The sequence below is a fragment of the Brevibacterium atlanticum genome (genome assembly GCF_011617245.1).
Lineage (GTDB): Bacteria > Actinomycetota > Actinomycetes > Actinomycetales > Brevibacteriaceae > Brevibacterium > Brevibacterium atlanticum.
In genome coordinates this window covers 115,344-228,354 of record NZ_CP050152.1, presented here as the reverse complement: position 1 = coordinate 228,354, position 113,011 = coordinate 115,344, and the positions used below count along the sequence as shown (strand labels likewise).

Below are 113,011 nucleotides of genomic sequence, written 5' to 3'. Positions count from 1 at the left end.
GGGACGCGTTGTGGCCACTAAGGATCCAGCGCTCCACTTGGGGCAGTGGGTCTATGGCACCCTCGGCTGGCAGGAGTACGCCGTGGCCCGCGCGGAGGGGCTATTCGGAATGAATCCGGTGCCCGACGGTATCGACCCCCGGAAAATGCTCACTGTCTTCGGAGTGAGCGGTCTGACGGCATACATCGGGATCGACCGTGTCCTGGATGTCGGCAAGGACGACGTTGTACTGGTTACTGCCGCAGCCGGGAGCGTGGGGTCGCTGGCTGGGCAGATTGCCAAACTACGTGGTGCTCGGGTCATCGGCACGGCCGGCAGCAGCGCGAAGGTTGACTGGGTGCGAGAGGTGGCCGGGTTCGAATGCGTCAACTACCACCACGACGTATCTGATGCACTGAGAGAGTTGGCCCCGAAAGGTCTGACTGCGGTCTTCGACAACGTCGGCGGACCGCAACTCGAGATAGCTCTGGATCGGCTCGCTGTGCACGGTCGAATCGCTCTGTGCGGATCGGTCTCCTCCGGCTACACCGCAGCCGGGTATGGAATGGGACCAGCGAACTACATGCAGCTGGCGTTCAAACGAGCGCGCATGGAGGGCTTCATCTTCCTCGACCATGTGGCCGACTTCCCCACAGCGCTGGGTCACCTGGTCGACTGGGTCGCATCAGGGGAGCTCAGGTGGGCCGAAAATGTGCTTGAGGGGTTGGAGGCGGCCCCGGCCGCACTTCAAGGTCTCTTCGATGGAGCCAACCTCGGAAAGCAACTGGTGCATGTGCGTCCTCAGAAGGGTCAGGCCTCGTGACGACCCGTAGACTTCTCCAGAGGCAATTCGAGATCGCCTGGGGGCTGCTCGACTACCACCTCGAACGAATGAACGACGAGGACCTCCACTGGCGAGTCGCACCTGTCGTGTGGGATATCCATCGTGCCGGAAATGAATGGGTCCCGGACTTCGCCGAGACTGAACCCGACCCTGTGCCAGTGCCGACCGTCGCCTGGGTTACCTGGCACATTGACTGGTGGTGGAGCACTGCGCATGCTCATCTCACGAAGACACCCCCTCCCACTCGAGATCAGATCGGTTGGCCCGGTGCCGCAGAGGCGGTCAAGGACCGGCTCCGAGGCTTACGTCGCGAATGGGCAACAGCCCTCTCGGGCTGCGCGGACCTGGACCAGGCCTCGGCCTATCCATGGCCAATCGAACTCGGATACTCCGCGGCAGACATGTGCGCGTGGGTCAACGTCGAGCTCACAAAGAACGCTGCCGAACTCGGCCAGACCCTCATGATTCGAGCTGTAAGCCCGAGATAGCGGACTAGGGCGCACTCAAGTCTCTCGACGCACAATTTATTTCTTGATGAGGTCCCATTCCTGCTTTTGCTCCGTCCCTCGCGCAGCTGTCGGACTAGGTGGTCGTTCTGGTCACGGTGTGCTGCGAAAAACGTGACCAGAACGCCCTCCTAAGCCGGAGCCGGCAGGCCTTTCCGCTCAGCCCTTCAGGCGCGTCATCTCCGGATCGAAGAGGGGCTCGGCGGTGACTGTGGCCGGCAGTCGCCGCCCGAGGTACTCGATCTCGACCGCGTCACCGACCGACAGAGTGTTCGGCAGCCACGCGTAGGCGATCGACTTCCCGATCGTGTACCCGTATGCCGCCGAGGTGACATAACCGTCGGCCTGACCGCCGGAAACCCCGCCATCCGCGGCACCCGCACCCCCGACCACATACACCGGCTCCTTGCCGAGCACCACGTCAGAGGGCACATCCAGAGTCAGACACGTCAGCTTCTTCGTCGCGGCCGCGGCCCTGGCCTCGAGCGCGGACTTGCCGATAAAGTCATCGGTCTTCGAGGCCTTGACTGCGAAGCCGAGGCCCGCCTGAACCGGCTCGTGCTCGCTCGTCATGTCCGTGCCGAAGGAGCGGAAGCCCTTCTCCAGACGCATCGAGTTGAACGCCTCGCGGCCGCCGGCGATGATGCCGAACTCTTCCCCTGCCTCCCACAGCACGTCCCAGAGCTTCGACCCGAGATCCGCGGAGGTGTAGATCTCCCACCCGAGCTCACCGACGTAGGACAGACGCATCGCCGTCACCGGCACTCCCCCGAGCACGGCAGGCTTCGTCCGGAAGTACTTCAGACCATCGTCGCTGAAGTCCTCGTCCGTGACCTTGGCGATGACGTCCCTGGCCAGCGGGCCCCAGAGACCGATGCAGCACGTGCCCGGCGTCGTCTCCCGCACGGTCACCCACTTCGTTGGATCCGTTTCACTCTGATGCCGAGCCGCCCGCGAAATGTACGCGAAGTCGATGTTCGAGTTCGCCCCCACCTGGTAGGTCTGCTCGTCGAGGATCGCCACAGTGATGTCACTCGTGATGCCGCCGGCCTCGTCGAGCAGCAGCGTGTAGCTGACCGCTCCGGGCTTGCGCAGCATCGACGAGGTGGTCATTCCGTGCAGGAGTTCGCCCGCACCCGGACCGGTGACCTCGAAGCGCTTGAGCTGAGTCATGTCGAACATCGCCACCGAGGTGCGCGTCTTCCATGCCTCGGCCGCGGCGATCGGCGAGTGGAACTGATCCGCCCACGCATCCCGCTCCGGAGCCGCCCACTCGGACGGCATCTCGGACAGCAGTGAAGCGTTCGCCTCGAACCAGTGCGGCCGCTCCCAGCCGTTGGTCTCGAGGAAGAATGCCCCAAGCTCCTCCTGCTGTCGGCGGAACGGGCTCGAACGCAGATCACGCGGTGAGACCCGCGGCTGCAGCGGGTGGATGACGTCGTAGATCTCGACGAAGTTCTGCTGCGAGGTCTCGCTGACATAGTCGGGGGTGGTCAGTGCGTCTTCGAAGCGGTTGAGGTCGATGCCGGACAGGTCGGTCCGCGACTGGCCCTCGGCGATGAGCTCGGCCACGGCGCGGGCGATTCCGGCACCGTGGGTCACCCATACCGCCTCGGCGACGAAGAATCCATCGACCTGACGGGACTGACCGACCAGTGAACCGCCGTCGGGGGTGAAGGAGAAGATGCCGTTGAAGCCGCGCTGGATCTGAGTCTGTGCCAGTTCGGGCAGCAGCTCCTTCGTCGCCTCCCATTCGGGGGCGAAGTCCTCGGGTGTGAATTCGAGGCTCGAGGGCATCTTCTCCGAGGTGATCTCGTCGGGCGAGTACTTCGGCAGCTCGTCGAGGTCGACGGGCATCGGACGGTGGGCGTAGGAGCCGATGCCGATCCGCTCGCCCCATTCGCGGTAGTACAGGTCTTTGTCCTGGTAGCGCAGGATCGGTGCCTGCGCACCCGCGGGCAACTCGTTCTTCCCGATCAGCGACGGTGCCTCCGTGGTCCAGGCGAACTGGTGACCCAGCGGCAGAAGCGGAATCGTCGTGCCGGCCATCTCCCCGATCTTCGGCCCCCAGAATCCAGCGCAGGAGACGACGATATCAGCGGGAATCCGGTCTTCCCCGGCCATGACGGCGGTGACCTTGCCGCCCTTCGTCTCGATGTCGGTGACCGTGGTCCGGTCGCGGAACTCGACGCCGGCGGCCCGCGCCCGCTCGATGACGAGCTGTGTGCCCTTCGCGGCCAGTGCAAGTCCGTCCCCGGGGGTGAGCAGACCGCCGAGGACCATGTCCTGGTTGAGCATCGGGAAGAGTCTGGCGCATTCGTCGGCGTCGATGATGTTCGCTTCGACGCCGTAGGACCGGTTCCATCCTGCCCGGCGGTGGAGGTCCTGGAGGCGCTCATCGGTCGTGGCGATCTCGAGTCCGCCCACGGGCAGGAAAGAGCCCCGACCGTCTGCGTCCTTGAGCGAGGTGAGCTTCTCAATCGTGTACTGCGCGAACTCGGTCATCGACTTCGACCCGTTCGAGGAGAAGACGAGTCCCGGGGCGTGCGAGGTCGATCCGCCGGGGATGTTCAGCGGGCCCTGCTCGATGACGAGCGTGTTCGTCCAGCCCAGTTGGGCGAGTTCGTCGGCGAGGTTGGCGCCGACGATGCCGGTTCCGATGATGACGACGCGAGGTGTTGCGTTCGGCACTGGGTTCTCCTTGCGTGGTAGTGAAAATCGTGGGTGGTGCTGTGATTCGGATGGAGGACCGTCGGTCTCAGACATCGATGACGAGGTCCGACTTCGCGATCGAGCAGCACGGCAGGAACTTGCCCGCGTCGATCTCTCTGGCACGGATTCCGCCCTGATGGTTCATGTCGACTTCCCCGTCGAGCTTGACGACCTTGCACGAGCCGCACATGCCCTCCTGGCAGTTCGCCGGGATCTTCACCCCGGCCCGCCGGGCGGCCTCGAGCACGCTCTCCTCCTCGCCCACCCGGACATTGAGACCCGCGCGCACGAACGACATCGTGTGCTCGCCCTCGCCCACCGTAGGCAGGGTGGTCGGGTCGACGACGGCGGTTTCGTCATCTTCGTCCGATGCCCTCGCCGAGGTGGCCGACCCGGTCCCGGCCGAATCCGCGGCCCCAGCGTCGGAGACTGACCCCGCCCCCGCCTCGGCGAGGGTGTTGTCGACGTCGTCGAGTCCCACGACCTCGATCTCGACTTCGTCCTCGATGGGTACGACCGCCTCGGCGTCCACGGCCTCGGTCGGCACACCGGCCGCCTCGATGGGACCGTCCGCGTCGTAGTCGGGCTCGTACATGTCCAGCGCGGGAGGCTGCGCCTCGTAGTACTCCTCGGTCGAAGCCGCGATCTCCTCGGCGATCTCACCGGCGATCGCGACCTCCTCGGCGTACTCCTTGCGGATCTGGCGATCCCCGGAGAAGAACTCCATGAAGATCGAGGTGTCGTCGACCCCGACGGCGCGCAGCATGTCCGTCGCCGCGTTGAGGTAGCCTTCGGGACCGCACGCGAAGACCTGCCGACCGTTGGCGTCAGGGACGAGTTCGTCGATGAGCTCTGTCGTCAGCCGCCCGGTCCGCCCCGTCCATGTCGACTCCGCCGCCTGCTCCCGATCGCCGAGGCAGTAGATGACCTTGATCCGGAAGTCCGCCTTCGCGAGGAAGTCGAGTTCCTCGGCGAAGGCGAAGCGATCCGGTGCCGAACCGTGATAGAGGAGCACGACGTCGGCCTGTCCCGGCAGCGAATGGACCGTGCGGATCATCGACATCATCGGGGTGATGCCGGCCCCAGCGGCCAGCAGGAGGAAGCGCGCGCGCCGGTCGTAGTCGGCGAGGTGGAACGCTCCCACCGGTCCGAGCATGTCGAGGACCGTGCCCGGCCTGATATTCTCATGCGCCCACGGCGAGACCTTCCCCTCGGGGTCCCTTTTGATCGTGATCGAAAACGTCCAGGGCTCGGTCGGAGCGCTCGAGATCGAGTAGCTGCGCGAGACCGGCTCCGCGTCCGGACCGTCGACGGGGAAGTCGATGTTGATGTACTGCCCGGACCGGAACGCCAGCGGCGCTCCGTCCATCCGACGGAAGACGAAGACCATCATGCCCCCGGCCTCGGGGATGGTTTCGACGCATTCCGCTGCGAACTCCTGCGGATGCCAGGGTCCGAGAGCGGTGGCCGCTCCCGCCGGACCGGTGGTGCTGGAGAGGACTCGATTCCACGGCATCTCCAGCCCCCGGATCCGCTGCGCGAGCGGAATCAGGGGCTCAGTGGAACCCTTCATCCCACATGCTCCCGCATCCGCTGCACGTACCAGCTGATGAAGGCCTCGACCTGGTATTCGCTCTTCATGTACGGACCCTGCTCGTAGAAGGGGCTCGCGGCGCCCTGCTGGCAGAGTTCGACGAACGCCTTGTCCTGCAGATTCGTCTGCTTCCACGTGTGGGTGAGCGTGTCGAGATCGTAGTCGACTCCCTCGACGGCATCGTCGGCGACGAGCCATGTGGTGCGCACGAGCGTCTGGTGCGCGTTGATCGGGAACGCACCGAAGGTGATGACATGATCGCCGAGGAGGTGGAACCAGGAGTTCGGCTGCAGGTGCATCGAGCACCTTCCGAGTCGGAAGTCCGGCAGGTCGCCGAGCAGCTTCTTCGACAGCCGCCTGCCGTCGGCGGAGAAGGATTCCCCCGCACCGTCAAGGGATTCCCGGGAGATGCGGATGCCGGCGATGCGGGTGTCGAGTTCCTCGACGACCTCGTAGGGCAGACCGTAGCGGCGGCACCGGTATTCCAACGAGGCTTGGGCCTGCTGGTTGCGGTCCCACACATCCTCGAGGTGGGGTGGGATGGTCTCATCGGTCAGACCCCACGTGGGGAAAAGCGAGCAGGCCAGCTCAGGGTGACCGTCGCAGTGGTAGCACTCGCGGTTGTTCTCCATCACGAGCTTCCAGTTGCCCTCTTCGATGATGTTCTGCTGGTAGGCGACCTTCGTCTTCGCCAGCTCGTGCGGGGCGATGTAGGGTTCGAAGATCTTCGCGGTCTCGTCGAAATCGCTCGGCGGTTCCTCGGCGAGGCAGAGGAAGACGAGTCCTGCGACGATCTTTCCGTGGGCGCGCTTGAGCGCGTAGCAGGATTTGTCGAAGGTCATCTCTCCCGGCGCCGAGGCGTGGATGAGGTCACCTTCGGGCGAGTAGGTCCACGAGTGGTACCCGCAGACGAGGTTGCCGGTGGTTCCGCTGGACTCGGTGAGTACGCGAGCGCCGCGGTGGCGGCAGACGTTGTGGAGGATGTTGACGCCGCCGTCGTCGTTGCGGAGCACGACGAGTGAGTAGGGGCCGTAGTCGAGCGTGATGTAGTCGCCGGGTTCGGGGATCTCGGCCACGCTGCCGGCGAAGACCCAGTGCTGGCCGAAGATGCCCTGCATGTCGAGGTTGAAGAGGTTGTCATCGGTGTAGAACGGCGCCTCGAGCGAGAAGCCGGCCCGACGGGTGTCGAGCCGGACGCGGATCTCGTCGAGCTTCTCCTCGCTGAAGCCTGCGGGGAAGCCCTTCTTCGTCGGTGCCAGATTGGTAGCGGTCAATTCTCATCTCCCTGGATGTCTGCCGATTGCGGCCGGACGACGGGGCGACACACCACAGCGCCGTACACCGCAGTGACCGAGCCGTGTGAGCGCGATCACGTAGGCAACGATAGCGATCTCGACTTTGCAGGAAAAGCGCGAGATTTCGTTCAATATCATGCGGAATACCTGCATAATGTGAACCATGCTCGACCCTCGACTCACGACCCTGCGGACCTTCGCCGCTTGTGGCACCGTCGCCGCCACCGCGGAGCTCACCGGATACTCGCCTTCGGCCGTATCCGGCCAGCTGCGTGAGCTGCAGCAGAGCCTGGGAATGACGCTGCTGGTCAAGGACGGACGCGGGCTGCGACTGACCGCGACGGGACGCTACCTCGTCCGTCGCACGGATGCGCTGTCGGCCGAATGGGAGGACATCCGAGCAGGGGCGCTCGGTGCGGGCGAACAGGCCCCGAAGCATTTCGGGATCGGCGGCTTCTCGACCGCCTCGTCGAATCTCCTGGCACCCCTGGCCGCGAAGCTGCGCACGACGCGCCCCGGCGTCACCGTCCATGTCATCGAGGCGACCCCGACCCGCTGCTTCGAACTCCTCATCGCCGAACGCATCGACCTCGCCGTCATTGTGTCCATGCAGGGCAATGTGCAGGTCGAGGAGGACGATCGCTTCGAGAGCATCGATCTCCTCGATGATCCGCTCGATGTCATGGTCCCGGCCGATCATCCGGTCGCCGATCGCGAATCGGTGACGCTGGGAGAGCTGGCCGGCGAGGAGTGGATCACGGCGAGCCCCGGATCGCCGTACCACTCGCTCTTCGTCGCCGCGTTCACCGCGGCCGGGGTGACGCCGGCAGTGGCCCATGAGGCCGTCGAGTGGGAAACCTCGGCGGCCCTCGTCGGAGCCGGAGTCGGCGTGAGTCTCCTGCCCCGCCTGGCCAGCCTCGCCGGCGAGGCCAACGTCCGCCGCATCCGGCTCAGCGGGACCGGGCGTCCGAGCCGGAAGATCATCGCCGCAGTGCGGGCGGGAAGCCGGAGATCTCCGTTGGTCCGGGAGTCGATGCAGCATCTGCGCACGATGTCCCAATACATCCTCTCGACTCGCCTGCGCGAAGATTCCTGAGGGGGCTTGACACAGCTCGTCGACGACAGCGAGACTGCATCTACGTCTGATAACAGACTGATATTTCAGGTGGGTCGATCGGCTCACCTGTGTCTCGGAACTCCCGCACACTCGCGCATATGGAGGCTCAAGGATGAGCAATAAGGCAATCAGCTACGCCGGTCCCGGCAAGGTCGAGGTCATCGACACCGAATACCCGGAATTCGTCCTCAAGGACGGTCCCGGGGTCAATCCCGCCAACATCGGCCGCAAGGTCGACCACGGTGTCATCCTCAAGACCGTCGCCACGAACATCTGCGGCTCCGACCAGCACATGGTCCGGGGCCGCACCACTGCCCCGGAAGGCCTCGTGCTCGGCCACGAGATCACCGGTGAGGTCGTCGAGGTCGGTCGCGACGTCGAGTTCGTCAAGCTCGGCGACCTCGTCTCGGTGCCGTTCAACATCTCCTGCGGCCGCTGCCGCAACTGCAAGGAAGGCAAGACCGGGATCTGCCTCAACGTCAATCCCGACCGGCCCGGTTCGGCGTACGGCTACGTCGACATGGGCGGCTGGGTCGGCGGGCAGGCCGAGTACGTGCTCGTACCCTATGCCGACTGGAATGTCCTGAAGTTCCCGGACAAGGATCAGGCGATGGAGAAGATCCTCGACCTCACGATGCTCTCCGACATCTTCCCCACCGGATTCCACGGTGCCGTCAGTGCGGGTGTCGGTGTGGGTTCGACGGTCTACGTCGCCGGGGCGGGCCCGGTCGGAATCGCGGCGGCCACCTCGGCGCATCTGCTCGGTGCGGCCTGCGTCATCGTCGGTGACCTCAACGAGGACCGCCTGGCACAGGCACGCGGCTTCGGCTGCGAGACGGTCGATGTGTCGAAGGGCGACCCGAAGGATCAGATCGAGCAGATCCTCGGCGAGCCGGAGGTCGACTGCGGCATCGACGCGGTGGGATTCGAGGCGCGCGGCCACGGCAAGGACGCGAGCCACGAGGCCCCGGCCACGGTGCTCAATTCGCTCATGGACATCACGCGGGCCGGCGGCAGCCTCGGCATTCCCGGACTCTACGTCACCGGCGACCCCGGCGCTCCGGATGAGGCGGCGAAGGAAGGGTCGCTGTCGATGCGCTTCGGCCTCGGCTTCGCGAAGTCGCATGTCTTCGTCACCGGACAGTGCCCGGTCATGAAGTACAACCGCGGGCTGATGCAGGCGATCCTGCACGACAAGGTCTCGATCGCGAAGAACGTCAACGCCACCCCGATCCGACTCGAGGACGCTCCGCAGGGTTACGCGGACTTCGACTCGGGTGTCGCGAAGAAGTTCGTCCTCGACCCGCACGGCCTCATCACCGCCTGAGGCCCTGTCGACAAGGGCCATGCCGCCTGGGGCACTGGGGCACTGCCTCCGCCGGGGGCTCTCCCTGTCGCTTGGGCCACTGGAGCACTGCCTCCGCTTGGGGCCGTCGACGCAGCTGCCGGCCTTCGTTACAGCCTCAGGCACCCCAGACTCACGTTCCGCTCGTGCCTCTCTCATGGCTGCGAGACGAGAGTGGAACGTCGAGAACTCGAAGCCACCGGCCGACCCGCTCCTCTCAAGGCGCGGGTCGGGCGGTCGGCTGCCGAGAAGTGGGCGCAACCGGATGCTGTCTGTCGATGACTCTTCAGCGTCCGATTGCGCCTGCACACTCCCGCACTCATGTCACCGCCACTCACCGGGATAATCTGGGGCGTGGGGCAGCGATTGTTTGGTCATTCCACCGTGGTTTCCTCGCCCAGATCACGGTGGAATGACCAAAGAACGCCGACAACGCAGCGACGAGGCACGGCGAGCTGAACCCAGCTTCGTCGAAACAACGGTGGAGCGCCGAGACGCCCATGCACACACAGTGGTCTCGGCGCTCCACCGTTGTCTCGAGGCAGCCCCGTCAGCGCAGGCATCTCAGCGCCGCGCAGCCTCATCCTCCAACCGCACGAATGCGAGGTGGGCCAGCGCAGCGGACTGATCTCCGAGCAGTCCGTCGTCGAACTGCACCCGCGGTGAGTGGTTCGTCTCCGCGTCCGGGTCGATGCCCTCGGGCGTCGCCCCGAGGAAGACGAATGTGCCCGGCACCTTCTCGAGCACGAACGAGAAGTCCTCGGACCCCATCCGCGGATGCTCCATCTCCACGACCCGCTCGGACCCGAACACCGAGCCCAACCGGTCGAGGACGACCGCTGACTCGGCGGGGTTGTTCACGGTCACGGGGAACCCCACCTGGAAGTCCACCTCGGCAGTGCAGCGATGAGCGCGGGCGATGTTCTCGGCGATCTCACTCACCCGCTTCTGCAGCAGCGCCAGCGATTCGGCGGAGAGGAAGCGGATGGAGGCGGTGAGCTTCGCCGAGTCGGGGATGACGTTGCTCGCCTGCGCCGCTTCGAGCTGGGTGACCGAGACGACGACGGGGTCGAAGATGTCGAAGGACCGGCCGGTCATCGTATTCAGCGCCAGCACCACCTCGGCGAGCGCGGGTACGGGATCGCGGGTCGCCTGCGGTTGGCTGCTGTGCCCGCCGGCGCCGTGGATGGTCAGGCTGAGGTCGGCGAATCCGGCCATGAGCGGGCCTCCCTTCGTCGTGAAGCGGCCGCGCACATCGGCTTCGACGTGGACGCCGTAGGCCGCGACGACGGGGACTCCCGCGGCCTCGAGCACGCCCTCTGCGATCATCGGTTCGGCCCCGCCGTCGACCTCCTCGGCGGGTTGGAACATGAAGATGATCGAACCGGGGATCTCCTCCCGGTGCGCGGCGAGCAGGCGGGCGGCGCCGACGAGTCCGGCCGTGTGCAGGTCGTGCCCGCACGCGTGCATGTTCCCGTTCGTCGACGCGAAGTCCAGGCCGGTGTCCTCGGCGACCGGCAGTGCGTCCATGTCCCCGCGCAGCAGCACCGCGGGTCCTGGCTTTCCGCCCTTGAGGACGGCCACCACCGAGGTCAGGGACTCACCCCTAGTGATCTCGAGTCCCAGCCCGGCGAGCTCGTCGAGCACCGTCTGCTGAGTGAAGGGAAGATCGTAGCCGAGTTCGGGATTCGCGTGGAGTGTACGTCGCAGTGCTATGAGATCGCCGAGGTGGCCCTGCGCTTCGGTGCGGAAATCCGGGGTGGTCATGGGGCTCCTTATCAGGTGGTGGAGTCCGGTCGGCGCGGACCGTTCTCGATGGGATCTCACACCAATCTATGCCCCGATCACGAACAGTGCACGACCCCGACATGCGCGAGGACCTCGTCCAGTTCTTCGCTGAGTCTCGTCGCCCTCTATCGCAGTTCTCACCGGGCAAGTAGTGTTGATCACCCGCGCCACTCGATGAGGAGACCGACCGTGCGCATCATCATCACTCAGAACATCACCCTCGACGGACGTGTCGAGATGCTCGACGACTGGTTCGATCCGCAGGCACAGGACGAGGAGCTCACGGCCGAGCTCATGCGGCAGTCCGCGAACGAAGATGTGCTGCTCCTCGGACGGCAGACGTTCGAGGACTTCCGCAGCTATTGGCCCGCCCAGACCGATGACACCACCGGAGTCGCGGCACACCTGAACCAGGTCGACAAACGCGTCGTGTCCTCGACGCTGACCGAGCCGGGCTGGCAGAACACGCAGATCATCAGCTCCGATCCGATGCGGGCGGTCGCGCAACTGCGGGAGGAGGCGGGGCGCGACGCCATCGTCACCGGCAGCATCACTCTGGCTCACGAACTCATCGCCGAGGGGCTGGTCGATGAGTATCGGATGTTCACCTACCCAGTGTGGCAGGGTCGTGGGCGCGGATACTTCCACGACGGGGCGCACTCAGCCAGGCCGCCTCGACTGCGGCTCGTCGAGTCGAAGCCCTTCCCCAGCGGGATCGTATATTCGGCCTACGAGCCGAGTGAGTGACGAGCGACCGCCAAGGATACGTCCGTCTTTCGGTGGCTCGGTCAGCCCGCGCGGTGTTCAGTCAGCCCGGTTCGCCGCGAAGTCCTTGCCCCAGACGTTCATTGCCGTCACGATCGGCTCGAGGCTGCGCCCCAGGTCCGTGAGTGAGTACTCGACCCTCGGCGGCACCTCGGGATAGGCGACTCGCCGAACCAGGCCATCCTCCTCGAGTTCGCGCAGCTGCCGGGTGAGGGTCTTCGTATTCGCCAAAGGCACCAGGCGGCCGAGTTCGTTGAATCGACGCGTCCCGTCGAGGAGATGTTTGATCAGGGTGAGCTTCCACGTGCCGCCGACCGCTGAGACCGCGACCTCGACAGGGCAGACCTCCATTGCACGACGCACAGGCAAGCGCATATCTACCTCCACAGGGACAGAAATGTCCGTACTAGACAGTCTTACGCTAGGCGGCAACGATGGAACCATGCAAGGTAACGACACACTTTCGACAGTCCTCTGGCTCAGTGCGCATCCCGAACCGAGATCACTCAACGGAAGCCTGCGCAGCGTGGGAATCACCCACCTGCACGATATCGGGCACACCGTCCTGACATCCGATCTCTACGCCATGGGCTGGGATCCGGTCCTGCGCAGTCGCGATGGGGCTCATCCTGCGCAGACCGATGGACCGACCACCGAGGCGGCCGATACCGATTCCGTTCACTCACCCAACCGCTTCCGCGTCAGCGCCGACACCCGCAGCGCGCACATTGCCGGCACCCAACCGCACGAGATCACCCGCGAACAGGAGAAGCTTCGGCGCGCCGATGCCGTGATCGTTCAGTTCCCCTTGTGGTGGTACGGAATGCCCGCGATCCTCAAAGGCTGGTTCGATCGCGTCTTCGTCAGCGGCTTCGCGTTCGGCACCGACCCGGCCTCGGGGCGACGCCTCCGTTTCGAACAGGGACCGTTCGCAGGCAAGCGGGCTCTCGTCGTCACCACCCTCGGCGATCGTCCGCTGGCCATCGGGCCGCGTGGCAAGTCCGGTGAGCTGCGAGAGCTCCTCTTTGGCCTGCTCCACGGCACCTTCGCCTATACAGGCATGAGCGTACTCGAGCCCCTCGCCGTTCCCAGCGCCGACCGGATCGACGACTTCGACGCAGTCCGCGACCAGTTGATCGAGCGCCTCGATGCTCTCTTCACCGAACCGGCCATCGCCTACCGGCCGCAATTCACCGGGGACTACACGCCCGAATGGGAACTCGCGCCCCACGTGTGCCCCGGCGAACACGGAGTCCGCATCCACACCGCCAGCTGACCGAGCACGTTCGCACTCTCCGCGCGACTGACACCCATAGTGGAAGGAAACCACCGATGTCCGAACCCACCGACGCTCGACCAGTCGCCGACGCTCGCCCGGCCGACAATGCCCAACAGACTGACACCGTCCTGGAGGATGAAGCGGTCCACGGATTCGCCTCACACATTCCCGAGACCGAACTCGACGATCTCCGTGCCCGACTGCAATCGGCACGGCTGCCCGAACCCGAGACAGTTGTCCGGCCACAACCCGATCCGCGACGATGGGACCAAGGCGTACCGCTCAACGACCTCATGGAGCTCGTCGACTACTGGAGAACAGACTACTCGTGGCGGGACTTCGAAGACCGCCTGAACGGTATCGGCCAGTTCCGCACCATCATCAATGGCCTGAGCATCCATTTTCTGCACCGTCGCTCGTCCCGATCGGACGCGACCCCGCTGATCCTCACCCACGGATGGCCGGGCAGCGTCGCCGAATACGTCGACGTCATCGACGAACTGGCTGAGCCCACGGATTCCGCTGCACCGGCCTTCCACTGCGTCGTGCCGTCACTGCCCGGTTTCGGCTTCAGCGACAGGCCGAGTGTCACCGGATGGTCCACGGACCGAATCGCCGCGGCGTGGGTGACGCTCATGGTCCGCCTCGGCTACGACCGGTTTGCGGCCTTCGGCGGCGACTGGGGTGGGGTGATCACCACGATCCTCGGTGGTCGCTTCCCCGACCACCTGATCGGAATCCACACCACCTATGCACCCGGAGTCCCTGGAGCATCACTCGAAGATCTGACGGAAGGCGAGCGCGCCTGGGCCCTCGATGCCGAGGACTTCTGGACGAATCGGGCCGCCTATGCGTACCAGCAGGCGACGCGACCGCAGACTATCGGCTACGCCCTCGTCGACTCGCCTGTCGGCCAACTCGCGTGGATCCTTGACAAGTTCGCCGAGTGGACGGACACCGAAGACTCCCCCTTCGAGACGATCTCCCGCGACCGCCTGCTCGACAACGTCTCCCTGTACTGGCTGATGCGCACAGGCGCCTCCTCGGCGCGGATCTATTTCGAAAGTCACAATTCACTCGACCCTGAGCTGCGTGTCGACATTCCCACCGCAATCACGATGTACCCATCCGACATCGAAAAGTATCCCCGCGCCCTCTCCGAACACAGGTACCGCAACATCGTGCGGTGGACAGCTGCCGAGCGCGGCGGACACTTCCCCTCACTCGAAATGTCGGATGAGTTCGTCGCCGACCTCAGAGCCGGACTCTCAGCAATCCTCGCCGCGAACCGCTGAAGCACCTGGAACAGGAACCTTCCTTCGAAACTACGGTGAAGCGCCGAAACACCTGTGCAGACACCGTGGTCTCGGAGCTCCACCGTTGTCTCGGTCAGAAGTCCACCTCACGCCGTCCCGAACATGACCTTCCGCCCGTCGGGGTCCTCCACCGTGACAACGACGTCGTCGACGGCGATCAACGGGGCGCCGGCATGCCGGACGCGTTCGAGGAACTCGCCCTGATCGGGGATCCGGAAGTAGAGGTGGGTGAGATTCGATTCGGCCACGGGCGGGAACGCATAGTCGGCGAACGCCTCGGCGCTGTGCAGGGCCAGCTGCACCCCACCCGCGTCGACGACGTAATACGTGTACTCGTCGCTGCCGGCGGTCGTCAGACCCAACCCGGCGATCTCACGGTAAAAGGCGGCGGTCGCCTCGGCGTCGGTGCAGGTGAGGAACACCCCGCGAAACGTCGATTCCATGATCGGCTCCCTTCGCCGCGGATCCCGCGGATCCGCGTCCGCATCGTCTCGGTCATCGCAGTGTACCCGCCGAGGCTGACGCGAGTCAGCCCTCACCGCGACCGTCCCAGCGACGCTCGCCCCAGACACCGACAACCCACTCAGCGGCCCTTGCCAAGGGACACACATACTCCACACATTCTTCGGTGAATCGGCCCTGTTAGCCTGGCAGGCTGATCCCAAGAGCAGGAGTGATTGTGCGAACCAACCGGTGGTTGCTGGGCCTGGCCATGTCCGTGTCCGTTGTGGCTCTGGCCGCATGCGGTAGCGGCGGAGACGAAGGCGGCGATGCGAAGTCACAAGAGTCCTCGGCAGCCGCCGAGCAGTCCCCCGGCGCCGATGCCTCCGGGCAGGACGGATCCGGACAGGGCAAACCGAGCACGAAGGACATCCCGAAAGTCGTCGCCGAGGTCAACGGCGAGAAGATCACGAAGGACGAGTTCGTCCCCCTCTTCGAGACCCAGTACCAGCAGATGCAGATGCAGGCCCAGCAGTCGGGCCAGCCCGTCGATGAGAAGGATCTGAAGAAGCAGACGGCGGAGAATCTCGTGAGCACGAAGGTGCTCACGCAGGAAGCCGACAAGCGCGATATCTCGGTCTCCGACAAAGACATCGACAAAGCCCTCAAGGAATCCGCCCAGTCCGGACAGATGAGCGAGAAGGACTTCCTCAAGTCCATGAAGGACCAGGGCATGGATGAGAAGAAGGTCCGCTCGGAGCTGTCGAACCAGCTGAAGATCGAAGGCCTCGTCGAGGACGAATACGGCGAGTTCAAGGTCAGCGGCGAAGAGATCGGCCAGGCCTACGAGCAGGCGAAGTCCCAGCAGGAGCAGATGGCACAGCAGGGCGGACAGCAGCAGGAGATGCCCTCGATCGACGAGATGCGTCCCCAGCTCAAGGAGCAGGTGAAGCAGCAGAAGTCGACCGAGGCGACCCAGAAGTACGCGAAGAAGCTGCGCAAGAAGGCCGACGTCACGATCAACCTGTGAGTGATACTCCACCTCTGAGCCGCTGATTCCGTCCCAACGGGCGGAACCCCGCGCCGTTTCTGAACAAAACGCTGAGTGTTCCTCGCATTTTCTGTGAGTGCCATCTACCCTTTAGGGGATATCGTTCGGTCCACCGCCGACCGCATCGTCCGTCCGCTGAACGGTGTCGACGATGACCCGTGGTACAGACAGAAAAGGACTTCCCGTGGCTTCCATTCTCACGCGCTCGGCGATCGTCGCGCCGAAGAACTTCAACCGGTGGCTGATCCCACCGGCCGCACTGGCCATCCACCTGTGCATCGGCCAGGTCTACGCCTTCAGCGTCTTCAAGATCCCCTTCATGGACCACTTCGACGCCGGTGAGGTCTCGATCGGCTGGATCTTCTCCATCGCGATCCTCATGCTCGGCATCTCCTCGGCGGTCTTCGGCCCCTGGGTCGAGAAGAACGGACCGCGAGCCTCGATGGTCGCGGCCGGGACCTGCTGGGTCGTCGGCTTCTTCATCGCCTCGCTCGGCATCGTCACCGGTCAGCTGTGGCTGGTCTACTTAGGCTACGGCGTCATCGGCGGAATCGGCCTGGGCATCGGCTACATCTCGCCGGTGTCGACCCTGATGAAGTGGTTCCCGGACCGTCCCGGACTGGCCACGGGACTGGCGATCATGGGCTTCGGCGGCGGTGCGCTCATCGCCAGCCCGATGTCGAACCAGCTCATGGCCCTCTACGGCGGAGGCGCCGAACCCGAGAACCTCGTCGCCGGCCTGACCCCGACCTTCATCACCCTCGGCATCGTCTACGCCGTGGTCATCGCCGCCGGCGCGTTCGTCATCCGCGTCCCCCACCCCGAATGGACGCCGAAGGGCTTCGACCCCTCGAAGGTCGCGGCCAAGCCGATGCAGACGAAGGGCAACGTCTCGGTGCGCAATGCCATCCGCACCCCGCAGTTCTGGTTCCTCTGGGTCGTCCTGTTCCTCAACGTCACCGCGGGCATCGGCATCCTCGAGAACGCCGCCCCGATGATCCAGGCCTACTTCGGCATCACCGCGGCCGCCGCCGCAGGCTTCGTCGGACTGCTCTCGATCGGCAACATGGGCGGGCGCTTCATCTGGTCGACGACCTCGGACTACCTGGGCCGGAAGAACAACTACATGCTCTACCTCGGCGTCGGGGCGATCCTCTACCTCCTCGTCGCTTTCTTCGGCGGCGGATCGATCATCCTCTTCGTCCTCGCCACGCTGATCATCATCTCCTTCTACGGCGGCGGGTTCGCCACCATCCCCGCCTACCTCAAGGACCTCTTCGGCGTGTACCAGGTCGGCGCCATCCACGGCGCACTGCTCACCGCATGGTCGGCAGCCGGTGTGGCCGGTCCGCTCATCGTCAACTCCGTCGTCGAGGCCGGCGAGGCGGCCGGCAAGTCCGGCCCCGAACTCTACACACCCGGCATGTTCATCATGGTCGGCGCGCTGATCATCGGCTTCATCGCCAACGCCCTGGTCCGCCCGGTCGCCGAGAAGTACTTCGAACGCGAAGAGGACGTCGCCGCCAAGCAGGCCGCCGCCCTCGAAGAAGACTGAAGGAAGGGTCTCAGACAATGAATGACTCCACCCCCATCGCCCACGTCCCCGAATCCGGTTCACCGCAGTCCCCGGTCGGCGGCGCCTACAAAGCCGTCGGCACGAGTCTGACCGTCGTCGTGGTCGGCGGCCTCGCCTGGGGACTGATTCTCACCGTCGTCAAGGCCGTCGCAATCTTCACCGGCTGAGACACCCCACGATAAGACCCTCGCCGAGGCGGCCCCGCGCAGCCGTCCACGCGCGGTCTTCGCCGCGGGCAGGCTCCGATCCCCGGCAGAACCGAGAGCGGTTCTGCCGGGGATCGGTAGTTTGCTGTCGATCCCGACCTGCTGTAAATCGAGGGACTGACCTACAACCAGTACGTCGCTCTCGTCATCCTCGGTCAGCACCCCGGCATCACCGGACGCACGCTGTCGAAGTCGCTCGGCGTCACCGAGGCGGCCGGGTCCGGAATCGTCAAGGCGCTGCTGGCCGACGGTCTCATCACCAACGCGGCGACACCGGGATCCGGCAATCGTCGGGAGCTGCGCCTCACCTCGGCGGGGGAGGACAAGAGCGCGCACTGCGCGCGGCTGCTCGGACACTCCCTCGACGACAATGCCCTCGCGATCGGCCTCGACCCGAACTCGCTCGCCTCCACGATCAGGGACCTCCACGACGAGGTCCGCACCATCCGCACTCCCGCTGCCTCTCGGCCCACCGATGCACCTCAGTCTCAGGAGAACTCATGACCACTGTCCTCGCCGTCGCCGCCCTCGTCCTCGGCCTCGCCCGCCTCGGCGTGTTCATCGCCCTCCACCTCGTCCCCAGCGGTTACACGATCGTCGGCCATGCCGTCAGCGACTATGCGGTCGGGCCCACCCGCCGCCTGAGCAGCACGATGACGTGGCTGACCGCCGCATTCTGGGCCGTCCTCGCCGTCGCCGTCGCGCTCGGCCTCCCCCACTGGCGAGACGTCACCGGAGTGACGATCGCCCTTGCCGCACTCGCACTCATCTTCATCGCTCTGCCGCTCGTTCCCACCGACATCGAGGGTGAGAAGCTCACGACCATCGGCCGCCTCCACTACCTCCTGGCCATCGCATGGTTCGCCATCAGCTATGCGTGCATGGGCAACTTCACCAGGCTCTTCACTTACTCCGGGCCCGCGTGGCTGGCGAGCACGCTGAGCGTCATCGCTTGGATCGCTCTGGTCTCCCTGGTGGTGAGCGTCGTGGTTCTCATTCTCAAGAAGCTGCGCCCGAAGGTCTTCGGCATCTCCGAACGCATCTTCATCCTCTCCGTCAACCTCTTCTACATCGGAGTGGCCATCGGCATCATCGTCACGGTCGCCTGAGCCGGTCCCCGGACCGCTCGACCGACCGTCCCTTCCAGAGCCGGTCTCACCTCTCTCAGCCTGCGACTGACAAAGTCGAAGCTTCGCTCCAGCTGCGCCACAGCCTGGCCACAGCGTGCGGGTACTCAATAGGAATCACAGAGCACTTCCGCAGAATGGAGAAAGGCACAGACCATGAACGAGTCGAAGCGCACGAGGTCAGCACACGAGGCGACCGGCGCTGGGCACAACGGTGAGAACGCATACGGCACCGAGACGACGGCAGCAGCCGTCACCCGATCCCGCCCCCGCAGGCGTCGACTCGCCTTGGCAGTGACCGGAGCGGCAGCGGCACTGGCACTCGGCCTCGGAACGGCCGCCGGTCTGCCCGCCGTCGCAGCCACCCACGCCCGCACGGTCGCGGCCGGCACCGCCCAGTCGGCCATCCCCTTCACCGGTCAGCCGACCGACCCCAGCCAGGGCGGCGGCAGCCAGGGCGGCGGCAGCCAGGCCGGCAACGGTCAGAACGGCACACAGTCACCGAACCTCGGACAGGGCAACGGCGAACAGGGCGGCGACAGTCAGGGCGGATACTCCGGCGGCACCACCCCGGGCGGCGGCTCCCAGTCCCCCGACACCGGCCAGGGCAGCGACGGTTCGACCCAGCAGGATGCCACCGCGGCGAGTGAGAAGGAGTCCACCGGCGTCGTCCTCATCGACACCCAGCTCGGCTATGAGAACGCCGAGGCGGCCGGCACCGGCATGGTGCTGAGCAAGGACGGTCTGGTGCTGACGAACAACCACGTCATCGCCGATTCCACGAAGATCGCCGTCACCGTGGCCACGACCGGCAAGACCTACGAGGCCAGCGTCGTCGGCTCGGATTCGTCGAAGGACGTCGCCGTGCTCAAGCTCAAGGACGCATCGAACCTGCAGACGGCCACGATCGACGATGACGATGTGCAGGTCGGCGACGACATCACCGCCGTCGGCAATTCCGAGGGCAGCGGGCAGCTGATGGCCGCGGACGGATCGGTCAGCGACCTCGGCGCTTCGGTCACCACGACCGCGCAGGGCACAGAGGATTCGGAGACGCTGGGCGACATGATCGAGGTCCAGGCCGATATCGTCTCCGGCGATTCGGGCGGGGCACTGCTCGATGACGAGGGAGAGGTCGTCGGCATGAACACCGCGGCCTCGTCCGGAACCGCGCAGGTCACCGGCTATGCTATCCCGATCGAGACCGCGCTGACCACAGCCGAATCGATCATCGCCGGCGAGCAGACGAGCACGAACACGCTCGGCTACCCGGCCTTCCTCGGCATCGGCGTCGGCCAATCCGACCAGCGGAGCCAGCAGGGTCAGTACGGCCAGGGCAGCGCGGACGGGCAGTACGGCCAATCCGGGACTACGAGCACTGAGGGCGCGGTCGTCGCCGGGGTCTACGAGGACACCCCCGCCGCCGAGGCTGGGCTGAGTGCCGGTGACACGATCACGAAGATCGACTCGACGCAGATCACCGACGGCACCGCCCTCTCCGAGGCCATCGCCGAGCACAAGCCCGGCGACAAGGTGTCCCTGACCTGGACGGATGCGGACGATCAGTCCCACACCGCGAAGGTGACTCTCGCCGAGGGCCCCGCCGCCTGAGCCCTGCTCACACGGTCCGTTTCCGGTCCGGTCCCTCGACGTTTCGGCCCTCGCCTGCCCTCCCTGCAGGCGGGGGCCGAGTCGCGTTCCGCGGATTGCCGTCGCGCTCCTGTTCGGACGTAGGATCGGTCCATGCCCGGACACGACGAACCCTCAGCATCGAAGCGCCGTTCACGCTCCGAGGCTTCGCCTGCCCGCGAATCCGACGCCTCCCCCGCCGACGCCACCCACATCCTCGCCGCATCCGACGACGACGCGGGCGGGAGACGATCCCGCCTCGACTGGCCGACGATCCTGCGCAACATCGCGCTCGGCCTGGCTGTGCTGGCCGCAGTCTGGGCTGTCTTCAACGTGCGTCTGCCCTCGATCGATGTACTCCAGAAGGATATTGCGGCCGCCGGCTTCTGGGGCTTCGGCGTCTTCATCCTCATCTATGCACTCGTCGCCGCCACCCCCATCCCGGTGACGATCATGGCCACCGCTGGGGGTCTGATCTACGGGCTGCCCTTCGGCACACTGTGGTCGATGATCGGCGTCGTCCTCGGCTGCTGGGGCGGGTACTGGATCGCTCGGGCCCTCGGGCGGGACACGGTGATGAAGCTGCTCGGATCGCATGCCGAATCCGTCGAGTCCCGGCTCACCGGCGGCGGCTTCTATGCGGTGTGCGCCCTGCGCCTCATGCCGGGATTCCCTTACTGGCCGGTCAACTACGGCAGCGGGGCGCTCGGCATCGACAATCGCACGTTCCTCACCGCCACAGTCATCTCATCCCTGCCGGGTCAGCTCTCGCTCGTCGCCGTCGGAGCCTTCATCGGGGCGCCGACGATCGTCCACGGCGTCGCCGTCGGAATCTCGTGGGCGCTGGTCATCACGCTGACGATCATCACCGTGCGCCGGTGGAAGCGCACTCGCGACGCCGAGGCCGCCGACAGACCAGAGGGCGAAGCGGCGCAAGCGGACTGAGACCCGCCGCGCCTCACTCGAAGTTCGGTGACCGCCGCTCCTGGAAGGCGCGGAATCCTTCAGCGTAGTCCGGTGTCTGGCGGGCCGATTCCTGCAGCGCGGCTTCCTCGGCGAGCACCTCGGCGAGGCTCGGACGGTCGTCGGCGAGCTTCTGCACGAAGCCCTTCTCCATCGCGAACGCCTCGGCAGGACCGGTGACGATCTTCTCCAGCTTCGACTCGACGAATTCGGCCAGCTCCGCAGCTGGGACCGCGCGGGAGACGATCCCGGTGGCGGCCGCCTCGGCGCCGGTCATGAAATCACCGGTGACGATGAGGTCCATCGTCCGGTGGTAGCCGACCCGGTCGAGGAACACGTGGTGGGCGCCGGAGTCGAGCATCGCGCCGATCGCGGCGAACGGGGAGCCGAACTTCGCGTCATCGGCGGCGAAGATGATGTCAGCGGCCGCGGCGATGCCGAAGCCCAATCCGAGCGCGGCACCCTGGACCTGCGCGATGACCGGGATCGGCAGGGCCCGGATCGATTGGAAGACAGGAGCGAAGGTCTCGGCGAGGAACGCGTGGGCGTCATCGGTCTCGACGTCGACGTTGGAGATGTCTCGGCCGGAGCTGAAGACTGTGCCCTCACCGCGGATGAGGAGCACGCGGACGTTCGGGATCGCCTCGGCGACCTTCGCCACGGCTGCGGCGATGTCGCGGAGGTTGTCCGCGTCGAGGGCGTTGCGGGACTCCGGGCCGTCGAGGATGATCTCGGCGATCTGGCCGCGGTTCTTCAGCTGGATGTCGGTCATGGGTGCTCCTTTGCGTGTCCTGTCAGGCGATGTCGTGTCACGAGCGCCGAGGCGGCCCGTGCTGGCTCGTCAGCGCAGCTATCGGGGTGTCACCAAGTGTAGAAGCCCTTCCCGGACTTCCGCCCGAGTTCCCCGGCCGCGACCTTGTCCCTGAGGATCTGCGGGGGCGCGAAACGGGATCCGAGCTCTTCGGTCAGGTGCTCGGCGATGCCCAATCGCACATCGAGACCGACGATGTCCGTGGTCGTCAGCGGTCCGGCCGGGTGCCGGTAACCCAGGGTCATGGCACGGTCGATGTCGTCGGCACTGGCGACGCCGTCCTCGACCATCCGCATGGCCTCGAGCGCCAGGGCCACGCCGAGGCGTGAGGAGGCGAATCCGGGTGAGTCCTTGACCGTGATCGCCGTCTTCCCCAGTCCTGCCACCCATCCCCTGGCGACCTCGACGAGGCGGGTGTCGGTGTGGGTGCCGACGACGACCTCGACGAGTTCGGAGACGGGAACCGGGTTGAAGAAGTGGAGCCCGATGAGGGCCTGCGGCCTGGGCAGGGCTGCAGCGAGTTCGTCGATCGACAATGCCGAGGTGTTCGTGGCGATGCTCGCGGCCGGTGCGTGCTTCGCGATGCCGGCGAGCACCTCCTGCTTGAGCTCGACGTTCTCGGGCACGGCTTCGACGACGAGGAGCGCCTCATCGAGCAGGGTGGGGTCGCGATCGACGACGACGGAGCCGGGCACGTCGATGCCTTTGGACTGCGACTTCTCAATGGAAGCGTCGATGCGCTGTCTGGCCGCGGCCACGGTGTCTTCGGTGCTCTCGATGACGATGACGCGCGCGCCGGCGGTGGCGAAGGCGTGCGCGATGCCCGCACCCATCCGTCCGCCGCCGTAGACGCCGACGACGTCGGGCACGCGCGGGGCCGGGGTGGCTGCGGTATCGGTCTCGCTCATTCGGTGCTGCCTCTCTCATCGGTGCTGGGTTCGCGCTGCTGATCCATCGCTTCGGTCGCCACTGCTTCGGCCTTCGCGCGCTTCTTCGCCTCCCTCTTCGCGAGGAAAGCGTCCATGCGGGCGTACTTCTCCTCGGTTTCGAAGAGCACGGCCTGCGCTACGTTATCGATGAGCGGGTGGGCCTCGCGGGGCGCGTGGAACGCGGATTTGCTCAGCCGCACGGCCAGGGGAGCAAAGTTCGCGATCCGGTCGGCCAGTGCCCGCCCGGCGAGTTCGAGATCCTCGGGGTCGACGACGTCGTTGAGCAGGCCGATGGCCTTGGCCTCTTCGGCCTGCAGCGTCCGACCGGCGAGCAGGATCTCCTTGGCCCGAGGCTCGCCGATGAGCTCGCGCAAACGCCAGGCGGCACCGGCAGAGGCGATGATGCCGAGTCCGGGTTCGGGATTGCCGATCTTCGTCGTCGGGGTGCCGATGCGGAAGTCCGCGGCGAAGGCGAGTTCTGCCCCGCCGCCCAGTGCGTAGCCTTCGACGAGTGCGATGACGGGCATCGGCAGGTCGTGGATGCGGGCGAAGATCTTCGAATTGATCCCTGCCAGAGCCTCTTCCCGACCCCGATTGCGCATCTGAGAGATGTCGGCACCGGCGGCGAAGACACCGTTCGAGCCGGTGATGATCGTGACCTTGGGTTCGGCCTCCAACTCAGCGCACACGGCGTGGAGGGCCTCGACCGTGTTCAGGTCGATGGCGTTGCGCACCTCGGGCCGGTTGAGCCGGATGATCGTCCGGTCGGGCAGCCGTTCGATGAGCAGCGGTGAGGTGCCGCCTTCACTCGCCGAGGTGGCTCCGCCGTTCGGTGCTGAACCGTCGCCCCGGTTCGGAGTGGCGTCCCCCGCGCTCATGCGCGCTCCAGCAGCAGTGCGGATCCCTGACCGACACCGACGCACATGGTCGCCAGTCCCTTCTTCGCGTCCGCCTGTTCGAGGCGGTTGAGCAGGGTCAGCGTGATGCGGGTGCCGGAGCAGCCGAGCGGATGGCCGAGTGCGATGGCCCCGCCGAAGCCGTTGACGGTCGCCGGGTCGAGTCCGAGGTCGCCGATGCACGCCAGGGACTGGGAGGCGAAGGCCTCGTTGAGTTCGACGGCGTCGAGGTCATCGACAGACCAGCCGGTGCGCTCGAGGACCTTGCGGGTCGCGGGCACGGGTCCGATGCCCATGATCTCCGGGGAGACTCCGGCGTTGGCTCCGGCGACGACGCGGGCTCGGGGGTTGAGTCCGTGCTTGTTCGCGTAGTCCTCGGACACGAGGATCGTCACGGCCGCCCCGTCATTGAGCGACGACGAGTTCCCGGCGGTGATGAGGCCGCCGGGTCCGTGGATCGGGCGCAGCTTCCCCAGCTTCTCGAGAGTCGAGTCACGCGGTCCTTCGTCCGCGGTCACCTCGCCGATGGGGAGGATCTCCGGATCGAACTTCCCATCACTCTGCGCGGCCAGTGCCTTCTGATGCGAGTTGAACGCGAACTCGTCGAGGGCATCGCGAGTGAGCTTCCATTTCTCGGCGACGCGTTCGGCCGTCTGCGGCATCGACAGGGTCGTGTCCTCGTCGAAGGCCGGGTTGGTGAACCGCCAGCCGATCGAGGTGTCCCAGCTCCGGCCCGGCTTCGACCACGCACGGGAGGGCTTCTCGCTCACCCAGGGCGCACGGGTCATCGATTCGACTCCCCCGGCCACGACCACCTCGGCGTCTCCGGCGGCGATCATCGCCCGCGCGGTCGTGATCGCGGTCATCCCGGAGGCACACAGGCGGTTGACGGTGAACCCGGGCACGGTTTCGGGCAGCCCGGCCAGCAACACGGCCATGCGGGCGATATTGCGGTTGTCCTCGCCCGCCTGGTTCGCCGAGCCGAGGATGACCTCGTCGATGTCGGACGGGTCGATTCCGGACCGGTCGACGACGGTCTTCAGCGTCGTCGCTACGAGGTCGTCGGGCCGCTGATCAGCGAGCACTCCCCCGTACCTGCCGATCGGCGTGCGCAGTCCGTCAAGAATGAATGCCTCGGGCATGGGTCTCCTCAGTGATGTTGTGCAGTTCGACCTGTGGGGTTCGATGTCGATGGTTCCCACCCTAGCGAGTACGACGGGCCGCGGCGCGGCGCGGGTGCCCCACCTCGGCGGGGTCTTTCAGGAGTCGAAGTCGACCGTGACCTCGTCGCTGACGGGGAACGTCTGGCAGGTGAGGACGAAGTTCGCCTCCACCTCGGCGTCTTCGAGGGCGTAGTTGCGGACCATGTTGACCTCACCGCCGCAGATCTTCGCGCGGCAGGTTCCGCACACTCCGCCCTTGCAGGCGAACGGCAGATCCGACCGGGATTCCTGGGCGGAATCGAGGATGGTTTTGCCCTGCGACATCGCCGAGGTGGTCCTGCGTCCGTCGAGCACGACCGTGACGTCGCTGGTGGCGCCCTCGACGACCTTGTCCGCGTGGACGACTTCCGGTGGCGGTTCGTCGACGTAGAAGAGTTCGAAGTGGATGGCTTCCTTGGGCACGTCGAATTCGGCGAGGACCTTGCGGGCGTCGTTCAACATGCCGAAGGGCCCGCACAGCCACACGTGGTCCATGCTGCCGATCGGGACGATGGCCGACAGCAGTTGGCGCAGTTTGTCCTCGTCGAGGCGGCCGGAGAAGAGTTCGACCTCGCGCGGTTCGCGGGAGAGCACGTGGACGAGATCGAGCTGCTGGTTGCGGGCGTCCTTGAGGTCGGCGAGCTCCTCGGCGAACATCACGGTGTTCGTCTTCCGATTGCCGTAGAGCAGGGTCACCGACGCATCCGGGTTGGACAGCACAGTCGAGGCGATCGAGAGCATCGGGGTGATGCCGGATCCGGCGGCGATGCACAGGTGGCGTCCGCCCTGGTCGGGGTCGGCGCGGAAGCTGCCCGAGGGCGGCTGCACCTCGATGACGTCACCGGGTCGGACCTCGTTGACCAGCCACAGGGAGAAAAGGCCTTCGGGAACCTCCCGGACACCGATGCGCGGATCGGCTCCGGCCGGGGCGCAGATCGAATACGTGCGGCGGTGCTCGGCGCCGTCGATGACGCGGCGCAGTGTCAGCGACTGTCCGGCGGCGAAGTCGAAGAGTTCGGCATACTCGGCGGGCACGTCGAAGGTCACTGCCGCCGAATCCTCGGTGAGGTGGTCGACGGACTTCACGGTCAGCGGGTAGAAGCGTGAACGGGAGGACCCATCAGCCGGCTGGGAGGCCGCGGCCGCCTCGGCGGAGTTCGTCCCGGCGGAACCGGGCACCGCCTCGGCGGTCTGGTCGATCGTCTGGGTCATCAGATCTCCTTCACGTGGTCGAAGGGTTCGAAGCAGTCGAGACACTGGTACATCGCCTTGCAGGCGGTGGGTCCGAATTCGGAGGACAGCCGCACATTGTCCGAGCCGCAGAGCACGCAGGTCACGGCTCGGCGGGTGGGCATGAGGGTCAGTGCCACGGGACCGTCGCGGCGAGGTGCGGACCCGGGTGGGGAGATGCCGGCGTCCTTGAGCGCCTTCTTCCCGCGTTCGGTGATCCAGTCGCTCGTCCAGGCAGGGGTCAGGGACACGCGCACCTCAGCATCGGGGAACCCTGCGTCCTGCAGTTCGCGCTGCAGGTCATCGCGCATCGTCGCCATCGCCGGGCACCCCGAATAGGTGGGAGTGATCGTGGTGACGACGCGGCCGTCCTCGACAATGACGTCCCGGAGCACGCCGAGGTCGAGCAGCGTGAGCATCGGCATCTCCGGGTCGGTGACGCGTTCAGCGGCGGCCCAGGCACGGTCGATCGCGTCGATATCGGTCGCCGCGTCGGCGCGGTCGGCCGCCTCGGTGAGGGTGTGGGTACTGAGCATCGCGGTCACCACTGTCCCTCCGGGTGTTCGCGGGCGACGACCTGCATCTCGGCGAGCAGCTTCGACAGTGCTTCGGTGTGCAGTCCGTCGCGGCCCTTCTGTCCGTGCACGCCGACCCCGGCGAGCGAGCCGGCCTCGGGGCGGTCGATGCCGGCGGCGGCGAAGACCTGGTCGAGGATGACCGAGGCCTCATCGGCCACCTCGGCGGGGTCGACGCCGATACCGGCCTCGGCCACGGCGGCCTCGACCGGGTGGGTCTCGAAGAGCTCGGACCACAGCGGCCACAGGCCGTCAAGCGCCGTGACCAGGCGGGACCGGGATTCCTCGGTGCCGCGGGCCAGGGTGACGACCCACCGGCCGGCGAAGTCGCGGTGGTAGGACATCTCCTTGACGCCCTTCACGGCGATCGCGGCGAGCACGGAGTCACGGCTGGTCGTCAGGCGCTCGAAGATCGACAGCCGCCAGGTCGAGTAGATGAGGATCTTCGCGACCGCCTCGGCGAAGTCGCCGTTGGGGACCTCGGCCAGTCGGACGTTGCGGAAGGCGAGGTCGTTGCGGAAGAACGCGAGCCGGTCCTCGTCCGGTACCGGTGAGCTCTCGGGCAGCTCGGGGACGAGAGCCGGATCGGCGGCCGCGGCGCGGGCGAGCAGGAGCCGCGACTGTCCGAGGAGGTCGAGGGCGATGTTCGCCAGCGCGATGTCCTCTTCGAGGTCCGGGGCGTTCGAGCACCATTCGGAGATGCGCTGGCTGAAGACGAGCGCATCGTCGCCGAGCATGAGGCAGTACGCGCCGAGGTCGCTCGCCTCGACGCCCTCGGGCACGGTCGTGTCGACGCCGGCCAGTGGGTCTTCGAAGTCGGTGCCGAAGGCCCAGTGGGCGTCGTTGACGAGCAGACCTGAGTACGCGTTGTCGTGTTCGTCGTGTTCGACGTTGGTGCCCGCCTCGTCGTGTTCGACGTTGACGGTGGGATCGTTCGCAGCAGTCATTTCTCGCCCCTCCTCACATGTGGGGGACATCGGCGGGGATGTCGTAGAAGGTCGGGTGGCGGTAGACCTTGTCGCCGCTGGGGGCGAACATCGGGTCCTTCTCGTCCGGGCTCGAGGCCGTGATGTCAGCTGCGCGGACGACCCAGATGCTCACGCCTTCGTTGCGGCGGGTGTAGACGTCGCGGGCGTGGTGGAGAGCCATCTGATCGTCGGCGGCGTGCAGGGATCCGACGTGGACGTGGTTGAGTCCGCGCTTGCCGCGCACGAAGACCTCGTACAGCGGCCATTCGCCGCGGGTCGCGTTCGCCGAGGTGGCACTCGCGTTCGTCTCTGTTCCGTTCGCCGAGGTGGAGCGGGGGTTGGTCTCGGTCATTTCGCTGCCTCCTCGGCGGGGGTGGAATTGTTCGCGTTCGACGCGGTGGCGGTGGAGTCATCGGTGGGGGCGGCCGCCTCGGCGGTCTGGTTCTCGGCGAAGGCGAGTGCGGCTTCACGCACCCACGCCCCTTCGTCCCATGCGCGCTTGCGGTGGGCGACGCGCTGGGTGTTGCAGGGGCCGTTGCCCTTGACGACATCCCAGAACTCATCCCAGTTCGGGGTCGAGAAGTCGTAGTGTCCGCGTTCCTCGTTCCACTTGAGGTTCTCGTCGGGGAAGGTCACGCCGAGGGCCTCGGCCTGCGGAACGGACATGTCGACGAACTTCTGACGCAGCTCATCGTTCGTGTGGGTTTTGATGCCCCAGGCCATCGACTGTTCGGTGTTCGGGGAATTGTCGTCGGGCGGGCCGAACATCATCAGCGCAGGCCACCAGAAGCGGTTGACCGATTCCTGGACCATCTCGCGCTGGGCGTCGGTGCCGCGCATCATCGTCATAAGCAGTTCGTAGCCCTGCCGCTGGTGGAAGGACTCTTCCTTGCAGATGCGGATCATCGCGCGGCCATAGGGTCCGAACGAGGTCCGGCACAGCGGCACCTGATTGCAGATTGCGGCACCGTCGACGAGCCACCCGATCGTGCCGACATCCGTGTAGGACAGGGTCGGATAGTTGAAGATCGAGGAGTACTTCTGCTTGCCGGCGACGAGCTTCTCGGTGAGTTCATTGCGGGTGGCACCGAGCGTCTCTGTGGCGGAGTAGAGGTAGAGGCCGTGGCCGGCTTCGTCCTGGACCTTTGCGAGCAGGATCGCCTTGCGGCGCAGCGAGGGAGCGCGGGAGATCCAGTTGCCCTCGGGCTGCATGCCGATGATCTCCGAGTGCGCGTGCTGCGCGACCTGCCGGATGAGCGTCTTGCGGTAGGCCTCGGGCATCCAGTCCCGGGGTTCGATCCGATCCTTCGCATCGATCGTCGCGTCGAACTGCGCCTGCAGCTGCGCTTCGTCGTAGCGGCTGTCGTTCATCTGAGTTGTCATGACCACTCCACCCTTGGATGTGCCCTTGTCAGGACCTGCCTCGGTCAACGGCTGCCGACTCCGCGTGCGGGTCGAACCCTGTTGCGGAACCCTGTTACGAGCTCTGCCCCGCGGCAACCATTTACTGACCGTTTGTTCTGTATTGTTGCTACCAGTGTCGCACACCCCCGCCCCGGGTGCAATGCAGCACCCGGAAAGTCGCGCGAACACCACACTCCCCCGCCACCTTCTCGCCGAAACAACGGTGGAGCGCCGAGAACACTGCGCACGCACCGTGGTCTCGGCGCTGCGGCGTTGTTTCGGCACCTGGGGCCGTACTGAACCACTCCCGCTTGACGATCCGTGCGCGATCGCCGGAACCATGCTCGCCGGAACTTGACAGAGACGCCGATCACAACGATATTTATTGACCAGATGGTCGTTTATTCGCTGGCACCCTCCACCAGAGGGATCGCCGGGGATCGTCCGCCGTCGTCCACGCGTCTCGGTCGCCGCCCACAAGGATCCGGATCGCCTACCGTGGAACCGCCCGCCCAACACGAGCAGAGACTCACGCACACAGCGACTCGAGGAGGAGCCGACTATGGGACAGCCCACCCACGACACCACGACGACCTCGGCGGCGGGCGCAAAGCCTGCGGACGCGAACCCGGCCGAATCGAACCCGACCTCGGAGGCGAACGCAAACCCGACCGCCGCCGACCAACTCACTGGCGCGGCTGCGATGTTCGCCAATGATCGCGCCTCCCAGCACCTGGGCATCACCGTCGATGACCACGGCCCCGGGTGGGCGCAGTGCTCGATGCGGGTCTCCGAGATCATGACCAACGGCCATGACATCACCCACGGCGGCTACATCTTCCTCTTCGCCGACACGACCTTCGCAATGGCCTGCAACTATCCCGGATCGATCACGGTCGCCTCGGGCGGAGACATCGACTTCCTCAAGCCCACCCACCTCGGCGACGAACTCGTCGCCCGCGGACACGAGGTCATCAAGCAGGGACGCTCGGGCATCTACGACGTCACCGTCACCCGCGGCGATGAGATCATCGCGACCTACCGCGGCCGCTCCCGCACCCTCCCACCCCGCAAGTGACCCAACCAGCCACCCAACCCAACCTGGCACGCACCCCGACCTGCGCGTGACCACGCACCCCACGCGCCACCCCACCCCAGCCACCCGCTGACGAACCAGCACCGGCAACGGAGCCCCACCTCGGCGGTCATCGGATCCACAGCACCTTGCGGATCCGACTCGAAGAAGAATTGCGCAAGGAGACGACAATGACTGACACCGACCTCGACGCCGGCGAACGGATGAGCCTGGACGAGCTGCGCGCCGATCAGCTGAAGAACCTCAAGGCCACGGTGACCTCCGTGTACGAGAACGTGCCGTTCTACCGGAAGGCCTTCGACGACCTCGACGTCACCCCGGCCGATGTCACGAGTCTCGACGACATCGCGAAGCTGCCGTTCACGAACAAACAGGATCTGCGCGACAACTACCCGTTCGGGCTCTTCGCGGTCCCGCAGGAGCAGGTCGCACGCATCCACGCGTCCTCCGGCACGACGGGACTGCCGACGGTCGTCGGGTACACGACGGGCGACCTCGATCGGTGGGGCGGCCTCATTGCCCGCTCCATCCTCGTCGCCGGGGGAAAGCGCGGGCAGATGATGCACAACGCCTACGGGTACGGCCTGTTCACCGGCGGTCTCGGGGTGCATGGTGCCGAACGGCACGGGTTCACCGTCGTGCCGATCTCCGGTGGTCAGACCCCTCGGCAGGTGCAGCTGATCCAGGACTTCAAGCCCGATCTCATCACCGCCACCCCGACGTACCTGCTCACGATCCTCGACGAATTCCGCAAGCAGGGCATCGATCCGACGACCACGAGCCTGAAGACCGCGATCTGCGGTGCCGAGCCGTGGACGGATGAGATGCGCAAGGAGATCGAGCAGTCCTTCAACATCAACGCCGTCGACATCTACGGCCTCTCCGAGGTCATGGGACCCGGTGTCGCCTGCGAGTCCGCCGAGACGAAGGACGGACCGACGATCTGGGAGGACCACTTCTACCCGGAGATCGTCGACCCCTTCACCGGCGAGGTGCTGCCCGACGGCGAAGAGGGCGAACTCGTCTTCACCTCCCTGACGAAGGAGGCGCTGCCGATCATCCGCTACCGCACGCACGATCTCGCGACGCTGCTGCCGGGCACCGCGCGCCCGAACTTCCGCCGCATCTCGCGCATCACCGGACGCTCCGATGACCTCATGATCATCCGCGGCGTCAACGTCTACCCCGCCAACGTCGAGTCCGTGCTCTTCGAGTTCACCGGGCTCAGCCCGCACTTCCAGCTCGTGCTCACCCGCCCGGGCCGGATGGACGAGATGACCATCGAGGTCGAATCCCGCGAGGGCATCGGCGCCGTCGAACTCGAGGGACTCGACCGCCTGGTGGCCGCGCGCGTCAAGGAGCGCCTGGGCGTCTCGTGCACCGTCGACATCAAGATGCCCGGCGACCTGCCGCGCTCGGTCGGCAAGCTCAAACGCATCATCGACCGCCGCGAAGGCGTCCGCTGAGACCGATGAGGATGATCGCCGAGGTGGGAGTGCCGGCCGTCGCACCCGTGACCCGCATCACGGCGCTCGCCGAGGTGGCCGATTAGACTGATGCGCATGCCCGAATCGTCCACACCCGAGCCGACCTTCGCCGAGGCGACCGCCCCCAAACGCTCCCGTCGTGGGCGTCCCGGCTACGACCGGGAGACACTCATCAACAAGGCGACCGAGGTGTTCGTCGCGCGCGGCTACGACGGCACCTCGATGGACACCGTCGCCCGCGAGCTGGGCATCACGAAGTCCGCGATCTACCACCACGTGAAGTCGAAGGAGGAGCTGCTGCGGTTGGCGATCAACCGCGGCATCGATGCCCTCGACTCTGCCGTCGAGATCGAGAGCCAGCGTGCGGGGATGGGCGCGCTCGAGCGCCTGCGCCTGGCCGTGCACGCCAGCGTCGTCATCCTCATCGAGTACCACCATTCCGTGACCCTGCTGCTGCGGGTGCGCGGGAACTCGGCCGTCGAGCGTGAGGCCATCGAGGCCCGGCGCCGCATCGACGCGAAGATCCGCGCTCTCGTCGAGGCGGCCATCGCCGAAGGCGGCCTGCGTGCGGACTTCACCCCGGGCCTGGTCACCCGCCTGCTCTTCGGGATGGTCAACTCGATCACCGAGTGGTATCGCCCGAGCTATCCCGTCGCCCCCGGTGTCATCGCCGAGGCGGTCACCTCGATGGCCTTCCATGGCCTCGAGAAATAGGGACGCAGAGGCGTTGAGACCCGGACTTCGGGATGCGAGTTCACGTAGCCGTCAGTCGATACGCGCCAACGGCTGTCCTGTGATCTCGGCGATCAGGTCGAAGTCTTCGTCCTGATGCAGGACAACCAATCCATGCACCTCGCCGATGGCCGCAATGAGCAGGTCAGGAACCGACGGCGCCCTGTGATGTCCTCGTCCAGCGAGAATTCCCTGCACTTCGACAGCCCGGCGCTCAACCGCGGGAGTGATTCCGGCCAATGGCATCAACGCGATCGGCGGCTCCTCGACCTTGACGGACCAATCCGCCGGACTCATCGCTGAATAGCCGACTTCGAGCAGAGTGGCCACCGAGATATGAACGAGACCTCTGTTGATGCGATCAAGCCATGTCTCTGCCGACTGGCTCCGAGCGATCCGCACCAATGCAGATTTGTCGATGAGCCAGGATGCGGCGGTCACTCCCATGCCCCCGCCATATGCTCGCCATCGCCCAGCAGGTCGAATTTGCGAAGATCCTCAATCGTCGCACGCGCATCCGATCGAGAGGCCTCTCGATCAATTGTCCGGCGCAGGTATTCCGCGCGGGACAGGCCCGCTCGGCTTGCGAGGGCATCCACTCTCGATAAGGTCTCCGCTGACAGATTCCGAATCAGCACATCAGTCATCACGCACCACCCCTAGATATCTCATGAAATCAATTCGCTCAGGAATCCGGAACCGCACGGCCCTGACGCAACCGAACTCACCCGAGGCCGAACCCGAGGGCCGACATCACGGCGGCCACGATCCAGTTCAGCGTCTCGTCCATCTCGGTCAGAAACTCTTCACGCGGGGGCTGATAGCCGCTGATCACCCAGTCGACGACGAGCTGGAGTCCCGCACCAACGAGCACATCGCCGAGGATGCGCTTCCGTTCCGCGGTCAGCTCCGGCCCGTTGACCGACGTTGCCAGCCGGTCGACGAGTTCGTCACCGATCGAGCGCGCGTGCCGGCGATAGAGTTCGTCCACTCGTGGACTCACCCCGAGGACTTCGAAGAGGTGGACCTTCGCCTCGACTGGATGGCTCTGCGCCCAGGCGAGGAAGGCCGAGATGAAGCCGCGCAGCACCTCGGGCGCGGTCTCGCCGTCGGCGGCGAGCACTGCGGCCCGGAGGTCGGCGACCACACGTTCGTAGACCGCGCACAGAAGGTCCTCCAGCGCGCTGAATGATTCGTAGAAGTAGCGCTTGTTCAGTCCGGCCGCCTGGCAGATGCCTCCGACTGTGGCGGCCCGGTAGCCCTCGGTGCCGAAGAGCGAGATCCCAGCGGCGATGACCTGCTCACGGCGGGCATTTTGGCGTTGCTCGCGGCTGGCACCGGCATAGGGACGTCCGACATCACTCACACTGTGATCTTGACAACATCCCCTCTGGATTGCAAACTGGCACGACTTAGTACCAGAAAGGTCGAGTATGACTTCCACTCCCTCAGGGGATGCCGCGCTCAATGCGGCACAGCGCACCCAGGACCTCGCCGACGCAGCGGCGGACGACACGGTCGACATCGTCGTCATCGGCGGCGGCTTCACCGGCGTCGGCGTGGCTCTCGACGCGGCGAGCCGTGGGTTGAACACCGTGCTCATCGAACGCGTTGACCTCGCTTCGGGCACGAGCAGCTGGAGTTCGAAACTCGCCCACGGCGGGCTGCGCTACCTCGCGAAGCTCGACTTCCCCATCGCCTGGGAGTCCGCGGTCGAACGCGGTCGGCTGATGACGCAGATCGCCCCGCATCTCATCCGCCCCGTCCCGATGCTCTTCCCCCTGCACGCCGGCAGCAGCCGCAAGGACGCCGTGACGACCGGGGCCGGCTTCGTCGCCGGTGATGTGCTGAGGATGCTGGCACGAACCCCGAAGTCGGTCCTCCCACACCCTAAGCGCGTCTCCGCCAAGGCCATCGCCCGCCTGGCTCCCGCCACCACCACGAACGGGCTGCGTGGCGGCCTGCTCAGCTGGGACGGGCAGCTCATCGACGATGCCAGGCTGGTGCTGACGATCGCCCGCACGGCCGCCGCCGCCGGTGCCCGCATCATCACCTACGCCACCGCCACCGAGGTCGAACCCGGCCGAGTCCACATCACCGACCGCCTCAGCGGAGAAGAGCACACGATCCGCACGAAGCAGATCATCAACGCCGCCGGGGTCTGGGCCGACGCCCTCTCCGACGATGTCGAACTCGCCCCGAGCAAGGGCTCACATCTGCTCGTGAGAGCCAAGCGCCTCGGCAATCCGACGGCCGCCGTCACCGCACCGGTGCCCGGTCACTTCGGCCGCTTCGTCTTCGCCGTGCCGTGGCACGACGGCCTCGTGATGATCGGGCTCACCGACGATCCGCACAACGGACCCATCCCCGAGCGGGCGCGCCCCGACGGCGATGAGACCACGTTCCTGCTCGACACCGTCAATGCGGTACTGGAGGATCCGCTGACCCCCGAGGATGTCGTCGGCAGCTACGCCGGTTTCCGGCCGCTGCTCAAGAGCAAGGGCGAGTCCAGTGCCGACCTCTCCCGCAAGCACGCGCTGCTCCGGGATACTCGCACCGATGTCGTCACCATCGTCGGCGGCAAGCTCACCGGCTACCGGCGCATGGCCGAGGATGCGGTCGATGCCGCCGTCGAGGCGGGCGGGCTCACGGCCGGACCGTGCCGCACCGCCACGCTGGGCCTGACCGGCATCGGTCCCCCGGCACCCGGGACCTCCGAGCGCCTCGTCGCCCGCTATGGCACCGACGCCGAGGTGGTCGCCGCCTATGCCGCCGACGATCCCGCACTCGGACAACCGGTAGCCGAGGGGATCCCCTTCACCGGCGCCGAGGTGCGCTTCGCCGTCGAGCACGAACTCGCCGTCACCGTAGACGATGTCATCGACCGGCGGACCCGCTGGGGTCTCGTCGATGCCGACCGGGAGGACTTCGCAGCGGCGGTGCGCACCCTGGCTCCCGAACTGACCGGCACCCTCAAGGACGCCGACACCCTCAAGGAAGAAGGATGACCAGCATGGACACCACACAACCACGGATGCGCTGGTGGGGCTGGGGTGAGGACGGCCACGACGGCCCAGTCAAACCTGGCGCGAAGACGATGCTCACGAAGGTGTGCGGCTGGCCGAAGGGCGTCCACCGCCCACCCGCCGACCTCGAGAACGTCGACCTGCCGAAGTCCACACTCCCGGCGGGCGCCCGGACCCGCTTCGAGGCCGTGCTGGGTGACGAGTACATCCGCGATGATCATGCCACTCGCGTCTCCCACGCAGCAGGGCGCAGTGTCCCCGACCTCATCCGACTGCGCGGCGGTCGTCTGCCGTTCGCGCCCGACGCGGTGCTATACCCCGCTTCGGACACCGAGGTCGACGAGCTGCTGAGAATCTGCTCCGACGAGCGCATCGCCGTCGTCCCGTTCGGCGGTGGAACGAGCGTCGTCGGAGGCATCGACGCCTTCCGGCCGGACTTCCACAGCTGCGTGTGCATCAGTCTCGCCCGCCTCGGCGAGGTCATCGACATCGACGAGGAGTCCCTGACGGCAACCGTCCAAGCCGGGGTCTTCGGCCCCGACCTCGAGGAGAGGCTGCAGGCCGAAGGGTTCACCCTCGGCCACTTTCCTCAGTCCTTCGAATTCAGCACGGTCGGCGGTTGGGTCGCCACACGCTCGGCCGGTCAGCAGTCCACCGGGTACGGCCGCATCGACGCGAACGTGCTCGGTCTGCGCGCCTCGACGCCGAGCGGACCGATCGAACTGCGCTCGACCCCGGCCTCGGCGGCCGGACCGAACCCGCGGCAGGTCCTCGTCGGCTCTGAGGGAACGCTGGGCATCATCACGCAGGCCACCCTGAGCATCACACGCCTCCCCGAGGCCACGCTGCCCGACGCCTGGTTCTTCCCCGATTTCCATTCGGGCGCGACCGCTCTGCGGGAGATGGAGCAGAGCGGACTGCGTCCCGACATCGCGAGGCTCTCCGACGTCAACGAGACGGCGTTCGGTCTCGCACAGCTCGGCAGCGACCTCCAGCGCAAGGGGCTGCAGGCGTATCTCAATGCGCGCGGCGTCACGACGCCGTGCCTGATGGTGCTCCGCTTCGACGGTCGCAGGCCCGAGGCACGATCGCGGCGTGCCGAAGGCCGCACGATCGCCCGACGACACAAAGGGGTGACCATCGGCGGCACCCCAGAGACGCAGTGGGAGAAGCACCGCTTCTCGACCCCCTATCTGCGCGATCAGCTGCTGACCGAGGGCATCGTCGTCGACACGATGGAGACGGCGGCGCCGTGGAGCATGATCGAAGACCTCCACGCAGAGATCGGATCGCAGATCGAAGCGACAATGGCTGCCCGCGGCACTCCGGCCTTCGTCCTCTGCCACATCTCTCACCTCTACTCCTCGGGCTGCTCGCTCTACTACACGGTCTTCGCCCGGCAGGAAGAAGGCACGGAGCTCGAGCAGTGGAAGGCGTTGAAGACGGCGGCGAGCGAGGCCATCGTCGCAGGCGGCGGAACGATCACCCACCATCACGGCACCGGCGCGGACCATGCTCCCTGGCTGTCTGACGAGACCGGTGAGCTGTGGCTGACAATGCTGCGCGCAGCCAAGGCCGAGGTCGACCCGGCGGGGATCATGAATCCCGGCAAGCTCATGAACGGACCGAGGGCACTATGAGTCCGGCGACCGAACAGGCGACCGTCCCTGTCATCCTCAATCCCTCCGCCCGCAACGGCGCAGTCCGGAAGCGGATCGCACCGCTGACGAAGGTCCTGGCCGCAGACGGCTTCACTGCCGAACTCGTCGAGAGCACGAGCGAAGAGCATGCGACGCAGCTCGCCGCAGGATTCGCCGAGCAGGGAGCGCCGATCGTCCTCTCGCTCGGTGGGGACGGCATGGTCCGGTCCGTCGCGGCGGGCCTCGTCGGCACGGATACGGTGCTGGGCATCGTGCCAGGGGGTCGCGGCAACGACTTCATCGGCAAGCTCGGCATCCCGAAGGATGTCTCGGCCGCCGCCGGTCTCATCGCCGCCGGCCGCAATCGCACCATCGATGTCCTCGACCTCGACGGGCGCGTCTGCGTCGGCAACGTCAGTCTCGGCCTCGACTCGCAGGTCCAGGTCTTCGCCGATTCGGTCAAACGGATCCGCGGCCACTGGGTCTACCTGTACGGACTGGTCCGTGCGATCGTCCGCGCCCGCCGCATCGAGCTGGCGCTGACCGTCGACGGCGAGCGCATCGACTTCCGGGGGTTCTCTGCCGGATTCGCGAACTCCGGACGGTACGGGGGCGGCCTGCGGCTCTCGCCGGCAGCCGAGATCGACGACGGCCTCATCGACGTGGTGCTCTTCACCGACGCCGCCATCCCACTCCTGGCTGTGGAACTCGTGGCCTATATGGTCGGGGCCGGACGTCGACTCCACCCGCACATCCGCTTCACCCGGGCCCGCGAGATCCACATCGCCACCACGGAACCGATGGAGATCGTCGCTGACGGCGATGCGGTGGCACAGACACCGGCGACCGTGCGGATCCGCCCGGCAGCGCTCACCGTTCGCGTCCCTGCCTGAATCTCATTCCGTGCGAATCCCAAACCGCCCAACCGGCTGCCCTCGCCTGTTCGACGGGGACAGCCGACCCGGCCCTCAGTACTCCTTGGCCACGAGGGTGAGCACGTCGTAGTTCGCGACGGGTTCCTCGTTCTGATTGACGACCTGAGCGTCCCAGCGGACCTCGCCGTATTCGTCGGTCTCGCGCGGGGTGATGCGCTTCGCCGTCAACGTGACCTTGAGCCGATCCCCCGGGGACACGGGCGTGATGAAGGTCAGCCCTTCGAGGCCGTAGTTCGCGAGCACCGGGCCCGGGTCCGGCTGGACGAAGAGCCCGGCGGCGAAGGACACGATGAGGTAGCCATGCGCCACGCGCCCCGGGAAGAAGGGATTCGCCGCAGCCGCCTCCTCGTTCATGTGAGCGTAGAAGGTGTCGCCGGTGAAGTTCGCGAAGTGCTCGATATCGTCGAGAGTGACCTCGCGCCATTCGGACTCGAGCGCATCGCCGATGCGCAGGCCGGCAAGCGACTTCGTGAACGGATGATCGCCGAGGTGGCGCTCCGAACCGTTCACCCATTCCCCGCCGATCGCGGTGAGCATGTCCGGGGAGGCCTGGATCGCGGTGCGCTGCATGAAGTGTTCGACGCCGCGCAGTCCGCCCATCTCCTCGCCGCCGCCGGCCCGACCCGGACCGCCGTGGATGAGGTTCGGCAGGGGTGATCCGTGACCGGTCGACTCCTCGGCGTCATCGCGGTCGAGGACGAGGATGCGCCCGTGCCAGGGAGCGACCCGGCGGACGAACTCGGTGGCGAATTCGGAGTCATGGGTGACGACCGACCCGACCAGGGAGCCCCGGCCACGGGCGGCCAGACGGACGGCCTCCTCGGTGTCGGTATAGGTGATGATCGAGGTCACGGGCCCGAAGGCTTCGATGTCGTGGACGGCATCGACCCAGGCGTCGTCGGCCTGGAGCACCGTCGCTGCGACATATGCGCCGCCGTGCTCGGCGGCCAGACGGTCGGACTCCTCACGACCGCCGGTGAGCAGATGCGCTCCCCCGGCGAGGATCTCATCGACCGCGTCGAGGACGTCGCTGCGCTGCTTGTCGGAGACCACGGGGCCCAGGCGGGTGGACTTCTCGCGCGGGTCGCCCACGCCCTGGGTGGAGAGCTTCGCGATGATGGCTTCGCCGACCGCCTCGGCGTGGGCCTGCGGGACGATCGTGCGCCGGATCGCGGTGCACTTCTGTCCGGCCTTGACGGTCATCTCTGCCACCACCCCGTCGACGAAGAGGTCGAATTCCTGAGAGCCGGGGCCGGCGTCGGGTCCGAGCAGGGAGAAGTTCAGGGAGTCCGCCTCGGCGAAGAAGCGGGTGCCGCGCTCGGTCACACAGTCGAGCCCGGAGAGGCGACGCGCGGTGGCCGCGGAGCCGGTGAAGGCGATCGCATCCTGTTCGGCGAGGTGATTGAAGAGCGGGGTGACGTCGCCGCTGATGAGCTGGATGGCGCCGTCGGGCAGCAGCCCGGATTCGACCATGTCCGCGACCACGGCGCGGGTCAGGTGAGCGGTGTCGGTGGCGGGTTTGACGACGACGGGGACTCCCGCGACGAACATCGGGGCGAACTTCTCGAGCATGCCCCAGACGGGGAAGTTGAAGGCGTTGATCTGGCAAGCCAGCCCCTGCCGGGAGGTGAGGATGTGGCGGCCGACGAAGGTGCCGTTCTTCGACAGACGCTCGATTCCGCCGTCGAGGTGGACCGTCGAATTCGGCATCTGCCGACGCGCGACGCCGGAATAGGTGAAGAGCGTGCCGATGCCGCCTTCGATGTCGACGAAAGCGTCGCGCTTCGTGGTGCCCGTCGTGAATGAGATCTCGTGGTAGCCCTTGGCGCGCTCCATGAGGTAGCCGCCGAGCTTCTTCAGTATCACCCCGCGCTGGTGGAAGGTGAGCTTCTGCAGTTCGGTGACGCCGGTGGTCTTCGCATGGTCGGCGACGGCGGCGAAGTCGATGCCGGAGGAGCTGACCTCGTGGAGGAGTTCACCGGTGCCGGCATCGCGGACGGGACGGGCGGACTCGGCCGCAGCGGGCGTGTGCCAGTCTCCAGCCACATAGGAACTGAGGATGTCGGTCATGCTTTGCTCTCCTGGTCGAACACTGTCTCCCGGTTCACGGCGACCGCTTCCGGCACCGCTGCCGCTTCCTTGAAAATATACTAACCAATCGGTCGGTAATTGTCATCGGAGACTCCGGCGCGAAGAACCAGAAGAACAAGTGGCGCACGGCACATCCCTGATCTATGATCGACTAGAATTACTGACCAAGTAGTCACAATATGGCCGCACTCCGCATCGGCGCGGGATCGGCCATCGTCGACATCACGAGTCTGTCGACATCACGAGTCAATGGAGACCCACTCATGTCCGCCACCGCATCAGACCCCACCACACCGAATCCGGCCGAACCGCATTCGATCACCCGCGAGGAGCGCAAGGTCCTCGCCGGCACCCTCGTCGGGACCACCATCGAGTGGTACGACTTCTTCATCTACGCCCAGGCCGCCGGCCTCGTCCTCTCGACGCAGTACTTCGGCCCGCTCGCCGCCGACAATCCGGCACTCGGTCAGATCATGGCCTGGGCTTCTCTGGGGATCTCCTTCCTGTTCCGGCCGTTGGGCGCGATCATCGCGGGCCACCTCGGCGATCGGATCGGGCGGAAGAAGATGCTCGTGCTCACGCTCATCCTCATGGGGGCCGCGACCTCTCTCATCGGCCTGCTGCCGACCTATGCCGCGATCGGCGTCGGTGCACCGATCCTGCTCACCCTGCTGCGGATCCTCCAGGGCTTCTCGGCCGGCGGTGAATGGGGCGGGGCGGCTCTGCTGTCGGTCGAACACGCGCCGATCTCCAAGCGCGGCATCTTCGGGGCCTACCCGCAGATCGGGGTGCCGGTCGGGATGATCCTCGCCACTGGCGTGATCTGGATTCTGACCACGACGCTCAGCCCCGAGCAGTTCGCGAGCTTCGGCTGGCGGATCCCGTTCCTCCTCTCCGTCGTCCTCGTCTTCATCGGCTATTACATCCGCCGCCAGGTCGAGGAGTCCCCTGTCTTCGCGGAGCTCGCCGAACGCAGGGCCGAATCCTCCGCACCGCTGGGCACGCTGTTTCGGAAGAACACGAAGGAGGTCATCCTCTCCGCGGTCATCTTCATCGGCAACAACGCGGTCGGCTACATGATCATCGCGTTCTTCGCCGCCTATGCCTCCCGCCCGCTCGCCGAGGGCGGATCGGTCGGCCTCGACCGGGCACCCGTGCTGCTGGCGACGACGCTGGCGAGCTTCGGGTGGTTGATCTTCACGATGTGGGGCGGAGCGCTGTCGGACCGGCTCGGACGCGTGCGCACCTTCCAGATCGGCTACGTCCTGCTCATCGTGTGGCTCATCCCGACGTTCCTCATGATCGATATGGCGAACATCTGGATGTACGGCATCGGCATCTTCGTGCTCACCGTCGGCATGGGCCTGTCCTACGGGCCGATGTCGGCGATGTACGCGGAGATGTTCCCCGCCCAGGTCCGCTACTCAGGAGTCTCGATCGGCTATGCGCTCGGTGCGATCCTCGGCGGTGCCTTCGCCCCGACGATCGCCGAGTCGCTGCTGGCCGAGACCGGTTCGTCGATCTCGATCGCGATCTACATGATCATCGTGTGCATCATCTCGCTCATCGGGGTCAGCCTCGTCAAGGAGACGAAGGGCGTCGACCTCGGCATCACGAAGCATCACTGAGACAGTCCGCCCGTCTCCTGCGGGTGGATCCTCGTCGACTCACCCGACTCCGACAACAGGCTCGCCGTACGCCACGACCTTCGAATCGGCAGTCAGCAGCTCCAGCCCCTCGGTCCGGGCCTGCGCTACCAGGATTCTGTCGAATGGATCCTGGTGGATGGCCGGCAAGTCCTTAACGGCTATGGCGTGTGTCGATGTGATCGGCAGCTCTCGATATCCGTTGTCCAGAAGCCCCCGCCGGAGAATGCGTGGATTGATCGTGAAGTCACTGCGGGCCAGCGACGACTTGATCGACACTTCCCAGATGCTTGCAGCACTGAACATCAAGCTGGTGGACACATCACTGATGCGCTCATTCGCCTCCGCACTCAGTTTCTCGGGTTCGTACGCCGCCCAGAGCAGCAGATGCGTATCAAGCAGAAGCGGCACCGTCTGCTCCGAACAGATCTGCGATTCGGTCGGCTTCGAGCTCATCGAAGTCATCGGGCACGGTCCCGTGGCCGACAAGGAACCCCAACCGCTGTTCACGGTCGTCCGCGTCGTAACGAACGAGCTTCGCCACGGGCTTTCCCGCGCGCGCAATCGTCACCGTCTCACCCTCCGCGACGTGTTCCAGCAGTCGGGACAGCTGGGTCTTGGCCTCATGGATGTTCACGATGGTCATGGATACCCCTCCTCGAATGAACTTAGTTCACCAGACTTAGTCCAGTATTTCACAATGGACACCCGAGAGGAACAGTCACGTCGGGACTGTTTTCAGCTCCTGCTCGCCCGAGCTCATCTCCTTGTACCCAAAATATTGGTCGATCCACCGCGTTCTGGGCGCCCGGACCACGGTGGATCGACCGAACAATCCGCCGCGGAGACTGACACCGTGCAGCACCTCTCGCATAGGCTGAGGAGATGACTGAACTGACGTACGCCGACGTCGAGGCGGCCGCCGCACGGATCGCCGGACGCGTGCGCCCGGTGGCGGTCGCCTCGGCGCAGCCGGGGAACCTGCCCGCCGCGGAGACCGACACCGGTGCCGCGTGGAGTGCCGCGCCGATGACGGATCCGGCCGCCTCGGGGCTGTACTTCGCGCTCGAGTTCATGCAGTACACGGGCACGTTCAAGGCCCGCGGTGCGCAGAACTTCATCCGCACCCACCTGGCCGAGGGCACCTTCCCCGAGGCGGGAGTGACCATCGCCTCGGGCGGGAACGCGGGCCTGGCCTGCGCGTGGGCCGCCCGCGAGGCCGGGGTGCCCGCGACCGTCTTCCTCCCGGAGACCGCGCCGGAGGTCAAGGTCGCCCGCCTGCGCTCCTACGGCGCCGAGGTGCGGCTGATCGGTCGCGAATACGCCGAGGCGGCCGCCGCCTGCCAGGAATTCGTCGCCTCATCGGGGGCGCTGGCCTCGCATGCCTACGATCATCCGCTCATCGCCGCAGGCGCCGGCACGGTGTTCACCGAGATCCTCCGCCAGGTTCCCGACCTCGACACTGTCGTCGTGTCGGTCGGCGGGGGCGGGCTGTTCGCCGGTGTCGCGACGGCGGCGACCCACCATGGAGTACGGACGATCGCGGTGGAACCGGAGAACTGTCGAGCGCTGAACGCGGCGATCGAAGCAGGCGAGCCGGTCGACGTGCCGGTGGATTCGGTGGCCTCGGATTCGCTGGGAGCGCGGAGGGCCACCCCGCTGGCACTGGACGCGGCGGGGTCGGACCTGGTCACCTCGGTGCTCGTCAGCGACGCAGCGATCATCGGTGCCCGCGCGCACCTGTGGAACCAGCACCGGCTGGCCGTCGAACATGCTGCGGCCACAGCATTGGCCGGGATCCATGGTGAGGGAGCCTACGTGCCGAGCGAGGGAGAGAAGGTCTGCGTCGTCCTCTGCGGGGCGAACACCGGACTCGGCGATCTCTGATCAATCGAACTCTGTACTGGTGAAGCTGGCGCAGGTGGTGCCTGCGTCAGCGTGTTCGGTCGCCGTCCTTGGACTTCAGTGAGGCCTTGATGAGGCCGAAGATGGCGAGTGCCACGACGACGGTGATGATGGCCTTGACGAGGAACCACGCGATCGAGAACGCGACGTTGACCACCCACCACGCGATGATGATGGCGACGATCGCGCCGATGATGCTCCACGCGGTACTCATCTTCATGCTTCAAGCCTAGGAGCATGCGCGTGCACGTGCAATGACGGTCAGGGCGGCCTCAGTCGACCCGCAGCCCGCAGGTCACCAGCGGCGCCGCGGCGCCAGCCCGCCGTCGCGTCTGCCCAGCGGCGTCAGCCGACCGTTGCACTGTGACGGAGCCAGCACCACGCACAGCCCGCGCCGACCACCGACGGTCGGCGAAGCCGACCTCGATCGGGTGGTCGAAGGCGGCAGAGACCTGATCGGAGGTGAGCACCTCGGCGATGGGCCCCGCCGCGGTCAGTCGTCCGTCGGAGATGAGCGTGGCATGCGAGGTGGTCTCGGGGATCTCCTCGAGATGGTGGGTCACGAGCACGGTCGCCAGTTCCGGCGAGCGCACGGAGAGGTCGTCGATGGTCTCAAGCAGATGTTCGCGCGCGGCGACGTCGAGGCCGGTCGTCGGCTCGTCGAAGAGCAGCAGCTGTGGGTCGCAGATGAGCGACCGGGCGACGAGGGCACGGCCCCGTTCCCCCTGGGACAGCACCTTCCATCCGGCGTCGGCACGGGCGGACAGCCCCACCTCGGCGATCCGAGCTTCGGCCTTCGCAAGGTCCTCGGTGCTCGGCTCCCAGCGCATCGGGCGTTCGATGGTGCCGGTCAGCCCCGTGAGGACGACCTCGGTCACGGTGAGGTTCGAGCGCAGCGGGTGGCGCGGGTTGACGTGCCCGATGAGGCGGCGCAGCGCGGCGAGTTCGACCCGGCCCATCCGCTGTCCGAGGATGTCGACCGTGCCCGAGGTCGGGAACACCTGCGCCGAGGCGAAGCTGAGCAGCGTCGACTTTCCGGCCCCGTTGGGTCCGATGAGCACCCAGTGCTCGCCGGCGGCGATGCGCAGATCGATCCCGTGCAGGATCTGCGTCTGCCCACGTCGGAACGTCACATCGGCGATGTCCAGGACGGTCTCGGCCACGTCGCACTCACCTTTCAGATCGGGGTTTGCGGGCCCTCCCAACGGGAGGCCGCACGGTCCCGGGCCGCTGTCTGCGGCCGGGCCCATTCGATTCTAGGACCCACCCCGCCGAGGCGGCCGCCACCTTGCGATACAGACGTTCCACATCCTGGATCAGGGTTCAGGATCGGTGAGGCTCAGATCCGTCGAGGTCCTTCGTAAAGCCGTGGATGCCGATCTCCTCGGCTTCGAGAGCAGGGTCGAAGAGCGGGGTGTAGCCGTTCTTGAGGTAGAGGCGCACGGCTTCGGGCTGGCGGGGTCCCGTGGTCAGATACACCCGCGTGTAGCCGAGGCGACAGGCCTCGTCCTCGAGTTCGACCAGCACACGACCGGCGAGTCCGCGACCACGATGGTCGGCATGGGTCCAGATCCGTTTGAACTCGGCAGTGGACTCGTCGCAGCGCATGAATGCTCCGCCCGAGATCGGCTCCTCGTCGTCGAGCAGCAGGATGAATGCCCCGGTGGGGGCCGCGAACGCCTCGGGAGGGTAGCGCAGGATCTCGGTCCGCGCGGGCTGTTCGTGCACGTCTCCGTACCGCTCGTCGTACTCGCGCTCGAGGTCATCGAGCAGCGGAGCGCCGAGCGGGTCGTCGTAGGAGACGCGGACGAAGTGCTGCTGGGACTCTGGCGCCGAGGTGGTCCCCGGTACGGTCATGAGCGGATCCTTTCGCGAGTTCACCGGTGCAACGCTCGGAACACCTGGAGATCTTCCCGGTTGTCACCATGGTCACAGCCCCTCGGACCGAAAGGGCCTCGGGGTGACATCTGACGACGTGAATCGTCGTCATCTGTCACCCCGAGGCCATCGGCCGACGCTCACGCTCTCGGTTCAGACGCCCTCCGGCGCCGAGATCTCGCGCCGCAGGATCTTGCCGGTCGGCCCCTTGGGCAGCTCGTCGACGATCCACACATTGCGCGGGTACTTGTAGGCGGCGACCCGTTCCTTCGCAAAGGCACGCAGCGCCTCGGCGTCGACACTCGACCCGGCCTTGAGTGCGACGGCGGCACCGATCTCCTCGCCGAGGTCGTCGTTGGCGATGCCGATCACGGCCGCCTCGGCGACGGCTTCGTGTTCGTACAGCGCCTCTTCGACCTCGCGCGGGTAGACGTTGTAGCCGCCGCGGATGATGAGGTCCTTCTTCCGGTCGACGATCTCGAAGTAGCCGTCCTCATCCTGTCGGGCGAGGTCGCCGGAGAAGAACCAGCCGTCCCGGACGGCCTCTTCCGTCGCCTCGGGCCGACCCCAGTAGCCCTTCATCACGGGCTCGCCCTTGATCGCGATCTCGCCGACCTCGCCGGTCGGGCAGTCGTTGCCGTCGATGTCGACGAGCTTCATCTCGACCCCACGCACGGGCACGCCGATGGTGCCGGCCCTGCGTTCCATTCCGGGCTGGTTGAAGGAGGCGACGGGTGAGGTCTCGGACAGGCCGTAGCCTTCGAGGATGATGCAGTCGAAGGCGGATTCGAAGTTCTTCATCACCTCGACGGGCATCGCCGAACCGCCGGAGATGCATGAGCGCAGACTGGAGACATCGAACTTCTCGCGCCCTTCGGCATGCAGCATGCGAGCGTACATCGTCGGCACACCGATGAACACGCCGACCTGCGCACCCTGGATGGTTTCAAGGGCTTCGATCGGGTCGAAGCGCGGGATGAGCGCCAGGCACGAGCCGCTGAGCACGGAGGCGTTGAGTCCGCAGGTCAGGCCGAAGCAGTGGAACAGCGGCAGGCAGCCCATGACCATATCGGTCTCGGTGAGGTGGGTGAGGGTCTCGGCGGTCACGGCCGCGTTCGTGATCATGTTGAAGTGCGTGAGTTCGGCGCCCTTGGGCTGACCGGTGGTGCCCGAGGTGTAGAGGAGCACGACGGTGTCGTCCTCGGCCCGGGACACGACTTCGGTGGTGGGTTCGAACGCGGTCAGATCGTCGGTGAAGGTCGCCGGGTCGACGGTGATGCATTCGATGCCGACCTCGATCGCGCCTTTCCCGGCCTCGGCCGCCACGTCCTTCCACGCGAAGACGACGGATGCCCCGGAGTCCTCGAGGTAGTACTGGACCTCCCGGCCCTTGAGCAGCGGGTTCATCGGGACGACGACGGCGCCGATGGACAGCGCACCGTAGAAGAGGACGGGGAACTCGAGCACATTGGGCAGCACCAGACCGACGCGGTCGCCGGGCCCGACTCCCCTCTGAGTGAGCAGGGTCGCGACCCGCTGGGCACGCTCCTGCAGCTGACTGTAGGTGACGACCGTGTCGCCGAGGCGGACGGCAGGTCGGTCGCCGTGCTTGCTCGCGGTGACGGTGAGATTGTCGGCGAGGTTGGTCATTGCTTCCTCCAGGCTTGTTTCGTTCTTCTTTGACCGGCTGGGGTGCTGGTGCTTCAGGACTCTCGTTCGGCCGACCTCTCCGCTCCGATGCGGCGATCCCACCACCGGCTGTGGCCGCACCACAGCAGAGACGAGGGAGGCTCCGGTCTGCGAGTCTCACCGAACGACTCCCGCCGTTCGGCTATACAGCACCCATGCTCCTGCCCACGAGTGTCGCAGACAACAGGATGCGCAACAGAAACGCGGATCGTCACTTGTGGCCGAACAACAAGAACAGATCGTATGCTGAACGCATGGTCGCCTCTCCACTCGTCCTCCGCATCGTCGACCGTGTCCGCGCATCGCTGCCGGCCACGGTGCAGCGGTCGGTCAGCCGCACCTGGCGGGAGGTGCCGGCCTACGCGAACAGTCCCGACAGGAACCTCGCCTCCGACCTCACCGCGCATACGGAGACGGTGTTCGAAGCGGCCCTGACCCCGCTGGAGGAGGGTCGGCGCGCCACTGCCGAGGACTTCCCGATCACCGCGTCCCAGGCCAGACGCCGACTGCGACAGGGGGTGACCCTGCCGGACTTCCTCACGGGCTTCCGGATCGGCCAGGAGACCCTGTGGGAAGCGATCGTCGAGGCCTCGGATTCCGAGCAGGAGACCCGCGACGAGGCCCTGCACATCGCCATCCACGTCATGAGCGTCATCGAGGTGGGCAGCTCCGTGGGAGCCGTCGCCTACCTCGAGACCCAGCAGCTCGACATGGCCGAGGGCGACCGAGTCCGCCGCGACCTCGTCGACGACCTGCTCTCCGGTCGCCGGCTGGCCCCGGGACCCAGCGCGGACCTCGCCGAGATCTCCGACCTCGGGATGGATTCGCGCGTGCTCGTGGCCACCGCCACCGCGCAGACTCCGCTGCCGGACGAGCAGAGAATGCGCGAGGTCATCTCGGCGCTGCGCTCCGTCTTCGACGTCGGTCGACGCGGCATCGCCGTGGTCCTCCAGGATCAGATCGTCGGCATCACCCCGGTCACCTCCGACGGTTCGACCACCCTGGCCGATCTCGAACGCGTCCACCGCGAACTGTCCCGCCACGGCACCGACCTGTGCGTGGGCACGTCCACCATCCACGAAGGCCTGCACCGGGTGCCCGAGGCCTACCGCGAGGCTGTGCTCGCGCGGGAGAGCCTCGACGGTGCGCCCGGGGTCAGGTCGCTCAATGCGCTGACCCCTCTGGACTATCTCGTCACCCTCGACGACGAGGTGGCCCACCGCCTCATCCGCCCCGAACTGCGCCGGTTCGTCGAGGACGACCTCGCCGCCGGCGGCGTCCTCATCGCGACCCTCCTCGAGTACGCGGCGTGCGATCTCAACGCGAAGCTCGCCGCCGAACACCTCCACGTCCACGTCAACACCGCGTACTACCGTCTCGACACCGCCGCCGAACGCACCGGCCGCAACGTCCGCAGCTTCACCGATCTGCAGGAGACGATCATCGCCATCCGCATGCTCACCGCAGGTGAGCTGACCCCGTCCCATGATTGACGGAACCCCGCGCCGAGGTGGGGCCTCCCCGAATCGGGAGCGCCACCTCGGCGCGGGGTTGGGTCTGCTGCGGCCGGTCGGGGCCGGTCGCTTCGCTCAGCTCGGTCGCTTCGCTCAGACCCCGGCGGGCACCTGCGCGGGAGCCGGCAGCACGAGCGCGTAGCCGTGCTTGGCCCAATCGGTGTCCAGGCTCTCGTGCACGGACTTGACCTGGGTGTAATCGGCCAGGGCATCGGGGCCGAGCTCCCGGCCGATGCCGGACTGCTTGTAGCCGCCGAACGGGTTGAACGGGAAGCCCGCGTGCCAGTCGTTGACCCACACCGTGCCGGCCTCGAGTTCGTTCGCGACGCCGCGAGCGCGCTCGGAGGAACCCCAGACGCCGGCCGAGAGACCGTATTGGCTGTCATTGGCGATCGCGATCGCCTCGGCCTCGTCCTCATAGCCGATGACGACGAGGACGGGTCCGAACACCTCCTCGCGGGCGATGCGCATGTCGTTGGTGACATCCGTGAACACGATCGGCGGCACCCAGGCACCGGCCTCGAACATCTCCCCCTCGGGCAGGTCTCCGCGGTAGGTCAGGGTCGCCCCCTCCTCGGCGGCGATCGCCAGATAACGCTCGACGCGGGCCTTCTGATCGGCCGAGGCGACGGGGCCCATGTCGGAGGCGGGATCGGTCGGATCGCCGATCGTCACGTCCTGCAGGCGGGTGATGAGGCGGTCGAGGATCTCGTCCTTGCGCGAATTCGGCACGAGCAGCCGGGTGCCGGATTCGCACACCTGGCCGGAGTACATGAGGAACGCGAAGATCGAACCGTCGATGGCGGCATCGAGATCAGCATCGTCGAGGATGATGTTCGGTCCCTTGCCCCCGAGTTCGAGGGTGACCTTCTTGAGGTTGTCGGCGGCGGCGCGCTGCACGGACTTGCCGACCTCGGTCGATCCGGTGAAGCCGATCTTCCGCACGTCCGGGTGTTCGGCCAGTCGGGCGCCGACCGTCTCACCGGGGCCGGTGATGACGTTGAGGACACCGGGCGGCAGCCCCGCCTCTTCGGCCGAACGGGCGAGTTCGAGCAGCGTCAGCGGGGTGTTCTCGTCAGCCTTGAGCACGAACGTGTTGCCTGCGGCCAGTGCCGGTCCGAGCTTCCATCCGGCGAGCACCAGGGGGAAGTTGAAGGGCACGATGCCCGCACACACGCCGATGGGTTCGCGGCGGATGGTCGCACGGGAGTCCGGCGACTCCGGGGCCAGCGGATTGTCCTGCTCGGGGGCGAAGCCGCGGGCCATGGCCGCGAAGACGCGGAGGTTCGCGACGCCGAGTCCGATGTGGAAGGCACCGGCGGTGCGCGCGGTCACGCCGTTCTCGGCGGTCGCCAGGGCGGACAGTCGATCGGCCTTGGCCTCCATGCTGGCCGCGATCCGGTCGAGGATGTCGGCGCGCTCGTCGGGACTCATGTTGCGCCAGGTGCCCTCCGCATGAGCGGCGGTGGCGGCGGCGACAGCGGCATCGGCGTGCTCGACACCGCCGAAGGCGACCCGAGCAGCCGTCTGGCCGGTGGCCGGTGAGGTGATCGCGTAGGTTTCGGGGGCATCGACCCACTTGCCGTCGATGAACATCTGGTAGGTGGGGACGTCGGTCATGCCGGGACCTCCTGGTTCTGTGCGGTGGCGGTTGCGGTTGCTGGCGTACTCGCGTCGCCGGCGGTGGCTCCGGCTGCGGTGCGGGCGCCGGCGATGAGGTCGGCGGCCTTCTCGCCGATCATGATCGTCGGTGCGTTCGTGTTGCCGCGCACGACGGTCGGCATCACAGAGGCGTCGGCGACGCGCAGTCCTTCGACGCCGATGACCTTGAGCTCAGGGTCGACGACGTGGCCGATCGAGCAGGTCGAGGTCGGGTGGTAGAGCGTCTGCCCGACCTGGCGAGCGAATTCGAGCAGTTCCTCGTCGCTCGCACCTGCGGGGACGATGTGGTCACCGGAGATGACCTTCTGCATCGCCGGCTGGGACGCGATGTTCAGAGCGATGCGCAGTCCGGCGAGGATGCTCTGCTTGTCCTCTTCGGTTCCGAGGTAGTTGTGGAGGATCCGCGGAGCGACGTGCGGGTCGGGTGAGCGCAGGGTGAGCGTTCCGGTGCTCGTGGGTTTGAGCACGCAGGGTCCGGCGGCCAGTCCCTGGACCGTCTGGGCGCCCAGTCCCTCCTCGGCGAAGAGGCAGGGGGTGGAGTGGAACTGCACATCGGGTCCGGTGAGCCCTTCGCGGGTTTCGAAGAAGCCGCCGGCCTCACCGATGTTCGAGGTCAGGGGGCCGCGCCCTTCCTTCTGCAGGAGTTCGGCATTGGCCGGGGTGGCGGCGGTCATGAGCGTTTCGAGTTCGGTCGTGTAGTTGAGCATGACCATGTAGTGGTCCTGCATCCGTTCGCCGACCGGCAGATCGGCGACTTTCTCGATGCCGAAGGCGTCGAGCTGGGCGGCCGGTCCGACGCCGGAGAGCAGCAGCAGGTGGGCGGAGCCGTAGGCACCGGCCGAGAGGACGACCTCGCGGTCGGCGCGGATCTCCTCGACTTCGCCATCGCGTTCGATCTCGACGCCGACGGCGCGCTGTCCGTCGAAGACGACCTTCCTCGCGTGGGCGTCGGTGATGATCGTGAGGTTTGTCCGCTCCGCCACCGGGCGCAGGTAGGCGACGGCAGTCGAGCAGCGCATGCCGCCGCGCTGGGTGGTCTGGAAGCGCCCGACGCCGAGCTGCTCACCGGCGTTGAAGTCCTCGTTGTGGGGGTAGCCGGCTTCGACGGCACCGTCGACCCAGGCATCGCACAGCGGGTTCATCGACCGGCTCTCGGAGACGGTCAGCGGGCCGTCGGCTCCGTGGAAGTCGTCCCCGCCGCGTTCGTTGGATTCGGCCTTGCGGAAATAGGGAAGCACCTCGTCGTAGGACCAGCCGGTGGCGCCGTCGGCCGCCCACTGGTCGTAGTCGGCGCGATTGCCGCGAATGTAGATCATCGCGTTCATCGAGCTCGAACCGCCGAGCATCTTGCCGCGGGGAAGGTACGCACGGCGGCGGTGGAGTTCGGGCTCGGGTTCGGTGTCGAGGTCCCAGTCCCACTGGCTCTTGAACAGGGAGCTGAAGGCGGCGGGGATGTGGATCTCATCGGCGGTGTCGGCGGCTCCGGCCTCGATGAGCGCGACGTTGACGTCGGGATCTTCGCTCAGTCGTGCCGCGAGCACGCATCCGGCCGATCCTGCTCCTACAACGATGTAGTCGTACATAATGTCCTCACTGTTGCGTCATTGCTTCTGTGCTCTTCGAGTGTGGTGCAGAACACAGCAGGGGCGCTTCGTGAGTCGACCCAGACTTCACCGGACTCGTTTGTGAGCCGACCACAAACGAGTCTGAGGAGGGCGGCTGCCGACGAGGCGTGTTTCGGATCGCCGGGGAGAGTCGAACGGGAAGGGGAGAGGGTCAGTCGCCCTGCCCGTGCAGACGCGGGCGGTAGACGAGTTCCTGAATATCGCCGTCGAGCAGCGTCGATTCGAGCAGTTCGAGGTCGAAGTCCGCAGCACCGGCGAAGATCGGCTGAGCACCGGTCTGACCTGTGATGACAGGGAAAATGGTGATCTGCAGGCGGTCGACGAGTCCGGCGGCCATGAGGGCGCGGTTGAGCGACAGCGAGCCGTGAGAGCGGATCGGAATGTCCGATTCTTCTTTCATCGCCGCCACCACGTCGACGGCGTCGCCGCGGGCGATGGTGGCGTCGGGCCAATCGAGGGGTTCATGCAGAGTCGTCGAAACGACTGTGGTCAGACTCTGGCGCATGGCCGAGACCCAAGGGTCGAGCACATCGGGGATGATCGAGGCGTAGCCGTCGAGGCTGGAGAAGACATCGAAGGTGTAGGTCGCGGACATGGCAGCTCCTCACTGAGCGGGGCTTCCAGTATGCGCCCGTGTGCCCCACATGCGCCACGGTCCATAATGGGGATATGCACAACGGCGCCGACCCGAATGAGGAACTCCGCGAAGAGCACCGCATCAAGATGCGCGGTCGGATCCTGCGCCGTTCCGCCTCGTTCAACGTCGCCCACGCCGTCGACAGCCTCGAACCGGGCACCGGCGCTCAGAGCATCCAACGCGCGCTGACCCTGCTCAACCTCGTCGGCCTCATCGCCGGCGAACGCCGCGAAGGCGCGAGCCTCTCCGAGCTCGCCTCGATCAGCGGCCGGCCGAAGGCCAGCGTCCACCGGATGCTGCAGGCGCTCATTGCGATGGGCTACGTCGAACGCCTCGAGGAGGGCGGGTACCGCCTCGGCGTGCAGTCGCAGATCCTCGGGCAACTGGCGCAGAAATCGGTGGATCCCCTGGTCACGGAGTCGGAATCGAGTCTGCTGCGCCTGGCGGAGCTGAGTCAGGACACCGTGTTCCTCACTCTGCGCACGGGCAGCTATTCGATCTGCGCCCGCCGTGAGGAGGGTTTCGGAGAGATCTTCAACAACGCTCTGTCCGTGGGCGACCGACACCCGCTGGGCATCGGTGCGGGATCCTTAGCGATCCTCTCCGAACTCTCCCCCGCCGAGGTGGACGCCCAGTTCGAGGCCAACGCCGAGATCCTGACCGAACGGTACCCGAAGGTCTCCGTCGAATCGCTGCGCGACATCATCGACCAGGCTCGCATCGACGGCTTCGTCCACAATCCCGGGCTCTTCGCGAAAGGGTCGTGGGCCGTGGCGGTGCCGCTGCGCATCCGCGGCTCCCGTCCCCGTGCGGCCCTGTCGATCGCCTCGATCGCCGACCGGGTCACCGGGTCCCGGGTCGAACGTCTCGTCGCCCTGCTCCGCCGTGAGGCGAAGGCCATCGCCGAGGCGCTGTCGTCCCAGTCCGACCCGACCCCGGAGTCCGGCGACCTCTGAGCCGAGAGGCCACTGTGAGGACGTGCCTCACCCGGTAACGTGAGGGTCATGTCCGACCCTGCAGATGCCGCGCCGCCTGAGTCCCGCACCGTCACAATGACCCCCGATGAACTGAACGAGCTCTGCGAATCCGCGGTGCTCGCGGCCGGCGGATCGTCGGAGTTGGCCCAGTCCTTGGCCGCCTCGGCGGTGGCCGCTGACCGGCGCGGCAAGACACAGGTGGGCACGGCGCACCTCGTCGACTATCTCGACGCTCTCGACGCAGGACGGATCAACGGATCTGCGGGTCCGGCGCTGACGTCTCGGCTTCCAGCCGCTCAGCATGTCGATGCCGACAGCGGCACCGCTCAACTGGCCTTCGACACGGGTTTCGAGCCGTTCATCGGCGCCGCCGACCGCCTCGGCGTGGCAATGCTGAGCATCACGAACTCCTACACCGCGGGCGAACTCGGCCACTATGCCGACCGCATCGCCCAGCGCGGACTCGTCGCGCTCGTCACCTCGAACTCACCCGCGCTCATGTCGGTCTACGGCGCCGAGGCTCCCGTGACAGGAACCAACCCGCTGGCCTTCGCCGTGCCACACCCCGAGGGACCGCGCTTCTTCGACCAGGCGAGCAGCGAGACCGCCTGGGTGAACATCCGCGATGCTGCGACCCACGGTGCGGATATTCCCGCAGGTCAGGCGCTCGGCCCGGACGGCAGTCCGACCACCGATGCGCATGAGGCACTCGCCGGTGCGCTCCTGCCCTTCGGCGGGGTCAAAGGCAGCAATATCGCGCTCATGGTCGAATTCCTCGCGAGCCTCGGCGGCGGACGATTCTCTCTCGACGCACCCAGCCACGCCGAGGGCAGCGAGAGTCCTGGCATCGGGCTCACGGCCATCGCGATCTCGCCGGAGGCCTTCGACCCGGGTTATGTCGACCGCGTCGCCGACCACCTCGACCGATTGCACCGTGACTTCGGCATCGACTTCGGCCGCAAGCGCAGCTGTGATGTCATCGAGATCCCGGCCGAGGTCCACGCCGCCCTTGCCCACCGCCGCTGATCCGCCTTCAGCCGCGCAGCCCGACCAGCGCGAGCTTGATCCGCTCCCGGGCATCGGGGTCGGTGTCGGCCATCGGACGCCGAGGTGACCCGACCGGTTCGCCCTGAAGATCGAGGCCGGCCTTGACGGACTGGATGAAGGGCTCAGAGATCATCGCGTCGATGACCGGGTAGAGCCTCTTCCACTCCTCGCGCGCCCCGGCCAGATCACCGGCCTCGATCTTCGCAGACACGGACACGATCTCGGCGGGCACGACGTTCGCCGCACCGGCAACCATCCCGGCGGCACCTTCGACGAGGCCGGAGTAGATGTAGGAATCCCAGCCGATGAAGGTGCCGATGACGTCGCTGTGGTGGTGGATGAGCTTGAGCCCCTGTTCCCAGTCCGCGCTGGAATCCTTGATGTAGCGGACGTTGGGGATCTCCTCGGCGAGGGTGCGCACCGTGTCCGGGTCGAGGTTGACCCCGGTGGCGCCGGGGATGTTGTAGAGCATGACGTCGATGTCGACGGCGGCGGCGACCGCGCGGATGTAGTCGAGAGTCTCGGCCTGGGTGAGCGGCTCGTAGTAGGGGGTGACGATCATGAGCACGTCGGCGCCGCCGGCCTGCGCGGCCTGGGACTGGCGGATGGCCTCGCGGGTGGTCGTCGCCCCGGTCTGGGCGACGACGGGGACGCGGCCGGCGGCGCGACCGATGACGAAGCCGACCATCTTCTCGCGTTCTTCGGTGGTCATCGTGGCGAATTCGGCGGTCGATCCGCCGACGACGAGTCCGTCGACTCCGCCGTCGATCGAACGGTCGACGACACGGCCGAGAGCGTCGAAGTCGATGTTCTCCTCGGCGTCGAAGGGGGTGGTCAAGGCGGTGAGGACGCCGCGCAGCTGGGTGGTCATGATGCCTCCGAAGTGGTTGCAGAAACAGTGGTGGTTGCGGCAGGCGAGGTCGTGATCGCCTGCGGAGTGGTTTCGGCCGTCGTCTCCCGCGCCGAGGCGGAGGCCGCATCGTGCCGCGGCGGTTCGTCCTCGTTCGGGTGCTGGACCGGATGGTGCCTGCGGGTCTGACGAGCGGTGACGAGGATGTTCGCGGCCTCCTGCGCGGCGGTGAAGCCGGAGCTGATCACGGTCTCGGTGTACAGGGTGCCCATGTAGTCGCCGGCGAGGAAGACTCTTCCCGAGAGCGAATTGAGGGTGGGCTGCAGCTTTCCACGCCCGGGGAAGCAGTACGGTGCTCCCGTACGCCAGCGTTGGACATGGGCCTCTTCGACCATGCCGGCGAAGCCCGGCAGCACCTCGTCGAGATCGGAGATGTAGGTGTCGAGGATGTCCGCATCGTCGAGGTCGAGCAGCTTGCGGGCCAGGCTCGCCGGGGAGAAGGTCATGATGCTGCCCCCGGGTTGGCGTTCGCTCTCCGTGCCGCGGACGATGTTGCCCTGGTTCATCACGACGTTGAATGATCGTTTCGGGGTCGCGATCCCATACGCCCGGTCCCAGGGTTGGGGTTCGGTCTCGTTGGTGAGGAACGCCGCGGACACGTACGGGCCGTAGACGATCTTCGACAGTGCCTCGCGCTTGTCCTCCTGCAGGTCGACCGCAACCCGGTGGGCGACCGTCGCGGGAGTCGCGAGCACGACGGACAGCGCCTCGATCTCATGGTCGATGTCGTCCTGCCGGTAGCGGACGACGACATGGTCCTTCTTGTGAACGATCTCGTAGACCTTCGCATCCAGCTGGATGTTCTCCTGCAGCGGCGCAGCGATCGACTCGACGAGATTCGACGGACCACCGCCGATGCTGCGGTTGAGGCCCTGCCCGATGTTCCACACGAGACTGAAGTAGCCGATTCCGGCACCGGCGGCGAGCTCGTCGGGGTCGGCTGCCGAACGAGTGATCGTCGGTCGGAACATCGCCTCGGCATCTTCGGAGAGTTCCCCGATGTAGTCGGCGAACGAGCGGTCGTTCTCGAAGTCGTAGATGCGCTGCTGGCGCATCTCCGAGCTCTCGTTCGGGCGCAGACGCACCGCGTTGGCATAACGGAGGACGTCGGCCGAGACCTTGACGCCGGCTTTGATCATCGATGCCCGATCCTTCAGCGACATCGGGATCCGGAAGGGATACGACTGAACGGGCCCGTCGATGAGCAGCTTGCCGTTCATCGAGACCGCCGGCAGAGATCCGGGGATCTCGCTCGTGCGCGTCTCGGTCTCGGTGATGAGTTCGTTGGTCGAGGACTTGCCTCCCGCGAACATATGTCCGCCCCAGTTGAGGAAGTAGCGACCGCGATTCTCCGACCGGATTCGCCCTCCGACTCTGTGGTTCGACTCCAACACCGTGATATCCCAGTTCCGCAGCCGCCATGCTGCGGACAGTCCAGCGAGTCCGCCTCCGACGATGACCGCATCCTTCATGGGGAACACCCCCTCTCTCGTAAGCGCCGATGCTCCATCGCACCGACTCCTGCCCACACCCTAAAATGTGATCACATTATTCGGCAAGAGATTATCCCGTCGATGTCGACCGTTTCCTTGACCTTGCCCCAGGGGCAGGCACTTCAGTGGGAACCAGCGGGTCCGCGACTCGTGATCAACAGGACGACACCCTAAGGAGCATCACCATGACACTCAACATCTCCGTCCAGCAGCGCCCAGAGATCCCCTATATCGGGGTCCCGTTCACCGCTCGATTCACCGAATTCGGCGCTCCAGATGGCCCCAATGACGCGATCCCTCGGATCTATCAGTGGCTCGCGGAGCATGAGACCGCCCCCGCGGGCGGGCCACTCTATGTCTATCGATTCGTCGGGGACCCGAGCGAACCCGTCGATCTCACCGTCGGCGTTCCCCTCGCCGAGGCGGTCACCCCCTCCACCGGACTGCAGTTGGGCCACCTGCCCGCCGGGGTCTACGTCGTCGGCCGCCATATCGGTTCGCCAGACGGAATTCCCGCCGCTCAGGCGAAGATCCGTGCGTGGGCCGAGACCGAAGGACGAGTTCTGAGCACCCCTGTTGACGCAGACGGAAGGCCGTGGACCGGCCACGCCGAGCACTTCCTCACTGACCCGAGTGAGGAGCCCGATCCATCGAAATGGGTGACCGAGCTGCTGTTCAAGACAGTATGAGAGGGGAGACGCTCGGCAATCTCCGACGACGGCCGCTGGCCTATACTCGCCAAGAGGAGGGGGCACACCGTCGAGCTGAGCAGGAGGCACGGATGACCGGTCACCTGACGATCGGCGAATTCTCCACCGCCACCTGGCTGTCGCCGAAGGCTCTGCGGATCTATGACCGCAACGGACTACTGTCGCCGAACTCCGTGGACCCGGGCACCGGGTACCGCAGGTACAGCAGGGACCAGGTCACTGTGGCCCGGCTGATCTCGATGCTCCGGCGAATCGATATGTCGCTCGTCGACATCGGCGACCTGCTCGCCTTGCCTGCCCACGACCAGGCGGAGATGATCGCACGTCATCGCGAGGCAGCATCGGTCGAGCACGACAGACGACAGACACTGGCACGATTCCTCGAACACGCCGTCGACCGCGGGTCTCTCGACGGTGATGAGCAGCCACCGGTCCCGGGGTACGACGTGAAGAGCCGCAGATCACCGAGGCTGCCGGTACTGAGCTCGACTCGCCACACCTCAGCCAAGGAACTCCCCGAGGTCATCCATACATGCGCCGACCGACTCATCGCGCTCGCGAGTGATCGCGGCGGAATCGCCGGCCCACTCTTCGTCATCTACCACGGCCAGGTCGGCTGGGAATCCGACGGCCCTATCGAAGTCTGCGTGCCCATTCGCCACTCGGATCGGGCACATCGCGTCGAATCCGCCCAGACCCAGCTATTCACTCCCGTACGCCGCGCAGACGTGCAGTTCCCCCGGATCCTCGGAGCGTTCGACGCCGTTGAGACTCGAGCGAAACAGCTCGGGCTCACCCGGTCGGGTCCGCCGCGGGAATTCTATTCTCCGCCCACCGACGGACAGATCCCCGACTGCGAGGTGGTGCTTCCGGTGCACGCACACTGAGCCCGGTCCTTTCGGATCGCCTCGTCCTCAGTTCAGGCACGGTTCGCCGTCAAGGACTTCCAGCAATCCCGCCGGCTCAGCCCTGCCGCGGGCAGCAACTCAGCTCTGCTGGTCGAGCACGCTGCGGATGCGCTCGATCGCGTCCGACAGCGACTGTTCGGCGGCCGTGCGGGCCGCGTCGGCGTCGCCGGCGTCGACCGCCTCCATGAGGCGGCGCTGATGCTCGAGGAGCGGCGACAGGTCGCCGGATTCGAGTGCGCGGCGAGCGCCGACGAGCTTGTAGGCCCTGCACCGCAGCCACAGCATTCGGATCGTGTCGACGAGGACGGGATTGCCGCCGGCCGAGTAGATCGTCGCCAGCAGCTCCTCGTCGTGGTCGAGGTAGGTCGAGGCGTCGCCGTCCGCAAGTGCCGACTCCATCGCGGCGAACTCCTCATCGAGCCGCGCTCGCCCGTCCGCATCCAGACCGGCCACACCATTGACCGTCGCCTCGGCTTCGAGCAGCAGGCGCACGGCGTAGATCTGCAGGAGCTCCTCGGCGGTGAACGCCTTGACGACCCCGCCGCGATGCGGGCTGGTCTCGACGAGTCCGACCTCCTCGAGCCGAGCGATCGATTCGCGCACCGGCATCACGGACGTGCCGAGCTCGGCGGCGAGCTGGCGGATACGCAGGCGATGACCGCTGGGATACTCACCGCTGAGGATCTTCGCCTGCATCGCTTCGAACACCTGATCCCCGATGCGCACACCGGGTTCACCTGCGGTCTCAGTCATGCTCGACAGTCTAACCTCGCCGAGGCAGCCCTCTCTTCACACTCACCCATTGCGCCGCGGTCACTTGAGCAGATAATGTGATCACATCCTGTCGATGGAATTCGGCAGCTCCCGACAGCCGAACCGACGAAGCGGAGGCCCCATGACCGTCACCACCGAACCCACCATAGTCCGCGGCGAATCGACGAGCCCGCTCGTCACCGCCGACGAGTTCCCGCCGCTCACCCACTTCATCGATGGTTCGTTCGTCGGCGGCGCAGGTGAGGACTCAGCGTCAGTGACCACGACAACGATCGTCAATCCCGCCGACGGCACCGCCATCGCCGAGGTGGCCGAAGGCACCGCCGGGGATGTCGATTCCGCCGTGGTTGCGGCCCGCCGGGCCTTGACAGCGTGGCGGGCGACGACACCGAAGCAACGTGCGGACATCCTCTTCGCTATCGCCGATCGGGTCGAAGAGAACGCCGATCTGCTCATCCGCCTCGAATCGCTCAATACCGGGAAGCCACGGGTCGTGTCCGAGGACGACATCTCGATGTCCGCCGACGTCTTCCGCTTCGCCGCTGGAGCCGGTCGCGCCTTCACCGAGATGGGTTCGGGCGACTACGTCGAAGGGCACACCTCGGTGATCCTGCGCGAACCTGTCGGGGTCGTGGGCGTCGTCGTGCCGTGGAACTATCCGCTGCTCATGGCCGCGTGGAAGATCGGACCGATTCTGGCCGCGGGGAACACCCTCGTGCTCAAACCCTCGGAACAGACGCCGCTGTCGACACTGAAATTCGTCGAACTCATCGCCGATCTCCTCCCGGCCGGCGTGCTCAACCTCGTCACCGGGCTCGGGCCGAGCGTCGGCGCGCGTCTGTCGGACCACCCCGATATCGACCTCGTCGCCCTGACCGGCAGCGTCCCCAGCGGGCAGGCTGTCGCAACGAGCGCTGGTGAGAGCCTCAAGCGCGTGCACCTCGAACTCGGCGGCAAGGCGCCGGTCATCGTCTTCGACGACGCCGACCTGCAGGCGGCAGCCGAAGGCGTGCGCGAGGCCGGTTTCTGGAACTCCGGCCAGGAGTGCGGTGCCGGCACCCGCGTGCTCGTCCACTCCTCGGTGGCCGAGGAATTCACCCGACTGCTCGCCGAGCAGGTGAGCAGCTACGTCCTCGGTGACCCCCGGGGCGGGGACGATGTCGAGCTCGGACCGATGATCTCCGAGGCGCACTTCGAGCGGGTGACGAGCTTCCTCGACCGCGCAATCGCCGACGGTGCGCGACCTGTCGTCGGCGGTTCTGCGGTCGACGATCCGGGATTCTTCGTCGCCCCCACCGTGCTCGCCGATGTGGCCCCAGGATCCGAGGCATCGCAGCATGAGATCTTCGGGCCCGTCGTGACGATCGAGACCTTCGAGACTGAGGAGGAGGCGCTCGCTCGGGCGAACGAGGTCCCCTACGGTTTGGCCGCCTCGGTGTGGACGAAGGACGCTGCGCGCAGCCTCGATGCCCCTCGCCACCTGGACTTCGGCACAGTGTGGGTGAACTCCCACCTGGCCCTGGCCTCCGAGGTCCCGCGGGGAGGATTCAAGGGCTCAGGCTATGGGCGCGATCTCTCGATCTACGCCCTCAATGATTTCACCCGGACCAAGCACGTCCAGATCAACCACTCGCGGTGAACCCAGGTGCCGGCGGACCATAACCATTGGCCACGGTGAAGGCCATGAGCCGGTCCGCCGGCACGATAGACGCCCGAACCCGCACCAAACGCAACAGATTACCCCGAACTACTCACGTTCTTCGGTGAGCTTTTCGGAGTAACCTGTGCTGTTTCGTCGATTTCTTCAGCACCACCGGGCCGCCCCGGCGCGTACCGGGTTCTCCACGTTCAGCGCAGCACGACGGTCCTCTTGCCCGAGAGGAACACGCGGCCGTCGCAGTGCCATTTGACGGCGTTCGACAGTGCCTTGCACTCGGCGTCGCGGCCAGCGGCGACAAGGTCCTGCGGGCCGAAGGAGTGGTCGACCTCGACGAGCTGCTGGGCGATGATCGGGCCCTCGTCGAGTTCGCTGTTGACGAAGTGGGCGGTCGCCCCCACGGTCTTCACTCCGCGCTCCCACGCCTGGTGATAGGGCTTGGCACCCTTGAACGAGGGCAGGAACGAGTGGTGGATGTTGATCGCCCGACCGGTGAGTTCGCGAGCGAGGTCGTCGGAGAGGACCTGCATATAGCGGGCGAGAACGACGAGGTCGATCTCGAACCGGTCGACGAGTTCGAGCAGCTTCGCTTCCGCCTCGGGCTTCGTCTCCTTCGTCACCGGGATCCGGAAGAACGGAATGTGATGCCACTCGACGAGCTCGCGATGATCGGGGTGGTTCGACACCACGGCCGCGATCTCGATCGGCAGCTCACCGATCTGAGCGCGGAAGAGCAGATCGTTGAGGCAGTGCTCGAACTTCGAGACCATAACGAGCACGCGGCGCTTCTCCCCCTGCGGCCACAGCTGCCAGGTCGCACCGAACTCCTCGCCGATCGATTCGAAATCAGACCGCAGCGCCTCGATGCCGTTGCCCGGCTCCTCGGAGACGCTGAAGTCGATGCGCAGGAAAAGCCGTTGCGCATATTGGTCGTCGAACTGCTTGAGTTCCTTGATGTCACCGCCGTGGGTGAGCAGGGCCCCGGTCACCGAGTGGAGGATGCCCGGGCGTTCGTCGCATTCGAGGGTGAAGATGTAATCCTGCATGTCCAAATCTTCCTGTTCAGTGGTGTGAAAGTGGGAGGGATGATGCCCTGTCGCCCGGAACCGTTCAGCATTCGACGACGTTGACGGCCAGGCCGCCGCGCGAGGTCTCCTTGTACTTCGATTTCATATCGGCTCCAGTCTGCCGCATCGTCTCGATCGCCTGATCGAGGCTGACCCGGTGAGTGCCGTCACCATGCATCGCCAGGCGAGCGGCGTTGATCGCCTTCACCGAGGCGATCGCATTGCGTTCGATGCACGGAACCTGGACTAACCCGCCGACCGGGTCACAGGTCAGCCCGAGGTTGTGCTCGAGACCGATCTCGGCGGCATTCTCGACCTGTTCCGGACTCCCGCCGAGGACGGCACACAGTCCTGCGGCAGCCATCGCACACGCAGATCCGACCTCACCCTGGCAGCCCACCTCGGCGCCGGAGATCGAAGCGTTGCGTTTGAACAGGATCCCGATCGCCCCGGCCGTGAGCAGGAACTTCACGACGGCATCGTCGGACATCTCTGCGTCGGTGACGAAGCGGTCCATGTAGTGGAGCACCGCGGGAATGATGCCCGCGGCCCCGTTCGTCGGGGCGGTGACGATCCGCCCGCCCGAGGCGTTCTCCTCATTGACGGCCAGCGCGTAGAGGTTGACCCATTCGAGGGCATCGAGTGAACCGGAGGCCGTGTACTCGGCATCCTCGAGCTTCGCCCGCAGTTCCGGAGCACGCCTGCGCACCTTGAGCCCGCCGGGCAGCGTCGTCTCCTCACGCGTGCACCCGTTGTGTACGCATTCGCGCATCACCGCCCAGATCGCCAACAGCTTCTCCCGCAGCTGCTCATCCGTGCGGGTCACGCGTTCGTTGACGGCCATGAGTTCGGCGATGCTCAGCCCGTGCTCACGGCAGGCGACGAGGAGTTCATCGGCTGTGGCGAATTCGATCGCCTGCCCGGCCGCCTGCTGGCCCGCCTGTTCGGAGGCCTCGATCGCCTCGGCGGCGTCCTTCTCGGCCGCGAGCTCCTCGGCGGTGACGACGAATCCCCCACCGACCGAGTAGTACTCACGCTCGATGACCTCCTCGTCGACCTCGGCGCGGATGACCATCCCATTGGGATGGCCGGGCAGATTCTTCCGCAGATGGAGGACGAGGTCCGTCTCCGGTTCGAGTTCGATGACCAATTGCCCACCGAGGTGGAGCTTGCGTTGGGTCTTCACCTCCTCGACCAGCGGGCCCACCTGGTCGGGGTCGAGCGTTTCGGGGTCGAAACCGCTTAGGCCCACGAGGACCGCCGAGTCCGAACCGTGGCCGATGCCGGTTGCAGCCAGCGAACCGTAGAGTCCGACCCGGACCCGGCGGACCCGGTGCAGGAGACCCTGCCCCTCGAGTTCCTCGACGAACCGCAGTGCCGCCCGCATCGGCCCCACAGTGTGTGAGGAGGAGGGGCCGATGCCGATCGAGAAGAGATCGAGGACCCCGAGTGCCATCAGCCGCTCCCCTCCTCTGCGCCGGCAGCCTCAGCACCGTCGAGGAACTCGGCCATGCCGTCGAGCAGCCAGCGAACCGTGAAGTCCGCGAAGCTCGCCCGCGGGTAGACGCGGTATTCGAGCACCGAGGAGTGGTGGAGGATGACCGGGACCGGTCCCAGCGAGGTGACGATCGCGGTGCCGACGCCGAAGGCGCGCGGGTGGAGGTCGGCGCGGCAGCTCTTCTCGAGCACCTCGCGGGCCTTCGAACCCGACAGCTGGAGGATCGTGCGGTTGGCCGAGAAGTCGACGGCCTGTCCGGGCAGTCCTTCGAGGCCCGCTTCGGCGACGAGTGTCTCCCCCGGCTGCTGCTGGCGGGAGACATCGACGGCGAGGAACTCGTCAGGGCTCAGCCACAGGATGTGCAGTCCGGCACTGTCGCCGGTGACCTCACCGACCCGGCGCGGCAGTTCCAGCCCGAAGGTGTCTTCGAGTGCACGCCCCGAGGCCGAGTCCGGCTGTGCGCGCAGACCGAGCTGGACGGAGAACGGCAACTCGCGCAGGGCGACCTGGCGACCGCCCGCGGCACTCGCCTCGGCCATCGTCTCGGCCAGGTGCGCGGCGGGCGAGACCCGCAGGTCATCGAGGGTGTCGGAGGAGACGAGGGTGTCTGTGGAATATGTGGTGTCAGCCATCGCGGCGGTTCCCTTCCGGATCGTAGAAGACGGGCGAGGTGATCTCGACGTCGACCAAGGTGTCCCCGAGCGGGGACTGGACGATCTCGCCGGTCCGGTTGCGGCCGTTCTCGACGAGCGCGAGCCCGAAGGGCCGGTCGAGTGAGGGCGAGATGTAGGACGAGGTGACGTGGCCGATCATCGGCACCGGTCCCTCGTCCGGGGTGACCGGGGTTCCCGAGGTGATGAGCTGGGCGCCTTCGGCCAGACGCGTGGTCCCGTCGACCGGGAGCACACCCACGAGGTGCTTGCGGTCCTCCCGTGCCGTGTCGACGCGAGAATAGGAGCGATTGCCGATGAAGTCCTTGACCTTCGAGACGATCCATTCCATGCCGGCATCCTGCGGAGTCACGGTGCCGTCGGTGTCCTGACCGACGATGATGAATCCCTTCTCGGCGCGCAGCACGTGCATGACCTCGGTGCCGTACGGGGTGATGTCGAACTCGGCACCTGCCTCGGCGACGGCCTCCCACACGGTCAACCCGTAGAAGGTGTCGACGTTGATCTCGAAGGCGAGCTCACCGGAGAACGAGATCCGGCAGATCCGTGCGGGGATTCCGCCTACCAGCGTGGTCTCCCGGAAGCCCATGAACTCGAAGGCCTCGTTGGATACGTCGAGGTTCGGGGTGAGCTTCGCGATGACGTCGCGCGACCGGGGTCCGGCCACGGCGACGGTCGACCACTGTTCGGTCACCGAGGTGAAGACGACGTCGAGTTCGGGCCATTCGGTCTGGTGCCATTCCTCGAGCCATTCGAGGACGGTCGCCGCTCCACCGGTGGTCGTCGTCATGTAGTAGCGGTCCTCGGCCACGCGCAGGGTCACGCCATCGTCGAAGATCATTCCGTCGGGCTTGCACATCAGCCCGTAGCGGCCCTTGCCGACCTTGAGCTTCTTGAAGCCGTTCGTGTAGATCTGGCCGAGGAACTCTCCCGCGTCCTTCCCGCGGATCTCGATCTTGCCGAGCGTCGAGGCGTCCTGGAAGCCGACTGATTCGCGCACGGCCTTGCCCTCGCGCAACACCGCGGCCTCCATGTCCTCACCCGGCTGCGGGTAATACCAGGGGCGCTTCCACTGGCCGACGTCTTCGAACTCGGCTCCGTGGGCGACGTGCCAGGGGTGGATCGAGGTGACTCGGGCCGGGTCGAAGAGTTCGCCCTTGCGCCGTCCGGCCAGTGCCGCGAACGGCACCGGAGCAAAGGGGGCGCGGAAGGTCGTGTGTCCGACCTGTCCGAGGTCGTCGCTCTTGCCCAGCACCGAGGCGATCGCGCCGATGGCGTTGACCGCTGAGGTCTTGCCCTGATCGTTGGCCGTCGAGATCGAGGTGTAGCGCTTGATGTGCTCGACCGAGCGCATGCCCGCACCCATCGCCCGCTGCACGTCGGCGACGGTCTGGTCACGCTGGAAGTCGATGAAGTGGGTGGTCAGAGCGTCGTGATCATCCTCGGCCGAGGTGACCAGCCACAGCGGACGGGCCGGGGCGTAGGCCATCGGGGAAGCCGCCGGGACGCTGAGCGCGGCAGGGAAACCGGTCCGGTTCGCCGCCTGGTTGCCTGCCTCCGCACCCTGCCGCAGTGCCGCCTCTGTCGAGTAGTCACCGGTGACGGACCCTGCCGTGAACTGGTCGCGGACGGGGGTCGTGGGCACGAATGCCGCGATGTCGGCGTTCCAGTGGATCGGGCCCTTGCGCTGCCCGTGCAGGTGGATGACCGGCGACAGTCCGCCGGAGACCGCGAGCAGGTCCACGGCGATCTCTTCTCCTGCACCGGCGGCAACGCTGTCGTCGTCGAGGGTGGCGACGGTGATGGCGCTGATGCGTCCGGCCGTTCCCTCACCGGCGGTGCCGGTGACGGCGGAGCCGAGGATGAGGCGGGTGCCCGTGGCCGTGGTGACGGCTTCGGCCACCGCCGAGGCGGTCGGGCGGGAGTCGATGACCGCGGGGACGGTGATGCCGGCCTCGTGGAGGTCGGTGACGAGGTCGTAGGCGGAGTCGTTCGTCGTCGCTACGGCCACGTTCTGCCCTGCGGCCACACCGTAGCGGCCGAGGTAGGTGCGCACGGCCGAGGCGAGCATGATGCCGGGACGGTCGTTGTCGGCGAAGACGATCGGGCGGTCGTGGGTGCCGGTGGCGAGCACGACCTGGCCGGCGCGGATGTGCCAGACCTTCTGGCGCACTCCGCGACCGCCGGCTGCGGTGACAGCTTCGGTGAGATCTTCGAGGGCGACGAAGTAGTTCGAGTCGTAGCTGCCGAAGACCGTGGTGTTCGGCACGTAGGTGAGCTCTTCGTGCTCGGCGAATCCGGCGACGGTGGACTCGACCCAGTCGATGGCGTCCTGGCCGTCGATGGTCTCGGCCGTGGCCGGACCCGCGGCGAGCAGGGAGCCACCGGGCACGGACTGATCGTCGAGCAGCAGGGTGCGCGCACCGGACTTGCCGGCCTCGCGTGCGGCGGCGAGTCCGCCGGGACCGGCGCCGACGATGAGGACGTCGGTGTGCACGTGCTTGTGCTCGTAGACCAGTTCGTCCTGGCCCGGGTCAAGGATGCCGAGGCCGGCGAGGTAGTCGGCTTCGAGCCCTTCGGCGATGGCGACTCGGGTGGCGGGCAGCATCGATTCGGAGACATCGCCGGGGAACCGGGCGTGCACGCGGACGAGCGCATTGGACTCCTCGACGCCGGCGCCGAGGATGCCGCGGGCCCGTCCGAGGTAGGTCGAGTTGCCGCAGTCGATGCGGCCGGAGGCGATGAGGGCGCTGGCGATCGTGTCACCGGCGAAGCCCGAGTAGGCCTTGCCGTCGACGGTGAAGTCGATCGGGCGGGTGGTGTCGATGCCGGTGGCAGAGGGCAGTCGAGAAGCGGAGTGCAGACGGGTGGTGTTCGTCATCGAACCTCTCCTTGCGTGTCAGGGCGGGGCGAGCCGATCGGGTAGATCGCAGTGAAGTCGTAGGTGGCTGTGTCGCGGATGGCGTTGAACCACTTTCGGCAGCCGGCGCTGTGGCTCCACATCTCGGCAAAGGCACCGCGGTCGTTGGCACGGTAGAAGAGGTACTCTGCCCATTCCCTGTCTGACAGGGCGTGTGGGTCCTCGGGGTAGGGAACGTGGGCCTGTCCGCCGTAGTGGAATTCGGTTTCGTCCCGCGGCCCGCAGTTCGGGCAGTTGATGAGCAGCATGTCGGTCCTTTCAGTCCGGAGCGTCGACTCGCTCAGTGCGCCACGGCGGCGGCGCCGTGTTCGTCGATGAGGTGGCCGGTTTCGAAGCGGTCGAGGGCGAACGGGGCGTTGAGCGGGTGGGGTTCGTCGTTGGCGATGGTGTGGGCGTAGGTGAAGCCCGCTCCAGGGGTTCCCTTGAAGCCGCCGGTGCCCCAACCGCAGTTGGCGTAGAGTCCTTGGACTTCTGTCTTCGATACGATCGGTGAGGCGTCGAGGGTGACGTCGACGTTGCCGCCCCAGGTGCGCAGCACGTGTGCTCGGGCGAAGATCGGGAACAGCTCGATCGCGGCGGCGAGCTGCTCCTCGATGACGTGGAAGCCACCTCGTTGACCGTAGCCGTTGTAGGAGTCGACGCCGGCGCCCATGACGAGTTCTCCCTTGTGTGCCTGGGAGACGTAGACGTGGACGTGGTTGGACATGACCACGGTCGGGTGCACGGGTTCGAAGAGTTCGGAGACCAGTGCCTGCAGCGGGTGGGTCTGGATCGGCAGGCGGATCCCGGCCATATCGGCGAGCACCGAGGAGTCTCCGGCCACGGCGAGCGCAACCTTCTCGGTGGCGATCGGTCCGCGGTTCGTCTGTACGCCGACGACCTGGTTGCCGATGCGGTCGATGCCGGTGACCTCGCAGTTCTGGATGATGTCGACACCCATCTCATCAGCCTTGCGGGCAAACGCCCAGGCCACGTGGTCGTGCTTGGCGATGCCGGCGCGCGGCTGGTAGGTTCCGCCCATCACCGGGTAGCGGAGGTCGTCGCCGATGTTGATGATCGGGCAGACTTCCTTGACCTGCCCCGGGTCGAGCCATTCGGCGTCGACACCGTTGAGCTTGTTCGCATTCACACGGCGCTGGGATTCGCGCACGTCCTGGAGGGTGTGGGCGAGGTTGAGCACGCCGCGCTGGGAGAAGAGGAAGTCGTAGTCGAGTTCCTCGGGCAGCTGCTCCCAGAGCTTGAGCGACTTCTCGTAGATCGCCGCGGACTCGTCCCAGAGGTAGTTCGAGCGGATGATCGTCGTGTTCCGGGCCATGTTGCCCCCGGCCAGCCACCCGCGTTCGAGGATGGCGATGTTCGTCATCCCGTGGTTCTTCGCCAGGTAGTAGGCGGTGGCCAGGCCGTGTCCGCCGCCGCCGATGATGACGGCTTCGTAGGACTTCTTCGGCTCGGGGTTGCGCCACAGGAAGTCGGGGTGTTCGGGAAGCTGGTCTGCCATCAGCGTGCTCCGATCTCTGAGATGGTGGGGTAGAGCGGGTGGTTCTCGGCGAGAGCGGTGACCCGGGCGCTGAGTTCGGCGATGGTCTCCGGGCTCGCGCCGCCTGCCTCGGTGCCGGCCTTGAGCGCTTGCGCGATGATGTCGGCGACCTCGGCGAAGGCCTCGGAGCCGAAGCCGCGGCTGGCGAGTGCCGGGGTGCCGATCCGCAGACCCGAGGTGACCATGGGCGGGCGCGGATCGTTCGGCACCGCATTGCGGTTGACCGTGATCCCGATCTGCGCGAGCAGATCCTCGGCCTGCGTTCCGTCGAGTACGGAGTTCCGCAGATCGACGAGGACGAGGTGGACGTCGGTGCCGCCGGTGAGGACGGAGATTCCGCGGTCGGTGACATCGGATTCGGTCAGGCGGCGGGCGAGTTCCGCAGCACCGGCCAGCGTCCGCTTCTGCTTGTCGACGAAGGTGTCCGTGGCTGCGAGTCCGAAGGCGACGGCCTTGCCGGCGATCACGTGCTCGAGCGGTCCGCCCTGCTGACCAGGGAAGACCGCTGAGTTGATCTTCTTCGCGATGTCCGCATCGTTGGTGAGGATGATGCCGCCGCGCGGTCCGCCGAGGGTCTTGTGCGTCGTCGAGGACACGACATGGGCGTGTGGCACCGGTGAGGGGTGGAGGCCGGCGGCGACGAGACCGGCGAAGTGGGCCATGTCGACCATGAGGTAGGCGCCGACCTCATCGGCGATGCGTCGGAATTCCGCGAAATCGAGCTGCCGGGAGTAGGCCGACCAGCCGGCGACGATGAGCTTGGGCTGGTGTTCCTTGGCCAGACGCTCGACCTCGTCCATGTCGACACGGCCGGTGTCGTCGTTCAGGCCGTAGGGGACGATGGTGTAGAGCCGACCGGAGAAGTTGATCTTCATCCCGTGGGTGAGGTGGCCGCCGTGGGCGAGGTCGAGTCCGAGGACGGTGTCGCCGGGGCGGATGAGCGCGTGCATCACCGAGGCGTTGGCCTGAGCGCCGGAATGCGGCTGGACATTGGCGTACTCGGCGCCGAAGAGAGCCTTGACGCGGGCGATGGCGATGCGTTCGATCTCGTCGACCTGCTCGCAGCCGCCGTAGTAGCGGCGTCCCGGGTAGCCCTCGGCGTACTTGTTCGTCAGCACAGATCCCTGAGCGGCCATGACAGCCGAGGCGGTGTGGTTCTCCGAGGCGATCATCTCGAGGCCTTCGCGCTGGCGGTGCAGCTCGGCATCGATGAAGCCGGCGATCTCGGGATCGAGTTCGCCGAGGCTGGTGTTCAGCTCGACGGGTTCACGGCTTGGGAATTGGTCTTCGGTGCTGCTCTCGACGTTCGGGCGGGTGGCGATGTGCTCGCTCATGGATCTCCTTCGATCAGCTCTCGATCGCTTGGCTGAGTCCGGCTCGCCATTTGATCGTCAACTAATATATCAGTCGCGTTCCTGTAGTCTAGACCGAGAAATATCAGTAGTGCAATAGCTTTCCAGCGGGAGATCTCATGGCGAGGAGATGAGTTCAGTGGCAGATATCCCCGGAGGTCGGTCGTCCCTGGCCGAGCACGCCTATGAGGTGCTCCGCCATCGCCTCATCATGCTCGACATCGCTCCCGGCGATGCGATCAACGAGGCTTCGCTGAGTGCGGAGCTCGAGGTCGGGCGGACCCCGATCCGCGAGGCGCTCAAACGCCTCGAGGGCGAGCACCTGGTCAACTCGTACCCGCGGCGCGGCACGTTCGCAAGCAATGTCGACATCACGGACCTGGCCGCGATCACGGAGATGCGCGAAGCCCTCGAGCCGATCGCCGCCCGAAGAGCCGCTCGGAACATCACGCCGGAACTGCGCGCGGAGTTCGCGGAGACGATCGCCGCGATCAAGAGCCTCGATCCTGAACAGGATGCGCGCACACTCATCGAACGCGACCTCGGCGTCCACCGCCTCATCTACCGCGCGGTCGACAACCTCCACCTGCAGGAGACGCTCGTCCACCTCGACGACCTCGCCACTCGCATCTGGTGCCTCGTGCTGCCGCGGATCCCCGACCTCATCGGCCACATCCGCGAACACATCGGCCTCCTCGAGGGCATCCTCTCCGGCGACGAAGACCAGGTCGCCTCCTACGCGGGCGAGCACGTCCGCGAGTTCGAGGCGACCGTCCGGGCCGCCCTGATTTAGACTGCCCCGCACCTCGACCGCACTCTCACCCCACCCCGCAGCGACCGAGAAGCCCACGGGCACGTCCATCATCGCTGCCGACCGATGACGGCCGCATCCCCACGCACCGAGGGCCCCGAGCGACATGCACGTCGCTCGGGGCCTTCATCAGATCACGGCATGAACCGCGGCAGTATCGACTACGTGATGTTCGCCTACCTGCTCGACACCCGTCCGAAGAGGTTCGCGATCGGCGCCAGCAGCAGCGGCCTGGCCGCGAACCAACCGGCCACGACCACGACCATCGCCACGAGGAACCAGATGAGTCCGGCCCAGCCGAGCGCATTCGTGCCGGCGAACATGTACCCGAGGTTCTGCCGCATTCCGGTCGAGAACACGAGGAACACGTGAACGAGGATGAACATCACGAAGAACAGCATCGTCGGGAAGTGGATCGCCCGAGCCAGCGGCGCCGGGTAGATCTTGTTGAGCGTCGTGGCGTTCTTCGGCCACCATTCGCTCATCCGCACACCCGTGATCGCAGCCAGAGGTGCGGCGATGAACACGACGATGAAGTACATCAGCTGCTGGAGCGCGTTGTAGTTGACCCACGCGTTCTCCATCGGCCACTCGAGCGTCGCGTACTGCAGCATCGCCGACAGTGCGTTCGGGAACACCTCCCAGCTCGTGGGCACGATGCGCGCCCAATGTCCGGAGGCGAAGAGGAGCACGACGAAGACCACACCGTTGGCCAGCCACAGCAGGTCGAGACCCGTATGCAGCCAGAGGTTGATGCTGACCTTCTTCCCACCCTTCTTCGGGGTGTAGAACGCCGGCGGCTTCTGCTGGTGGCGCACCTGCAGACCCGACCGGATGATGAGCACCATGAAGAAGATGTTGAGGAAGTGCGTCCACCTCGCCCAGGCAGGGAAGCCCGCGTCGACGAAGTCGGGCTGGTGGTACTCGCCCGGGTAGCGTTCGAGGAACTCCGGCACACCCGGCAGGGTCGTGACACCGCGGGCGGCGAGGATGAGAATTCCGGCCGCGACGATGAGCCCGCCGATGGACAGACCGATGAGCTTGGCCCACTGACCCAGCGTCTTCGAACCGATCATGACCGGTTCCTTCTTGGCAGCAGGCTTCGCCGAGGTGGCGCTGCCCGATCCCGAAGAGGTGGACTTCGCAGCCGGTTTCGCAGCGGCCTTCGCGGCCGGTTTGTCCGCAGTGCGGGCCGCCGCCTTGTCATCGGACTTCGCTGCGGGCTTGGCCATCGGCTTGCGCTGAGCTGGCTTGTCCGTGGCCTTGGCCGCAGGCTTGCCCATGGGCTTGCGCTGGGCGGGCTTCTTCTCGGCCGTGTCCTCGGACTTCTTCTCCGACGCCGAGGCGGCTCCCGCTGCTGCGGCACCTGCACCGGCGGCGGCTCCCGCCCCTGCGGCTGCCGCACCGGCGCCGACGCCGCCGATTCCGGTGCGTCGACCTTGGGGCTTTTTGTCTGCGTCGTCGGCATCTGCCGGCGTCGATTCCTGCTTCGCGGCCGCTTCGGACCCTGTGGCTTCAGCAGACTTCACATCGGCCGAAGCAGCAGTCGCTCCTGCGGCAGGTTTGACCGCACTTGCCGGCGCGAAGCCTTCCGGCGGCCACGGATCTCCCCCGGCGGTACGCGGGAGTCCACGGCGCAGGGGCACATCGGACTTCTCGCCCGAAGCGCTCGACGGGGCGGCTGCGGCAACGCCGGTGCCGGCGCCAGCGGCACCGGCCCCTGCGGCGGCAGCCGCTGCCGGTGCGGCAGAGGACTCGGAGGCCGAGTCGGCCTGGGCATCTGTCTGTTCGGATGCGGTGTCGGCCTGCTCCGTGGATGATTCCGCGGAACCGGCTTCAGTGCTGTCTTCGCTGCCGTCGGCCGGGGCATCCCCGGCTGCTGACGCAGCGGGGGCTGCCGTTCCTGCGGCCTTGACCCCTGCGGGAGCAAAGCCTTCCGGGGGCCAGGGCTCTCCGCCCTCAACACGCGGCAGACCTCGGCGCAGGGGCACCTCAGCGGCACCGGCTGCTGCGGATTCGGGGGAACCGGACTCGGCGGCGGCCCCATCCTCCTCATCCGAATCGGATGCAACTGCGGCGGCGCCGACAGTGGCTCCCGCCCCGGCACCCGCGGCAACGGCGGCCGGAGCAGCGGAACTCGACTCCTCTGCCGAAACGTCGGCAGAGATCTCTTCGGGCGTCGGCTCTTCAACAGAGCCGGTCAAGTCCTCAGCAGGGGCGCCCGCATCCTCGGCGGACTCAGATCCTCCGACAGGCTCTCCGGCCGATGCGGCAGCCGCACCGGTGGCCTTCACTCCGGCAGGAGCGAAGCCTTCCGGCGGCCACGGCTCTCCACCCTCAACGCGCGGCAGACCGCGGCGCAGGGGCACCTCGGCCTCCGCGGCAGCATCTTCGACGTCAGTGTCCTCGGCGTCGTTGTCCTCGGCGTCAGCGGAGACGGCGGTCTCCGTCGGTTCCTCAGCGTCGGTCACATCAGGCTCGGCCACCTCGGCGGGGGAACCTGCATCCAGTTCCTCCGTGTCCGACGCTTCCGCGGCGAACGTCGCGCCCTCCTCCAAGGGCTCGCCGATGGTGCCCTCCGGTGGCCAGGGGTCACCACCTTCTACTCGGGGCAGGCCCGAGCGCAGTGAACTGGAATAGGTGGCCATATCAGGACTTGTTCTCTTTCAGGGTCTCGATCGCCTGCGGGACGACCTTGAACAGGTCGCCGACGACGCCGAAGTCCGCGATGTCGAAGATCGGGGCTTCGCCGTCCTTGTTAACCGCGACGATGGTCTTCGAAGTCTGCATACCGGCCTTGTGCTGGATCGCGCCCGAGATGCCCAGCGCCACGTAGAGCTGCGGGGACACGGACACACCGGTCTGACCGACCTGGTGCGACTGCGCGATGTAGCCGGCGTCGACGGCTGCACGGGAGGCGCCGACAGCGGCACCGAGGACGTCGGCGAACTCGCCGACGAGTTCGAAGGACTCCTCCGAACCGACACCGCGACCACCGGAGACGACCTTCTGCGCACCGCGCAGCTCCGGACGCGACGAGGTCTCGACGATGGCTTCGAACGAATCGATCGCGGCGGCACGCTTGCCGGAATCGGCGACCTCGAGGGCCTGCGCATTGGCCGACTGGGCCTCGGCGCGGGTCTCGATCGAGCCGAGACGCACCGTGATGACGGGGGCGCCGAAGGTCGGGGCCGAGGACGCGGTGTAGCCGCCGCCGTAGACGGAGTGGTTGGCCACGATGCCCTCGGAGTCACGTTCGACGCCGATGGCGTCGACGCACACGGCCGAACCGGTGCGCACGGCGAAGCGGCCGGCGATGTCGCGGCCGTCGAGGGTGTTGGGCACGAGCACCGCATCGGGAGCGGTGAGTTCGGCGGCCGATGCCACGGCATCGACGGCGGAGGTGCCGAGGTTGCCTTCGGCAAGCTCAGCGGTCAGGGTTGCGGTGGCACCGAGCTCGGCGGCCTTCTCAGCCGCAGCATCGGCACCGCCGGAGGCGGCGAGGACGAGCGCGATGGGCGAACCGATCTCGGAGGCGCCGCCGAGCAGCTCGGCGGCAGGCTTCTCCAACTGGCCTTCGGCATCGGCGGTGAGGACGACGAGAATGGCATCCTGCGGGAATTCTGACATGACGATTCTCCTTAGGCCAGACGGTTCTTGGTGAGGTATTCGGCGAGGTCAGCGCCGCCATTGCCTTCGTCGGCGACCTTCTCGCCGGCTTCACGCGGCGGCTTCTCGGCGACGGTGACCATGATCGAGCGGGCCACGGACTGGTCCTCGGCGTCGATCTCGAGATCGGACAGGCCGATGACCTCGAAGGGCTTCTTCTTCGCGGCCATGATGCCCTTGAAGTTCGGGAAGCGCGCCTCGGGCAGAGCCTCGGTGATCGAGATGACGGCGGGCAGTTCGGCCGAGACCTGCTGCTGGCCGCCTTCGATGGCGCGGGTGCCGGAGACCTTGCCGTCGGAGATCTCGACGGCGGTCAGGCCGGTCACGTGCGGGTAGTCGAGGTGCTCGGCGAGCATCGCCGGCATCATCCCGCCGTTGCCGTCGGTGGAGACGTTGCCGGTGATGACGAGGTCGTACTCGCCTCGGCGGATGGCGGCGGCGAGCACCTCGGCGGTCAGGCCCAGGTCGGCTCCGGCCAGGCCCTCATCGGCCACGTGCACGGCATTGTCGGCACCCATCGCCAGACCTTTGCGGATCGTGGCGGTCGCGGTTTCGGGGGCCATCGAGATGACGGTCACCTCGGTGTCGCCATCGCTGTCTTTGCTCGACAGCGCGACTTCGAGGGCGCGCTCACCGATCTCGTCGAGGACGGCTTCGGAGGCGCCCCGATCGGCGAGTCCGGTTTCCAAGTTCAGCTTCCGGTCTCCGTAGGTATCCGGGACCTCTTTGACCAACACCGCGATCTTCAAGGATGACTCCTAATTCGTTGAAGCAGTTCCAGCTGCAATGAGACTTCCGTCTCATAATCTACAGGTGGCTGTTTCGTCTCCGTAAGCCGGGTCCGTCCGAATCCGGCCATGTGTCCAGTCACCATGGTACGTGCGACGCACCACAGATATCTTCGTTACTGTACGAACGATCGACAGAATTTGTCCAATGGCGCCGGGTCCTAGAATGGGGAGCAGACCAGGCTGCAGTGATCAATGGTGAAGGAGCGCCCCGTGGCATTCGACCTCGACGACATCGACCGCAGCATCATCGCTGCCCTCGTCGAGGATTCGCGACTGAGCGTGCGTCAGCTCGCCGAACGCGTCCACATCTCCCGCTCGGCCGCACACAAGCGCTTCACCACGCTCATCGATTCCGGGGCGATCCGGAAATTCACCGCCGAGGTGGACCGCAGTGCGCTCGGCATGACCGTGACCGCCGTGGTCGTCGTCAAGATCGGCGACCGCCCTTGGCCGCAGGTCCGCGATGACCTGGCCGCGCTGCCCTTCGTGGAGAAAGTGCAGGCCGTCAGCGGTGACATCGACGCGCTCGTGACGGTCAACGCCCCGGACAACACCGCCCTGTCCCAGGTGATCCTGCGCCGCATCCACGAGGTCCCGGGCGTCGTATCCTCCCGGTCGCTGCTCATCCTCGACGAGGCGGAGGGGCACCGACCCGGAGCCGGCTGAGCCGCCGAGGCGGCTCAACCACCTCGGCGACTCAGTCCTTCTGGTACTCCTTGATGGCCCTCTCCGCCATCTTCAGTCCGTATTCCGCATCGGAGTAGCCGGCGATCGTGGCCTTGCCGATCGGGTAGACGTGGCCAGCCTTGGCAGCGGGCAGCTCCTTGAACACCGCCGAATCGATGAGGGTCGTGGTCAGCTCGTCGTAGTCACCGCGCAGATCGGAGTTGACGAAGATGATGTCGGCATCGTCAAGGCTCTTATCGAGGACCTCCATGGAGATCTGCGCCTCCGGCTCGACCTTTCCGGATTTGTTGCCGCCCTGCGCGGCCTCTCCGTATTTCTCGACCATCGTGTCCTCGGCGGCCGACCAGTCGAATCCGAGCGGGGGAAGGATGGTGCCGAGCATGTTCTCACTGCCCCACAGGTAGGCGGAATTGTCCTCGAATGATGAGGCCGCGCCGATCGTCGTGCCCTTCGTGACGTCGGCGTACTCATCGGCGATCCGCTTCTGCTCGGCTTCGAACTCGCTGTCGAGCGCTTCGAGTTCGTCAGTCTGGTTGACCGCGTCGGCCACTTCCTTGACGCGCTGCTTCCACTGCGCACGGTCACCGCCGCGCAGGGTGAACTGATAGACCGGGGCGATCTCCTGCAGCTGCTCGATCATCTCGGGTTCCTGCGTGTTCGGCGACAGGATGAGGTCGGGGTCCGCTTCGGCGATCTTCTCGAGATCCGGCTCCTCCTGAGCAACCACCGGAATCTCGCCCAGCTGGTCCACCCATTCCTCCGGCACGGCCGTGTCCATGAACGCTCCCTGCCCGACGGGCGGGACGTCGAGGTCCATGAGCGTCTCCGTCGCCGCATAATGCAGCGTGACGACGCTCTGCGGGTCGGCAGGCACCTCGACCTCTTCGCCGGTGGCGTCGGTGACCGTGCGAGTGTCGTTCGAAGCCTCGCCTGAAGCCTCGGCGTCGCCGCCGCTTCCGCAGCCGGCAAGCAGCGCCAGGCCTGCGGCACCTGCGATCACGGCACCGGTGATGCGATTGATTCTCATGTCTTCCTGTGTCTTTCTGTCAGGCGAACCATCGGCTCGATCAGCGCCGAAGGTCCGGTTCCACAGTGGAAATCTGCGGGCCGGTGCTCAGCGTCTGTCGGCGATGACGGCGCGGCGGAAGCGTCCGAAGCCCCACCCGATGTCGACGACGTCGACGGTTGCAGCTCCGAGCTCGACGAGGAGGTCTCGCACCTCGTCACTCGTCCATGAGGCGTGGCCGGTGGCGGCGAAGGCGGAGACGAGCTCTTCGGCCTGGTGGTCGTCGGCTTCGGCCTCATCGGTGAAGGGTTCGACGACGACGAGGCTGCCGCTGTTCTCGATCACGCGAGCGAGCAGTCCCCGGGCTTCGACCCGCGAGCGTCCGGTCAGGCCCGCGAGGAGGAGGGTGGCGTCGACACTCGGCCATGCCTGCTCGCCGGTCAACGCTGCGGCCGCCGGCATGTGGATGCCGCGTCCGGCTTCGGGTGCCCTCCGCGTCAGGGCGGCGGCCACCTCGGCGCCGGCATCACCGGCCAGGGCGACACTCGACGCGGTCGCGATGGGCTCGAGGTCGAGGATGATGTCGAGGACGTACTGGAGATGGTCGAGGGTGCGGCTGCGATGGGCGGCGTCGAGGTTCTCATCGGCGGCACGCTGGTCGTGCCACGTGCGCGCCTGGGTTGCCGAGGCTCGCGAGGTCCTGGCTGCGAACCCGCCCCGGAGGACGTCGATGAGGTCGACGATGGAGAAGAGGTCGAGCAGTGCCGGATCCTCGAGGTCGAGTCCGTCGGCCGAGCCTTCGCTCGTGAGCACGGCACCGGTCGGGGTGTTGCGGTAGTGATCGCCATCGCGTTCGAGCAGTCCGAGTGAGCACATTGCGGTGAGGAGCACGCGGATGCCGTCGGTGTCGATGCCGGATTCGGCCGCGATCGCCTCGGCGGTGGTGATGTCTCCGGCGATGAGGTCGTTGATGCCGAAGGTCACGGCCGCGCGGGTGATGATCGGCGGCAGGATCTCGGTCATCTCGTGGACCTGGTGGAGGACGTCGAGGGAGGATTCGGTGCTCGCCGAGGCGGCTGGATCGTCGGTGGGGATGCCGACGGTGGGCGACTCACCGGAAGTGGGGGCGGCCGCCTCGGCGCCGGTGCGGCTGTCAGTGACGGTACTGCGGTCGACGGCAGAACTCTGGTCGGCGGCAGGGCGGCGCTCCGCCGGCGTCTTCCGCCAGTACCCGACGACCTCGACGTCCTCCTTCGGCAGGCCGAGGTCACGACGGAGGTAGCGGCGGATGGGGGCGATGGTCAGGGCCTCGCCGGCGCACCACGCGAAGGTGCGCCCGTCGGGCAGACTCACATTCCGCACGGTGTCGTACATAAGCGTCGATTCGCCGGGCGGGGTCGCGCCGCGGATGAGCCAGTCGATCTCGACGTCCGCCTCGGTGGGGATGTCTTGGATGTCCTCGGCGGTGGGGACTTCGACGATGATGTGGGCGCGGGTGCCGGCGGGGGCCTCCTCGAGCCAGCGGCCGACTGCCGGCAGGGCCGTCTCGTCGGCGATGAGCAGATGGAAGTCGACATCCAGGTTGATCCCGGCGCAGGTCTTCGGTCCGGCGAAGCTGAGGCGATCGCCGACGGAGACGGTGAAGGCCCAGTCCGAAGCGAGTCCGGAATCATGCCGGACGACGTCGAAGGAGAAGGACCCGGCCTCGGGGTCGACGCTGCGGACGGTGTAGTCGCGGGTGAGGGCGAGTGCCTCACGGTTCCAGTTGAAGCGGAACTCCCCCTGCTCGCCGATGTCGACGGCACTGCCGTCGGGCGGTGGGACGACGAGTTTCACGTGATCGTCGAAACCCTCGGAGCGAAATGCCGGCCGCGGCACACCGTCGACCTCACTCGCCTCCAATTGAGCGCCCGCCACAGTCAGGCGTCGCATATTGGGAGTGATGTCGACGATGCCGGTGACCTCCACCTCACGCAGAATGATCGGCAGCACCTGCATGGGCCTGGAAGTTCGCGGCACGTATTCAGCTCCGAGGATTCCTTGACGTATGAAACAGCGAGAATCAGGGGTTCGTGACTTCAAGCAGGTGTGTCAACTGCCTTAAGGCCACACGAATGTTCCCTAAATCTCATAGGTCAGCCTAACCTGAGATTGTGAAGGGCACAACACCGCCTCCGAAATTTTTCTCAGAGTGAGACGAAGAGCGCCGTTCGCGGCCCCTGAATGGGCTCAATCCGACCCGACCTGGACAGGCCCTTTGCCGGCAGCCGCCTCGGCGAGGGCCGGAGTGAGATTGTCGATGACGTACGGCAGGCTCAAGGGCGTCGAGAAGTAGATCGCCCCGGCCAGCACGTCATCGGTGTAGACGACCTTCTTCGCCTGCATCGGCTCGAGTCGCTTGACCACCGGGTTCTTCTCCAGCGCCGCTCGGTCCTGACGCTCCTCCGTGCCCCAGATGAGGACATCGGCGGCATTGAGGACGTCGAGCTTCTCTTCGGGGATGTACGCCTGGCCGCCCGAGGCGTCCTCGGGCGCGTATTCGTCGATCTCGCTCGGCACGACGGGGCCGAGCTGGGTGAGGAAGTCGGTGCCGAGCCCGTTCTGATAGGCGATCGCGTTTCCTTCGGAGATCTGATTCTGGAGGTAGACGACGGGCACGTCGGCGAGTTCGGGGTGCTCCTCGGCCGCCTCGGCGAATTGGTCGTCGATGTCGTCGGCGATCCCCTTCGCTTCGTCGGACTTCCCGAGCGCCTCGCCGATCTGCTCGAGTTGGACCTCCCACGGCTCGAAGTACATCGGATAGTCCGCGGAGTGCGCGACAGTCGGTGCGAGTTCGCTCAGCTGCTGATATTGGCTCTTCGTCAGCCCCGCATTCACACCGATGATGAGGTCGGGCTCGAGCTCGGCCACCGCCTCGAGGTCGGGCCCGTCGGTGGCCTCGAGGACGGTCGGCTCGGAATCGCCGCGCGCCTCATCAGCCCACGGCCAGGACGCATGTGGATACTCCCCATACCACTCGGTCACGCCGACGGGATCGGCACCGAGCGCCCAGAGCGCGTCCTGCTCGGTGACTCCGACCGAGACGATCCGCTTCGGCTCGGAGTCGATCGTCGTCGTGCCATAGGCGTGTTCGACCGTGATGGGGAATTCGCCGCTGCCGGTCGCCTCAGGCCTGTCCGCTTCACCTGATGAGCAGGCAGCGAGGAGAAGCAGTGAGGCGGCGCCGGCCGCAATGACGCAGCGGACACGCCTCACCTGCCGGGATCGGACAGTCGAGTGGGACGGGTCGGACGCGCCGGCGTGGGCGGTCGAGTCTGTGCAGGAGGTCGAGTCTGTGTGGTCGAGGGCCAAGGTTGTCTCCGATGGTTGAGCGGGCGGGCGCGTCGGCGGCGATGCCGTTGCCGCGCAGGCACCTCTGCAGAGTATGAGGTAAGGCTAATCTTATCCACAAGAACTCGACCTGCGACGCTACGGGCTGAGCGTCTTCTCGACCGCCCGGATCGTCAGCTCGAGGGCACGCGCTCGACCGGACGAGTCGGCCTTACCGGAGCCGACGCTGAAGAGGTGCCCTGCACCCACCGTGAGGAAGACGTAGGCGGCCGCCCATTCGACGGGCACGTCGCTCGCAATCGAGCCATCGCTCTGCCCGCGGGCGATGACCCTCTCGAGGGGGTCGCCATCGTCGGTGCCCTTGAGGTCGGAGGCACCTCCGGAACCCACCGCCGAGGCGGTCGCAGCCGCCTCCGTTCGCCCCTGTTGGGCCACCTCGGCGAAGTGATCATCGGTGATGATCGGATTGTCGGCGAAGAGCAGGGTGAGAACGTCGGGCACGGTGAACAGCTCTGCACAGATCCGCTCGACCGCTGCCAGCCCCTGCCCCTCATCCGGGCGGGCGCGCATGAACGCGTCGATGAACATCCGGGCGCCGAGGCGGGCAACCTCGGCGACGAGGGCCTCCCGATCACCGAAATGCCGGTACAGGGTGGTGCGCCCGACCCCGATCCCCTGGGAGAGGTCGAGCATCGAGGCGGCCGGATTGCCGGCCAGCACCGTCAGCGCCTCGCCGACCAGAGCATCTCTGCCCAAACGACGCATACCCTGCACAGGCCCACCCCTCTCCTGATCTGCTGTCCCGATCTGCGCACGGACGACCCGCACGCCACTCCGCTCGCGACCACCCGAATCACCCACCACAGTCTACTGATGGAACATAACTGTTCCACTTTGGTACACTGGAGTTCCGATATCGCCAGACCAGGCACCGCAGTCACTGTCAAGGATCGAACGCACATGGATCAGCCCCATCATGAGAGCGACTCCTCGCGGAAGGCACGCACCGCGACGACGTTCAGCCTCCGGACCGGCGACGTGATCATCATCGGCATCGTCTGCATCGGCATCGGCGTCGCTCTCGGATTCTTCCTGCCCGCGCTGGGTTCGTTCGCCGCACGATTCCCCATCCCCTTCGGTGATCCGATCGAGAAGCTCAGCCGCTTCGACCAACCCTGGGTCGTCGCCGCCAGACCGATCATCGGCGCGGCGCTCGGGATCATCGCGACCGTCGTCATCAGCATGTCGACGACTCCCCTGTGCGTCGATGACGAAGTGATCACGGTCGGACGCGAGAATGACCACCCGCTGCGGATCTCCCGGGAGTCGTTCTCAACCGCCTACTTCGACGGAGGCAAGCTGACGATCCTCACCTCCGGCGGGCATCAGGCGTACAAGGGTGATGTCGAGGGCAAGAAGGACGCGATCGTCGAGGCCTTCACCTCCCGCGGGTATCGCTGGGGTGAGATCTGAGAGCCTGAGCCGCAGCCGAAGGTCAGCCCGGAGGCCGGACCCCGGATGCCGGAGAGCAGAGTGCGTCGGCCACAGCCAAACGTCCACACGACCGGCCGCTGCCGATCCTTTCGTCCCGAGTCCACGCGACGAATGGCCGCCCGTCCTCACCTGCCGCGAAGCCGTGGAATCGTGACTCCGCTCACGGCACCATGGGGCCATGACCATTGACGTTCCCACCACAGGCCGCTCTCTGCCCCAACTGCAGCCGATCAGCTTCATCGGCCCTGATGGGCAGCCCACCGACACCCCGACCGAGGGGCTGCGGATCCCCAGCGATGCCACCCTCATCGGTCTCTACCGGCAGATGGTCCTCGTCCGCCGGTTCGAAGCACAGGTCACCCATCTGACCCGCCAGGGTCGACTCGCAACCTACCCGTCCGCGGCCGGTCAGGAAGCCGCCGAGGTGGGAGCGACGACCGCACTGGCGCCGAACGATTGGCTCTTCCCCACCTACCGCGACTCGGCAGCGCTGCTGACCCGCGGTGTGCCCGTGGCCGAGCTCCTCGCCGCCTTCCGAGGCGACTGGCACTGCGGATTCGATCCGCACGAATACCACACCTCACCTGCGGCAACACCCCTGGCGACGCAGACCCTGCACGCCACAGGCTTCGCGATGGCCGCGAAGCTCAAGGGCGAGGATGCTGCGACTCTGACCTTCCTCGGCGACGGCGCCAGCAGTGAGGGCGACACCCACGAGGCGTTCAACTTCGCCTCCGTGTGGCAGACGCCGACGGTCTTCGTCCTCCAGAACAACCAGTACGCGATCTCGACACCCCTGCGCGAACAGACGAACGCGACGATGCTCGCCGACCGTGCCGCCGGCTACGGAATGCCGGGACTGCGGGTCGACGGCAACGATGTCGCGGCCGTCTTCGCTGCGGTCTCCGCCGCTCTCGAACGCGGCCGCAACGGTGACGGCCCGACGCTCATCGAGTGCCTGACCTACCGGATGGAATCGCACACGAACTCCGACGACCCGACGAAGTACCGCGAGTCCGAGGAAGTCGAGCACTGGAAGCAGTTCGATCCCATCGACCGACTCGAGAAGTATCTGCGCTCGACCGGAGCCCTCAACGATGCCGGAGTCGCCGACGTCGCCGAGGCGGCCGAGGCCCTGGCCGAGACCGTGCGCGATGCCATGAACACCGAGGCCGAGATCGACCCGCGCGAACTCTTCGCCCACGTCTACTCCCGCCCGCGGACTGCACTTGCCGAACAGCAACAGCTCCTCGAAGCCGAACTCGCAGGCACCGAACTCGCAGCGGCAGGGCAGGCATGAGCGTCGAGGCCGGCACCACCCCAACCACCGACCCAAACGCGGTGGACGTCGAATCGGGCACGGCCACCTCGGCGAACGAAGACGCGGCTGTTCCCGAGGCCAGGCCCACTTCGGTGACGATGACGAAGGCACTCAACCAGGCGTTGCGCGACTGCCTGGCCGACGACGACACCGTCCTCGTCTTCGGGGAGGACGTCGGCCGCCTCGGCGGTGTCTTCCGGGTCACGGAAGGACTGCGCGCCGAATTCGGGGCGACCCGGGTCTGGGATTCGCCGCTGGCGGAGTCGGGGATCATCGGCACCGCGATCGGGATGGCGATGAACGGGATGCGCCCTGTCGTCGAGATGCAGTTCGATGCCTACGCCTATCCTGCGTTCGAGCAGATCGTCTCGCACGTGGCGAAGATGCGGAACCGGACGAAGGGCCGCGTCAGCCTGCCGATCACGATCCGGATCCCCTATGCCGGCGACATCGGCGGGGTCGAGCACCATTCGGATTCCTCTGAGGCCTATTGGACGTCGACGCCGGGGCTCACGGTCGTCACCCCATCGAATCCGGCCGACGCGTATTCGCTGCTGCGCGAGTCGATCGCCTCCGACGATCCGGTCGTGTTCATGGAGCCGAAGTCGCGGTACTGGATGAAGGAGACGCTGACCCTGCCCGTGACCACGGCGCCGATGGATCGCGCTCAGGTCATCCGCGAGGGCACCGACGCCACCCTGCTCGCCTACGGTCCGACCGTGCGCACGGCCCTGGACTCTGCTGAAGCCGGTGCCGAACATGGACTGTCCATCGAGGTCATCGACCTGCGCACGCTCTCCCCGTTCGATGATGAGACGGTGTCCGCCTCGGTGCGCAAGACCTCACGGGCGGCGATCATCCATGAGGCCGCCCAGTTCGGCGGGTACGGCGCCGAGGTGGCCGCCCGCCTCACCGAACGCAACTTCACCTACCTGTCGGCCCCGATCCTACGGATCACCGGGTTCGATGTGCCCTATCCGTCGCCGAAGCTCGAGGAGTTCTACTTGCCTACCGTCGAACGCGTGCTCGATTCGCTCGAGTCCTGGGATTGGGAGCTGTGATGAGCGCCGATATGAGCACCGGGATGCGCGGGACCAACGAGCGCGGGGCCGGCTCGCGCGAGTTCATCCTCCCCGACCTCGGCGAAGGCCTCACCGAGGCGGAGCTGATCTCCTGGAAGGTCGCTGTAGGAGACACGGTCCACGTCGATCAGATGGTCGTCGAGGTCGAATCCGCGAAGTCCGTCGTCGAGCTTCCCTGCCCGTACGCCGGGCAGATCACTGCCCTTCTCGCGGAGGCCGGTGACACCGTATCCGCAGGTCAGGCCCTGCTCTCCGTCGCCGAGGCGGGGGCCGGGACGGGTGCCGATGACGAGTCGACTCCGCTCGCCGAGACGTCCGAATCCAGCGGCGCGAACCTCATCGGCTACGGCACGTCGGAGCCGAAGACCCGGTCATCGAAGAGGCGTTCGTTCGGCGGCAAGCGCGCCGCCGCGCCCGAAGAGACTGACTCCGCACCGGCCGTTCCGACGCTCAGCCCGGACACCCCCTCCCGGCCACCGGTCGAAACACCGATGACTGAGGGCGACCGCGTCTCCCCCGTGTCCTCACCGCTCGTGCGCAAGCTCGCGAAGGACCACGGACTCAGCGCCAAGCATCTCGCCGGCACCGGTGTTGGTGGCGTCGTCACCAGGGCTGATGTCCTCGCGGCCATCGAATCCGACGGAGCTGCCGAACACTCCTCAGCCACCTCGGCGGGCGTGCCTACCTCTGCCGGGCAGGGCGAGCGCGACACCCGCACTCCGATCACGGGACTGCGCAAGGTCGTCTCCGAGCGGCTCGCCCGTTCACGGCAGGAGATTCCCGAGGCGACGATCTGGCTCGATGTCGATGCGACCGAGCTGCTCAACACGAAGCGTGCGCTCGAGGCGCGGACCGGTGAGAAGTACTCCCTGCTCTCGCTCGTCGCGCGCTTCGTCGTCGCCGGGCTGAAGAAGTACCCGATCATCAACTCCTCGATCGACACGGCCGCCGGCGAGATCGTCACGCACGGCGACATCAACCTCGGCCTCGCCGCGCAGACCCCGCGCGGACTCATGGTCCCCGTCGTCCACGGCGCCGATCAGATGAGTCTGCGGCAGCTGCGTGACCGCGTCGGCGAGACCGTCGGGAAGGCGTCGACGGGGAAGTTCGATCCGTCCGACCTGTCAAGTGGGACGTTCACGCTGAACAACTATGGCGTGTTCGGCGTCGACGGTTCGGCCCCGATCATCAACCTCCCCGAGGTGGCCATGCTCGGTCTCGGCCGGATCAAGGAGCGCCCGTGGGTCGTCGACGGCGAACTCACAGTGCGCAAGGTGATGTACCTGTCCTTCGTCTTCGACCACCGGGCATGCGACGGCCAGGAGCCGAGCGAGTTCCTCACCTTCGTCGCCGACTGCATCGAGAACCCGATCTCACTCCTGCCGGAGCTCTGAGCGCGACCTCGATCAAGCGATAGCGCGTCTGTCGATCGGCCCACCTGTCGACAGACGCGCGGCGGCTTGAACGACGCTGATGCGGCCCTCCGGTCGATCGAAACCGCAGCCCCAAAAGCAGCCTAAGCTGCCCGGTGACATCGATAGGTCCACGATTCGGACCACTTCCCGCTGAGTGTGACTCACGCAACTAGCCTGACCGAGTCCACTCACCGTCGGCGCGAGCGCACGTCGGTCCGAATCAACCGCGAAGGGGCCAGCCATGTCAGAAGCCCACGATTCTGCGTCACGGTCGGGGCCGCCTCGGCGATGGTCGCTGTTGCTCCTCATCATTCCGGTGATCCTCTACGTGCTCACCCCGGTGGTCGCGAACTCGGTCGAACCGCGCCTCTTCGGCATGCCGTTCATCGTCACCTACACGATCATCGTCACGATCCTCACCTGGTTCTTCGTGTGGATGGCCGCTCGCGGGGACCGCTTCTACCGCGGCGACCTGCCCGAGCACATCCCCTCGGACGTCGCATTCGGTGAGGACTACGCGATCGACCCAGTGGCCGACGGTGAGGAGGCCGACCGATGAGCACTCCAGCGATCATCGCCTGCATCATCTTCGGCCTCGCCATGCTCGCGACCATCGGCATCGGCGTGTGGTCGGGTCGGGGCAGGGAGAAGTCCCTCGACGAATGGTCGGTGTCCGGGCGCGGCCTCGGCGTCGTCTTCATCCTCCTGCTCATGGCCGGCGAGACCTACACGTCGTTCTCATTCCTCGGCACCGCCGGCTGGTCGTACTCCTACGGTGTGCCGATCCTCTACCTCATCGGCTATCTGAGCATCGGGCTTGTCGTCGCCTACCTCGTCGGCCCACTGTTCTGGACCTATGCGGCCAGGCACAAGCTCGTCAGCCTCTCCGACATCGTCGAACACCGGTTCCGCTCGCGGGGGCTGGCGATTCTCGTCGCCGTGCTCGCGACGATCTTCATCGTTCCCTACATCCAGCTGCAGATCCAGGGCATGGGCGCCGTGGTCAACGCGATGAGCTACGGCGCGATCGACCTCAAGATCGCGGCGATCATCTCCTTCATCGTCGCCGAGGCGTTCATCCTCTTCTCGGGTCTGCGCGGTTCCGCATGGGTGTCGGTGTTCAAGGACGGGCTCGTCATCCTCGCCGTCGCGTTCCTCGCGGTCTATGTGCCGCTGCACTACTTCGACGGGCTCGCGCCGCTGCTCGACCGCCTCGTGGTCGAGAAGTCGCAGTGGCTGACCTTCCCCGGTGCCGGCGACGGGGTCTACGGCAGCGCATGGTTCATCTCGACGATCATCCTCAACGGCATCACGATCACGGTGTTCCCCACGTCGATCGCCGGGTACCTGTCAGGCACCTCGGCGAACGCGCTGCGCCGGAACTCGATCATCCTGCCCTGGTACCAGCTCCTGCTCCTCGTGCCGATGATGGTCGGTGTGGCCGCGCTGTTCGTCGTACCCGCACTCAAGGATGCGGATCTGGCACTGTTCTCCGTGGTCATCGACTCTCTGCCGGCGCCGATCGTCGCGCTCATCGGTGTTGCCGGTGCGCTGTCGGCGATCGTGCCGATGAGCGTGTACATGCTCTCGATCGGATCCATGTGGGGCCGGACTGTTCTGGGCGGCGGTCTGGCCGGCCCGAAGGATGCGGCCTCGCTGACAAGCGAGCAGCTTGCCGCTCGAGGGCTGCGCCAGAAGACGCTGTCTCAGTGGGTGTGCCTGGCTGTCGGCGTGATCGCACTGGTGATGAGCCTGCTCATGCCCGATGCGCTCGTCGAGCTCTCGGTGCTCAGCTACGAAGGTCTGGCCCAGGTCGTCCCTGCGGCGCTGCTCGCGCTCTACTGGCCTCGGATGTCGAAGCAGGCCGCTGCGGCGGGTCTCATCGGCGGGTCGGTCGTCATGGTCGCCCTCCACTACACGGGCAACGATCCGCTACTCGGCATCAACGGCGGCCTCTGGGCGGTCGCGGCGAACCTCGTCGTGGTCATCCTCGTGACATTGGCGAAGCCGGACCCTCGGTGGGTGTCCTCGAGCGAGCGGGAGTCGCAGGCGGTGAGCTGAGGGAGTGGCTCTAAGGGAACAGCCCGGCGGTGCGCGGGAGGACGTCGGTCTGAGTGCGTCATTCAAGCGTGAGCGCACGCCTTTGGCCCCGTTCAAGCGGCAGCGCTTCTGTCGATAGACCCACCAATCGACAGAAGCGCGTCGGCTTGAACGACACATGGCGGGACACCGGGCTGAACCCACACGGGGGCCACAGACGTTTGTGCCGACTTCGAAGGCCGAGTAGGGATACGGCTTGGACTGGCAGTGGGCAGCCAGGCAACGTGAAGTCAGGCCGATTGAGTGCCGGGCCGCACTTCCAGGTGGAGGTCCAACGCCTGAGTCACCCGCAGGATTGTTGACCAGGTCGGATTTCCTTCGGCAGAGAGTGCTCGATAGAGGCCGTCTCGGCTCATGCCGACTCGTCTGGCTAGTTCGCTCATATTGCCTGAACGCGCAAGTATTCCCAATGCGGCGGGCATGGCTCCCGGGTCGTCGACAGAGTCCTCGAGAGCGACCTGCAGCAGTGACACTGCATCCTCGGTGTCGGCAACGTAGTTCGCCGCATCAAAGCTCCGGTACTTCTCATTGGTTGTCATAGCCGCTGTCCCCTTTCTGCCGGTCAGACTGCCACTAGCCGACCAGGCCAGGGCTGCCGTGGGCAAGTCGATCGAGGCGGAGCAGAATTCGCGAGCGCCCACCCCTGCCTTTCAGACTCTTGAGCCAACGATCGAATTCCCGGGTACTTCGAACCACGAGCATGTGTCGATTATATCTGACACCAAGCCCTCGCCCCGGCAGTCTCCGACGTCACTCGGAGTACACCTCGTCTCCGCCGACGTAGGTGGCGCGCACGTCGATGTCTGAGATCCCGTGCGGGTCGATGGTCAGCGGATTTTCGCCGAGAACGGTGAAGTCGGCGAGGTAGCCGGGTGCCAAGCGGCCCTTAAACGTTTCCTCGCCGGATGCTTCGGCCGATCCAAGCGTGAAGATCGACAGCGCCTCGGCGGCCGATACCTTCTGGGCCGGCCCGACCTCCACCCCATCGTCGACTCCAGTGCGGGTGACCAGCGACTGGAGGCCGAACAGCGGCTGGAATGGGCCGCACGGATAGTCCGAGGACCCGGCCACGGTGACCCCGGAGTCGAGGAATGACCGGTGGGCGAACATGCGCCCCATCCGCTCGGTCCCATACCAGGAGTTCAGCGCCCCACCGTGGTAACCGGCGTATCCGGCGAACGGCACAGCAATGGCACCGAGGCGGCTCATCCGTGCGAGGATGTCATCGTCGATCAGGCTGCAGTGCTCGATCCGGTGGCGCAGACCGGGGCGCGGGATTCGGGCCGACACATCCTCGAACGCGTCGAGGACGAGGCGGATCGCGGCATCACCATTGGCATGGACGCCGATGCGATTGCCGTCGGAATGGACGCGTTCGATGGCTGAGCGCAACTCCTCGGTCGAGGTGGTCTGCACCCCCTGATAGTTCGGGTCGGTGAATGGCTCCGACAACAGGCAGGTCCGCCCACCGATCGCTCCGTCGAGGAAAGCCTTGACTCCGATAAGTCTGAGTCGGTCGTCGCCGAACCCGCTGCCGATGCCGAGGTCAGCGGCCTTGTCGTAGTGGTCGATGGACAGGAGCATGCCGATCCGCAGCCCCAATCCGCCGTCGTCGCGAACGGCGGAGAGGATCCCGATGTCCTGGGGGCTGATGAGCGCATCGCAGATCGAGGTCAGCCCGGCGGCGTTCCACTGGGCGATCGTCCTGGCAGCTCCGATCTGCAGATCCTCGACGGTGTCTCCGGGGATGAAGCGACCGCCGCGCGCCGTGGCCGGCATCGACACATTCATCAGTGCCCTCTCCACGAGGCGGCCGTTGAGTCGCCCATCCGAGTACCGGTCATAGCGTCCGCCGTCGGGATCGGTCGATGTCTCTTCGATGCCCAACCATTCGAGGCCAGCCGAGTTGACCACCGCCCAGTGTCCGGCGACGTGAGTGACGATCACCGGCACCTCGGCCGCGATGCGGTCGAGGTCGTCGCGGAGGACGATCCCGGTCTTCTCATCGTCATAGCGACTGCCCTTGACCCAATCCCCCGCCGAGGCGGCTCCCACCTCGGCGGCGACCGCATCGAGAAGTCCGGTGACCGAACCGACGGCAGCATGAGACAGGTCGAGATGGAGCGCGTCCCCGGCGGTCAGCGCGAGGTGGGTGTGGGCGTCATTGAGACCGGGCACGATCGTCGCATCGCCGAGGTCGAGCACCTCGGCGCCGGGGAAGCGATCGCGGAGCTCTCTGAGATCGCCCGTGGCGGTGATGGTCTCTCCGGTCATGGCGAACGCCTCGGGCTCACGTCCACCGGGTGCATCGGGCCCGGGTTCGGCCTGCGCGACAATCGAATCGGCGCGGACGATCGTCGGTGTCATCTCCTCCATCGGAGCCTCCCCTCACATCTGTGGCGGCAGCTGCCGTCGCCGGAGCGAAACGCTCCGATCCACCCTCATCCTGGCACGCGCCGACCCGACCGTCGACCGCGCTCGCGCATTCCTGCGGCCCCGATCAAGCGGTAGCGCATTTATCGATTGGTGGGCCTATCGACAGACGCGCTACTGCTTGATCGACACTGAGCCGCAGTCGTCGACAGAGAGCCTCAGCCGTCGAGGAGGGCCGCCGCGTACATCGGGCGGGCCGCATCGGCGCTCGGCGGGGGGAAGAGCCCAGCCGTGGCATCCCGGAAGAGGCGAGAGAGTTCGTGTGTGTTGCCGAAACCGCTGCCGCTCGTGCACATGAGCGCGGTCTCCGCGCAGCGGCGGGCCGCCTCGGCGGATTTGATCCGCGCCCCGACGAGCCGCAGCGGCCAGCCGGCGCCATGGTCGACGAGGTCATCGAAGTCCCGCGCATACGCATCGATCATCGCGGTGACCGGCAGGAAGTCGAGGTGCGCGTCGGCCAGACGCGTGCGAGCCTCGGGCACCTCGGCGAAAGTGGTGCCGGCCTTCGCGGACTTCCGCTTGTGCAGTCCCGCCGCCCCCAGTTCGAGGGCCCGCGCAGCGACCCCGGCATAGACGGCGGCGATGAGGAGCTGGAAGTTCGAGGTGATGGCGAATGTGAGCAGGTCGGGGTGCTTGCCGGCGGGGATGACGCGCGAGACCCGCTCGGGCTTCATCGGCACGTTCTTGAGGATCGTCGCCCGCGACTGCGAGGCTCGCATGCCCAGCACGTCCCAGTCGTCGGAGACCGTGATGCCGGGAGCCGACCGCTCGATGAACCCGTACACGAGCTCACCCTCGGCCGGTTGATCCGCGTCCGGACCGGCGATCCCGTCATCGTCGGTGACCACGGATCCGTGGACGATGAGCCGCGTCCACACCGGAGACAGCGAGGTGAAGATCTTCACCCCGGTGAGTTCGAAACCGCCGTCGGCAGTGGGCACCGCCTCGGTGTTCGACCCCTGCAGAACCCAGTCGTTCGAGGGTTCGGAGATGCCGAACGCAAAGATCTCACCGGCCATGACCTCGTCGAAAACCCAGCCCAGCGAGTTGTCGCCGCGGTCGTTCATCGCCTTGACCACACCGGTGCACATGAGGTGCATGTTGATCGCGAGCGCCGTCGCCGGGGCCGCCGAGGCCAGCCGCTGCTGCAGTCGGGAGACCTCGAACAGGCTCAGCCCGGGTCCGCCGAAGGACTTTGGGACGAAGAGCGTGAGGTAGCCGCGCTCCTTGAGTTCGGCGAGGTCCTCGTCGAAGAACCGGTTCTCCCGGTCGTAGACGTCGGCACGCTCGCGGAAGCGTTCGAGGACCTCGTCGGGCAGGTAGGTCGCGGCGAGTTCGGCCACGCGCGTCTCGCGGTCGGTCATGATTCTCCTTCAGTGCGGGGTTGCGGGGGCGAGGTTGAGTTCGGGCACGGCAGCTCATCAGCGCCTCGGCCGCCGCAGAATGATCGCGCCGTTGTGCCCGCCGAAGCCGAACGACGTTGATAAGACGGTGTTCACGGCCGCCTCGGCGAGGTCCGACCCCTCTCTCAATTCACAGGCGTGGCCTGCGACGATGTCCCATTCGGGGAACTCGTTGTCGGCGAGGTTGAGCGTCGGGGGCAGCGTCTGATCCCGCATCGTCATGATCGCAATGATCGCCTCGAGGACCCCGGAGGCGCCGAGCAGGTGCCCCGTCGACGATTTCGTCGCCGAGATCGGGATGCTGCGCCCGTCCTCACCCAGCGCCGAGTCGAACGCGGCGAGTTCCGCGCGATCCCCGGCAGGCGTGCCCGTGGCGTGGGCGTTGATGTGGTCGATATCGCCGGGTTCCAGCCCTGCGTCGTTCAATGCCTGCACCACCGCCGAGGCGGCTCCCCGTCCGCCCGGATGCGGGTTCGTCGGGTGGTGAGCATCGCTGGCGGCGCCGAATCCCGCGAGCTCGGCCAGCGGCATCGTCCCACGTGAGGCCGCCGAGTCCGCGGATTCGAGGAGGATCGCGGCGGCACCCTGGCTCATGACGAACCCGCTGCGGTCGCGGTCGAAAGGTCGGCTGGCCGCAGTCGGGTCGTCCTCGAACCCGGCGGCTAGGGCGCGCATGTTCGCGTTCGAGGCGAGGTTGACCGGGCCGAGGCAGTCCTCCATGCCGACGACGAGCAGGGCATCGGCGTAGCCGTGGCGAATCCGGCGCATCGCCTCGCCGAGGCCGATCGCCCCGGACGCGCAGGTCGCCGAGACTCCCTGTCCGGGGCCGCGGAGGTCGAAGCGCTGGCTGATCAGCGCGGCCGCGGAGTCCGGTGCCCCGTGGATGGCGAGAGTGAGCGGGACACCGCGGGGTCCGCCCGCGTCGAGGGCGCGAGTGGCCCCCTGCGTGGCATCGACAGGTCCGGAGCCGGTGGCGGCGATGACGGCAGTGGAATCGCGGTCCCATGGCAAATCGTCGGCGGGGACCGGGATTCCTGCCTGCGCGAACGCCTGATCGGCGGCGGCGATGGCCCAGTGCTGAACGGGGCTCAGCCGGCGGGCGAGCGCTCGGGGCAGGACCGCCTCGGCGTCGAAATCTCTGATCTGCCCGCCGATCCGCACGGCGAGGTTCTCGAACTGCTCACCCTTGAGGACGTCGATGGCGCTGGTTCCGGAGCGCACGGAATCCCAGAGGGTTTCGGGATCCTGCCCGCTGGGGGTGATCGCGCCGAGTCCGGTGACGACGACGTTGCGCTCGGCGCTCACAGTCGCACTCCCAGTCCGCTCATGATCAGCTCAACGGTTTCGGCCCGCCGAATCTTCCCGCCGACGGTCCGCGGCAGTCGGTCGAGTGCATAGAACCGACGCGGCACGAACTGTGGGGCCAGCTGGGCGCGGGCGTGAGCGAGGAGTTCGGCCTTGTCGGGTATGCCGGACTGCCGGGGAACGTCGTCCGAGGCGGATTCTGCGGAATCTGGTTCGATGACGAGCGCAACAATGCTGCCGAGGCTCTCATCGGGAAGCGCGATCGCGCACACCTCACCGAGGCGGGGCTGGCGATCACGTGCAGACCCACCGTCGCCGGCGACCTCACCGTCGCCCTCGCTCCCGACCGGTGAGAACGTCTCGAACGCCCGCTCCACCTCAGGCAGGGACACCTTGTGCCCTCCGGTGATGGCGATGTCTCCGGCGCGCCCGGCCAGCTGGAGCAGGCCGTTCTCGATCCGGCCCTGGTCGCCGACGCTGGCCCAGCCGTCGGGTCCTTGCAGCTGGGCGTCGGTCGTGCCGGTGACGTAGCCGTAGGAGCAGGCGGCGGCCTTGATCCACAGGGTGCCGATCTCGCCGTCGGGCAAAGGCACTCCGTCGTCGCCGCGGACTTCGGCGCCGATCGTGTCGTAGACGGTGATCCAGGTGCCGTCACCGTCGCGGCTGTCGCCGATGAATCCGATTTCGGCGGCACCGTAATAGCTGATCAACCGGGTATCGGGCAGTACCTCGCCGAGGCTGCTGCGGATGCTCGCCGGCAGGTTCGCTCCCCCGGTGACGACGAGGTCGAGACCGCGGAATCGTTCGGGTGAACGGCGGGCCGCCTCGGCGATGGCACGCACCACGGCGGGAACGGCGACGATGCGGGTGATGTCTTCGTGGGCGATGCGCGCGCCCATGGTGAAGGGGTCGAACTCGTCGGCGACGTGGACGCTGCCGCCGGTGGCGAGGCTCTCGATGACGGCGTAGAGGGTGAGGCTGTAGGACACAGGGCCGGGGGCGAGCGTGGCCACGCCGGGGAAGGGTGCGAGATGGGCCGAGGAGACGGCGACATTGTCGCGGTACTGCCGGCGGGTCTTGATGAACGCCTTCGGGTTGCTCGTCGTGCCCGAGGAGAAGAGCATGAGGAACGGTTCGGCATCGTCACGGACGGTCGGTGGTGCGGTCTCGGCGAGGTCGATCGCGGCCTCCCACGCGTGGAACTCGGCGGCGGTGATGACGGTTCCGGTCCAGTTCGCGGAGGCGAGCGCCTCGGCGAGTTCGGTCGAGCCGCTGATGACGACCCCGATTCCGGTCGTCACGATGACACCGACCTGGTGACTCAGCGGCCAGCGGGGATCGATGGTCGCCGAGACCGCGCGGAAGCCGGCGAGCCCGGCGATGATCCGGGAGGTCTCATACGCCGAGGTGAGGCTCACGGCCGTGATCGGGATGCCCTGAGTCTCGGGGGCCGGGGTCGGAGGATCTTCCTGCTCGGCGTGGAGGGCGTCGACGGCGGTGTACATCCTTCGCGAGTCCTCGACGAGATCGGCGTAGGTGAGCACCTGATCGAAGGCGCCGAGGATGGCGAGCTGGTTGGGACGCGTCCGCGCGACGTCGAGGATCGTTGAAGTGATGGGCAAATCGGACCTCCCAAGTTCCCAGCGTTCTATCGGAGCAAGCGGCGGCGGAGCACCATGGCCGCCTGCCGGTGCTGAGTCACCGAACCGGCACAGTCACCGAGTCGGCACATCGACGCACAGTGCCGACCGTTCTCACAGTACAACGTGGCCGGCATCGCCTCAGCACCGAGCTCAATTTGAGATACTTTGCAGTATTAGGATACTTCCATGTATTCTGATTTTATGATCGAATCCCCCACGCCTCGGCTGACGCGTCGAGAGAGCCAGGAACTCACCCGCCGGCGTCTCATCGAATCGGCGGCGACGCTCTTCGCCGACCACGGGGTGCGCGCCACCTCTCTCATCGCGGTCGCGGAGAACGCCGGGTTCAGCCGAGGTGCGGTCCACGGGAATTTCTCCGATAAGGACGAGCTCGCGGCCGCAGTCGTGCAGTTCGTCGTCGAGGACCTCGGCCCCGAACTCGGCCGGGCGCTCAGCTCGCCAGGGTCGGCGAATGACCGGCTCGCGGCCTATATCTCCACGCACATCGACTACTGCCGGCGCGAACCGACTCGAGCCGCGGCCATCATCGCTGCTGTGGGTTACCTCAGCAGATCCGCCGCCGCGGCACCGTCGTATGGCGAGCGTTCCGCTGACTCCGTCGCCGATCTCGTCGCCCTCTTCGAGGACGGACAGCGTCGCGGCGAGATGCGCGACTTCGACCCGATCACGATGGCCCTGTCGCTGCGCTCCGTCCTCGACACAGCCGTACCCACCCACAGCAGCATTGAGGCGAACGAGATCATCGCCCTGTTCGACCACGCCACCCGAGCCGAGGAGGCCCCACAATGACTTGGAATTTCCGCATCACCGTTCGCGGCCGCTTCGCCGAACTCGACGAGGAACAGCGCCGCAGCCTCCGTGCAGCACAGGACGATCACGACATGCTCTCCGCGAGCTTCCCCCGCGAGGGAACGTTCCTCTACACGCCTGAGCTCGTGCACTATCAGCACCGCTACCTGATCACCAGCGATGAGGCGGACCGCGATGACGCTGAAACGCTGGCGAACATCCGAGCCGAGGAGCTCTCTGCCGCCGACCTCGCCGCGCGCGGTCTGAGCGGCAGAACGAAGGGCGTGTCCGCTGTATGCGTCGAAGAATTCAAGGTGCGCCCGAGGTCACGGACATGAGCGATGAATCGCCTGTCGGCTCCAACGCCGATTCGAGCCTCAGGGCCGCACTGGCCCTCGCTGCGGTCGCGAGTTCCCTCGACACCGCGATCGGCGCCGCGCTCTCGCGTGTGGGGCTCAGCTTCACCGACCTCCGCCGGTTGCGCGTCATCGGTGCACACCCACAGGGACTGACCCGAGAGGATCTCGCCGAGGTGATGGGTGAGCCCCGGTCACAGACCATCCGCTCCAGCGCCCCTCTCGTCAAACTCGGCTGGCTCTCCCGCCGGGAGTCCGGTGAGTTCGTCCTCACCGACAGCGGACACCACCTCGTCGATCAGGCCGAAGGCATCGCCGAGAAGGCGGCCGACCGCTGGTTCACGGACTCCGGTCTGAGTCCGACAGAGGTGATCGCGAGTGCGAGGGGACGGTCAGCACCCGAGTCCTCCCCCGCTGCACGCTGAGGCAGAGCAGCGCGGCGGCGACCATGGCGACACCCGCCGCTGGCATCAGGACACCGGTGTCGACTCGATGCAGGGCGGCGAAGGCCGCTACGCCGGCGGCCCCTCCGAGATTGCGTGCGGTGCTTCCCGCGCCCGAGGCGAATCCCGGTCTCTGCGGCAGGGCGTGCATGGCCGCTGCCACGATCGCGGGCATGAGGATCCCGACGCCGATCGCCCAGACGACCAGAGCGAGCGACAGCCCCCACAGGCTCGGCCCGGAGACCGTCAGACCCGTCAGCCCGAGACCCGATCCGCCCACGATGAGTCCCAGCGCGCTGGTCTTCCACACGCCGAGGCGGTCGCTGATCTTACCGGACAGCGCGCCGAAGAACGGCAGCGGCACCAGCGCTGGAAGTGTGGCCAATCCGGCCTGGAACGGACTCAGACCACGAACGTCCTGGAAGTACTGGGTGAGGAGGAACAGGGAGCCGAGGATGCAGAAGTTCAGCAGACCCGCGACGAGGCAGGCGAGGCCGAGCCTGGTGCGCGACGGCTGCGAGGACTCGGACCGCCCGGTCTCACGGGCCGCGCCGCTGCTGTTCGGGTGCGGCCCCGGCGTTGCCGGGTGATGGGCGAATATCGGCACGAGCGCCACAATGATGATCGGCAGGTTGAGCCAGAAGACCGCTCTCCAGTTGCCGAGTTCGACGAGCAGCCCTCCCAGCAGCGGGCCCAGCGGCAGGGCGATCCCGCCCAGGGCCGCCCAGAGTCCGACGAGTGTGTTCCGCTCACGGTCGTCGACCGCTGATTCGGAGAGCATCGCAAGGGTCCCAGCCATGCTCGCGGCCGCTCCCACACCCTGGAGGGCCCGCGAGGCGATGAGCAGTCCGATCGCCGGCGACAGCGAGCAGGCCAGGGATCCGAGGAAGAAGCAGAGGAACCCGAGCACCACGACCCGGCGGTGGCCCCACCGATCCCCGATCACCCCGAACGGGAGCAGCAGCACCGCCAGGATGAGGGTATAGGCGTTGACGACCCCGGCCATCCCCGCCTGACCGGCCTGGAGGTCGGCGTTGATCTGCGGCAGTGCGACATTGACCACCGTCACATCGAGGAGGACGAGGAAGTACCCGGCGCACAGGCCGAGAACGAGCGTTCTGGGCATCTGCCTGCCTCATTCGTGGGTTCGCTCAGCGGTCAGGGACGCCACAGACGCTATCGGGCGCCGAGGTGGGTGTCGAGGTTCCGACGAACCTCACTCGCCGGGCCCGCGAATGCGGTGAGCTGCTCACGGTTGAGCCGGCCCGTTCACATCTCGAATTCGACCTGCTCCCCCGCCTCGGCGATGGCTCGGATCCGCTTCCGGCAGGCGAACCAGCCGATGACCATGCACACCGAGGCGACGATCGTCACGACCAGCGTCGCCGGGGAGTCGGCGAAGACCATGACGAGGATGACGGCGAGGAACAGCAGGGTGGCATATCCGGAGTACGGCGCACCGATCATTCGGAACGACGGGCGCTCCAGCCGACCCCTATCGGCCCAGCGTTTCAGCCGCATCTGGCACAGCACGATCATTCCCCAGGTGAGGATGATGCCCACCGAGGAGATGCTGAGGACGATCTCGAACGCATCGGTCGGCAGCAGGTAGTTGAGCGGCACACCGAGGAGGGCGACGACGGCGGTGATGACGATCCCGCCGTAGGGAACGCCGTTGCGGTTCATCCGCTGTGCGAACCGCGGGGCGGATCCGGCCACCGACATCGACCGCAGGATGCGGCCGGTCGTGTAGAGCCCGGCATTGAGCGAGGACAGGGCTGCGGTGAGGACGACGAGGTTCATCGCGGTGTCGGCACCCTTGATCCCGATGAAGGAGAAGAAGGTGACGAACGGGCTCTCGCCGTCGGCATAGGCGGTGAAGGGCAGGAGGAGTGCGAGCAGGGTGAGCGAGCCGACGTAGAAGATCGCGATGCGCAGGATCACCGAGTTGATGGCCTTGGGCATCACTTTCTCGGGGTGCTCGGTCTCCCCGGCCGCAGTGCCGACGAACTCGATCGAGGCGTAGGCGAAGACGACGCCCTGCATGAGGATGATCGCCGGCAGCGCTCCGTTGGGGAAGATGCCGCCGTTGTCGAGGATCATGGAGAATCCCGGATCGTGTCCGGCGACGGGGGTGCCGAAGATGAGGAAACCGAGACCGACGATGAGGAACGCGACGAGGGCGGCGACCTTGATGAGCGCGAACCAGAACTCGAGTTCGCCGAAGACCTTGACCGAGATGACATTGAGTCCGAGCACCAGGACGAGCGCGATGAGTGCCCACGTCCACTGCGGAACGTCGGCGATCCAGGCGACGTACCGGCCGAAGAAGCCCATGTAGAGTGCGGCCGCGGTGATGTCGACGATCGCCGTCGTCGCCCACACCAGCCAGTAGAACCAGCCGGAGATGAACGCGGCCTTCTCGCCGAAGAACTCGCGGGCGTAGGAGACGAACGACCCCGTCGTCGGGCGGTGGAGGACGAGTTCGCCGAGCGCGCGGAGGATGAGGAAGGCGAAGAATCCGCACACCGCGTAGGAGAGCACGATCGAGGGCCCCGCCTCGTGGAGTCGTCCGCCAGCACCGAGGAAGAGGCCGGTGCCGATGGCCCCGCCGATCGCGATCATCTGCACCTGGCGCGGCGCCAGGTTCTTCTGATAGCCGGAGTCTTCCCTGGTCAGGTGTGATTCCGCCGCCGAGGTGGTCCCCGGGTCGGTCTCGATGGTCGGGTCAGTCATAGGTGTCCTGATTCGTTGAGTACAGATGGTCGTGGTGAGTGCAGTGAGTCAGCCGCTCGGCGGGGGAGGTCAACCGCTCGGCTGGGCCGCGAGACCGGTGACGGCGATCGCGACCTTCGCAAGGTGATCGGCCATCGCCTCGCGGGCGCGCTCCGCGTCCCCGGCCTCGATCGCGCGGACGATCTCCGCATGTTCGATCTCGGAGTCCGGTTGCCGGCTGGCGGTGAGGTTGAGCAGCTCGGACTGCGCGGTGAGCGCTCCGCGGAGCTCGGCGATGACGCCTTCGAACACCCGGTTTCCGCTGGCCCGGGCGATGGCGATGTGGAGTTCGCCGTCGAGCTCGACCCAGCCGCGCGGGCTCGGTTCGGCACTCATCGACTTCAACAGGGCGTGGAGACGATCGAGGTCGGCCTCGGTGCGGCGGGTCGCCGCGAGTTCGGCGGCGGGCACCTCGATGTGCGGTCGGGCTTCGTGGAGATCGCGGGAGGAATAGTCGCCGAGGTGGAGGCCGGTCTCCGGGGCGATGGCGATGACGTACGTGCCGCTGCCGGTCTTCGTCTCGGTCAGCCCGAGCGTGGCCAGGGAGCGCAGGGCCTCACGGATGACCGGGCGGCTCACGGCATAGCGGTCTGCGAGCTTGGCCTCGGAAGGCAGTCGTTCTCCCACCGGGAACGTGCCGTCGGTGATTTCAGCGCGGAGCCTGCGCACCACTCCCTCGCCCGCGGACAGGCGTTCGACGGCAGTGGGAACAGCGTCGCGGTCGGGGCTCATGTCCGCTCCTCCAACTCGATCCGGTCGTTGATCGTCACACAGCCCGCCACAGAAACCTGTCAAGCTGTCAGACAGATTGCACTGTAGCTCAGGTCACGGTGTGAGTGTCAACTCACGTCGGAATCCGGGACAATCGAGGCATGTGCAGAACAGAGAGTTCGGGCGAAGCAGTGGATTCGGACGAAACAGGGAGCCGGGAGGAATCAGAGCAACGGCGCTGGCGCCGAGGCGACCAGATCCTGTGGACCTACACGAACCCGGCTCATCCCGGACTGTACGATCAGCGTCCGGTCACCGTCATCGCCGACGATGAACGCCATCTCGCGGTGTGGCTCGAATCGGGAACCCGCATGCTCCATCACGTGCTTGCCGACGGTGCTGGCATCCGCACCGCTGACGGGCCGGACCGGTTCGGCGCACCCCGGGCCCAGGGCGTCAAAGAATGGCAGGGTCCGGGAATCGTCGCCGTGTTCCAACCGGGCACGGACTACTCAGTGTGGTTCTTCGAAACACCCTCGGGCCGCCGCGACTCGTACTACGTCAATCTCGAGGATCCCTTCACCCGCTTCGACCGCGGCATCCGCACCGCCGACCACGTCCTCGACATCGTCGTCGATGCGCAGGGTCGGTACCAGCTCAAGGATGAGGACGAGCTCGAGTTCGCCCGTGAGGCTGGGATGTTCTCTGATGAGAAGGTCGCTCGCATCCGCGCGGCCGCCGATTCAGCGCTCGAGGACATCGAAGCCTGGCGCTTCCCCTTCGACTCCGACTATTCGGACTTCCGCCCGGACCCCACCTGGCCTGTGCCGCAGCTGCCCGCCGCGGCGAGCTGGGACTTCGAGAGCTGAGCGCCGCGGCCTGCTTGCGCCGTGGCGCCAAGTGCCGAAACAACGGTGGAGCGCCGAAACCCCGGTGCGCACACCGTTGTCTCGACGCTCCACAGCTGTCTCGGCGAGGGCCGGCTTCACCAGCCCTCAGCCGCAGCCTCAGTCGGCCACGTAGTACATCCGCTTGTTGACGAACTCGTCCATGCCGTAGGGGCCGAGCTCGCGGCCGAAGCCCGAGCGCTTGGTTCCGCCGAACGGGATCTCCGCGCCTTCACCGGCCGGGGTGTTGACGTTGGACATGCCGACGTCGAGGCGCTGAGCGAGCTTCGCAGCCCGCTCCTCGTCCTTGGAGAACACAGCACCACCGAGGCCGAAGCGCGAATCATTGGCCAGCGCCAGTGCCTCATCGTCACTGGTCACCTTGTACACGGTGGCCACGGGACCGAAGAGCTCCTCGCGGAAGGCGTCCATGTCAGAGGTGACCCCGGTGAGCACGGCCGGCGAGACGTAGGCCGAACCGTCGGCGGCGAGTTCGCCGCCGACGAGCGTCGCACCCTGCTCGACGGCGCGGTCGAGCTGCTTGCGCAGATTCTCGGCGGCCGAGCGGGAGGACAGGGGCGAGTATTTGCCGTCCCCAGCCTCGGCGGGGGTGCCCTTCTCCCACGACTTCGCCCGTTCGGTCAGGCCGGACACGAAGTCGTCGTAGATGTCGTCCATGACGATCATCCGCTTGTTCGCGTTGCAGACCTGGCCGGTGTTGTACAGGCGGGTGCCCCAGGCGGTGTCGACGGCCTCGTTGAGGTCATCGGTGTCGAGGATGATGTAGGGATCGGAGCCGCCGAGCTCGAGCACGGCCTTCTTCAGATACTTGCCGGCGGTCGCGGCCACGGCCGATCCGGCGCGCTCGGAGCCGGTCAGGGACACGCCCTCGACGCGGTCGTCGGCGATGATCGTCTCGATCTGCTCGTGGGTGGCGTAGATGTTGGTGTACACGCCCTCGGGGATGCCGGCTTCCTTCATGAGTTCGGCGATCTTCGCCGAGGAGCGGGGGCAGATCTCCGCGTGCTTGAGGATGATCGTGTTGCCGAGCACGAGGTTCGGAGCCGCGAAGCGGGCGACCTGGTAGTAGGGGAAGTTCCAGGGCATGATGCCCAGCAGCGCGCCGACGGGGCGGCGCTGGATGAAGGCCTTGCCTCCGGACATCGACTCGATGGGCTCGTCGGCGGCGAACTTCGGTCCGTTGTCGGCGTAGTAGTTGAAGATGGCTTCGCAGAACTCGGCCTCTTCCTCGCCCTCGGCGGTGGGCTTGCCCATCTCCTCGGCGATGATCTCGGCGAGTTCGGACTTGCGCTCACCGAACAGTGCGGCGACCTTGTTGACGATGGCCGCACGCTCTTCGATGGTCTTCTCGCGCCAGCTCAGGTATCCCTCGTGCGCGGAGCCGAGGACCTGCTGGATCTCCTCGTCGGTCGCATTGTCGAACTTCTCGACGACTTCACCGGTGGCCGGGTTCTCGACACGGTAGCCGCCTGCGGCACTGCCTACGTTGCTCATTCCAGACTCCTTCGACTTCGGGCGCCTGTTGGCGCCGGTTAGGCAATCGCATACCTGTTCGCCGCCGAAATCGACGGATTGCGTATGCCTGCCTCACACGCTATCAATCCGTGACCTGCGCAACAAGTGCCGGAACCTGGGGGAATCATCAGTCTCCGATCGCTCGGGACACCATCGCCGAGGTTGTGCGGATTCCGAATCCGATCCGACGGAATCCGCACAGCCACCTCGGCGCGGCCGGGAGGCTCAGCCGGCGCCGTCGCCCGCAGACGATCGCGGAGTTCAGGAGGTCGAAAAGCTCAGAAGATCGAGGAGTAGGCGTTGAGCGCCAGCTGCCCGCCGAGGTGGGCGTAGAGCACGGTCGAATCCTTGCCGATCGTGCCGCCTCCGACGAGATCGATGAGTCCGGCCATCGACTTGCCCTCGTAGACGGGGTCGAGGATGACGCCTTCGAGCTGGGCGGTGGTACGGATCGCGTTCACGGTCGACTCGTCGGGGATGCCGTAGGCGGGGCCCTCCCAGCCGGAGCGGATGTCGACGTCGTCATCGGTGATCTCGCGGCCGAGACCGATGAGTTCGGCAGTGGTGTTTGCGATCCGTTTGACTTGAGCGTGCGTCTTCTCGAGCGTGGCGGAGGCGTCGATGCCGATGACGTTGCGCTGGGGTCCGCCGGCGGCCTCAAGGGCGGCGAATCCGGCGATCATGCCGGCATGGGTCGAGCCGGTCACGGTGCACACGACGATGGTGTCGAAGAAGACGCCGAGTTCCTTCTCCTGTTCGGCGACCTCGTAGGCCCAGTTCGCGAAGCCGAGTCCGCCGAACTTGTGTTCGGAGGCCCCGGCGGGAATCGGGTAGGGCGTGCCGCCTGACTCTTCGACCTCGGCCAGGGCGTTCTCCCAGCTCGAGCGGATGCCGATGTCGAAGCCGGCCGAGTCGAGACGGACGTCGGCGCCCATGATGCGGGAGAGCTCGATATTGCCGACCTTGTCGTTGCCGGGGTCCTCCCAGTCGACCCAGCGCTCCTGGACGAGGCGGGCCTTGAGTCCGAGGTGGGCAGCGACGGCAGCGACCTGGCGGGTGTGGTTGGACTGGTAGCCGCCGATCGAGACGAGGGTGTCCGCGCCCGAGGCAAGGATGTCGGGGACGATGTACTCGAGCTTGCGGGTCTTGTTGCCGCCGAAGGCGAGGCCGGAGTTGACGTCCTCGCGCTTGGCCCAGATCCGGGCCCCGCCGAGGTGGTCGCTCAGTCGATCGAGCGTGTGCACGGGGCTCGGCCCGAAAGTCAGCGGGTAGCGCTCGAAATCGGTGATGGCCATGATGTCCTCTGTTCTCTTGGGGCGCGGATCTTGCGACGGTGCGGACCACCGGTTGCAATATGCAATATATTGCATTCCGGTCGCGCCTACAATGAGTGAAGACCACTCGAACGAAAGGGCCGAGCATGCCGATCCCCACGGACTCACCGGCAGCGCACCGCACCCTGCTCCGCGACGACGTCTACCGCTCGATCCGCGACGCCATCGTCCGCGGCCAGCTCGCTCCGGGCGAGCAGCTCCGCGATCAGGAACTCGGCGCGTGGCTGCGGGTCTCCAGAACCCCGGTACGCGAGGCACTGCAGCGCTTGGCGCAGGCGGGACTCGTCATCGCGCAGCCCGGACGAATGACCCGCGTCGCACCGGAGAACCCCGAGGCCATCGTCCACGCCCGTCAGATCGCGGCACAGCTGCACGCCCTCGCGATGGACCTCGCCTTCCCCCACCTCACAGAGGGCGACCTCGTGGAGATGGAGCAGGCGAATGACCGACTGCGCAGCGCGCTGACATCGAACGACATCGACTCAGCGATCGCCGCCGATGACGACTTCCACGAGGTGGCTCTCCTCCGGAGCGGAAATCCGCTCATCCCCGATCACCTCGAGGTCGTCACAGCCAATCTGCGCCGAGCCGAGTTCCTCCACTTCGAATCGATGAAGGGTTCGGCCTCGCCCGAACAGCACCTCGAGATCATCGCCGCCGTCCGCGCCGGAGACCACGCACACGCCGTCGAGCTGACAAGTGCGAACTGGTCGACAATCGCGGAGAATCCGTCGCACAGCGACTGAATTCCGCAGAGTCACTGACTTCCGCAGAGATCAGGACCACAGATGCCGGAAAGCTCAGCCGACCTGTCTTGGATCGGCCGGCTCCACCCCACGCAATTCTTATAGTCATCTAATGACTTGTGTTAGAGTCCTCTTCACGATCACCGACGATCAAAGGACTGAGCATGTCATCGACGACGAAACGCATCACCACCACTCTGCTTGCGGTCACCGCAAGCCTCGCATTGCTGACGGGAACCGTCGGACCAGCGACGGGAGCCTCGCCCACCGAGCAGGCCTTCCCCGCCGCGCCATCGGCCGGCTGCGGCACCGAGCAGACTCCAGGCAATGACGAACGGACGATCACCTCGGACGGTGAAGAACGCAGCTATCGGATCAACATTCCCCGCGACTATGACGCCTCGGCCCCGCTTCCGCTCGTCCTCGGATTCCACGGCAACGGCTCCGACGGCGCCGAGTTCCAGAACTACACGGGCCTGCCGACGCTGCCGGCGATCACAGTCTTCCCCGACGGCGACCTCACAGACGGCAAACGCTCCTGGCAAGGCGCTCCGTATGCCAGCGGCGCAGATGACGTCGCATTCGTCGCCGATCTGCTCGATTCGATCGAGTCCGAACACTGCATCGACCTCAATCGCGTCTTCGCCACCGGCAAGTCGAACGGCGGCGGACTGGTCTCGGTGCTCGCCTGCCACCTGCGCGATCGCTTCTCAGCCTTCGCTCCCGTCGCCGGCGCCTATTACCCGCAGTCGACCGAGGACTGCGACGACAAGACGGCGACGCCCGTCCTCGCCATCCACGGCACCGGGGACGAGACGATGCACTACGACGGAGGCGAGCGCCAAGGCGAGACCTACCCCGGCGTGCGCGAATGGATCCAACCCTGGGTCGAGGCCGCAGGCTGCCGAGTGATGACCGAACGCAACATCGGACGGAAGGGCGAAGACGTCACCCGCACCCGCTGGACGAAATGCGCCGGGCAGGCCGGGAGCTCCGGAAAGCCCAGAAAATCCGCCGAGGTCGAGCTCTATTCCGTCGCCGACGGAGGGCATGTCTGGCCCGGTGAGGTCGTCTACAGCGGCGGCGGATACGTCACCGAGCACTTCTCGGCGACGGACACGGTCTGGGCCTTCTTCCGCAGTCACCCGGGCGCAACGCAGGGACCGACTCAGTGACCGCCCAGAACTCCGAACAGAAGTGACCGTTGACACACCCGACGTCAAAGTGATTAGATGACTTAAACACTTAAAGGAGAGTGCAATGCCAGCAGCATCCATCGGACTCGTCGAACGCCTCACTCGCGAAATCGTCGAGACCATCCGCACCGAGGATCTCCAGCCCGGGCAGAGCCTGCCCTCGGCGAAGGTCCTCGCCGAGCGGTTCGAGGTCACCGTGCCCACAGTCCGCGAGGCGCTGCGCCGCCTCGAGGCCACCGGCTCGGTCGAGCTCAAGCACGGTTCGGGCACCTACGTCCGCGAAGCGATCAACCGTCGCATCCTCGACAATCCGCACTATGTGCCCGTCGATCTCGCCGCGGCAATCGAACTCCTCGACGCACGCATCGCCATCGAACCCGGCATCGCCGAGCTCGCCGCCTCCGTCCAGGACGCCGAGGCGGTGGCCGCGATGACCTCGGCGCTGGACAATGCTCTCCAGGTCGAGACCGCCGTGCCTGCCGGACACTTCCACGTCGAACTCGCCCGGGCCTCGGGCAACCGCGCCCTGCACGAGATGCTCGTGTCCCTGCTCGCGATCCACTCGCGCACTCAGCAGGCGGCACGCACCACCTACGACCGCCTGCGCGACCACGACGAGCACGCCGACATCCTCGACGCGATCCGCCGCGGCGACGGCTTCGAAGCCGCCCACCGCACCCGCAAGCACCTCGAGGCGATCAAGACCGCGGTCCTCGCCGACTGGACCGACGATCCTGACAACGAAGGACCTGACACAGAAGGGCCCCAGCGATGACCCGTCCCACGCTCACGAGCATCCGCCCGCACGTCCGTGACTACGCCGAACTCACCTCCCTCGAGGTCGAGGTGGCCAAGGAGCGCGGCAGCCTCCTCATCCTGCCGGTCGGCGCGACCGAACAGCACGGCGACGGCCTGCCGTTGGGCACCGACAGCATCCGCGCCGACCACGTCGCCCGCGCCGTCGTCGACCGCCTCCACGAAGAGGGCAGTGCCTTCGTCCTGCCGAGCATCGACTACGGCGTCTCCCCGCACCACCGGTTCCTGCCCGGCACCATCAACATCGGCCCCAGGCTCTTCGTCGACTTCGTCACTTCGGTGGCGAGTCAGCTCGCCGACGCCGGCTTCGACAAGATCCTCGTCATCACCGGCCACGGCGGAAACATGGCCGCCCTCGGTGTCGCCCAGCAGACCCTGCTCGGGACCCACCCGGATCTCGTCTTCGCCTACTCCCCCGTCTCCGCCCTGGCTGCTGAGGCGACCGCGGCCCTGCCTCGCACAGAGGTCAGCGGCCACTGCGGGGAGTCCGAGACCTCGCAGATGCTCGCCATCGATGAGCGGTCGGTCGACACCGCCCACCTCAACCCCGGGGCCACGGCACTGTCCGATCTCGGCCCGCGTGCCCGGCTGAGCAGGACGAAGTCGCCGTCGACGGCGGTGTCGTTCGACCGCTACGCCGAGAACGGGGTCCTGGGCGATCCGCGGACGGCCACGGCCGCGGCCGGGGAGGGCATCCTCGGCGAGGTCATCGACACACTCGTCGCCTACTGCCGGGAGATGCAGAGACTCTAACCAGCCCACCCGCACCACCGATCTTTCCGAACCAGACCACCCACTTTTCCAGACCAATGGAGTTCACGGGCCCAGCCGAGTCCTGCCCGAAGACTCCCCCGGACCGGCCCACCCGGACCGTTCCGCCGGACCCTCAGGAGCCCGCCATGGAAACGACCACGACCACCACGAAGAATTCCGAGCAGGAGAAGCTCCCGCTCGTCATCCGCGCCCTCAACGTCATCGAGGTCGTCGGCAACAAGCTGCCGAACCCGTTCTGGCTGTTCTGGATCCTCGCCGCGATCCTCGCCGTGTGCAGCCTCATCCTCTCCGCCGTGGGCGCCGGGGTGAAGGATCCGGGCACCGGCGATTGGACCCCGGTGCACAATCTGCTCAGCGGCGACGGCGTCGCAATGGCCGTGAACACCGCGCTCGACGCATACCAGTCCTTCCCACCGCTGATCACGATCATGGTCGTCATCATGGGCGTGGCCCTGGCCGAGCGCACCGGCCTGCTGTCGACGGCGATGAAGGTCTCGATCGCCCGCGTCCCGGCCGGACTCATCGTCTTCACGGTCGCGTTCATGGGCACCGTCTCCCACGTCGCCTCGGCGGCGGCCTACGTCATCCTGGTCCCGCTCGGCGGAATGGTGTTCAAGGCCGTGGGCCGCTCCCCCGTCCTCGGCGTCATCGTCGCCTACACCTCGATCGCCTCAGGTTACGATGCGAGCCCGATCCCGACTCCCAACGACGCGATCTTCGCGGGGATCACGACCGCTGCGGCGCACATCATCGACCCCGACTACATCGTCACTCCGATCGGCAACTGGTACTTCAACATCGCCAGCTCGATTCTGCTCGCCATCGTCATCACCATCGTCACCGAGCTCGTGCTGACCAAGCGGGACAACCTCGAGGCCGATGAGGACGCCGAATACGACGACCTCGTCATCTCCGACAAGGAGCGTTCGGCGCTGCGCCTGGCCATGTTCGCCGTCATCGCCGCTGTCATCGCCATCGTCGTCCTCGTCGTCCCCGACGGCGCACCGCTGCGCGGCGACGGTCCGTTCGGCGAGTCCCCGTTCCTCACCGGCATCGCCTTCCTCATCGCCCTGCTCTTCGGCATCGGCGGCATCGTCTACGGCTTCCGCGTCGGCGAGATCGAGACCTGGTCCGACGTCCCGAAGCTCATGGGTCAGGGGCTGGCGTCGATCGCCGGCGTCCTCGTCCTTTTCTTCGCCATCGCCCAGTTCCTCGAGTACTTCGAGTGGACGAACATCGGCATCCTCGTCTCCGTCTCGGTCTCCGAGCTCTTCACCGGCCTCGGCCTGCCGATTTGGGTCGTCTTCGTCCTCGTCCTGCTCGTCCTCTCCGTCGTCAATGTGCTCATCACCTCCGGTTCGGCGATGTGGGCGATCATGGCCCCGGTCATCGTGCCGCTGCTCATGCTCCTCGAGGTCCCACCCGAGACCTCACAGGCGATCTTCCGCATCGCCGACTCAGGGTCGACGGCGATCACTCCGATGAGTCCCTACTTCATCCTCGCGCTCGGCTTCATGCAGAAGTACCAGAAGAACGCCGGCATCGGCACGCTCGCCTCACACACCCTCCCTCTGGCCGTGTGCATGACGATCAGCTGGAGCCTCCTGTTCTTCCTCTGGTGGGGCCTGGGCATCCCTCTCGGCCCCGATGCGCCGGTGCGCTGATCCCCAGGACCTGCGGCGCCCTCGCCGAGGCGGCCGAACCGAGCACACCTCGACGCGCCGTTCTCTGCGATGAATCTGAAAGACGCCGATTCAGTCGGAACCGACAACGCCTCTCTCCGAGAGGGGCGGCCGCCTCACCAGTGACCTGGGGCAATACCCCCTCGGGCGTCACCGACAGTCGGACCCCACCCGACGAACCCAGCATCGCGCAGCCACGTACGGCGGGCCGGCGCGAAATTCGCGGTTGACGCGAAAACTACGGGCACGATACTGTCGGGTAATACCCCGTAGTAACATATGTCACAGTTGCCATGCCGACGCAGCCGTCGGACTCCAGAGGAGGATCAATGAAGTTCCCGAAGTTTGAAGCCATCCGCAAGCTCGGCAAATCACATACAGGGCGGGTCGCCATGCTCGCGATTCCGACGGGAGTCGTCTCCGCTCTGCTCATGGGCGGGGTGGCCCAGGGAGCGGTTCCGGTTTCGTTCGCCATCTCCGGCACGCAGTTCAAGATCTCGTCCTCGCAGCTCGAGGGCACCGGCTTCTCTCAGTACAGCGGCGTCGCCAAGGACGCGGACGGCAAGCAGCACCCGGTCGTCACGGCGAACATCAAGAACGCCACCCTGGAGAACCTCTGCCAGTCGGCAGTCCAGGACACTCCTCTGGGCAAGGCCGGCATCCTCATCAAGGCCGGCGGAAAGGGCACCCCTGCCTCAGCGAAGGATCTGCAGATCGGCATGACCGGGCTCAAGGGCGATGCAGAGTTCAAGAACATCCGCATCGGCGTCGACGCCTCCAAGGTCAACACGAAGGCCAAGGGCAGCAAGGGCGACTTCTCGCAGGACTCCGACACCGTCTCGATCAAGGACCTCAAGCAGGATTCCTGGTCGACCACGGCTTCGGTCTTCACCCTCAAGGACATGTCGCTGAAGCTCACTGACGGATCCGAGACGTGCGACTGATGAAGGAATCAGCAGCCAACGGGCACCCGACCGATGAACGGGGGGCCGACGATCAGGAGGCAACCGTGCAGAAGACGAGCCTGCTTGCGCTGTCCCGGCGGAGTCGGCGCGCCGAAGAGCGACGTGCCGATGAGCAGAGCTCCCACCCCGAATCCGACGTCGAGACGGCGGAGTTCGCCGCCGCGACGTCGGATGCGGGAAATGCCGATACAAGCGAGGAAGCCGAGATGAGCGAAGGCGCGGCGAAGCGCGGCGGTTTCAAGCATTGGCGTCGGCAGCGTCCGTTCATCGGCGGCGTGCTCGCTGTGATCGGCGGAATCGAGCTGTTCTTCTCCGGTCAGCTCGACCTCGGCAACATTCAGATCCAGTTCGGCATCGAGGGGCTGCAGGCGACGGTGCTGCCGATCGTCATCGTCGTCCTCGCTCTGCTGACGATCTTCAAGCCTACGCACCATGTGTTCTACGGCATCATCGCCCTCGTGCTCGCTGTCTATTCGCTCATCGGAGTGAATCTCGGCGGGTTCATCATCGGCATGCTCCTGTCGACCATCGGCGCGATTCTCATGATCGCTTGGATGGGACCGCGCGAGGAGGGTTCCGGATGAGGGTACGCAGCCGCCGCACGGCTTCCCTCCTGGCGGCAGCTGCCCTCGTCGTCCCGGCGACACTCGGAGTGGGAACGGTGTCAGCCGCGCAGGCTTCGCCGCTGTGCTTTCTGACGGACACGTGCAAGGATTCCGATTCAGGCGATTCCGATTCGGTCAAGAAGAATCCCGCACCGGCGGGGACGGTCTCGCCGGGCATGCCGACGAAGCCGACGGATGATCCCACCTCGAAGCCCTCTGAGCCCGGAGAGCCGGAGCCTGGCCCGACGGACGAGCCGACGGATGAACCATCGGATTCGGCCTCGCCCGAACCCACCGATCCCGGTGGACTGGGACTCGACGATCCCGACGATGACGGCGACGAGGATTCGGATGAGAAGCTCGACGGCAAGTTCCCGGCGGACGCTCAGCGCGATGACGACGCTCCGGTCTTCACGAAGACGCCCGGGGCGATGGGATCCGAGTCCCTGTCCTTCAAGGGCCTCAAGGGAATCTCGTTCGTCTCCGTGCCGACCTCCGACGGCGGTTCGCTGGTCGTCCTGAAGATCCAGGCCGATGAGATCTCCATCGACGGGTTCTCACTCACGGTGAAACCGCCGGAGGAGGAATACGGACTGGTGACGGTGGCCGACAATATGACGCTGAAAGGCGACGTGACGGTCTACATCGGCTCGATCACCGCGACGACGAAGGACGGGAAGTCACTGACCCTGGGCCCTGACACTCCCCCGGCCCTGGACGACGTCGAGCCGGGTCTGCTGCGAGTCACGATGGGACTCGTCGGCACGACAGGAGATGGGATCTACTACAAGAACGTCGATCAGAAACTCAAGAAGGCCTGATCGATCGAGGGCGGCCGACCTCCGAGTCTCGGCCGACGACGAGGGAAGGCCAAAGAGGGAAGGCCGCGGTTCACACCGCGGCCTTCCCTCTTTGTCAATGCACTTCGTTATATTCGTCCCTCACCTCGAGCGGAGGAAATCGACAAAGGCGGTAGCGAGCCGGCGGCCGCGCGCCACCAGCTCACCGTCGGCGGCTTCGACCTCCGCGATGATCGAATCCACGGTCTTACCCGCCGGGAGGTCGAGGTCGTTCCCGTCGAGCCAGCGTGCGATCTGTCCGGCATCGGTTTCCGGATGGAACTGCGTTCCCCACGCGAAGTCGCCGAGACGATAGGCCTGAACCGGGGCGTCCGAGCCCGTGAAGAGCAGCGCGGCCCCGTCCGGCAGCGCCATCTCCTCCTGGTGGAAGAGGACCGCGGGCATCGCTTCGCCGGCCAGTGACCCGAAGACCGGGTCGGATTCCCCCGCCGAGGTGGCCCCGAGTTCGTAGATCCCGATCTGCGGGTGCGCCCGCCGGGAGATGGGGGCCTCGGCCGCGAGAGCGAGCATCTCCCCGCCGAGACAGATGTTCAGACTCGGGAACTCTCCGCCGATCGAAGCCCGCAACAGGTCTCTGACCTGCGGAAACCACGGATTGTCGGCGTCATCGTTCGGGCCGGCCGACCCACCGAGGACGATGAGCGCATCGAACGCGCCATCACTCTGCGTGCCGTCAGTCTGCAGGCCGAGACCGGTCGGAATCTCCTCGCCGAGGTACGGCCGCGTGACCACCACCTCGGCGCCGGCCTCTTCCAACCACTGCCCGAACCTCTCCGGTCCGGTGCCGTTCTCATGTTCGATGACGAGGATTCTCACGCGCTCCCCACTTCCGATGCTCATGACACCATTCTCACCCATCGGCGGGTACTGCCTCACCGCCCCTCCACTCGCTCATTCAAGGCGAAACGCACCCGTCGACCGGTGCACCGTTGGATGAGTGCGCTCTGCCTTGAACCACGGTGCTGAACCTACTCAGCCGCGCTCAACCTACTCCGCGGTGACGTAGGCGGACGAGATTCCGCCGTCGACGGTGAAGGACGACGCGTTGACGAAGGAGGAGTCGTCGCTGGCGAGGAAGGCCACCGCGGCGGCGATCTCCTCAGGCTCAGCGAAGCGCCCTCCGGGACAGTGGACGAGTCGGCGCTGCGCCTGCACCGGGTCCGAGGCGAAGAGTTCGCGCAGCAGCGGTGTATTCACCGGCCCCGGGCACAGTGCGTTGACCCGGATGCCGTCCTTGGCGAACTGGACACCGAGCTCGCGGCTCATCGACAGGACTCCGCCCTTCGACGCCGAGTACGAGATCTGTGAGGTCGCGGCCCCCATGAGAGCGACGAAGGACGCCGTATTGATGACCGACCCGGACCTCTGCTTGACCATCTGCTCGAGCGCGTAT

At 66.5% G+C, this 113,011-nt stretch carries 105 protein-coding genes (2 of these 105 only partly in view); 48 read left to right on the top strand and 57 right to left on the bottom strand.

The window, feature by feature from the left end; translation table 11 throughout:
• Both GUY23_RS01035 and GUY23_RS18880 read left to right on the top strand, forming a co-directional pair.
• Positions 1-802: the 3' portion of an NADP-dependent oxidoreductase gene (locus tag GUY23_RS01035; protein WP_166968915.1), read on the top strand. 233 nt of this gene lie to the left of the window's left edge; 802 of the gene's 1,035 nt are visible here — the last part of the coding sequence; its start codon lies beyond the left edge, outside the window; the stop codon is at positions 800-802.
• Positions 799-1,311 carry a DinB family protein gene (locus tag GUY23_RS18880; RefSeq protein ID WP_208085429.1) on the top strand — a complete coding sequence of 171 codons (513 nt, stop codon included), beginning with the start codon at positions 799-801 and terminating at the stop codon, positions 1,309-1,311. Before GUY23_RS01035 ends, GUY23_RS18880 begins: the two co-directional genes overlap by 4 nt.
• Before the next feature lie 177 nt (positions 1,312-1,488).
• Here the strand turns inward: GUY23_RS18880 and GUY23_RS01025 are convergent, their stop codons facing one another.
• The 3 genes from GUY23_RS01025 to GUY23_RS01015 all read right to left on the bottom strand — a co-directional run bounded on the left by GUY23_RS01025 (position 1,489) and on the right by GUY23_RS01015 (position 6,837).
• Positions 1,489-4,020, bottom strand: coding sequence for a GcvT family protein (locus GUY23_RS01025; RefSeq protein WP_228282630.1), 2,532 nt, complete (start codon positions 4,018-4,020; stop codon positions 1,489-1,491).
• Between the two features lie 67 nt (positions 4,021-4,087).
• Positions 4,088-5,614, bottom strand: a complete 1,527-nt coding sequence (locus GUY23_RS01020) for an iron-sulfur cluster-binding domain-containing protein (protein ID WP_166968911.1) — start codon at positions 5,612-5,614, stop codon at positions 4,088-4,090.
• Entirely contained in the window at positions 5,611-6,837 is a 1,227-nt protein-coding gene (locus tag GUY23_RS01015; RefSeq protein ID WP_228282862.1) for an aromatic ring-hydroxylating oxygenase subunit alpha, read from the bottom strand. Before GUY23_RS01015 ends, GUY23_RS01020 begins: the two co-directional genes overlap by 4 nt.
• Positions 6,838-7,093: 256 nt before the next feature.
• Here GUY23_RS01015 and GUY23_RS01010 point away from each other — a divergent pair, with 256 nt between their 5' ends.
• Both GUY23_RS01010 and fdhA read left to right on the top strand, forming a co-directional pair.
• A complete protein-coding gene (locus tag GUY23_RS01010; RefSeq protein ID WP_166968907.1) occupies positions 7,094-8,026 on the top strand; it encodes a LysR family transcriptional regulator in 933 nt (310 codons plus the stop codon).
• Between the two features lie 133 nt (positions 8,027-8,159).
• Positions 8,160-9,374 carry a formaldehyde dehydrogenase, glutathione-independent gene (gene fdhA / locus GUY23_RS01005; protein WP_166968905.1) on the top strand — a complete coding sequence of 405 codons (1,215 nt, stop codon included), beginning with the start codon at positions 8,160-8,162 and terminating at the stop codon, positions 9,372-9,374.
• 582 nt (positions 9,375-9,956) lie between these two features.
• Here the strand turns inward: fdhA and GUY23_RS01000 are convergent.
• Entirely contained in the window at positions 9,957-11,159 is a 1,203-nt protein-coding gene (locus tag GUY23_RS01000; RefSeq protein ID WP_166968903.1) for a M20 metallopeptidase family protein, read from the bottom strand.
• 210 nt (positions 11,160-11,369) lie between these two features.
• Here GUY23_RS01000 and GUY23_RS00995 point away from each other — a divergent pair, with 210 nt between their 5' ends.
• Positions 11,370-11,927 (top strand): dihydrofolate reductase family protein, encoded by a 558-nt coding sequence (locus GUY23_RS00995; RefSeq protein WP_208085426.1) that lies wholly within the window; start codon positions 11,370-11,372, stop codon positions 11,925-11,927.
• A gap of 57 nt (positions 11,928-11,984) precedes the next feature.
• On the opposite strand, the gene GUY23_RS00990 is transcribed toward GUY23_RS00995, so the two are convergent.
• Positions 11,985-12,320, bottom strand: a complete 336-nt coding sequence (locus GUY23_RS00990; protein WP_208085424.1) for a winged helix-turn-helix transcriptional regulator — start codon at positions 12,318-12,320, stop codon at positions 11,985-11,987.
• Between the two features lie 22 nt (positions 12,321-12,342).
• On the opposite strand from GUY23_RS00990, the gene GUY23_RS00985 reads away from it, so the two are divergent.
• Both GUY23_RS00985 and GUY23_RS00980 read left to right on the top strand, forming a co-directional pair.
• Positions 12,343-13,221, top strand: a complete 879-nt coding sequence (locus GUY23_RS00985) for an NAD(P)H-dependent oxidoreductase (protein ID WP_323127143.1) — start codon at positions 12,343-12,345, stop codon at positions 13,219-13,221.
• 56 nt (positions 13,222-13,277) lie between these two features.
• Positions 13,278-14,519 (top strand): epoxide hydrolase family protein, encoded by a 1,242-nt coding sequence (locus tag GUY23_RS00980; RefSeq protein ID WP_166968897.1) that lies wholly within the window; start codon positions 13,278-13,280, stop codon positions 14,517-14,519.
• Between the two features lie 107 nt (positions 14,520-14,626).
• Here GUY23_RS00980 and GUY23_RS00975 read toward each other — a convergent pair whose 3' ends face one another.
• Entirely contained in the window at positions 14,627-14,983 is a 357-nt protein-coding gene (locus GUY23_RS00975) for a VOC family protein (RefSeq protein ID WP_166968895.1), read from the bottom strand.
• A gap of 236 nt (positions 14,984-15,219) precedes the next feature.
• On the opposite strand from GUY23_RS00975, the gene GUY23_RS00970 reads away from it, so the two are divergent.
• The 7 genes from GUY23_RS00970 (at position 15,220) to GUY23_RS00940 (ending at position 21,515) form a co-directional block, all read left to right on the top strand.
• Complete coding sequence (locus tag GUY23_RS00970) at positions 15,220-16,011, top strand: SurA N-terminal domain-containing protein (protein ID WP_228282628.1); 792 nt, start codon at positions 15,220-15,222, stop codon at positions 16,009-16,011.
• A gap of 205 nt (positions 16,012-16,216) precedes the next feature.
• Positions 16,217-17,587, top strand: a complete 1,371-nt coding sequence (locus GUY23_RS00965; protein WP_166968893.1) for an L-lactate MFS transporter — start codon at positions 16,217-16,219, stop codon at positions 17,585-17,587.
• Between the two features lie 17 nt (positions 17,588-17,604).
• Positions 17,605-17,775 carry a hypothetical protein gene (locus tag GUY23_RS00960; RefSeq protein WP_166968891.1) on the top strand — a complete coding sequence of 57 codons (171 nt, stop codon included), beginning with the start codon at positions 17,605-17,607 and terminating at the stop codon, positions 17,773-17,775.
• Between the two features lie 147 nt (positions 17,776-17,922).
• The gene (locus GUY23_RS18875) at positions 17,923-18,318 is read left to right on the top strand and encodes a MarR family transcriptional regulator (RefSeq protein ID WP_166975400.1); all 396 of its coding nucleotides are present in this window, start codon (positions 17,923-17,925) and stop codon (positions 18,316-18,318) included.
• A complete protein-coding gene (locus GUY23_RS00950) occupies positions 18,315-18,923 on the top strand; it encodes a DUF998 domain-containing protein (protein ID WP_166968889.1) in 609 nt (202 codons plus the stop codon). The genes GUY23_RS18875 and GUY23_RS00950 overlap by 4 nt, the downstream gene beginning before the upstream one ends.
• 174 nt (positions 18,924-19,097) lie before the next feature.
• A complete protein-coding gene (locus GUY23_RS00945; RefSeq protein WP_166968887.1) occupies positions 19,098-20,552 on the top strand; it encodes a S1C family serine protease in 1,455 nt (484 codons plus the stop codon).
• 132 nt (positions 20,553-20,684) lie between these two features.
• On the top strand, positions 20,685-21,515 hold the full coding sequence (locus tag GUY23_RS00940) for a TVP38/TMEM64 family protein (RefSeq protein ID WP_166968885.1): 831 nt from the start codon (positions 20,685-20,687) through the stop codon (positions 21,513-21,515).
• A gap of 13 nt (positions 21,516-21,528) precedes the next feature.
• Here the strand turns inward: GUY23_RS00940 and GUY23_RS00935 are convergent, their stop codons facing one another.
• From GUY23_RS00935 to paaA, 9 genes are all read right to left on the bottom strand, one after another.
• The gene (locus GUY23_RS00935; protein ID WP_166968883.1) at positions 21,529-22,305 is read right to left on the bottom strand and encodes an enoyl-CoA hydratase/isomerase family protein; all 777 of its coding nucleotides are present in this window, start codon (positions 22,303-22,305) and stop codon (positions 21,529-21,531) included.
• Between the two features lie 89 nt (positions 22,306-22,394).
• Positions 22,395-23,252: a 3-hydroxyacyl-CoA dehydrogenase family protein gene (locus tag GUY23_RS00930; RefSeq protein ID WP_166968881.1), complete on the bottom strand. Its 858-nt coding sequence runs from the start codon at positions 23,250-23,252 to the stop codon at positions 22,395-22,397.
• Positions 23,249-24,151 (bottom strand): enoyl-CoA hydratase/isomerase family protein, encoded by a 903-nt coding sequence (locus GUY23_RS00925; RefSeq protein ID WP_166968879.1) that lies wholly within the window; start codon positions 24,149-24,151, stop codon positions 23,249-23,251. The genes GUY23_RS00930 and GUY23_RS00925 overlap by 4 nt, the downstream gene beginning before the upstream one ends.
• Positions 24,148-25,311, bottom strand: a complete 1,164-nt coding sequence (locus tag GUY23_RS00920) for a thiolase family protein (protein WP_166968877.1) — start codon at positions 25,309-25,311, stop codon at positions 24,148-24,150. The genes GUY23_RS00925 and GUY23_RS00920 overlap by 4 nt, the downstream gene beginning before the upstream one ends.
• Before the next feature lie 117 nt (positions 25,312-25,428).
• Positions 25,429-26,583: a 1,2-phenylacetyl-CoA epoxidase subunit PaaE gene (gene paaE, locus GUY23_RS00915; RefSeq protein WP_166968875.1), complete on the bottom strand. Its 1,155-nt coding sequence runs from the start codon at positions 26,581-26,583 to the stop codon at positions 25,429-25,431.
• Positions 26,583-27,137, bottom strand: a complete 555-nt coding sequence (gene paaD / locus GUY23_RS00910; RefSeq protein WP_166968873.1) for a 1,2-phenylacetyl-CoA epoxidase subunit PaaD — start codon at positions 27,135-27,137, stop codon at positions 26,583-26,585. Before paaD ends, paaE begins: the two co-directional genes overlap by 1 nt.
• Positions 27,138-27,142: 5 nt before the next feature.
• Positions 27,143-28,123: a 1,2-phenylacetyl-CoA epoxidase subunit PaaC gene (paaC, locus tag GUY23_RS00905; RefSeq protein ID WP_166968871.1), complete on the bottom strand. Its 981-nt coding sequence runs from the start codon at positions 28,121-28,123 to the stop codon at positions 27,143-27,145.
• Positions 28,124-28,136: 13 nt separating this feature from the next.
• The gene (gene paaB / locus GUY23_RS00900) at positions 28,137-28,496 is read right to left on the bottom strand and encodes a 1,2-phenylacetyl-CoA epoxidase subunit PaaB (RefSeq protein WP_166968869.1); all 360 of its coding nucleotides are present in this window, start codon (positions 28,494-28,496) and stop codon (positions 28,137-28,139) included.
• Complete coding sequence (paaA, locus tag GUY23_RS00895) at positions 28,493-29,527, bottom strand: 1,2-phenylacetyl-CoA epoxidase subunit PaaA (RefSeq protein ID WP_228282626.1); 1,035 nt, start codon at positions 29,525-29,527, stop codon at positions 28,493-28,495. Before paaA ends, paaB begins: the two co-directional genes overlap by 4 nt.
• A gap of 583 nt (positions 29,528-30,110) precedes the next feature.
• Here paaA and paaI point away from each other — a divergent pair.
• The 3 genes from paaI (at position 30,111) to GUY23_RS00880 (ending at position 32,845) form a co-directional block, all read left to right on the top strand.
• Positions 30,111-30,626 (top strand): hydroxyphenylacetyl-CoA thioesterase PaaI, encoded by a 516-nt coding sequence (gene paaI, locus GUY23_RS00890; RefSeq protein WP_166968867.1) that lies wholly within the window; start codon positions 30,111-30,113, stop codon positions 30,624-30,626.
• 188 nt (positions 30,627-30,814) lie between these two features.
• The gene (gene paaK / locus GUY23_RS00885; RefSeq protein WP_166968865.1) at positions 30,815-32,110 is read left to right on the top strand and encodes a phenylacetate--CoA ligase PaaK; all 1,296 of its coding nucleotides are present in this window, start codon (positions 30,815-30,817) and stop codon (positions 32,108-32,110) included.
• A gap of 96 nt (positions 32,111-32,206) precedes the next feature.
• Positions 32,207-32,845: a TetR/AcrR family transcriptional regulator gene (locus GUY23_RS00880; protein ID WP_166968861.1), complete on the top strand. Its 639-nt coding sequence runs from the start codon at positions 32,207-32,209 to the stop codon at positions 32,843-32,845.
• A gap of 51 nt (positions 32,846-32,896) precedes the next feature.
• On the opposite strand, the gene GUY23_RS00875 is transcribed toward GUY23_RS00880, so the two are convergent.
• From GUY23_RS00875 to GUY23_RS00865, 3 genes are all read right to left on the bottom strand, one after another.
• Positions 32,897-33,310 (bottom strand): PIN domain nuclease, encoded by a 414-nt coding sequence (locus GUY23_RS00875; RefSeq protein WP_166968859.1) that lies wholly within the window; start codon positions 33,308-33,310, stop codon positions 32,897-32,899.
• Positions 33,301-33,510, bottom strand: a complete 210-nt coding sequence (gene vapB, locus GUY23_RS00870; protein ID WP_166968857.1) for a type II toxin-antitoxin system VapB family antitoxin — start codon at positions 33,508-33,510, stop codon at positions 33,301-33,303. The genes GUY23_RS00875 and vapB overlap by 10 nt, the downstream gene beginning before the upstream one ends.
• Before the next feature lie 77 nt (positions 33,511-33,587).
• Complete coding sequence (locus tag GUY23_RS00865) at positions 33,588-34,229, bottom strand: TetR/AcrR family transcriptional regulator (RefSeq protein ID WP_166968855.1); 642 nt, start codon at positions 34,227-34,229, stop codon at positions 33,588-33,590.
• A 67-nt stretch (positions 34,230-34,296) separates the two neighbouring features.
• On the opposite strand from GUY23_RS00865, the gene GUY23_RS00860 reads away from it, so the two are divergent.
• From GUY23_RS00860 to GUY23_RS00850, 3 genes are read left to right on the top strand one after another with little or no spacing between them, the layout of a single operon-like run.
• Positions 34,297-35,871, top strand: coding sequence for a glycerol-3-phosphate dehydrogenase/oxidase (locus tag GUY23_RS00860; RefSeq protein WP_166968853.1), 1,575 nt, complete (start codon positions 34,297-34,299; stop codon positions 35,869-35,871).
• Positions 35,872-35,876: 5 nt separating this feature from the next.
• Positions 35,877-37,529 (top strand): FAD-binding oxidoreductase, encoded by a 1,653-nt coding sequence (locus GUY23_RS00855; RefSeq protein ID WP_166968851.1) that lies wholly within the window; start codon positions 35,877-35,879, stop codon positions 37,527-37,529.
• Positions 37,526-38,422 (top strand): diacylglycerol/lipid kinase family protein, encoded by an 897-nt coding sequence (locus GUY23_RS00850; RefSeq protein ID WP_166968849.1) that lies wholly within the window; start codon positions 37,526-37,528, stop codon positions 38,420-38,422. The genes GUY23_RS00855 and GUY23_RS00850 overlap by 4 nt, the downstream gene beginning before the upstream one ends.
• A gap of 75 nt (positions 38,423-38,497) precedes the next feature.
• Here GUY23_RS00850 and paaZ read toward each other — a convergent pair whose 3' ends face one another.
• Entirely contained in the window at positions 38,498-40,534 is a 2,037-nt protein-coding gene (gene paaZ, locus GUY23_RS00845; RefSeq protein ID WP_166968847.1) for a phenylacetic acid degradation bifunctional protein PaaZ, read from the bottom strand.
• A gap of 284 nt (positions 40,535-40,818) precedes the next feature.
• On the opposite strand from paaZ, the gene GUY23_RS00840 reads away from it, so the two are divergent.
• Positions 40,819-42,183, top strand: coding sequence for an MFS transporter (locus tag GUY23_RS00840; RefSeq protein WP_166975396.1), 1,365 nt, complete (start codon positions 40,819-40,821; stop codon positions 42,181-42,183).
• A 39-nt stretch (positions 42,184-42,222) separates the two neighbouring features.
• Here the strand turns inward: GUY23_RS00840 and GUY23_RS00835 are convergent, their stop codons facing one another.
• Entirely contained in the window at positions 42,223-42,657 is a 435-nt protein-coding gene (locus GUY23_RS00835) for a type II toxin-antitoxin system VapC family toxin (protein ID WP_228282623.1), read from the bottom strand.
• On the bottom strand, positions 42,596-42,847 hold the full coding sequence (locus GUY23_RS00830; protein WP_166968845.1) for a type II toxin-antitoxin system Phd/YefM family antitoxin: 252 nt from the start codon (positions 42,845-42,847) through the stop codon (positions 42,596-42,598). Before GUY23_RS00830 ends, GUY23_RS00835 begins: the two co-directional genes overlap by 62 nt.
• Positions 42,848-43,086: 239 nt before the next feature.
• Here GUY23_RS00830 and GUY23_RS00825 point away from each other — a divergent pair, with 239 nt between their 5' ends.
• Positions 43,087-44,088, top strand: a complete 1,002-nt coding sequence (locus GUY23_RS00825; protein WP_166968843.1) for a threonine/serine dehydratase — start codon at positions 43,087-43,089, stop codon at positions 44,086-44,088.
• Positions 44,089-44,134: 46 nt separating this feature from the next.
• Here GUY23_RS00825 and GUY23_RS00820 read toward each other — a convergent pair whose 3' ends face one another.
• The 4 genes from GUY23_RS00820 to GUY23_RS00805 all read right to left on the bottom strand — a co-directional run bounded on the left by GUY23_RS00820 (position 44,135) and on the right by GUY23_RS00805 (position 47,634).
• Positions 44,135-44,326, bottom strand: a complete 192-nt coding sequence (locus GUY23_RS00820) for a hypothetical protein (RefSeq protein WP_166968841.1) — start codon at positions 44,324-44,326, stop codon at positions 44,135-44,137.
• A 52-nt stretch (positions 44,327-44,378) separates the two neighbouring features.
• Positions 44,379-45,269, bottom strand: coding sequence for an ABC transporter ATP-binding protein (locus GUY23_RS00815; RefSeq protein ID WP_228282621.1), 891 nt, complete (start codon positions 45,267-45,269; stop codon positions 44,379-44,381).
• A 160-nt stretch (positions 45,270-45,429) separates the two neighbouring features.
• The gene (locus GUY23_RS00810; protein ID WP_166968837.1) at positions 45,430-45,963 is read right to left on the bottom strand and encodes a GNAT family N-acetyltransferase; all 534 of its coding nucleotides are present in this window, start codon (positions 45,961-45,963) and stop codon (positions 45,430-45,432) included.
• A gap of 174 nt (positions 45,964-46,137) precedes the next feature.
• A complete protein-coding gene (locus tag GUY23_RS00805) occupies positions 46,138-47,634 on the bottom strand; it encodes a long-chain-fatty-acid--CoA ligase (RefSeq protein WP_166968835.1) in 1,497 nt (498 codons plus the stop codon).
• 293 nt (positions 47,635-47,927) lie between these two features.
• On the opposite strand from GUY23_RS00805, the gene GUY23_RS00800 reads away from it, so the two are divergent.
• On the top strand, positions 47,928-49,166 hold the full coding sequence (locus GUY23_RS00800; protein WP_166968833.1) for a PucR family transcriptional regulator: 1,239 nt from the start codon (positions 47,928-47,930) through the stop codon (positions 49,164-49,166).
• 114 nt (positions 49,167-49,280) lie between these two features.
• Here GUY23_RS00800 and GUY23_RS00795 read toward each other — a convergent pair whose 3' ends face one another.
• The 3 genes from GUY23_RS00795 to GUY23_RS00785 all read right to left on the bottom strand — a co-directional run bounded on the left by GUY23_RS00795 (position 49,281) and on the right by GUY23_RS00785 (position 53,069).
• Positions 49,281-50,807 carry an aldehyde dehydrogenase family protein gene (locus GUY23_RS00795; protein WP_166968831.1) on the bottom strand — a complete coding sequence of 509 codons (1,527 nt, stop codon included), beginning with the start codon at positions 50,805-50,807 and terminating at the stop codon, positions 49,281-49,283.
• Complete coding sequence (locus GUY23_RS00790; RefSeq protein WP_166968829.1) at positions 50,804-52,432, bottom strand: GMC family oxidoreductase; 1,629 nt, start codon at positions 52,430-52,432, stop codon at positions 50,804-50,806. The genes GUY23_RS00795 and GUY23_RS00790 overlap by 4 nt, the downstream gene beginning before the upstream one ends.
• Before the next feature lie 193 nt (positions 52,433-52,625).
• Positions 52,626-53,069, bottom strand: coding sequence for a dihydrofolate reductase family protein (locus tag GUY23_RS00785; RefSeq protein ID WP_166968827.1), 444 nt, complete (start codon positions 53,067-53,069; stop codon positions 52,626-52,628).
• A 74-nt stretch (positions 53,070-53,143) separates the two neighbouring features.
• Here GUY23_RS00785 and GUY23_RS00780 point away from each other — a divergent pair, with 74 nt between their 5' ends.
• Positions 53,144-54,067: an IclR family transcriptional regulator gene (locus tag GUY23_RS00780; RefSeq protein ID WP_166968825.1), complete on the top strand. Its 924-nt coding sequence runs from the start codon at positions 53,144-53,146 to the stop codon at positions 54,065-54,067.
• 48 nt (positions 54,068-54,115) lie between these two features.
• The gene (locus tag GUY23_RS00775) at positions 54,116-55,114 is read left to right on the top strand and encodes an Ldh family oxidoreductase (RefSeq protein WP_166968823.1); all 999 of its coding nucleotides are present in this window, start codon (positions 54,116-54,118) and stop codon (positions 55,112-55,114) included.
• Positions 55,115-55,121: 7 nt separating this feature from the next.
• Here the strand turns inward: GUY23_RS00775 and GUY23_RS00770 are convergent, their stop codons facing one another.
• Positions 55,122-56,006: a dihydrodipicolinate synthase family protein gene (locus GUY23_RS00770; RefSeq protein WP_166968821.1), complete on the bottom strand. Its 885-nt coding sequence runs from the start codon at positions 56,004-56,006 to the stop codon at positions 55,122-55,124.
• Positions 56,003-57,517, bottom strand: coding sequence for a flavin monoamine oxidase family protein (locus GUY23_RS00765; RefSeq protein WP_166968819.1), 1,515 nt, complete (start codon positions 57,515-57,517; stop codon positions 56,003-56,005). Before GUY23_RS00765 ends, GUY23_RS00770 begins: the two co-directional genes overlap by 4 nt.
• 206 nt (positions 57,518-57,723) lie before the next feature.
• Between GUY23_RS00765 and GUY23_RS00760 the strand changes: the two genes are divergently transcribed.
• Complete coding sequence (locus GUY23_RS00760; RefSeq protein ID WP_166968817.1) at positions 57,724-58,227, top strand: GyrI-like domain-containing protein; 504 nt, start codon at positions 57,724-57,726, stop codon at positions 58,225-58,227.
• A gap of 92 nt (positions 58,228-58,319) precedes the next feature.
• A complete protein-coding gene (locus tag GUY23_RS00755) occupies positions 58,320-59,135 on the top strand; it encodes a MerR family transcriptional regulator (protein WP_166968815.1) in 816 nt (271 codons plus the stop codon).
• A 99-nt stretch (positions 59,136-59,234) separates the two neighbouring features.
• Here the strand turns inward: GUY23_RS00755 and GUY23_RS00750 are convergent, their stop codons facing one another.
• Complete coding sequence (locus tag GUY23_RS00750; protein WP_166968813.1) at positions 59,235-59,909, bottom strand: GntR family transcriptional regulator; 675 nt, start codon at positions 59,907-59,909, stop codon at positions 59,235-59,237.
• Positions 59,910-60,051: 142 nt separating this feature from the next.
• Here GUY23_RS00750 and GUY23_RS00745 point away from each other — a divergent pair, with 142 nt between their 5' ends.
• Positions 60,052-61,569, top strand: coding sequence for an aldehyde dehydrogenase family protein (locus tag GUY23_RS00745; RefSeq protein WP_166968811.1), 1,518 nt, complete (start codon positions 60,052-60,054; stop codon positions 61,567-61,569).
• 209 nt (positions 61,570-61,778) lie between these two features.
• Here the strand turns inward: GUY23_RS00745 and purU are convergent, their stop codons facing one another.
• From purU to glyA, 7 genes are all read right to left on the bottom strand, one after another.
• The gene (gene purU, locus GUY23_RS00740) at positions 61,779-62,633 is read right to left on the bottom strand and encodes a formyltetrahydrofolate deformylase (protein WP_166968809.1); all 855 of its coding nucleotides are present in this window, start codon (positions 62,631-62,633) and stop codon (positions 61,779-61,781) included.
• A 64-nt stretch (positions 62,634-62,697) separates the two neighbouring features.
• Positions 62,698-64,110, bottom strand: a complete 1,413-nt coding sequence (locus GUY23_RS00735) for an L-serine ammonia-lyase (RefSeq protein ID WP_166968807.1) — start codon at positions 64,108-64,110, stop codon at positions 62,698-62,700.
• Entirely contained in the window at positions 64,110-64,784 is a 675-nt protein-coding gene (locus tag GUY23_RS00730) for a sarcosine oxidase subunit gamma (protein WP_166968805.1), read from the bottom strand. The genes GUY23_RS00735 and GUY23_RS00730 overlap by 1 nt, the downstream gene beginning before the upstream one ends.
• The gene (locus GUY23_RS00725; RefSeq protein ID WP_166968803.1) at positions 64,777-67,704 is read right to left on the bottom strand and encodes a 2Fe-2S iron-sulfur cluster-binding protein; all 2,928 of its coding nucleotides are present in this window, start codon (positions 67,702-67,704) and stop codon (positions 64,777-64,779) included. The genes GUY23_RS00730 and GUY23_RS00725 overlap by 8 nt, the downstream gene beginning before the upstream one ends.
• The gene (locus tag GUY23_RS00720) at positions 67,701-67,991 is read right to left on the bottom strand and encodes a sarcosine oxidase subunit delta (RefSeq protein WP_166968801.1); all 291 of its coding nucleotides are present in this window, start codon (positions 67,989-67,991) and stop codon (positions 67,701-67,703) included. Before GUY23_RS00720 ends, GUY23_RS00725 begins: the two co-directional genes overlap by 4 nt.
• Positions 67,992-68,023: 32 nt before the next feature.
• Positions 68,024-69,241 carry a sarcosine oxidase subunit beta family protein gene (locus GUY23_RS00715; RefSeq protein WP_166968799.1) on the bottom strand — a complete coding sequence of 406 codons (1,218 nt, stop codon included), beginning with the start codon at positions 69,239-69,241 and terminating at the stop codon, positions 68,024-68,026.
• A complete protein-coding gene (glyA, locus tag GUY23_RS00710; protein WP_166968797.1) occupies positions 69,241-70,614 on the bottom strand; it encodes a serine hydroxymethyltransferase in 1,374 nt (457 codons plus the stop codon). Before glyA ends, GUY23_RS00715 begins: the two co-directional genes overlap by 1 nt.
• 148 nt (positions 70,615-70,762) lie before the next feature.
• On the opposite strand from glyA, the gene GUY23_RS00705 reads away from it, so the two are divergent.
• Complete coding sequence (locus GUY23_RS00705; RefSeq protein ID WP_166968795.1) at positions 70,763-71,425, top strand: GntR family transcriptional regulator; 663 nt, start codon at positions 70,763-70,765, stop codon at positions 71,423-71,425.
• Between the two features lie 194 nt (positions 71,426-71,619).
• Here the strand turns inward: GUY23_RS00705 and GUY23_RS00700 are convergent, their stop codons facing one another.
• From GUY23_RS00700 to GUY23_RS00690, 3 genes are read right to left on the bottom strand one after another with little or no spacing between them, the layout of a single operon-like run.
• Positions 71,620-74,091 (bottom strand): cytochrome b/b6 domain-containing protein, encoded by a 2,472-nt coding sequence (locus GUY23_RS00700; protein WP_166968793.1) that lies wholly within the window; start codon positions 74,089-74,091, stop codon positions 71,620-71,622.
• A 1-nt stretch (position 74,092) separates the two neighbouring features.
• On the bottom strand, positions 74,093-75,073 hold the full coding sequence (locus tag GUY23_RS00695) for an electron transfer flavoprotein subunit alpha/FixB family protein (protein ID WP_166968791.1): 981 nt from the start codon (positions 75,071-75,073) through the stop codon (positions 74,093-74,095).
• Positions 75,074-75,084: 11 nt separating this feature from the next.
• On the bottom strand, positions 75,085-75,861 hold the full coding sequence (locus tag GUY23_RS00690; RefSeq protein WP_166968789.1) for an electron transfer flavoprotein subunit beta/FixA family protein: 777 nt from the start codon (positions 75,859-75,861) through the stop codon (positions 75,085-75,087).
• Positions 75,862-76,113: 252 nt separating this feature from the next.
• On the opposite strand from GUY23_RS00690, the gene GUY23_RS00685 reads away from it, so the two are divergent.
• Complete coding sequence (locus GUY23_RS00685; protein WP_166968787.1) at positions 76,114-76,569, top strand: Lrp/AsnC family transcriptional regulator; 456 nt, start codon at positions 76,114-76,116, stop codon at positions 76,567-76,569.
• 31 nt (positions 76,570-76,600) lie between these two features.
• Here the strand turns inward: GUY23_RS00685 and GUY23_RS00680 are convergent, their stop codons facing one another.
• The 4 genes from GUY23_RS00680 to GUY23_RS00665 all read right to left on the bottom strand — a co-directional run bounded on the left by GUY23_RS00680 (position 76,601) and on the right by GUY23_RS00665 (position 81,691).
• Positions 76,601-77,617, bottom strand: a complete 1,017-nt coding sequence (locus tag GUY23_RS00680) for an ABC transporter substrate-binding protein (protein WP_166968785.1) — start codon at positions 77,615-77,617, stop codon at positions 76,601-76,603.
• 87 nt (positions 77,618-77,704) lie between these two features.
• A complete protein-coding gene (locus GUY23_RS00675; protein ID WP_166968783.1) occupies positions 77,705-79,615 on the bottom strand; it encodes a siderophore-interacting protein in 1,911 nt (636 codons plus the stop codon).
• A 210-nt stretch (positions 79,616-79,825) separates the two neighbouring features.
• Positions 79,826-80,851: an ABC transporter substrate-binding protein gene (locus GUY23_RS00670; protein WP_166968781.1), complete on the bottom strand. Its 1,026-nt coding sequence runs from the start codon at positions 80,849-80,851 to the stop codon at positions 79,826-79,828.
• Positions 80,852-81,064: 213 nt separating this feature from the next.
• Entirely contained in the window at positions 81,065-81,691 is a 627-nt protein-coding gene (locus GUY23_RS00665; RefSeq protein WP_166975392.1) for a TetR/AcrR family transcriptional regulator, read from the bottom strand.
• A gap of 195 nt (positions 81,692-81,886) precedes the next feature.
• Between GUY23_RS00665 and GUY23_RS00660 the strand changes: the two genes are divergently transcribed.
• From GUY23_RS00660 to GUY23_RS00635, 6 genes are all read left to right on the top strand, one after another.
• Entirely contained in the window at positions 81,887-82,399 is a 513-nt protein-coding gene (locus tag GUY23_RS00660; protein ID WP_166968779.1) for a YqeB family protein, read from the top strand.
• A gap of 199 nt (positions 82,400-82,598) precedes the next feature.
• On the top strand, positions 82,599-83,720 hold the full coding sequence (gene pdhA / locus GUY23_RS00655; protein ID WP_166968777.1) for a pyruvate dehydrogenase (acetyl-transferring) E1 component subunit alpha: 1,122 nt from the start codon (positions 82,599-82,601) through the stop codon (positions 83,718-83,720).
• Positions 83,717-84,802 carry an alpha-ketoacid dehydrogenase subunit beta gene (locus GUY23_RS00650; RefSeq protein WP_166968774.1) on the top strand — a complete coding sequence of 362 codons (1,086 nt, stop codon included), beginning with the start codon at positions 83,717-83,719 and terminating at the stop codon, positions 84,800-84,802. The genes pdhA and GUY23_RS00650 overlap by 4 nt, the downstream gene beginning before the upstream one ends.
• The gene (locus GUY23_RS00645; RefSeq protein ID WP_228282616.1) at positions 84,802-86,217 is read left to right on the top strand and encodes a dihydrolipoamide acetyltransferase family protein; all 1,416 of its coding nucleotides are present in this window, start codon (positions 84,802-84,804) and stop codon (positions 86,215-86,217) included. Before GUY23_RS00650 ends, GUY23_RS00645 begins: the two co-directional genes overlap by 1 nt.
• A 262-nt stretch (positions 86,218-86,479) precedes the next feature.
• Positions 86,480-86,797 (top strand): DUF3311 domain-containing protein, encoded by a 318-nt coding sequence (locus GUY23_RS00640; RefSeq protein ID WP_166968772.1) that lies wholly within the window; start codon positions 86,480-86,482, stop codon positions 86,795-86,797.
• The gene (locus GUY23_RS00635; protein WP_166968770.1) at positions 86,794-88,299 is read left to right on the top strand and encodes a sodium:solute symporter family protein; all 1,506 of its coding nucleotides are present in this window, start codon (positions 86,794-86,796) and stop codon (positions 88,297-88,299) included. The genes GUY23_RS00640 and GUY23_RS00635 overlap by 4 nt, the downstream gene beginning before the upstream one ends.
• 269 nt (positions 88,300-88,568) lie before the next feature.
• On the opposite strand, the gene GUY23_RS00630 is transcribed toward GUY23_RS00635, so the two are convergent.
• The 5 genes from GUY23_RS00630 to GUY23_RS00610 all read right to left on the bottom strand — a co-directional run bounded on the left by GUY23_RS00630 (position 88,569) and on the right by GUY23_RS00610 (position 95,101).
• Complete coding sequence (locus GUY23_RS00630; protein ID WP_166968768.1) at positions 88,569-88,877, bottom strand: addiction module antidote protein; 309 nt, start codon at positions 88,875-88,877, stop codon at positions 88,569-88,571.
• Between the two features lie 211 nt (positions 88,878-89,088).
• On the bottom strand, positions 89,089-90,714 hold the full coding sequence (locus tag GUY23_RS00625) for an amidohydrolase (protein ID WP_166968766.1): 1,626 nt from the start codon (positions 90,712-90,714) through the stop codon (positions 89,089-89,091).
• Between the two features lie 215 nt (positions 90,715-90,929).
• Complete coding sequence (locus GUY23_RS00620; protein WP_166968764.1) at positions 90,930-92,135, bottom strand: acyl-CoA dehydrogenase family protein; 1,206 nt, start codon at positions 92,133-92,135, stop codon at positions 90,930-90,932.
• 57 nt (positions 92,136-92,192) lie between these two features.
• Positions 92,193-93,479, bottom strand: coding sequence for a beta-ketoacyl-[acyl-carrier-protein] synthase family protein (locus GUY23_RS00615; RefSeq protein ID WP_166968762.1), 1,287 nt, complete (start codon positions 93,477-93,479; stop codon positions 92,193-92,195).
• Entirely contained in the window at positions 93,476-95,101 is a 1,626-nt protein-coding gene (locus GUY23_RS00610) for a class I adenylate-forming enzyme family protein (protein WP_166968760.1), read from the bottom strand. Before GUY23_RS00610 ends, GUY23_RS00615 begins: the two co-directional genes overlap by 4 nt.
• Before the next feature lie 222 nt (positions 95,102-95,323).
• On the opposite strand from GUY23_RS00610, the gene GUY23_RS00605 reads away from it, so the two are divergent.
• From GUY23_RS00605 to GUY23_RS00595, 3 genes are read left to right on the top strand one after another with little or no spacing between them, the layout of a single operon-like run.
• Positions 95,324-95,932 carry a TetR/AcrR family transcriptional regulator gene (locus GUY23_RS00605; RefSeq protein WP_166968758.1) on the top strand — a complete coding sequence of 203 codons (609 nt, stop codon included), beginning with the start codon at positions 95,324-95,326 and terminating at the stop codon, positions 95,930-95,932.
• Positions 95,929-96,270, top strand: coding sequence for a DUF6204 family protein (locus GUY23_RS00600; protein ID WP_166968756.1), 342 nt, complete (start codon positions 95,929-95,931; stop codon positions 96,268-96,270). Before GUY23_RS00605 ends, GUY23_RS00600 begins: the two co-directional genes overlap by 4 nt.
• Positions 96,267-96,713, top strand: a complete 447-nt coding sequence (locus tag GUY23_RS00595; protein ID WP_166968754.1) for a helix-turn-helix domain-containing protein — start codon at positions 96,267-96,269, stop codon at positions 96,711-96,713. Before GUY23_RS00600 ends, GUY23_RS00595 begins: the two co-directional genes overlap by 4 nt.
• Here the strand turns inward: GUY23_RS00595 and GUY23_RS00590 are convergent.
• From GUY23_RS00590 to GUY23_RS00580, 3 genes are all read right to left on the bottom strand, one after another.
• Positions 96,628-97,857 (bottom strand): MFS transporter, encoded by a 1,230-nt coding sequence (locus GUY23_RS00590; protein ID WP_166968751.1) that lies wholly within the window; start codon positions 97,855-97,857, stop codon positions 96,628-96,630. The two genes, GUY23_RS00595 and GUY23_RS00590, sit on opposite strands and share 86 nt — an antisense overlap.
• A 143-nt stretch (positions 97,858-98,000) precedes the next feature.
• On the bottom strand, positions 98,001-99,467 hold the full coding sequence (locus tag GUY23_RS00585) for an amino acid permease (protein WP_166968749.1): 1,467 nt from the start codon (positions 99,465-99,467) through the stop codon (positions 98,001-98,003).
• Between the two features lie 69 nt (positions 99,468-99,536).
• Positions 99,537-100,238: a FadR/GntR family transcriptional regulator gene (locus GUY23_RS00580; protein WP_166968747.1), complete on the bottom strand. Its 702-nt coding sequence runs from the start codon at positions 100,236-100,238 to the stop codon at positions 99,537-99,539.
• A gap of 140 nt (positions 100,239-100,378) precedes the next feature.
• On the opposite strand from GUY23_RS00580, the gene GUY23_RS00575 reads away from it, so the two are divergent.
• A complete protein-coding gene (locus GUY23_RS00575; protein WP_166968745.1) occupies positions 100,379-101,086 on the top strand; it encodes a DUF402 domain-containing protein in 708 nt (235 codons plus the stop codon).
• Positions 101,087-101,224: 138 nt separating this feature from the next.
• On the opposite strand, the gene GUY23_RS00570 is transcribed toward GUY23_RS00575, so the two are convergent.
• Together GUY23_RS00570 and GUY23_RS00565 are read right to left on the bottom strand one after the other, a co-directional pair.
• Positions 101,225-102,619 carry an NAD-dependent succinate-semialdehyde dehydrogenase gene (locus tag GUY23_RS00570; RefSeq protein WP_166968743.1) on the bottom strand — a complete coding sequence of 465 codons (1,395 nt, stop codon included), beginning with the start codon at positions 102,617-102,619 and terminating at the stop codon, positions 101,225-101,227.
• A 299-nt stretch (positions 102,620-102,918) separates the two neighbouring features.
• Positions 102,919-103,935 carry a 1-aminocyclopropane-1-carboxylate deaminase gene (locus tag GUY23_RS00565; RefSeq protein WP_166968741.1) on the bottom strand — a complete coding sequence of 339 codons (1,017 nt, stop codon included), beginning with the start codon at positions 103,933-103,935 and terminating at the stop codon, positions 102,919-102,921.
• A gap of 125 nt (positions 103,936-104,060) precedes the next feature.
• Between GUY23_RS00565 and GUY23_RS00560 the strand changes: the two genes are divergently transcribed.
• The 8 genes from GUY23_RS00560 to GUY23_RS00525 all read left to right on the top strand — a co-directional run bounded on the left by GUY23_RS00560 (position 104,061) and on the right by GUY23_RS00525 (position 111,579).
• Positions 104,061-104,720 (top strand): GntR family transcriptional regulator, encoded by a 660-nt coding sequence (locus GUY23_RS00560; protein ID WP_166968739.1) that lies wholly within the window; start codon positions 104,061-104,063, stop codon positions 104,718-104,720.
• Positions 104,721-104,884: 164 nt separating this feature from the next.
• Complete coding sequence (locus GUY23_RS00555; RefSeq protein WP_166968737.1) at positions 104,885-105,895, top strand: alpha/beta hydrolase family esterase; 1,011 nt, start codon at positions 104,885-104,887, stop codon at positions 105,893-105,895.
• An 85-nt stretch (positions 105,896-105,980) separates the two neighbouring features.
• Positions 105,981-106,691, top strand: a complete 711-nt coding sequence (locus tag GUY23_RS00550) for a FadR/GntR family transcriptional regulator (RefSeq protein ID WP_166968735.1) — start codon at positions 105,981-105,983, stop codon at positions 106,689-106,691.
• Positions 106,688-107,485, top strand: coding sequence for a creatininase family protein (locus tag GUY23_RS00545; protein WP_166968733.1), 798 nt, complete (start codon positions 106,688-106,690; stop codon positions 107,483-107,485). The genes GUY23_RS00550 and GUY23_RS00545 overlap by 4 nt, the downstream gene beginning before the upstream one ends.
• Before the next feature lie 146 nt (positions 107,486-107,631).
• On the top strand, positions 107,632-109,170 hold the full coding sequence (locus GUY23_RS00540; RefSeq protein WP_166968731.1) for an AbgT family transporter: 1,539 nt from the start codon (positions 107,632-107,634) through the stop codon (positions 109,168-109,170).
• A 347-nt stretch (positions 109,171-109,517) separates the two neighbouring features.
• Positions 109,518-110,132 (top strand): DUF6230 family protein, encoded by a 615-nt coding sequence (locus GUY23_RS00535; protein ID WP_166968729.1) that lies wholly within the window; start codon positions 109,518-109,520, stop codon positions 110,130-110,132.
• Positions 110,132-110,737, top strand: a complete 606-nt coding sequence (locus GUY23_RS18455) for a DUF6114 domain-containing protein (protein WP_208085421.1) — start codon at positions 110,132-110,134, stop codon at positions 110,735-110,737. Before GUY23_RS00535 ends, GUY23_RS18455 begins: the two co-directional genes overlap by 1 nt.
• The gene (locus tag GUY23_RS00525) at positions 110,734-111,579 is read left to right on the top strand and encodes a hypothetical protein (protein ID WP_166968727.1); all 846 of its coding nucleotides are present in this window, start codon (positions 110,734-110,736) and stop codon (positions 111,577-111,579) included. The genes GUY23_RS18455 and GUY23_RS00525 overlap by 4 nt, the downstream gene beginning before the upstream one ends.
• 120 nt (positions 111,580-111,699) lie before the next feature.
• On the opposite strand, the gene GUY23_RS00520 is transcribed toward GUY23_RS00525, so the two are convergent.
• Positions 111,700-112,458, bottom strand: coding sequence for a type 1 glutamine amidotransferase (locus GUY23_RS00520; RefSeq protein WP_166968725.1), 759 nt, complete (start codon positions 112,456-112,458; stop codon positions 111,700-111,702).
• Between the two features lie 147 nt (positions 112,459-112,605).
• A protein-coding gene (locus tag GUY23_RS00515; RefSeq protein WP_166968723.1) for a 3-oxoacyl-ACP reductase crosses the window boundary here: on the bottom strand, positions 112,606-113,011 show its 3' portion. The gene runs 371 nt beyond the window's last position; the window shows 406 of its 777 coding nt (coding positions 372-777); the start codon falls outside the window, past its right edge — the gene reads right to left on this strand; it ends in the stop codon at positions 112,606-112,608.

Coding starts and splice junctions, on each gene's coding strand:
- GUY23_RS00765 (WP_166968819.1), bottom strand. CDS start 57,517: ATGAAGGATGCGGTCATCGTCGGAGGCGGACTCGCTGGACTGTCCGCA.
- paaD (WP_166968873.1), bottom strand. CDS start 27,137: ATGCTCAGTACCCACACCCTCACCGAGGCGGCCGACCGCGCCGACGCG.
- GUY23_RS00635 (WP_166968770.1), top strand. CDS start 86,794: ATGAGCACTCCAGCGATCATCGCCTGCATCATCTTCGGCCTCGCCATG.
- GUY23_RS00820 (WP_166968841.1), bottom strand. CDS start 44,326: ATGAAGATGAGTACCGCGTGGAGCATCATCGGCGCGATCGTCGCCATC.
- GUY23_RS00875 (WP_166968859.1), bottom strand. CDS start 33,310: ATGGGAGTGACCGCCGCATCCTGGCTCATCGACAAATCTGCATTGGTG.
- GUY23_RS00840 (WP_166975396.1), top strand. CDS start 40,819: ATGTCCGCCACCGCATCAGACCCCACCACACCGAATCCGGCCGAACCG.
- GUY23_RS00750 (WP_166968813.1), bottom strand. CDS start 59,909: ATGACTGAGACCGCAGGTGAACCCGGTGTGCGCATCGGGGATCAGGTG.
- paaA (WP_228282626.1), bottom strand. CDS start 29,527: ATGACAACTCAGATGAACGACAGCCGCTACGACGAAGCGCAGCTGCAG.
- GUY23_RS00680 (WP_166968785.1), bottom strand. CDS start 77,617: ATGAGAATCAATCGCATCACCGGTGCCGTGATCGCAGGTGCCGCAGGC.
- GUY23_RS00620 (WP_166968764.1), bottom strand. CDS start 92,135: ATGACCGACCGCGAGACGCGCGTGGCCGAACTCGCCGCGACCTACCTG.
- GUY23_RS00945 (WP_166968887.1), top strand. CDS start 19,098: ATGAACGAGTCGAAGCGCACGAGGTCAGCACACGAGGCGACCGGCGCT.
- GUY23_RS00645 (WP_228282616.1), top strand. CDS start 84,802: ATGAGCGCCGATATGAGCACCGGGATGCGCGGGACCAACGAGCGCGGG.
- pdhA (WP_166968777.1), top strand. CDS start 82,599: ATGACCATTGACGTTCCCACCACAGGCCGCTCTCTGCCCCAACTGCAG.
- GUY23_RS00930 (WP_166968881.1), bottom strand. CDS start 23,252: ATGAGCGAGACCGATACCGCAGCCACCCCGGCCCCGCGCGTGCCCGAC.
- GUY23_RS00830 (WP_166968845.1), bottom strand. CDS start 42,847: ATGACCATCGTGAACATCCATGAGGCCAAGACCCAGCTGTCCCGACTG.
- GUY23_RS00785 (WP_166968827.1), bottom strand. CDS start 53,069: ATGTCCGCGACCTACACCTTCGATGTCTTCTCCAGCCTCGACGGCTAC.
- GUY23_RS00960 (WP_166968891.1), top strand. CDS start 17,605: ATGAATGACTCCACCCCCATCGCCCACGTCCCCGAATCCGGTTCACCG.
- paaZ (WP_166968847.1), bottom strand. CDS start 40,534: ATGACCGACATCCTCAGTTCCTATGTGGCTGGAGACTGGCACACGCCC.
- fdhA (WP_166968905.1), top strand. CDS start 8,160: ATGAGCAATAAGGCAATCAGCTACGCCGGTCCCGGCAAGGTCGAGGTC.
- GUY23_RS00570 (WP_166968743.1), bottom strand. CDS start 102,619: ATGAGCAACGTAGGCAGTGCCGCAGGCGGCTACCGTGTCGAGAACCCG.
- paaI (WP_166968867.1), top strand. CDS start 30,111: ATGGGACAGCCCACCCACGACACCACGACGACCTCGGCGGCGGGCGCA.
- GUY23_RS00550 (WP_166968735.1), top strand. CDS start 105,981: ATGCCAGCAGCATCCATCGGACTCGTCGAACGCCTCACTCGCGAAATC.
- GUY23_RS00700 (WP_166968793.1), bottom strand. CDS start 74,091: ATGGCCACCTATTCCAGTTCACTGCGCTCGGGCCTGCCCCGAGTAGAA.
- paaK (WP_166968865.1), top strand. CDS start 30,815: ATGACTGACACCGACCTCGACGCCGGCGAACGGATGAGCCTGGACGAG.
- GUY23_RS00810 (WP_166968837.1), bottom strand. CDS start 45,963: ATGACCGTACCGGGGACCACCTCGGCGCCAGAGTCCCAGCAGCACTTC.
- GUY23_RS00775 (WP_166968823.1), top strand. CDS start 54,116: ATGTCCGACCCTGCAGATGCCGCGCCGCCTGAGTCCCGCACCGTCACA.
- GUY23_RS00720 (WP_166968801.1), bottom strand. CDS start 67,991: ATGCTGCTCATCAACTGCCCGAACTGCGGGCCGCGGGACGAAACCGAA.
- GUY23_RS00925 (WP_166968879.1), bottom strand. CDS start 24,151: ATGAGCGCGGGGGACGCCACTCCGAACCGGGGCGACGGTTCAGCACCG.
- GUY23_RS00975 (WP_166968895.1), bottom strand. CDS start 14,983: ATGGAATCGACGTTTCGCGGGGTGTTCCTCACCTGCACCGACGCCGAG.
- GUY23_RS00630 (WP_166968768.1), bottom strand. CDS start 88,877: ATGACAACCAATGAGAAGTACCGGAGCTTTGATGCGGCGAACTACGTT.
- GUY23_RS00825 (WP_166968843.1), top strand. CDS start 43,087: ATGACTGAACTGACGTACGCCGACGTCGAGGCGGCCGCCGCACGGATC.
- GUY23_RS00730 (WP_166968805.1), bottom strand. CDS start 64,784: ATGGCTGACACCACATATTCCACAGACACCCTCGTCTCCTCCGACACC.
- GUY23_RS00640 (WP_166968772.1), top strand. CDS start 86,480: ATGTCAGAAGCCCACGATTCTGCGTCACGGTCGGGGCCGCCTCGGCGA.
- GUY23_RS00790 (WP_166968829.1), bottom strand. CDS start 52,432: ATGTACGACTACATCGTTGTAGGAGCAGGATCGGCCGGATGCGTGCTC.
- GUY23_RS00565 (WP_166968741.1), bottom strand. CDS start 103,935: ATGGCCATCACCGATTTCGAGCGCTACCCGCTGACTTTCGGGCCGAGC.
- glyA (WP_166968797.1), bottom strand. CDS start 70,614: ATGAGCGAGCACATCGCCACCCGCCCGAACGTCGAGAGCAGCACCGAA.
- GUY23_RS00800 (WP_166968833.1), top strand. CDS start 47,928: ATGGTCGCCTCTCCACTCGTCCTCCGCATCGTCGACCGTGTCCGCGCA.
- GUY23_RS00950 (WP_166968889.1), top strand. CDS start 18,315: ATGACCACTGTCCTCGCCGTCGCCGCCCTCGTCCTCGGCCTCGCCCGC.
- GUY23_RS00605 (WP_166968758.1), top strand. CDS start 95,324: ATGATCGAATCCCCCACGCCTCGGCTGACGCGTCGAGAGAGCCAGGAA.
- purU (WP_166968809.1), bottom strand. CDS start 62,633: ATGCAGGATTACATCTTCACCCTCGAATGCGACGAACGCCCGGGCATC.
- GUY23_RS18455 (WP_208085421.1), top strand. CDS start 110,132: ATGAAGGAATCAGCAGCCAACGGGCACCCGACCGATGAACGGGGGGCC.
- GUY23_RS00880 (WP_166968861.1), top strand. CDS start 32,207: ATGCCCGAATCGTCCACACCCGAGCCGACCTTCGCCGAGGCGACCGCC.
- paaE (WP_166968875.1), bottom strand. CDS start 26,583: ATGACCCAGACGATCGACCAGACCGCCGAGGCGGTGCCCGGTTCCGCC.
- vapB (WP_166968857.1), bottom strand. CDS start 33,510: ATGACTGATGTGCTGATTCGGAATCTGTCAGCGGAGACCTTATCGAGA.
- GUY23_RS00725 (WP_166968803.1), bottom strand. CDS start 67,704: ATGACGAACACCACCCGTCTGCACTCCGCTTCTCGACTGCCCTCTGCC.
- GUY23_RS00585 (WP_166968749.1), bottom strand. CDS start 99,467: ATGACTGACCCGACCATCGAGACCGACCCGGGGACCACCTCGGCGGCG.
- GUY23_RS00980 (WP_166968897.1), top strand. CDS start 13,278: ATGTCCGAACCCACCGACGCTCGACCAGTCGCCGACGCTCGCCCGGCC.
- GUY23_RS00780 (WP_166968825.1), top strand. CDS start 53,144: ATGCACAACGGCGCCGACCCGAATGAGGAACTCCGCGAAGAGCACCGC.
- paaC (WP_166968871.1), bottom strand. CDS start 28,123: ATGACTGCTGCGAACGATCCCACCGTCAACGTCGAACACGACGAGGCG.
- GUY23_RS00835 (WP_228282623.1), bottom strand. CDS start 42,657: ATGAGCTCGAAGCCGACCGAATCGCAGATCTGTTCGGAGCAGACGGTG.
- GUY23_RS00535 (WP_166968729.1), top strand. CDS start 109,518: ATGAAGTTCCCGAAGTTTGAAGCCATCCGCAAGCTCGGCAAATCACAT.
- GUY23_RS01020 (WP_166968911.1), bottom strand. CDS start 5,614: ATGAAGGGTTCCACTGAGCCCCTGATTCCGCTCGCGCAGCGGATCCGG.
- GUY23_RS00525 (WP_166968727.1), top strand. CDS start 110,734: ATGAGGGTACGCAGCCGCCGCACGGCTTCCCTCCTGGCGGCAGCTGCC.
- GUY23_RS00990 (WP_208085424.1), bottom strand. CDS start 12,320: ATGCGCTTGCCTGTGCGTCGTGCAATGGAGGTCTGCCCTGTCGAGGTC.
- GUY23_RS00705 (WP_166968795.1), top strand. CDS start 70,763: ATGAGTTCAGTGGCAGATATCCCCGGAGGTCGGTCGTCCCTGGCCGAG.
- paaB (WP_166968869.1), bottom strand. CDS start 28,496: ATGACCGAGACCAACCCCCGCTCCACCTCGGCGAACGGAACAGAGACG.
- GUY23_RS00770 (WP_166968821.1), bottom strand. CDS start 56,006: ATGACCACCCAGCTGCGCGGCGTCCTCACCGCCTTGACCACCCCCTTC.
- GUY23_RS00590 (WP_166968751.1), bottom strand. CDS start 97,857: ATGCCCAGAACGCTCGTTCTCGGCCTGTGCGCCGGGTACTTCCTCGTC.
- GUY23_RS00755 (WP_166968815.1), top strand. CDS start 58,320: ATGACCGGTCACCTGACGATCGGCGAATTCTCCACCGCCACCTGGCTG.
- GUY23_RS00625 (WP_166968766.1), bottom strand. CDS start 90,714: ATGGAGGAGATGACACCGACGATCGTCCGCGCCGATTCGATTGTCGCG.
- GUY23_RS00540 (WP_166968731.1), top strand. CDS start 107,632: ATGGAAACGACCACGACCACCACGAAGAATTCCGAGCAGGAGAAGCTC.
- GUY23_RS00985 (WP_323127143.1), top strand. CDS start 12,343: ATGTCCGTACTAGACAGTCTTACGCTAGGCGGCAACGATGGAACCATG.
- GUY23_RS00745 (WP_166968811.1), top strand. CDS start 60,052: ATGACCGTCACCACCGAACCCACCATAGTCCGCGGCGAATCGACGAGC.
- GUY23_RS00665 (WP_166975392.1), bottom strand. CDS start 81,691: ATGCGTCGTTTGGGCAGAGATGCTCTGGTCGGCGAGGCGCTGACGGTG.
- GUY23_RS00920 (WP_166968877.1), bottom strand. CDS start 25,311: ATGCCCGAGGCATTCATTCTTGACGGACTGCGCACGCCGATCGGCAGG.
- GUY23_RS00560 (WP_166968739.1), top strand. CDS start 104,061: ATGCCGATCCCCACGGACTCACCGGCAGCGCACCGCACCCTGCTCCGC.
- GUY23_RS00520 (WP_166968725.1), bottom strand. CDS start 112,458: ATGAGCATCGGAAGTGGGGAGCGCGTGAGAATCCTCGTCATCGAACAT.
- GUY23_RS00715 (WP_166968799.1), bottom strand. CDS start 69,241: ATGGCAGACCAGCTTCCCGAACACCCCGACTTCCTGTGGCGCAACCCC.
- GUY23_RS00855 (WP_166968851.1), top strand. CDS start 35,877: ATGGACACCACACAACCACGGATGCGCTGGTGGGGCTGGGGTGAGGAC.
- GUY23_RS00545 (WP_166968733.1), top strand. CDS start 106,688: ATGACCCGTCCCACGCTCACGAGCATCCGCCCGCACGTCCGTGACTAC.
- GUY23_RS00860 (WP_166968853.1), top strand. CDS start 34,297: ATGACTTCCACTCCCTCAGGGGATGCCGCGCTCAATGCGGCACAGCGC.
- GUY23_RS00575 (WP_166968745.1), top strand. CDS start 100,379: ATGTGCAGAACAGAGAGTTCGGGCGAAGCAGTGGATTCGGACGAAACA.
- GUY23_RS00795 (WP_166968831.1), bottom strand. CDS start 50,807: ATGACCGACGTCCCCACCTACCAGATGTTCATCGACGGCAAGTGGGTC.
- GUY23_RS00760 (WP_166968817.1), top strand. CDS start 57,724: ATGACACTCAACATCTCCGTCCAGCAGCGCCCAGAGATCCCCTATATC.
- GUY23_RS00695 (WP_166968791.1), bottom strand. CDS start 75,073: ATGTCAGAATTCCCGCAGGATGCCATTCTCGTCGTCCTCACCGCCGAT.
- GUY23_RS00940 (WP_166968885.1), top strand. CDS start 20,685: ATGCCCGGACACGACGAACCCTCAGCATCGAAGCGCCGTTCACGCTCC.
- GUY23_RS00555 (WP_166968737.1), top strand. CDS start 104,885: ATGTCATCGACGACGAAACGCATCACCACCACTCTGCTTGCGGTCACC.
- GUY23_RS00650 (WP_166968774.1), top strand. CDS start 83,717: ATGAGCGTCGAGGCCGGCACCACCCCAACCACCGACCCAAACGCGGTG.
- GUY23_RS00805 (WP_166968835.1), bottom strand. CDS start 47,634: ATGACCAACCTCGCCGACAATCTCACCGTCACCGCGAGCAAGCACGGC.
- GUY23_RS00580 (WP_166968747.1), bottom strand. CDS start 100,238: ATGAGCCCCGACCGCGACGCTGTTCCCACTGCCGTCGAACGCCTGTCC.
- GUY23_RS00600 (WP_166968756.1), top strand. CDS start 95,929: ATGACTTGGAATTTCCGCATCACCGTTCGCGGCCGCTTCGCCGAACTC.
- GUY23_RS01010 (WP_166968907.1), top strand. CDS start 7,094: ATGCTCGACCCTCGACTCACGACCCTGCGGACCTTCGCCGCTTGTGGC.
- GUY23_RS00735 (WP_166968807.1), bottom strand. CDS start 64,110: ATGGCACTCGGGGTCCTCGATCTCTTCTCGATCGGCATCGGCCCCTCC.
- GUY23_RS00850 (WP_166968849.1), top strand. CDS start 37,526: ATGAGTCCGGCGACCGAACAGGCGACCGTCCCTGTCATCCTCAATCCC.
- GUY23_RS01000 (WP_166968903.1), bottom strand. CDS start 11,159: ATGACCACCCCGGATTTCCGCACCGAAGCGCAGGGCCACCTCGGCGAT.
- GUY23_RS00660 (WP_166968779.1), top strand. CDS start 81,887: ATGGATCAGCCCCATCATGAGAGCGACTCCTCGCGGAAGGCACGCACC.
- GUY23_RS00935 (WP_166968883.1), bottom strand. CDS start 22,305: ATGACCGACATCCAGCTGAAGAACCGCGGCCAGATCGCCGAGATCATC.
- GUY23_RS00595 (WP_166968754.1), top strand. CDS start 96,267: ATGAGCGATGAATCGCCTGTCGGCTCCAACGCCGATTCGAGCCTCAGG.